The following is a 93,251-nucleotide window of genomic DNA, read 5'->3' as shown; positions in this document are numbered from 1 at the left end:
AGCCCTTTGAAACTGAGCAGCCGAAAGATTCCCGATTTGTTTATAGCGCATCACAAAGGTAAAACCAATTTACCCCAACTTCATATCAAAAACTTTTACACCAATGTGAATTTCGAATTATGAAAGAGGTCTAATGTACCCAAAAGAAGCTTCTTTACAAAATCTTAACCATCAATCTTAATCTAGGTTATTTTCCATCCCTGTTTCCGGTACTAATTTTGTGTTATCAAATCACAAAAAACAAATACAACTATGGCTACATGGACAATGGATCCGATGCATTCGGAAATAGGTTTTAAAGTAAGACACCTGGTAATTTCAAACGTATCCGGGAAATTTACCAGCTTTGAAGGCACTGTTATCGCGGATAACGATGACTTCAGCGATGCGAAAGTATCCTTTAGTGCAGATATTGACAGTATTTCAACCGGCCCTGCACAGCGTGACGAGCATTTGAAATCGGCTGATTTTTTTGATGCGGCCAACCATCCCAAGTTAACATTTGAATCAACATCCATTGCTCCTAAAGGAACGGATGAGTTTGAAATGACCGGAGACCTGACCATCCGCGGAGTGAAAAAAAGCGTTACCCTGAATGTTGAGCTGGGTGGAATCGGACCCAATGCGTATGGCCAAACCGTTGCAGGCTTTGAACTGAATGGCAAGATCAACCGTAAAGATTTTGGACTGACCTGGAGCGCCATGACAGAAACCGGAGGCGTTGTGGTAGGCGATGATGTGAAACTGCACATCAATGCAGAACTGGTAAAACAGGCATAATCCATTCCTGAAATAATTTTCATAAGGCGATCCATCCGGATCGCTTTTTTTATGCCCGTTCTTTTTTGCAGGGAAAGCGGCATATTTGCAGTTCAGATGATCACAAGCTTAAACACCTTTTTAACAGCAATCCGGGTGCAAATCCGGAATCATACCTTGCCGAAGAAAATCACATTGCCCGTTTTATTGTTGCTGGCCGTTTGTTCAGCATTTGGCCAGGACGGTCGTTCATATAAAAACATACAGGGCCGGTATGGCGGTACTTCCGATGGCATTTACCTGTTTGAAGACAGCAGCTTTCTACTATATGGTTATGCCACCATGGTATTTGGGAAATACAACATTGAAAAAGAACTCCTTTCTTTTTATCCGGATAAGCCGGAACAGGTGTTCACTGTATATGCCCGTAATGATAAGACCATCAAGGGCATCCGGCTCGCCTTTGGCGGATTTGAACGCGGCACCACATTGATCCGGTTTGATGAAGCACCGGTAAAACGGGTGTTCAATAAAAATGCCAATTGTTTTTCGGCACCCTTTGTTTACGATACGGCATATCATCCCAAACAGATAGCACTCAGTCATCATCTGGAAGCCCTTTGGCGTTTGCCCGAAACTAAAAAAGAGCCCGGTTCTTTCCGGTTCCCGGTAACCCACAACGATTATATCCTGGTTTATCATCAGCCAGACCGGTATCACGATCCGTTTAAAGGGCGTATCCTTACGAAAGAAGGGATCCTGCTGCTGGAGACCACGCTCACAAGCCGGCAATTCGAAAAACAGGAAGAAGCACCGGATAACCTGGAGGAGGTGACACAATTGAAAACAGCATATGAACAATCCCGAAGGAACGAAACCGTTATTATGTATACCAATGACCGGTACCGCCCGTTTGAGGAACCGGATACCGCAGACTACACATATGATGGCGCTTCAAACCAATATATCAGCAAAGAAGTATTTGACAAAAAGAAAGATTATACGCTGTATAAAAGCGAGGACTATAATGCCGACCTGGTATTGAGAAAATATACCCGGATAAAACTTGAAGCGATCGAAAAGATACATAATGCAGAAAAGACGGACCCGCATTCTTTATTTTACACTACCTGCGAAGAACCGGAAAAGTCCTATAAATACAACAACATAAAGGAAACGGCCATTGATGATAAAGTAGCACCAGTTCCCACTCTTGCAGCCCCGGTACCTGTAGACGGAGCTTTGAAAATACCGCACAAAAAAAATGAGGACAATAAAAGAAGAAATTAACCGGGTATACAGTGATTATTCTGACATGAATGATAATGCTTTTGTAAACGATTTTTATTGGAGCGATAAGAGCATAAAACAGCAGGCAGCACATGGCTATCCGGTAACAGGGCTGCAGAGAGGACTACAGTAACATACGAGGGATATCGCCCCTTGTGCATCTTTGCGCCTTAGAGTCTTTGTGGCTATAGCAACTGTTAATACTTTGCTGCTTTACTGGGAATGGACGCCCTGATAAACGCCCGGATCTGTTCGGTGCTTGTTTTCAGATCTTCCTTGCGCAGGTACATCATATGCCCGCTACGGAATCCTGCCCATTGAATCCGGTCTTTTAACCGGCCGGAAGGATCCATCTGCCAAAGGTTGTACTTGGCGTTAAAATAATCGCAGGCACCATCGTAATAACCGGATTGCACCAGCAGGTGCAGATAAGGGTTGGCAGACATCGCGCTGCGCAGGTTCTCTCCGGTACGGTCATTATTATTATCCCAGGGCCATACAGATCCAAACACGTTATACGGATAATCCGTTTTATAGTTCAGTTCATTCCGCAGGTACATATTAACCGGCGGTGTAAAGGCATGCAGCCAGGCCGTGAGCTCTGCATTAAAATCGGGCCGTTCCCCGCCATCCCGTTTATCAATGCCTTTGTAACGCGAATCCAGCCGGCCGATGGTAAATCCTTCATTGCGTAGCAACTCCTTCCAGAACAGGTTTGCAGAAATGTCGAGGTTATTCTGCAGGATCACCTGCTGCGACAAACCGGAGTAAGCGGCCATCTTTTCCGCAATGGATCTTTTGGCAGCTTCTTCCAGCAGGCTGCCTTTATTTAATGCGGGCAGCAATTGGTTCATGGTAAAATCTTCTACTTCCGGCAAAAAAGCCTCCAGTTCTTTTTGCTGAAAGGTTGCTGCCAGTTTTTTATGATACCAGGCTGTTGCAGCAAAGTACGGCAGGCGCAATGCCGCATCGGTTGCCGTTCCCCGTTCAATGCCCAGGGTGGTGGGCGACACCAGGATCACCCCGTTCAGGTACATCCAGTGTGCCTGCTGTAATTCCAGTGCCAACCCCGAAACCCGTGTGGTACCATAGCTCTCACCGATCAGGTATTTGGGCGATCCCCAGCGATCATAGCGGGTTACGAAGGTGTTGATCCAGTCTGCCAGGTATTTAATATCTGCATTTACACCAAAGAATTTCGTCTTGGGTACATCTTTACCTACAATCCGCGAATAGCCGGTATTTACCGGATCCACATATACAATATCCGCCACATCCAGTATTGAATAGGGGTTTTCTTTATAACCGTAAGGCTGTACCGGGTACCCTTCATCATCGATGTTCAGCAGCACTGGGCCGGTATAGCCGATATGCATCCAAACAGAAGCAGAGCCTGGGCCGCCGTTAAATGAAATGACCAGTGGCCGTCCGCCTTTAGCAGCATCGGTCCGTTCATAGTAGGTATAAAATAAACCGGCAATGGCCTTTCCATCCTCATCCCAAACCGGCAGGGTTCCTGCAATGGCCTTATAGGCAACTTTCTGCCCTTTAATGGTAACCGTATGGTTCGTGGTTACTACAGCGTCCGGGTTAAAGCTCAGATCCGGTGAGGTATTTTTCCGCGCATCTGCCGCGGTTTCCTGCTTAACAGGCGCCGCTGCCGGCTTTGGAGCCTGGGCGGCAGTATGGAAAACGACAAGCGTTGCAGCAAAGCAGCAGAGAATAAGTTTATTCATGATCAATATTTATCGCAAAGAATGGATCAAACCTACTGATTTTTTTTAAAGGCTGGCCCATCTATTGTATCAGTGGTGCGTACAAAACCAGGCACCTTTAAAGCAGCCTGCGGAGGAAAAAAGGCAATCCGTGAAAATGGTCCACATGATCCGGAGCCGAATTTCCCGCAAAACCCAGTACGGTAAAATTCCCCTTGCCGGCCTCGCTGATCTGCTGCATTCCTCCCGGGCCTCCTTTTAAAACGGGGACCGCCTTTAACTGCAGCTGTTGCAGCAGATAGCCGGCCGCTTCCGTAGTACTTACAAAGGTGCCGGGAAAAATTTCCGAATGCGTAAACAGCATCCGTTTACCGGTAGCCGGAGATATGGCTTTCCGGGCAAATGCCAAAAAGGGTACAAACCCGGTAGTATCGATCAGCCCGCCCTCCGCCAGCAATTTCCGTTCGGGAATATAGCTGGCGTGCAAACCATCCAGTAACAACACGGTATTTACAGATGCAAATCCATCGGTCTCAGACAAAATACTTCTGATAGCGCCATACCCCGCACTGAATCCGCTCAAAATAATCTTCCGTTGCCGGATCCGGTTTCCCAGATGCTCCTGAACGGTGTTCCAGATGGCTGTTATCAGCTTTTTAAATACCGTATCATTTTGAAAAGGCCGGGCATAGGCGCCGGAGCCGGATCCCAGGTTTACTGAAACGGCAACAAGATTGGTTTTACTTTTTTCAGCGGTACAGGCCGGCACATAATTCATTCCATGAAAGTGGATCAGCAGATCGGCCCAGGCTGCTTTTTTTAACCGTTTGGGAATATATACAAATACCGGTTTAGCTAAAATACTGTCGATCGTATATGTAATGCCCTGCTGCATATCAAAGGAGATGCGCTCATGCCGGCGTACGGTTTCCTGCATAGGTGAGGGGTACTGGGCTTGTGGCGTAGTTGTTTGGGCAGTAACGCTGATGGCGCCTGCTATTAAAAAGGCAACAGGAAGCAATCGTATCCACATAAAGCCATTTTTTACCATCAAGAAGTTAAGCGTCATTAAGTCCTTTCTCAATAGTCCTAACTTCTCAATGGTTCATCCGTTCGATAATATCAAGCGCCGGTTCTTCTTATTTCAGTACGCCCAGCTCTTTTCCCACTTTGGTAAAGGCAGTAATCGCTTTATCCAGGTGCTCCTGTTCGTGGCCGGCACTTAGCTGTACCCGTATCCGCGCCTGTCCTTTGGGTACCACGGGGAAAAAGAAGCCGATCACATAAATACCTTCTTCCAGCAATTGCGCCGCAAAATCGGCCGCCAGTACAGCATCATACAGCATAATCGGCACAATGGGGTGATCGCCCGGTTTGATATCAAAACCCGCTGCCGTCATTTTTTCACGGAAGTACCGGGTATTATATTCCAGCTTATCTCTTAATTCAGTGGAGGATGAAAGCATATCCAGTACCGCAATAGAGCCTCCAACAATTGAGGGTGCCAGGGTATTGCTAAACAGGTAGGGTCTTGACTTCTGACGCAGCATGTCAATGATCTCTTTACGGCCCGAAGTAAATCCACCCGAAGCGCCGCCCAGTGCCTTACCCAATGTGCCGGTAATAATATCGATCTTTCCCATTACACCACGATACTCATGGGTACCCCGCCCGGTCTTCCCTAAAAACCCGGAAGAGTGACACTCATCAATCATAATCACTGCATCGTATTGTTCGGCCAGCGCTACAATTTTATCCAGCTGCGCAATGGTACCATCCATACTGAATGAGCCATCGGTAACAATGATGCGACTGCGGGCTCCGGAAGCTTCTTTCAGTTTTGCTCCCAGGTCTTCCATACTATTGTGCTCGTAGCGGAGGCGCTGCGCTTTGCAGAGCCGCACGCCATCGATAATGCTGGCATGGTTCAGCGCATCGGAAATGATCGCATCCTGGTCACTGAACAGGGGCTCAAAAACACCACCGTTCGCATCAAAAGCCGCCGCATACAAAATGGTATCTTCTGTACCCAGGAAGGCCGATATTTTTTGTTCCAGTTCTTTATGAATATCCTGTGTACCGCAGATAAAGCGTACACTGCTCATGCCATACCCGCGGGCATCAATGGTAGCATGGGCCGCTTTGATCACCTCCGGATGAGACGAAAGTCCCAGGTAATTGTTTGCACAGAAATTGATCACCGTTTTACCATTCACCCGTATTTCTGCACCCTGTTCGCTTTCGATGATGCGTTCTTTTTTATACAAACCGGAAGCTTTGATTTCTTCAACTTCAGCTCCGATCCGTTTTGTAAAATTCTCGTTCATATAAAAATAATTTAACTGTGCAGCAAGATTGGGCACCCCGCAAAGGTGTTGAAAAAAGGCATAAAAAAGAAGGGTTTCCGGCTATTTGTTCAATCGGTTGAACGGATCCCGGGACGGATAAATGGCGCCGGCCGGGAATATTTATCCAAAAAATTTGCCCCGCAAGCGCATTTGGCCTATTTTTATTATTTACATCAACACTGTATTGTTGACCGTTATGAAAATAAAAACAGTCTTACTAACGCTTTTGTATACCCTTGCTGCCGCTGATCTCCATGCTCAACAGGATGGCTTTTTGTCTTTCAGCGCGCCCCAATACCTGCCCGAAACATTTTACCAGACTTTTCGTAACGATTTACCGGTTTATAACGGGCGCCTGTACCAGGGATACCTGCCCACCATTACCGGAACACCTTTCGTGGACGAAGATCAGTGGATTGGAGGGGTCGTTTTTTTTGACAGCACCTGGTATAAAGACCTGCAACTGAAATATGATGCGGTAGCAGGTGAATTACAGGTCGAAAATCCCGCTAAAATGCCGGTGATCCTGCCCAATAACCGGCTTTATGCCTTTACACTGGGCCAACGGAAATTTGTACAACTGGGCATGGGCAACAACAACCAGCTATCCACGGGCTTTTATGAAATCCTGAGTGAGGGAAGATTAACGGCTCTTGTGCTGCGCAGGAAAACGATAAAAGAAACAACCGGTCAATCCGTGGTAGAGCGGGAATTTATATGGGGCAACCGGTTCTTTATCCATAAGGATGGTGTGTTTTATCCTGTAAACTCAAAGAGAAATTTATACGCAATCATAAAAGAGAAAAAAGCGGCCATCCACAAAGCATTAAAAAGAAACGATATCCGGTTCAGAAAAAATCCAGAAGCTGCGATCAAAATGGCAACTCAACTCTATAACCAGGACTAATGTTAAACAGGCTATTTATATTCATCATTTGTTTTAACCTGTGCACCGTCGCTTCAGCAGTGGCTCAAACAACAGCGCCGGGCCCCGTCAGCACAGACAGCATTCCTGCAACGGCTTATTTTTTGCAGCTGGAGCAACAATCAGGATATTATTTTTATTACGACCATACGCAGGTGGATTCGATAAAGATCAAACGGCCCGAAGAAACCGGACCATTGGCCACCGTATTGCAAAAGGCGCTGAACAGAACGCCACTGACCTATACCATCGATGATCATGAAAAGAAGGTATACATTACCGGTAACCTGAGGGTTCAGGTTGTTTTGCCCGCCGGCATGTACCGGCAAACCGGCAAAGCGGCGCCTTCTCTTAAACCGGCACCGGTAAGCGATTACGGGTTAAGCGATAAAGAAAGAAGAAGCGTTACTTCAGAAGAACGGGTCTATGAAATCGGCAACCGGAATGCGCCCCGGCATCCGCAGGCATTGCTGACCGGCAATGTAAAAAGTGCGCGTACCGGCGAGCCCTATCCTAACGCTTCCGTGGCCATCGATAACGAATATTTTACCAACGCCGATGCCTATGGTAATTACTCCTTAAGCATTCCACCCGGAAAGCACGTTCTTAATATTATGGGGCTGGGCATCCGGGAAACCAACCTGAACCTGCAGGTATATGCAGACGGGCGTATGGATATTGCTGTGCAGGAGCAGGTACCTACGTTAAAGGAAGTGGTTGTTTCCTCTACCCAAACGCGGAATGTCCGCAACGTACAAATGGGTGTATCCCGTCTGAGCATCCAGGAAATAAAACGCATTCCTACCGTTTTTGGCGAGGCCGATATCCTGCGTGCCATTACCACATTGCCTGGCGTAAAAACAGTAGGCGAGGCCAGTACAGGCTTTAATGTAAGAGGCGGCTCCTCCGACCAGAACCTCATTTTGTTCAACGATGCCACTATTTATAACCCGTCGCACTTTTTTGGCATGTTTGCAGCGTTTAACCCGGAGATTGTGAAAGATGTAGAGCTTTACAAAAGTTCTGTACCGGCCAAATATGGCGGCCGGCTTGCCTCAGTACTGGATGTAAACAGCCGGGAAGGAAATAAGAAACAGCTCACCGGTTCTGCCGGCATCGGGTTGATCACCAGCCGTCTTCAGCTGGAAGGTCCGATCGTAAAAGATAAAACCTCCTTTATTTTTGGCGGGCGTACCACCTATGCCAACTGGCTGATCGATCTGCTGCCCAAAGAATATGATAAAAGCAGGGCCTCCTTCCAGGATCTGAACCTGGGCATCAGTCACCGGATTGATTCCAGCAACAATATTTACCTGAATGCCTATTACAGTAATGACCGCTTTAACCTGAATAATGATACTACCTATGGGTATACCAACCGGAACCTGTCGCTGAAGTGGAAGAAAAACTTTACCCGGCGGTTACAGGCAGAACTGATCGGGGGCTACGACTATTACCGGTACCGCATCAACAGCGATTCCAACGTGGTCAACGGATTCAAACTGTTTTTTGATATTCGGCAACTTTACGGCAAGCTGAATTTTGTATACTTCCTCAACCAAAAACATTCCTTCGATTTTGGTCTCAACTCTTTGTCCTACCTGCTCAATCCCGGAACCTTTGATCCGGCCAGTGACCGGTCGCAGGTAAGGCCCGACACAGTGAGTGCACAGCGGGCATGGGAAAATGCAGCTTATATCACTCACCGGTTTAATGCAACCGGCCAGCTTTCCTTCAGTACCGGTATCCGCTACTCCTTTTATTCGTATCTAGGTCCGCAAACCGTTAGCTATTACCGCGAGGGGCAGCCAATAACCGATGCAACCCGAACAGGAACCACTACCTACGGCAAAGGAAAGTTCATCAACAATTACCAGGGGCCGGAGATCCGCTTTTCCATGCGTTATGCCTTTACGCCCAGCTTCTCCGTAAAAGCCAGTTACAACTCCTTACGGCAATACATTCATTTGCTATCGAACACCACGGTGATCTCTCCCACCGATATCTGGAAGCTGAGCGACCCGAATATCAAACCCCAAACAGGCGACCAGTTTTCTTTGGGCTTTTATAAAAATCTTAAATCCAATACCATCGAAACCTCCGTTGAAGTTTATTATAAAAACATCAAAAATTACCTGGATTATAAGCCCGGGGCCACACTGCTCCTGAATCACAATATCGAAACCGATGTGATCAATACAAAGGGGAAGGCATACGGGGTGGAGCTCCTGGTAAAAAAACAAGTGGGCAAACTGAATGGATGGATCGGGTATACGTACTCCCGTATCCTGCTTCGGTCTACCGATCAAAGCCTTGGCTCTTTAGTCAACAATGGCGATTTTTATCCGGCCAACTATGATAAACCGCACGATATAACGATCGTGGGTAATTTCAGGGTTAACCACCGGTTCAGTTTGTCGCTCAATTCAACGTACAGCACCGGCAGACCCATTACCTACCCGATCGGCCGTTTCTATTACCAGGGAGCGGAGCGGATGCTGTATTCGGACCGGAACCAATACCGGATCCCCGATTATTACCGGACTGATTTTTCTATGAATATCGACGGAAATCATAAAGTGCATCAGAAAACCCATAATTCCTGGACCATTGGCGTATACAATCTCCTGGGAAGGAGGAACCCCTATTCGGTATACTTTGTATCGGAGAACGCGGTTGTAAACGGGTACAAGTTATCCATTTTCGGAAGCGCCATACCATTTATCAACTACAATATTCGCTTTTAAAATGAAACAGGGATATTTCTTACTGCTGCTGGTCGTCACCCTTCTTTGCTCCTGTAAAGACCGGTATTACCCGAACATAGACTCAATAAATACCAATTATCTTGTGGTGGAAGGCACCCTGATCTCCGGAAATGCAACAACCAACCTGCAGTTGTCCAGAACCACTCCGCTCAATGGAAGCAAAGGATTGTTACCGGAAGCGAACGCTACGGTTACAGTAGAAGGGAGCGATAATTCGGTAAAAAATTTAACCATGGGCAATGCCGGCAATTACCAGGGCGTATTGGACCTTTCGTCCGGTAACCGTTACCGCGTGCGGATCCGGATCTCCGGCGGCAAAGAGTATCTGTCGGACTTTGTGCCCGTAAAAACAACGCCCGAAATTGACAGTATCGGATTTAAACAAAGCGATAAGGGCGTTCAATTATATGTAAATACACATGACGCCAGTAACAGTACGGTGTATTACCGTTGGGATTATGACGAAACCTGGGAGATCCGCAGCGCTTACTACTCGGGATTAATTTATGATGCTGCTTCAAAGGATTCGGACCCCTTCGGTGTGCGCCGTCGCCGGTTTCCGCAGGAAGAAGTATTTTATTGCTGGAAATATGGAAAGTCTTCCAATATTTATATCGGCAGCTCCGCAAAACTCACCTCCGACGTTATTTACCAGCAGCCATTGAACCTCATCCCTTCCGGTAACGAGCGGCTTTCCGTTAAATACAGCATCCTGTTACGGCAATATGCAATGGACAAGGCCGCCTACGAATTTTATGATCTGATGAAAAAGAATACGGAATCCATCGGGGATATTTTCGGTCCCCTCCCTTCTGAACTAAGAGGAAATATGCATTGCGTCAGCGATCCGAAAGAGATCGTTATCGGGTATATTTCGGCAACCGAGCCCAAACAAAAACGGATATTTATAGACAGTCCGGCGGGATGGGCATTTCAGCAATATTGCGTAACAAATTTTGTGATCATGAATGCAGACAGTACCCGAGAGGCATTTGCTACCGGGGCCGCGATTCCCATTGATTATACATCAAGGGCGGAGGACAAGGCCGACGGATATCTTTCATCCTCTGCTACATGTATTGATTGCAGAACCAGGGGTGGCAATACACAAAGACCGGCCTATTGGCCTCAATAATTCAGAGCGAACATGAATATGATGATACATTCTTTTTTTTGTGGTTCCAGGCTGCTGCTCATTGCCCTTTGCCTGCAGCTGCACCTGATAGCACCGGCGCAGCCTCAAAAGAGCGGGCCGGCTCCGGAGATCATCTTTGTTCACAGCGACAAAGAATCTTACCTGGCGGGAGAGCTCGTATGGTTTAAAACCTACCTGATGCATGCCGGCACGCATACCCTTACCGATTACAACAGCATTGTGTACCTGGAACTGCTGAATGATAACGGTGTGGCCGTGATCCAGTCGAAAGTACCCGTAGCCGGGGGTACCGGAAAGGGAAGCTTCTACCTGCCTGTGAATGCCGCCACCGGCGCATATACACTTGTTGCCTATACCAACCAGATGAAGAATGGAGATACCCGGTTTCTGTTCCGGAAAAAACTGCTGATCACGAATACGATCGCCGCCGGTGAGCAAATGCCCCGCCCGGCACCGCCGGAACTGATCCTCAATTTTTTTCCGGAAGGCGGAGAACTGATCGAAGGCCTTTCTTCAAAAATGGGGGTTCAGGTATTGGACCCGAAAACGATAAAGGGATTGCCCGCAACCGGAAGCATTATCGAAAACGGTACGGACACCGTGGCCCGGTTTCAGCTTCTAAAATTTGGGCTGGGCCAGTTCAGCTATACACCGTTGCCCGGTAGAAAATATACAGCGGCAGTATCGGTACCTGGCAAAGGCACCATTAAAAAAGAACTGCCTACGCCCAAAAACAATGGTACTGTTTTAAGTGTTACGGACAACGGAGGCGACGCCTATCTTGTTAAAATAGCAGCGCACCAGGCGGCAGTGCCGCAAAAAATGGTGTTGGTGGCACACAACGAACAGAAAAACACCTTTGCAACGGAAGTAGATCTGCAGACCAACAATACGGCTGAAATTACCGTAAGCAAAGCAAAACTGGGAAAAGGTATTACCTGTTTTACCCTGTTCAATCAAAACCGGAAACCGGTAAACGAGCGGCTGGTATTTATTCCTTCAGCCATCCCGCCCAGGCAAATTACCATCAGTACCAACGGACAGCAACTCCCGGTAAGGGACAATGCCGGTATACAGCTGATTCCCGCAACAGGCGGAGACGGTCAGGATATTATACAGGGCTCTCTTTCGGTTTATGCCATGGATCAGCATGCAGAAACATCCGGTATCGGGGAATACCTGCAGCTTACAGCCGGCCTGTCAGGAAACATTGAGGAACCCGGCTTTTATTTCACGCCCGAAGCCGCACAGGGAAATGCGATCGAGAACCTGATGCTGGTAAATGGTTGGCGGCATTTTGATGCCGGTACGCCTGTTTTTGATCCGGCCATAACCTACCTCCCCGAATATAACGGACATGTTGTTATGGCCAGGGTGCTCAACCAATGGAATAATCAGCCGGCAGCAGGAGCCCCGTATTTGTTAACCGTACCGTCTATGCCCTTTGGACTTTATAACGGCACCAGTGATAGCAGCGGTATTGTGCGGTTCAATGTAAAACGATACTTTGGCCCGGGCGATGTGTTCCTGAAACCCACTCCGGCAACAAGCCAGGCGGGTAGTTACAAGGCAGCCATTATCTCTCCGTTTATTGACAGCGCCAACAGGTCTTTTACCCAATTTCCTTATTTGCCCAGTCCTGCAGACAGTGCCCATCTGCTCAAACGCAGCATTGCCATGCAAACAACCAATATCTATTATAAAGACAGGATCAATAGTTATGCAGTTCCCCAGTATGCAGATACCCTGCCTTTTTACGGGAAACCAGAGATCAGTTACTTATTGGATGATTACAAACGGTTTTCTACCATCGAGGAAGTGCTGCGAGAATATGTACGGCCTGTAAACGTAGTGCTGCGCGACCGTAAGTTACACATGACGATCTACGATGAAAAATATCAAACCGTTTACAAATATGCGGTGCTGGTGTTGCTGGATGGGGTTCCTTTAACCGATTACAACAGCATCTTTAACTACGACCCTTATAAAGTTAAACGGCTGGATGTGGTTCCGCGAAGATTCATACTGGGCAGTTCACTTTATTCCGGTGTTGTAAGTTTCCAGACCTATCATTCAAAATTTGACGGATTTGAACTGGATCCCGCAGCGGTTGCCATCGACTATGAAGGACTGCAGCTGCAACGGGTCTTTTATACACCCGTTTATGCCAACGGGGATAAAGGTGATGTGCGGATTCCCGATAACCGGACCACACTGCTTTGGGAGCCGGATATCCGGCTGCAAGGCCGCGAACCATTAAAACTAAACTGTTTTACTTCCGACTTCAGGGGCCTTTATAAAGTAGTATTGCAGGGCATTTCCAGTAAAGGAACCCCCGTTTTTTCAGAAACTACATTTACAGTAAAGTAACCGGTCTTAACGGTGTGCGCTTCCACACTGAAACATAGAAGGCCTATATTTCACGGCGGTGTAATAACGGTATCAGGAGCCTTTCATCCCTGGGTTTATAACACGGTCCCTGGAGGCATTACAGTTGAATTTTTCGTGCCACGCTGTTGCTATTGATCAGAAAATACTTTTCTTTCCCCGGCCGCCCAAACCAATGGCGCCCAGCAGCGAACGTACAATGGTATTTCCTGCTGTACGGGCCATACTTTTTACGATCGGATTATCGAAAAAGCCTTTTTCCTCCGCTGCTCTTGCCGGCTTTTTTTCTTCCTGCTGCTGTGCCGTTTTCTCAGCTGCTTCATTCAGCTTCCGCGTGAGGATCTCATAGGCACTTTCATTGTCGATTTCCTCGTTATAATGCGCGGCAATTTTTGATGCAGTCGTAATTGCGTTGATTTCCATATCCGTCAAAACATCCATACGGCTTTGCGGGGCCCGCAACATACAATGCACCAGTGGCGTAGGCACCCCCTTTTCATTCAGCATGGTGATCAACGCTTCCCCGATACCTACCTGTGTCAGCAATTCATCCGTTTGATAAAAGGTACTGATCGGATAATTTTCTGCGGTTTGCTTGATCACCTTCCGGTCTGCGGCCGTAAAAGCCCGCAAGGCGTGCTGTACCTTTAAACCCAGTTGTGCCAGTATGGAAGCGGGTACATCCATTGGATTTTGTGTACAGAAAAACACGCCCACGCCTTTCGAACGGATCAGTTTCACGATCGTTTCCAGCTGGTTCAGCAATGCCGTACTGGCTTCATTAAAGATCAGGTGCGCTTCATCAATAAACAATACCAGCTTGGGCTTATCCAGGTCACCGGCTTCAGGCAGGGTGGCATACAATTCTGCCAACAGTTGCAGCATAAAGGTAGAAAACAGTTTGGGCCGATCCTGCAAATCCGTAACCCGCACAACGGAGATCATACCCCGCCCGTCATTGCTGATCCGCATCAGGTCTTCTACATCAAAGCTGCGTTCGCCAAAAAACAGGTCGGCCCCCTGCTGCTGCAGTTCAATCACTTTCCTAAGGATTGTTCCTGTAGAAGTCGTGGATATTTTTCCATAGGTCTTTTCAAGCTCCGCCTTTCCTTCATCACTTACGAATTGCAATACCTTAATAAAATCTTTAAGATCCAGCAGCGGCAGCTTATTATCATCGCAGTATTTAAAAATAAGGGCTACAAATCCGCCCTGGGTGTCATTTAAATCCAGGATCTTCGAAAACAGCACCGGGCCAAATTCGCTTACGGTGGCCCGCAGCCGGGTACCTTTTTCTTTACTCAACGTAAGGAATTCGATCGGGTATGCTTCGGGTTTAAATTCAATACCAAGCAGCTGGCACCGTTCCGTAATTTTATCATTTACGGTACCGGCAGCCCCTATCCCGCTCAGGTCGCCTTTTATATCCATCAATAACACTGGTATGCTTGCATCACTCAATCCTTCTGCCAGCACCTGCAGGGTTTTTGTTTTACCGGTTCCTGTAGCCCCGGCAATCAATCCATGCCGGTTCAGTGTTTTAAAAGGAATGTTTATATCCGCTTCCGGTACAACAGCTCCATTTAAAATGGCCCGGCCTATTTTATAACTTTCTCCTTTAAAGGTATAGCCATCTTTTACGGTCTGCAAAAATTGAGTGGTATCCGCCATAACTAAATATTTGGTATTGCAATATTCCTTAAGTTTTTTGAAAAAAAGAATAAAATTCCTCATCTGCAGGAAATTTGAATGCATGCTTGTTTGCATGGCTCTAAAGCTAAAAATACGTAGAAATACGGTACGAAAAAGCGCAGATATACGCAGACGAAGGCTGCCCGCTTCTGGTAGTTTTGAATTATAAACGCATTTATTAAAACAGTTATTATGAAAACAAAACTTTACCTTTTAGTGATAGTTGTAGCAATGATCGCCGGTTGTAAAAAAAAGAAAGAAGATATACCGGCTCCTTCTGTGATCGGCTTTTGGGAGGGCAAATACGGTAGCGGCAGTGCCGTGCCTAATAAACCCTATTTTTTCCTCTACCGTTCCAATGGCACCGTACGTGTATATGCAGATGCCAGTGATACCGCCACGGCAGGCAAGGCAGAAGGTACCTATATTGTTACCGGCACCACCATAAAAACAACCTACACCTATCCGCCCAGTACTTCCTACTCAACAACCGCTGCTGTTGATGCTGGTTTTACAACGATGGACGGAACCTGGGGATCGGGCGCAAACACGAACGGCAACGGCACTTTCCGCATTTTTAAGAAGTGATGCAGTCTTCCGTAACAGGGTCACTTTTAACAAAAAATTCGTTTCCATTTGTTAGTGTATTAAAAAGCATTAACTTTATTTGCCATCTAATAACATAAACACAGCAACATGGAAACAAAAAAACCCAGAATATTATTGTGCGAAGATGATCCGAACCTCGGCAATGTGCTGAAAAATTATCTGGAATTGAATGATTATGATGTGACCCTGGAGCGGGACGGCCGGTTGGGACTGGCAGCCTTTCAGCGTGAAAAATTTGATCTCTGCCTGCTGGATGTAATGATGCCGCATATGGATGGTTTTACCCTTGCAGAAGAGGTACGCAATGTAGATCCTGATATTCCTTTGTTCTTCCTGAGTGCCAAAACCATGAAAGAAGATATTATACAGGGATATAAACTGGGTGCGGATGATTATATTACCAAGCCTTTTGACAGCGAGGTGTTGTTGTTAAAGATCAAAGCGATCCTTAAACGAAACGAGGAACTGAATAAAGAAACAGAGAATAAAGAATACCAGCTTTCCAGTTATCATTTTAATCCCAAGCTGCGGCAATTGACGCATAACGACAACACGCAAACACTTTCTCCAAAAGAAAATGAGTTGCTGAAAATGCTGGCGGAGCATTTAAACGACCTGCTTCCCCGTGAGCAGGCATTGAAAAAGATCTGGGGCAGCGATACGTATTTCAACGGCAGAAGTATGGATGTGTATATTGCCAAGCTGCGCAAATATCTGAAAGATGATGAAAAGATTGAAATTGTGAATATTCACGGAAATGGTTTCCGGTTGGTTGTGCAGGATTGATTTTTTTAGATAACCTATTTTAAGCCTCTATATCTGCCTGTCGGATATAAGAGGCTTTTTTTATGGAATAAACATTATAGTTCTCTCCCTGCCGAAGCATTCTCAGGACACCACCGTATATATTCACGAACAAAATGCCAATAATGCCCTCCTGCAATTACAAGCACCCATCCACCATCATTGCTTACCTGTTCTACTCTTAGATTTTGATTAGCCCCTAGGTAAAACTGGGTTTGGCTGCTTTTCCATGTATTATAAACGATAAGCGGGATAATTTTAAATTTTCTTCGGGATACAAAAAAATTATTCTTTATTCTTCCCTTGATGAATTCTCTGGAAATACATGAATCGTCCAAAAAATTTGCAACGAGTATTTTTGTCTTGTTAATCGCAATTATGTTACATGAAATCTTATGAAATCCCGAAGTCTCTTTTTTTTCCTTCAAGATTGTGTTCTTTTCAACATCAAATGATTTATATAATAAATAGGTTCCTTCTAAAGATTTTGTTGAAGAAAGGGGTGATATCTCTTCAAGTTTCTGTTGCTTTATCGAAACACAACTAAACAGGCAGGTCATCATCGCCCCATATAGAAACGAAACGATCAAGCGCCCTGGTATCCTATTACAAATCAAGTGCTAAATTTTGTGAATTCCCCCTATTGGGCTTTTTACCCAAATGCTCATATGCTTTATGCGTTACCTCACGTCCCCGGGGGGTTCGTTGTAAAAAACCTTCCTGTATTAAAAAAGGTTCGTATACTTCCTCAATAGTACCCGGTTCTTCTCCCACCGCAGTAGCAATGGTGGTAATGCCCACTGGTCCGCCTTTAAATTTTTCAATAATGGCCAGTAAAATACGGTTGTCCATTTCATCAAGCCCATATTCATCTACGTTCAGCGCTTTCAGGGCGTGCTGTGTAATGCCCACATCAATGATACCATCGTTCAATACCTGGGCAAAATCGCGTACCCGCCTTAAAAGTCCATTGGCGATCCGTGGGGTAGCCCGGCTCCTGCCGGCTATTTCAGCCGCCGCATCTTTCGATATTTGTACACCCAGTATTTGCGCTGCCCGGAGCACGATCTTTTGCAATGTTTGCGCCGAATAATATTCCAGGCGTGCTTTAATCGCAAAGCGCGACAACAGCGGTGCCGTCAGCAACCCGCTCCGGGTGGTAGCACCTACCAATGTAAACGGGTTCAGGGAAAGCTGAATACTCCGGGCATTGGGCCCGCTATCCAGTAAAATATCCAGCCGGTAATCCTCCATCGCCGCATATAAATATTCCTCAACCACCGTGCTCAGGCGGTGTATCTCATCAATAAACAATACATCATTGGGTTCCAGGGAGGTTAGCAATCCCGCCAGGTCACCGGGTTTTTCAATCACCGGCCCGCTGGTTTCTTTGATGTTTACGCCCAATTCATTGGCCACAATCCTCGACAGGGTGGTTTTTCCCAACCCGGGAGGACCATGAAACAGAATATGATCCAACGCCTCTCCCCGCATTTTTGCCGCCCGTATAAAGATCACCAGGTTCTCCACCAGCTGCGGCTGACCGGCAAAATCTTTGATATGGCCCGGGCGGATCGTATTCTCAAAATCGCTTTCCACAGCGCTCAGCCCCTGCTTTTCTTTATTTAAATTGGGATTATTCATCGTTGCCCAAAGATATCATAAATAAAAATGAAGCAGGAGACCTTCAACAGAAGCGCATGATTTTTTTCATCAGGGCAACCGGATCATCTTGCCGCACTTCCAACACTTTTATAACAAGAAAATCAGCAAACTAATAATCAATCAGTTAGAGCCTAAAATGTAATCGTTTTCAGGAAAATCAACCAGATCTGTTTCGTTTTTTGTATTTTGCCCGTCTTAGTAGAAAAAGCAGTTATGCGATTCTTTTTTTATTTATCTGTTTTACTTTTATCGCTGGTACAGTGTAAAAAGATGGGGGAGACCGGACAGGCCCTTAACTATGACCAAAGTCCTAAGGGTGCCGCGGGCGCTACTGGCGCTACCGGTTCAAGTACGGCCTGCCCCGGACCGAATTGTACTTCCGTGCGTTTTTATGTAGAGCTTACCGATAAAAGTTCCGGCGCCAACTATATCAGCACCAGTAATATCACAGCAGCCGATATTGAGCTCCGGAGTGCCTCCAACCAGCCGATCAGTTCCAATATCTCTGTGGCTTCACCGGGGGATCTGAAGAATGTCATTATTTTCCCGATGCCCGACAGAACACGGTTTTATCTTAAAATAAAAACCAGTCTTTTGCTCGAGGTATCTTATACATCCACATTGAACAGTGCCGGAATATATGAAATCAGCCAGGTAACCGTAAAAGATCACAGTGCTACGTTTGAAAAAATTGCCGGAGGCGGTATTTTAAGAATCAGCATATAACCTGCTTATTTCTTCGAAATATTGATCACATTCATCACTGTGGTTGTTAGCTCTCCATTACGCCGGTAAATAATCTTTACTTTTCCATAGGTTGATTGCAGTGCCTGTTTCAGATCATCCAGCTGCAGGCCAAACCGGTTATTGATGGCCAGGATCTCATCACCTTCCTTTAACCCGGCTTTTTCTGCAGGAGAACCCGCAGGTATCTTTCCTGTAACGGCCGCTCCGTTGATAAGGTATAGCTCAATACCAGAGTATGCATAGTCGAAGGGGGACGTAAAAAAACGATTGGGGGTCAGGTGGATCTGTTGTTTCTCATAGTTCAGGATCACATTAAACCGCCGGAAGATCTCGTTCCCGATCAGTCCGCCCAATGAAGGATAAGAGGTTACATTGTAATCATCACTAAAAATATTTACCGGCACATTCCGGAACCGGTATGGACCAATGCGGAGCGATTTCATCACCGTCAGGTACATATCTACTCTTCCCCCCAATCCTTCTCCCTGCTTCAGATGCCGCTTACGTTTTGTTTTCAGGAATGCGCTGTCATTTACAAAATCGTCGGAAAATAAAACAGTAAGACCGGCTCCCAGATCAAACAAATAATTGAATCCGCTTTTGCGGCTATCACTGATCGTTGATTTTAAATAGGGCAGCATCCGTATATAGGGACGCATCAGGTACCCGCCTTTGGGATATTTGATGGACCCTTTTGTAAAAAAACTGATCTCCTGTTTTTCATAATTGATCTTCAGAATATAACGGCTCAGGACAGAATACCCGATAATGCCATCGATCTTTTGCCCGTAAAGAGAAGCCAGCACTTCGTAATCAATGATGTGAAAATCCAGGCTGTCGATCTCATATCCGCCCAGGTGCAGGCTCCGGTTCTTTAAAAAGCCTACTTTACGCACACCGCCAATGCCCCGTATGATCCGCTCCGGGGGGCCTGGCTTCAATCCCAGGCTTTCCACGGTGGTAGAGTCCAGCGAAATACCGCCACTTCCTGTATCCAGGATAAAATTGAGCGAATCTTTAAAATTGTCCAGGAGCGCCCTGAATACGATCACCCCTCCGGTAAACTGTACAAAGGGAATGGTGACGAGGTGTTTGCTGGGCGGGTCTATAAATTCTTCCTGCGCCTTTATATTCAAAAAGCAGCAGCAAAAGAGGAGCGTACAGAGTAAACGCAATCGTACCATTCATTAAGATTAACCAGCCCGTTGGTTAAAGTTAGTAAAAAATCAGTCACGAAGCTGCCAGGCAGGACTCTGCGCTCTTAATGCATGGATCGTATCTGTTACAAAGCGGATGGTGTGATCGATTTCTTCAGCCGTAGTGTAACGGCCGCAGCTAAACCGGATAGCAGCTTTTGCCAGGGCGTCCGGTACCTGCATGGCTTTTAAGACATAGGAAGGATCCAGTGAGCCGGAGGTGCAGGCAGACCCCGAAGAAACAGCAAGATCTTTATTCAGTGCTGATAAGATTTCATTACTGTTCAGGTAGCCAAAAGAAGCATTACATACCTGGGGTAGCCGTTCAGATGCGGTTCCGTTGATATATACATCAGGGATACGAAGAAGCGCCGTTTCCAGCTGATCCCTGAATGTTTGAAGACGTATGGCTTCTTCCTCCATAGCAGCCTGACAAAGTGCGGCCGCTTTTCCAAAGCCCACAATGCCTGGTACATTCAGCGTACCACTCCTTACCTGTTGCTGCTGCCCGCCACCGGTGATTTGTGCAGCCAGTTTCACACGCGGATTTTTCCGGCTTACATAGAGCGCGCCCACACCTTTGGGACCATATAGCTTATGACTGCTCAAGGCCATTAAACCTAAGCCAGCTGTTTTTACGTTTACAGGTATTTTACCAACAGCCTGCGTGGCATCCGAAAAAAACAATACCTGGTGTTCGCGGGCAATGGCGCCGATTTCATGCACGGGCATTACCACGCCGGTTTCATTATTTGCCCACATTATTGCAATAAGGATCGTGGCCGGTTTAATAGCTGCTTTCAGCGCCGGCAGGTTGATCTGACCATTTTGATCCACCTCCAGATAAGTTATTTCTGTACCTCGCTTTTCCAGTTCCCGGCAGGTATCCAGCACGGCCTTATGTTCTGTTTTTACCGTAATGATATGCCGGCCGGATCCCGCATATAAATCGGAAATGCCCCGCAATGCGAGGTTGCAGCTTTCAGTAGCTCCGGAGGTAAATATAATTTCTTCCGGCCGGGCCCCAATCAATGCCGCTACGCGCTGCTGCGCCTCCTCTATAGCAGCTTCAGCCTTCCATCCAAAAGAATGGCTTCTGCTGGATGCATTTCCATAATACTGTGTAAAATAGGGCAGCATGGCTTCTATCACCCGCTCATCACAGGCCGTAGTGGCGCAGTTATCAAGATATATCGGGAACCGGAGCATATATCAACTAGAAAGCGCTGCCGGTTTGTGTCAACAGCGCTTCTACTAAATTAAGGAAATTATTTGGCGGGAGGCTCGTCCAGCGGGATCTTGTTCCGGGCAGCAAATGCTTCCCGTTCTTTAACAAAGGCATCATCAGCCAGGGTTTCTTCTTCCTGCAGCCTGATAATCAGTTCATTTACCTTATTATCCGCCAGGGACGAATCTTTTACTTCTTTATAAACCCTTGCAATTTCTGCGTAAGAACCGCTGATGGACCGTTTATAAAAATCGGCAAGCCGAATGGCCGCATCGCGGTAGCTGGTATTTCCTTTGTAATCCGGAAGTTCTTTGAGGTTGGCAGTTACAGAGTCGATCTGTTGTGTAAACCGCCCCAGGTCCGTTGTTACCGTATCATCACCGCCGGTTGCTTTCTGAACGGCAAATAAGGTTTGCTGCATCTGTTCAATGCGGGAGATGATATACTGATCATAGTCTCCGGCCTTTGCAAATCCTTTTTTTCCGGCTTCTCCGCAGGCAGTAAGGCCCGCAGCGAACCCGGCAAAAAGTATGGCCATCATAAAAAAAGATTTCATTTGCATAATTGAAGGTTTAAATGACCGTGCCTCTGGCAGTGAACGGTTTCAGGCGAACCGGGAATATACCGGTGTACGTTTTCGCATAAAAAAATACTTTATGCCGGCCGTTTCAGGAGGTACGAATGATTGGGTTTACAGGCCTTCCTCGTTATTATTAATTCCAAGGGAACCTACAGCGAGACTGGCCGCTATCTGGGAGGCATCCTTTTTATTAAATGCTTTTCCCTGTGCTATTATTTCCCCATCAACAACTGCACCAATTGTAAATAACCGCCGTCCATTTTCCAGTTTTTCTTCAATGGTTACAAATTCAAGTGTTTTTCCCTGCTTGTTGGCCCAGCCGTATAGCTTGTTTTTATGATTAATTTCCCGCAATTCCAGTTCATCCATGAACATGTGCGGAGCAATAATATAATTGTACACCCACTTGCTGGTTTTTTTATAGCCAAGATCCAGGTAAATAGCACCTACCAGGGCTTCCAGTGTATTTCCAAAGATATGGCTGCCTCTTAACGTATGATCCTGTTTGTTGAAATGGGCAATTTTTTTCAGGTCCATTTTCAGGGCTACTTCGTTCAGCTGCTGGCGGTTTACCATTTTACTGCGCATTTCGGTTAAAAAACCTTCTCCCTGATAGGGATAGCGTTTAAAAAGATAATCGGCTACCAGTGCACTTAACACGGCATCTCCCAGGTATTCCAGCCGCTCATTGTTTTCGTCTACGTTTTCCCCAAGCGAACGGTGGGTAAGCGCTGTTTTGTATAAAGAAATATTATCGGGTGCAAATCCCAATATATTGCGTAACTGCTTTTTTAAAGCGGCATCATTTTTTCCCTTAAAAATCCCTCTTATAAAATTCACAGATGACTATGAATATTTTTTTACAATGACACAGGCATTATGACCGCCAAACCCAAAGGTATTACTCAGGGCCACATTGATGGTGCGTTCCTGTGCCTTGTTAAACGTAAAGTTTAATTTCGGATCCAGTTCGGGGTCGTCGGTAAAATGGTTAATGGTAGGCGGTACAATGTTATGTATAACGCTTTTGATACAAGCAATGGCTTCAATCACTCCGGCTGCGCCCAGGCAATGGCCGGTCATACTTTTGGTAGAGCTGATGTTGAGCTCATATGCATGTGCACCAAATACTTCAAGAATGGCCTTTGTTTCTGCAATATCACCCAGCGGCGTGGAAGTGCCATGTGTGTTAATATAGTCTACATCTGTGGGCTGAATGCCGGCATCTTTCATGGCCTCGATCATTACATTCTTGGCCCCCAGTCCTTCGGGATGTGGAGCGGTTATATGGTGCGCATCTGCAGTAGCTCCACCACCGATCACTTCGCAATAAATGCGGGCTCCGCGTTTTTTTGCGTGCTCCAGCTCTTCAAAAATCAATACGCCGGCGCCTTCGCCCATTACAAAACCATCCCGGTCTTTGTCATAAGGACGGCTGGCGGTTGTGGGGTCATCGTTGCGCTCGCTCATGGCCTTCATAGCGTTAAATCCGCCAACTCCGGCTTCACTGATCACGGCTTCACTGCCCCCGGTTACAATAATATCGGCCTTGCCCAAACGTATCAGATTGATGGCATCAATCATAGCGTTGGTACTGCTGGCGCAGGCGCTTACCACAGAATAATTTGGTCCGCGGAGATTGTGGCGCATACTGATCTGCCCTGCCGCAATATCCAGGATCATTTTTGGAATAAAAAAGGGATTAAAACGGGGCGTGCCGTCACCTTTTGCAAAATCCATTACCTCATGCTGGAAGGTAATCAACCCTCCGATACCGCTTCCCAATACCACACCAATACGGTCCGGGTTCATATTCTCTTTTGTAAGACCGGCATCTTTAACAGCCTGATCACTGGCTACCAAAGCAAACTGGGTGAACCGGTCTACCTTACGGGCTTCTTTTTTATCAAGAAACTGCGTAGGGTCAAAATTCTTTACCTCGCATGCAAATCGCGTTCTGAATTTACTGGCATCAAATAAGGTGATCGGCGCTGCACCAGAAACTCCATTAATCAGCCCGTTCCAGTATTCATCTACTGTATTTCCCAACGGTGTTAATGCGCCCATCCCGGTTACAACGATCCTTTTAAATTCCATAAACTGGTTGTCCTTATTTTTTATGATAAAACCGCCTTTGTATATGGATGACCACAGTCAAAGGCGGTGTATGAGTTGTTTTACGTTTAAAGCCAAGTTGGCTAGCCAATAAACTACTTGGCGTGCTCTTCCAAATAAGATACAGCCTGACCAACAGTAGTAATTGTTTCGGCTTGCTCATCTGGAATAGAAATATTGAATTCTTTTTCAAATTCCATGATCAGTTCAACGGTATCCAATGAATCGGCACCGAGATCATTTGTAAAAGAAGCTTCATTCGTTACTTCTGCTTCGTCAACGCCCAGTTTGTCAACGATGATTTTTTTAACTCTTGATGCAATGTCTGACATATCTTATTAATTTAGTTATTGGTGCAAAAATAGAGTTTTTGACCAAAATTGCATCGGAAAGAAAAAAAAAACTAAAAATGCTCCGGAACACCTAAAAATCCTTAATTTACGATACAAATTCCAGCTTTTAGCCACCTGTGATCTTCATCAAATCTTAAACCGTTTTATGGCATTAAAAATTATAGATCATGGTTCAAAAGAGTACCAGCAAATGGTTGACCTTCGTAATGAGATATTACGGAAACCATTGGGGTTGCTGCTGACCGAAGAAGATCTTAATGCCGATAAAAATCATATCCTGATCGGTGCTTTTGAAGATGAAAAAATGCTGGGATGCTGTATGCTGGTGAAGCAACCCGGACAAATCGTTTTACTGCGGCAAATGGCCGTAATCTTCGACCTCCAGGGAAAAGGCATCGGCCGGGCGCTGATGCAGTTTGCCGAAAACATTGCCCGGGATATGGGTTACCGTGAAATTTCGATGCATGCCCGCAAAAACGCGGCCGGTTTTTATGAAAAGATGGGGTATCGTGAGTCCAGCAATGAATTCACCAATCTTACCATCCCCCATATTGTCATGAAAAAATACATTTAAAGAGCGACTATTTCCGCTGTAACTTATCCATCAGCAGGTGCCGGAATTTGGATACTTCGTCACTGTCAGCGAAGGCCGACTTGGGCACCAGCAAGAACGATCGTTCGTCAAAATACAAATGAAAGAAATGCGGACTTTCCCGGTATGAATGCAGGGCGGTGTAAGGCCAGCTCCGTTTACCCTTGGTATGTTCCAGGGTAAAATCAACATCGCTGAAATACATGGTAAATTCATGCTGAAAGGTTTCGGCGCGCCGGTACACCACACCGGGCAGAATGAACCATAGGCTAATCATCAATAACAGCCATAAAAAAGAGTTGATGAGGAAGGCAACCGGGGTAATCTTATGCAGTGCATACAGCACCAGCGAAAGAATGGCAAATACATTTACCAGGATGATCATGATCCGGATTTCCTTTTTGGAAATAAAATGATAGCGCAGCGCCTGGATCACCTGTTTTTTATCGTAACCGAAGTGGATGGTCATTGTGTACTTTTTTGGGTATTTGCCGGGGCTAAAGATAAGCGTAAAACAGAAAAACCACCCGCAGGTTTACCCATCCGTTTAAAATAAGAAGCGAACCCATAATACAGGTTCGCCTCCGGAATTTATTTTGAGCCGTTTTAATTAACGGTTCATCATCGATTTTGCTTCCATGCTTAATGTAGCATGTGGCACCGCGCGTAAGCGGGCTTTGTCGATCAGGTGACCGGTTACCCGGCAAATGCCATATGTTTTGTTCTCCACACGCATCAATGCCTTTTCCAGGTGATCGATAAAGGTGATCTGGCGGCTGGCCAGCTGGCTCAGCTGCTCGCGTTCCATGCTCACACTACCGTCTTCCATGGTCATGTAACGGCCCTCATCCATGTCGCCGCCTTCATCCCGGCGGGTGATCAACCCCTGCAAATAGGCCAGTTCTTTTTTTGCCGCATCCAGTTTCCGCAGGATAATTTCCTTAAACTCTGCCAGATCACTGTCTGAATAACGGATCACGGAGGTTGCTTTTTCGAATGCAGGAGTATCCAGCACGCTCTTTGTAAAATCCGGCTGATATTTTACCGAACTTTTTGTAGACAATTTTGGAACTACTACTTTTTTAGGAGCTTTTGCTGTCTTTTTATCTTCTTTTGTTTCTTTTTTTGCCACGCTTTTTTCTATTACAGGTACCAATTCTTTAACAGCCGGTTTTTTTGCCGCTGCTTTTTTTTCATTCACCGGAGCCGGAGTTGCTTTATTGCCCGATTTAGACGCCACCTTTGCCGGTGTTTTTGCGGCTGGTTTCGAAGCTTTTACAGGGGCGGCACTTGCCGGCTTTGCAGGTGTTTTTGTTGTTTTGCTGCCAGTTCCACGCACGGATGCTCCACTGCGCGCAGGAGTTGCCTTCTGTGTTGTTTTGCTGCTGGCGGCGGGTTTAGCTGCTGCCTTTACCGGAGTTTTAGGTTTGCTGGCTTTCCCGTTTGAGGCGCTTGCAGACTTTGCAGGGGCTTTCGCTGCTTTCCCTCCGGCTGCTTTTGCAGCTTTTGCGGGAGCAGCTTTAGTGCTGGTAGCGCGGGCAGGCTTTGCTGCGGTTTTCTTCTTTGTAGCCATGTTGTTACCCTTTTTTTGTTACAATCGTATATAACTGATGTTCGTTCACTTCAATTTCGGTTCCGCCTGCTGAAATTGGACTAAATTCCAGCTCATCTGCCAAAATTTCTGCGCAAATATAGTCTTTATACGTGGTTAACGAATTTTTTAATGTAGGATTTGTGTCAATTTGTACCTTGATCCGGTCCGTTACATCAAAATTACTGTCCTTCCTTATTTTCTGGATCCGGTTTACAAATTCACGGGCATCTCCCTCCTGTTTCAGGTCTTCGGTTATCGTGATATCCAGGGCTACGGTTAACGGGCCTTTGTTGGCTACCGTCCATCCCGGAATGTCTTCGCTGCTGATATCCACTTCATTAAGCTGGATGAGCACTTTTTCACCATTGATATCCAGTTCTATCTGGCCATTCCGCTCCAGGCTGCTGATGTCTTCCTGGGTAAAAGCAGCAAGAGCGCCGGAAACCGCTTTCATTTTAGCGCCCAGCTTCTTACCCAGCGCTATAAAATTCGGTTTGATCTTCTTTTTGATAAATCCTTCTGTATCAACCAGGTATTCTACATCCTTGATATTTACCTCCGATTTGATCAGCTCTGCTACTTTTTCCAGCTGTTCTTTCATTGCCGGATTTAGAACCGGGATCAATACCTTATGTAACGGCTGACGCACTTTAATGTTCACTTTTTTACGCAGGGAGAGGATTAGCGAGGAAACATCCTGGGCCAGCTGCATCCGCTCTTCCAGCTTTTGGTCCATCAGCGTTTCGTCCGCCTTTGGAAACAGGGCATGGTGTACCGATTGTACGTTGTACCGTTGAGCAACCTCATTCAGGTTACGGAATACCGCATCACTGAAGAAGGGTGCCACGGGTGCCATCAGGCGTACCACGGTTTCCAGGCATTCAAATAAGGTCTGATAAGCGGCAATTTTATCTGCTTCATACTCCCCTTTCCAAAAACGGCGGCGACAAAGCCTTACATACCAGTTACTTAAATGTTCGTCTACAAAATCTTCGATCAAACGGCCAGCCTGGGTAGGTTCATAGTCGTCCATGGCGGCCGTCACTTCTTTTACGAGCGTATTCAGTGAAGAGATGATCCAGCGGTCGATCTCCGGACGTTCTGCTACCGGAATTTTGGCTTCATTATAGGTAAAGCCATCTACGTTGGCATACAGGGCAAAGAACTGGTAGGTATTATATAAGGTACCAAAGAATTTACGCTGTACTTCTTTGATACCATCGATATCAAATTTCAAATTATCCCAGGGGGAAGCGTTTGTAATTAAATACCAGCGGGTTGCATCTGCCCCAAAGGTTTCAATGGTGGCAAAAGGATCTACTACGTTGCCCAGGCGTTTGCTCATTTTGTTACCGTTCTTATCCAGCACCAATCCATTGCTTACCACGGTTTTAAAGGCCACGCTGTCAAATAACAGGGATGCAATGGCATGCAGGGTATAGAACCATCCGCGGGTTTGATCTACCCCTTCGCAAATAAAGTCTGCAGGGAAATTGGTATCAAACGGCTGGTTGAACGGATGCGGATCTCCCGCCTTTAATTTTTCATAATTTAATCCCCACTGGGCATAGGGCATGGCACCACTATCGAACCATACATCGATCAGGTCCGGTTCCCGGCGCATGGGCTTGCCGGATTCACTAACCAGCACTACCTCATCTACATAGGGTTTGTGCAGGTCCAGGATACCATCGTGCAGGTAATGTTTGTTCACATCGCCCCCCAGCACTTCACTGGCCTTCCGGATCTCGTCGTTCAACTCTTCTACCGAGCCAATGCATTTCATTTCAGTGCCATCTTCTGTTGACCAGATGGGTAATGGCGTTCCCCAGAAACGGCTGCGGCTCAGGTTCCAGTCTACCATATTCTCCAGCCAGTTTCCAAAACGGCCCTCCCCTGTTGATTTGGGTTTCCAGTGGATGGTTTTATTCAGCTCCACCATCCGGTCGCGCAGCGCCGTGGTTTTAATGAACCAGGCATCCAGCGGGTAATACAGGATGGGTTTATCGGTACGCCAGCAATGGGGGTAATTGTGCTCGTATTTTTCTACCTTAAAAGCGCGGTTTTCTTTTTTTAGTTTTACACTGATGTCTACATTCACATCCACATAATCCTGCTCATCTTTATAATCTTTTACATAGCGTCCGCTGAACTCGCCGGTACCTTCAATAAATTTCCCTTCGCGATCTACCAGGGTCAGGATACCGATATTGTTTTTCTTTCCTACCTTATAGTCATCCGCACCAAAGGCCGGCGCGGTATGTACGATACCCGTTCCATCTTCGGTGGTCACAAAATCGCCTACCATCACTTTAAAAGGAGTGGCACCGGGCGTGATTTCCTGTATTTTTTCCGGGGAGTTCGATTCAAATGGCAATAATTGCTCGTATTTCAGACCATCCAGCTGGCTACCCTTGAATTCTGCAAGGATCTTCCAGGGCAACAGCTTGGTTTCCGCGGTATAGTTTTCAAAATCACCGTTCTCGCCTTCAGGCTTAAAATATTTTGATATTAACGCTTTGGCAATCACCACATTTACAGGGAGATGCGTATAAGGATTGAACGTCTGTATCAGCGCATAGTCGATATTGCCGCCTACGGTCAACCCCAGGTTGGAAGGCAGGGTCCAGGGCGTGGTGGTCCAGGCCATAAAAAACAGGTCTGAAGGCTGATGGCTGTCAGCTGTCAGCTTAAACAGGAATGCACTTTTTTCATTGTGTACCGCCTTAAATAGTACCGTAGCACTGGTATCTTTTACATCCTTATAAGTTCCCGGCTGGTTCAGCTCGTGTGAGCTTAACCCGGTACCCGCCGCAGGTGAATACGGCTGAATGCTGACGCTTTTATACAGCAATCCCTTGTTAAACAATTGCTTCAGCAGGTACCAAAGCGTTTCAATATATTCGTTCTTAAAGGTAATATAGGGGGCGTTCAGGTCTACCCAATACCCCATTTTGCGGGTAAGGTCATCCCATTTGTCCTTAAACCGCAGTACGGCCTCGCGGCATTTCTGGTTGTATTCCTCTACGGAGATTTTCTTTCCAATGTCTTCTTTGGTAATGCCCAGCTCTTTTTCAACGCCCAGTTCCACAGGCAACCCGTGGGTATCCCAGCCGCCTTTGCGTTTTACCTGGAATCCCTGCATGGTCTTATACCGGCAAACCAGGTCTTTGAGCGTGCGCGAAATAACGTGGTGAATACCCGGCATACCGTTGGCACTGGGAGGGCCTTCATAAAAAACGAATGACTCAGCACCGTCCCGGAGGGATACACTTTTCTCAAATGCCTGCTGTTCATTCCATTTCGTCAATATCTCCTGCTCTATGGAAGGCAGGTTCAAACCCGAATATTCTCTGTATTTCACACTCATAGTAGGTAAAAAATGAGTGCAAAGGTACGAATTTTCGTTGTGCAATAGGCTGTGCGAGACTTCAAGTCTCGCACAGCCTATTTTTTCTTCCTCAACTTCCAAAGCACCTCTATAAACCGGTCCACATCTTCACAGGTGTTATAAAAGGCCAGGGAGGGGCGTACCGTGGTTTCCACGCCCATGCGACGCAGGATGGGCTGTGCACAGTGGTGGCCCGTTCTTACCGCAATGCCTTCGTCATTTAACGCTTTTCCTACTTCATCATTGCTGTACCCATCCATGGTAAAAGAAAGTACGCTTGCTTTGTGTGCCGCCGTTCCGATACGCCGTACCCCGGGGATCTGTTTGATCAGCCCCGTGGCATATTCCAGCAGAAAATGTTCGTACTGCCCGATGTTCTCCATCCCGATCCGGGTTATATAATCCAACGCCGCTCCTAGTCCAACGGCATCTGCAATATTTCCGGTTCCGGCTTCAAAACGGCCGGGAGCATTGTGATACCGGATCTCCTCAAAGGTTACATCCTGTATCATATTGCCCCCTCCCTGCCAGGGCTGGGTGGCGTTCAGCAGGCCTTCTTTTCCATATACTACTCCAATGCCGGTTGGCCCAAATACTTTGTGTCCGGAGAATACAAACCAGTCAGCATTTAATGTTTGCATATTTACGGTCATATGCGATACGGATTGCGCGCCATCTACCAGCACTTTGGCACCAACCGCATGCGCCATGGCTACCATTTGCTGCGCCGGCGTTACCGTTCCCAAAGCATTGGATACCTGAGTAAAAGCCACCAGTTTTGTGTTCGCGTTGAGCAGTTTGGCGTATTCGTCTAACAGGATCTGTCCGTCATCGTCTACCGGAATCACCCGCAGCTTCAGCCCCTTTTTATCCGCCAGCCGTTTCCAGGGTACAATATTGGCGTGGTGCTCCAGGTAGCTCACCACTATTTCATCGCCGCTTTGCAGGTATTGCTCACCCCAGCTTTGTGCCACCAGGTTGATCGCTTCGGTAGCACCGCGTACAAAAATGATCTCGTTTGCTGAACGGGCGCCTAAAAATGCCCGTACTTTTTCCCTTGCGGCTTCGTAGGCATCCGTGGCACGGGCAGCCAGCTCGTGTGCAGCCCGGTGAATATTGGAATTTTCGTGCTCATAAAACCAGGAGATGCGGTCCATGACCGCTTTTGGTTTTTGCGTGGTAGCGGCATTGTCGAACCACACCAGCTGTTTTCCGTTCACCCGCTCATTCAAAATAGGAAAATCCTTTTTAAACAGATGGGCATTAAAAGCAGGTATACCCGCCTGTTGTTTGAGCGCGGTACTGTTCACCTGCGGCTGGCTCCCAAAATAATACGAAGGGACCGCTGTATCAAATCCTGGTAATTGTGGTACAAATGATGGTGTAGTGATCTGTTTTAGCAGCGCGTTTATATCCGCCCAGTAGGGCTGCTCTGCTTCCAACGGCAATGTGGCGGCAGCCGGTGCCGGTTTCGAAGCTCCGGAAATATTGGAATCGGGGAAACCGGTTTCAGGATCTTTAATATCAAAATGCTGCCCCTGCTCCAGGTGGGAGGGCGATGCGCCGCTGCCTGCTACGGAAGCCGGAATCCTTCCGCCATTGGTACTGGTATGTTGAGTGGCAGCCTTATCTTCCTGTGTCATGGGCAAATCAATAAGCGGGGCATAGCTTACCACCGAAGAGGATGCGCCCAGACCCATTGCCGACGGCGGTGTCTGCAACCCGCTGAAAGGATGCTGTGGTACCGGAGGTGTTTGCTGAAGGGCAGTTCCCGACTGTCCGGCAACCAGATCATGATTAGTGGTGCTCAGATCCGGCAGGCCTCCGTTGCCCGCCATTTTTCCGGCCATGGCCATGGCATCCGGATGATCTTTTGGATGAAGCGATGCCGATTGTTGCGCCTGGTCAGGCAAGGCCCTGAAAAACGTATTTGCCAGTTCCTGCAATTGCGTCAGATCCGGCAGCCCTGTTTGTTCATCAATATTTATACTCATGGTATTTATCAATTTCCACATCGTCCAGTACGGCAATGGCATCATCTACCAGCACCGCCAATGAACAATACAATGAAACCAAATAAGATGCAATGGCCCGGTCGTTAATGCCCATGAACCGTACAGACAGTCCGGGTGTTTGCTCTCCCTGCAAACCCGGCTGAAACAGGCCTACCACTCCCTGACGGCTTTCACCGGTACGCAGCAGGATGATCCTGGTTTTTCCATTGACGATCGGCAGCTTATCCGAAGGGATCAATGGAATACCTCTCCAGGTTAAAAACTGGGAGCCAAAAAGCGATATGGTCGGTGGAGGCACGCCCCTTCGGGTACATTCCCGGCCAAAGGCAGCAATCGCCCGCGGATGCAGTAAAAAGAAACCGGGCTCCTTCCATACCTTAGCGATCAGCTCGTCCAGGTCATCTGGAGTGGGAGCGCCTGTGCGGGTCTTTATCCGCTGTCCCTCTGCTACACTGTGTAAGAGCCCGTAACCGGCATTGTTGATTAGTTCGCTTTCCTGCCGTTCCTTGATGGTTTCTATGGCCAGCCGTAACTGTTCCGATATCTGGTTATACGGCTTGCTGTACAGATCCGATACGCGGGTATGAACATCCACGATGGTTTGCACGGCCGCCAGGTTGTATTCACGCGGATTTTCAATATAATCGACAAAGGTTTGCGGCAATATCCGTTCATCCCGGGCCGAACAATCCACTTCGATCTGTGTTGCATTCTTTACTTTATTCAATCGGTATACGCCCGACTCTACCGGCACCCAGCTCATCAACTGCGTTAACCAGCGGGGCGAAATAGTGACCATCTGCGGAACGGTACGGGTGGCAATGGCGAGCTGCCGTGCAGCTACATCGCCCAATGCGGTTTGTTGATGTTTTGCTTCTGCCATATTCTTATGTTTTAGTCGTTTTGTAAAAATGTATTGTTGTTTCGAGACTCGAAGTCTCGAACAGTGGTCTCGAACAGCGACCAGCGGCAATTATTCTATCATAAATATAAGCCAGTATAAGCAGAAAAACATAAAAAGCCGCCGGTGCAATTACGAAGCGGGCACACCCATCAATGTGTACGTTCAGTATTTCAGTCGCGATTAAACTTTATTGTTACAGACGGTATTCTGAAACAGATGGCACATACCCAAACCAGGAATAATAAAAACGTAATTTTTTGAACCAGGGGAAGCAGGTAAATCAGGGAGGGCGTGTAATAGAAGACGTTATTGACCGCTACTAAAAAAACATTTATAATCCCCAGCCAAAACAATTGTTTCCACTTTAACCGGTACAATCCGGCAAAGGTTGTCACCATTGCAATAAAGCCAAGCAAGCTGGATAGGGTTACCAACAGATCGTGCCGGGTAGTAAACAGGAACAAGGTAAGGATCATGGCAGCTACGCCGCAACCGGTAATGATAAAACGAACCCGTTTTGAAAAACCAGCATATCGAAAAAATATCCACCAAAAAGCACAAAGCGATGCCCCCAGGATCGTCATCCCCATCCGGCCCCACCATTTGCCGGCATTGGGCTGACCATTAATACCCCGGTCGTTTAACAGGTTACACCAGTAATTATGCAGCCAGCTAAACCCTTGCGCATTTTTATCGGCCTGGGACCCACCCGGATATAAAACAGCAGCAATGATATAACAGCATACAAAAAGCAATATCCCTGCTACCGGCAACAGGCGGGCACGCTCACCCTCAGAAAGATCTTTTTGTTGTTGCATCCTTGTTTATTTAAACGCAAACCGAGCTACAGCGTGCAGCGCCCACAATAAACCAAACCAATAGCTATTACATTTAAACGCTGCTGGCTTTAAGCATCCAGTTTTTTTTCAAAGGCCTTCCGGGCGGCACCCCGGAAATACACTTCCCCGCAATAAGTATATCCCAGTTTCTCAAATACCCGCAACATGCCCGTATTGTCAAAATTAGTATCGGCCTTAATACTGAAAATACCCTGCTTCCGGCAAACGGTTTCCACGGCCATCATAATCCGGGTTCCTAACCCTTTGATCGCCTTTGGGCCGGTAACCGTAGCCAGCCGGTGTATAACTGCATAAGGACGGTTGGTCAGCCATTGTCCTTCCAGCGCTTCATAGGCCGGTTCCCCGTCAAAGATGAGCGCCGTATAACCTATAACGTCGCCGGCCTCGTTGGTACAAACATATCCATATCCTTTTTCGATATCTTTTGCTACTACGTCCGGGTTTGGATAACCATCCTGCCATTGGGCACTGCCTTCCTGTTTCCTTTTTTCAATCGCCTGTTGCAATAGCTGCCAAATGGCACCCGCATCCGCAGCAGTGGCGGTACGCAGTTCAATGTTGTTTTGCTGAGGTATCATATGCATTCCTGAACTGCAATACTCGTTAAAAAAACAATGACATGCAACATCCGTTTTAACAAACAGCATTTATTTGCCCATGCTGAATACCATGAACCAGCACAGGTGCGAAAGAGATAAGGCCCGCGCGCCATGAAATTTCATGGTGCGCTTTATACTTCTAGTCCCACCAGAAGTATAAGCGCCGGTTTTGCTTCAACTCCCTGGCGAGCGCCTCTACGGAACCTACGCCTTGCTCTACAGTATCCGGACAAATTGCATATATTTCCTTTGCCAGTTGATTCCAGTCTGCCGGCGGACGGTGAATGATGAACTCGCAGTAATCGCCGGAGGCACCGATCAGTTCCAGCTGGTATTTTTTATCCAGGTCCTTTATAATGGTTAACAGACGATCGTTGGTTATATCATAGTTAATGCCCTCCGTTTCCATCTTTTTCAGGATGCTGTACGGATTCGTTTCCTTAACAATGCCTACACGGTGTTTCCAGTTATCCGCTTCTCCCATTAGTTCTACCTTGAAGATGGTGTATCCCCGGTTTCGCAAACTATCTTTCAATTTATAAATCAGCTCATAAGCATTGTCTTCCGTTTCACTAAAAACAATTCCCGGAAAACGGATAGGGTCCACCTCGGTCATTTTATTATCCGCATATATTTTACCACGGGAGTAATGAAAAGGTGTTACCGGTACCTGGCTATACGCACGCAATTCCTGTATAACAAACGGGTCCAGATGCAAGCTATCACAAATAGCCTGTTCAGATTTGGTAAGCGAATACCCATTGTCACCTGCCGGTTCGGAGCAACTCATTAACATAACGATCACTATAGCCCAAATCATCCGGTTTTTCAATTTCATGATGTTTTGAGCAGAAAGATACACAGATCGGGAAAATTATCAACACTGCTTTATGCCACGGCAGACTGGCCACATTCTACTGCGCATTCGTTACAAATCTCCGCACAGGCCCGGCAGTGATCATGATCATGCTTGCTGCATTCGTCTGCACAGATCTTACAGACTTCTGCACAAAGCAATAAAGCATTCTGCTCTCCAATACCCAATTCCAGCAATTGCGCCGTGGTACGGCAAACCGTTGCACAGGCTATATCTGTCCGGATACAATCGGCGAGGTGTTCCACGGCTTCTTCCTGCAGGCAGGCGGCTGCGCAATGATCGCACACCGCGGCGCAACGATTCAGTAATTCCGCCAGATGATTTTCAGCTATTTTCATAATATATGTATTTTATAAAAAAATGCCATTACGCCTGTAAATGGCACAAACTGTATGCCTGTTTGCACACGCGCCCTGATGCGTAAGCGATCCGCCGCAAATCAATTCAGCAATGAAAAACGTTTTTGGCCCTTCGCTCTATCGCATGAGCGTCAGGTTAAATAGTTCATCTTCATCATAAATCTTGACACAAACAAACGGCTAAAAAGAACCGTTCAGCGACGAATATGAATGAATTGCAAAAAATAAAGATCTGAATCCAGCTTCCTGTTGATGACATCCAGCGCCGTTCCTATTTAAATCTACAACGTTGAACAAAGGATATGTGCATAATAACATCATCAGGTATTGCTTTTGCTCACGGCAGATCAATGATCCGGATCACCAGCGTATTGGTGAGCATCCCTTTGCCGAATTTATCCCAAAACCGCACCTGCACTTTATACTCCCGCTCCCAATCCATAGGCTTGCCGGTGTTAACAGTGCAGCGCAGGTAGTCCAGCTTACGGGCATCAAAAATATCCGCACCGGTAAAAAGATCTTTCTCAGCCATCAATATATTTCCCTTGAGATCGGCAATCGCCAATGCACAACCTACGGAAACCTTGCCCCCTTTTGTCACCAATCCTTTTACCCCGGTGTTGATGAGCTCAAAAGATGCACCCAGGGGAATATCATGATGTCTCAATATTTCGTTATTCATCATCACGCGGCTTTGGGCGGCAGTAAGCCCTTTCCACCGGGTTATGAGCCCCGTGCCAGACTGTCGTTGCATGCCGGTGGACTGCGCCTGACAACTGTATAAAAAACCGGTCAGCAGCACTGCAACAAGAACCGTTTGTATCCAGGCCCTGCGACTTGCTTGTACGCGGCTTTTCATACACAGGCGCATCCACCGGAGCACCGGTACGCCTGCCAGGGCCGGCAAGGTCGTCAATAACCAGCCCGTACCAATATAGTTACATAAAATACGGGCATCTTCCAGCGGGCTAAAATCCATCCCATAAAACACCAGTCGAAGTGCCACATAAATGGGCAGGGAAAAGAGCAGGCTTTGCAAAAACGTTGCCTTTAAAAATCGTTGCAGGGGTCTCTTCAGCAGCGGGTTCATATCTTTTGTTTTCCGTTTGTTTTTGTTTGAGGGCACAAAACTCACTCCCTGCGCGGCTTTTGGCAAATCTATTGCGACGAAGTGCTGAAACGGTGTATTGAAGCGTATGAAAACGCGGACTGAAGGCTATAACTTTTTTTAAAGAGCAGTTGAAATAAATGAGACCGTTTTATTTGCGATGCGCTGCGGATTACGGTTGAAGAAAGCGATTATCCGTTCTTATAGCTTGCAGTCAGCCAAACGCATTATAACAAATAAAATGCAACCTGGTGCATACACCGCCGGCTCCTGCACGGACTAATGAACCTTTTGAATCAGAAGGTTCACATCACGCATCTGTTCGTCCGTTAATATAATATCCGGCTGCAGGTTATTATCCGATACTTTACCGGCAGGCCGGATATGTTCCTTTACTCCAAAGCGCACAAAGAGCTGCGTATGTGGCAGGTTGGTATAATACATTTCGCCAATGCTGGTAGGATGCCCATTAATGGGTGTTTGCCCTATCAACCTGGCCATGCGGTTGTCTTTAATCAAAGTAGCAAAATTCATGGCACTGGAAAAAGTAGCAGGGCCTATTACCACCGTTACTTTTCCCTTATAGGGATAGGGAACCAACTCAGGTATTACCTGCTCCGATGCAAAATGCAATATCCGGCCCACCGGCTCAGCAGCATATTGCGCATTGTCAAATCCCCAGGACCGCAATAGCTTTAAATATTCGTCGCTCCGCTTCCAATTGGTCTGGTAGCCCTGGTAGGGCTGGTGATAAATAGCACTGATGAGGTAATCGCCAACGGCCGTGCTTCCGCCTTCATTGCGACTTACATCGATAATCAGCTGGGTTATATTATCTGCCTGTATCTGTTTAAAAATTCCGTCGATCCTGGCCCGGATGGAATCGCGGGAATAGGTTCCTTTGGCTGTACATCAAAAGAGCAGGCATTCAAATAACCGGTGCTGCCATAGCGGGTATACGACAACCGCTCCGTGCAACCGGGTACCGCCTGCGCCGCTCGAAAGGCCTCCCATTCCTTCAGACTGACACCTGGCATATGGATCGTTTTGCCGGCAGTTCCTATGATAAAAAAGGTAGTTAATGCGTTTACCGCCCAGGGATACAGGTACCCAAACTGCCGTAGGGCTGTTTCCATCCGCTGGGCAGGGTAACCGGTGATAGTCAGCGCACATCGATGCAGCAGATCCGCTACGGGCACCCCGTTAACGCTACGTATTTCCTGTCCGCTATACCTGTCAGCCACAAGGCCCAGGCATTGATCAATGTAGTAACGGTCACCTCGCTTTTTTAATGTAAAAGGCAGGTACACGGGCTCATGTCGATATGCAATATCCAGCAGCTCAGGTTTTAGGTTTAGCTGCGCATGTTCGTCCGAAAGCCGGGCCATTACCGGTCGTATCTTCTTTAAAAACTCAGTAGCAGTGGCCGCATGCTGCAGCGAAGCGGCAATAGTACTAAACAGCCCATCATATTGAGCAGGCGTTAACTCGCTATTGGGATTTACATGCACAGTGGTGATCAGGTGCCGGAGGCTGGCAAGGTCTTCCTTCAGCTCCTCAGGCGAAAAAAGCACGGGGTGGGCTTGTGCACGTCCCGTAAGGCCCATAAAAACGATGAAAATGGCACCGAACAAACAAGCGATGGATCTCATATCCCTTATACGCAAAAATGCTAAAATGTTACACCGGCTTCGAAGCAGGCGGAGCCTTCTATTTTGAACCGTTATATTGATCGTAAAAAGAAGGGGTATTATTCTCCCCGGGAATGGTAAAAAGAACAAAATGCGGCCCGGTAACTGAAACAGCTACTTAACGGCTGCCAGATCGTCCGCATCAAATATATACTCCCTCCGGATGATATTACCCCGGAGATCCTTTGTTTCTTTATATTGACTGTACGTATATATATTGGGGGTGCCGGTTACCGATTCGTCACATTTAAAAAACTGGTCTTTTGAAATGTAGGCTTTTGTAAAGCAGGAACTGTCCATACGCTCCTTATCCTGAATAACGACTTTTGCAATCTCAAACACAGTCAGATAACTGGTGTAGTCCAATATTGGAGCATTACAGTTCTCGGTGCAAATAAACTGTCCTTTTTCATACGATCCATGCGCAGCAATTTTGAGCGTATCCTGGTATACCAGGGTATCCGGTTGAGCGGGCCCTCTTTGCCATAACCGCCCTCTTCTGATCTCCACCGGTACCGGCAAGTCATTTTTAAAGGCAGTGGTAAACATATAGCCTTTGGGCTGATTATTGTCTTTTTTACAGGCTGCTGTAAAAATGGCCAGCAAGCAAACAATGATAACCGTTGCTCTCATGAGATGTATTATGTTTTTTTGATAAAACGGTTCTTTCTTTAAAAACGCAACAGCTACTCCTGGTAAATAATCTCCTGCAAATACGATCGTATGACTGCTTACAGCTCTTACAGGCCGGAAGTGTGGAACCGGCCGTATGGCGGAACAGTCGCTTCATTATACACCGCGCGGCTTCATATCCCACCCTGCCCCTGCTTACCAAACTTAAGCAATGCAACGATAAAAGAAACCCTTCACCACCTCCGCATCTTAAAAAGGAAGGCAGCAAGCGGCTTATCGTTACCAAAACTTCCACCATCTTTTGGTTAAACCCGGCGTGGATGCCGGTTCGTCCGGCACATATGGCAGTCCCTCATCTCCCACCACCTTTGCATGAAGCAGGACCGCTATCGCCTGCATTTTGCGAATGATCTCCTTATCGGGGTTCTTTACGCAGATATTTCCATCCTGGTATAAGAACCAGGGATGATTACCATGGATACCATCGCAGGAATAGGCCGTCCATACAGCCAATCCTTCGCTATGAACGGTTATGGTTTCGCCACTTATTGTAGTAGCCGTTGCCTCATGATTCAGCCGCATTTCAGCACCCTGGTTCACGAGCTCCGTCCACTCCTGCATAGAAATATTTAATGCCGGATCCTTATCCCACCAGTTTTCTTTGCGGGTAATATGCAGTTCATCACCCATGGCTATTGGTTTAATTGTTCGTTTTTACCACGTTCAATCTATCATTTATCAGCCTGCTTTATCCTTTTATGGCTGATTAGCTGCACCCGGTTGTATAACCCACGTCTAATTGATAACCCAGAAAAAAACGTTGCCGTTGTATTTTTTTCAACCCCGCCTTTGAGCGGACACAACCCCGATTGCTGTGCGATAACAAGCAACGACAGTAAGCGTTTAGCAGCTTGTTTGTTTTCATACAAGGATTGTTAAACTCCTTACTCCTATAAAAATAACTTAATTAATGAAAATATAGCGCATTAGTATTGAGTAATTGAACGGCCTGTTTCAATAAAAAGCACGCTCCCCCGGCTGCGCCGATGGTGCATGGTCATACAAAGGCAGGTGCATGGGCTGCAGCGATAACAAATCTACATGCGGACCCGGCTACAGAGAGCCGCCATAGGCACCAAACCAGGGATTGGACATCATCGGGTTTCCTGTACAGCGCATTATAGAACCATCCTCAAGGTTGCAAATCTATTCCCGGTTTAATACAAAAATGCTTATATCCGTTCCGGTATGATTAAGGGTAACGGTGCAGTTCCATTGAAGGGTGGCATAGGGCAGCAATGGGGTGATGAACGGCTTTGCCATCAGCCGCTGCGGCGTGCTGATAATGACTGTAACCTTATTTTGCAGGAAGTGGTCAATCACTTTTTTTAATTCGGTAAACACTGCCGGTTCATAGTTTACATCGCTCAGCAAAACAACATCTGGCAACGGCAGTGTAACGGCATCCTTCCAATCCAGCGGTTTTGCGGTTACGTTATATAGCTGTAATTGTTCCGCCGACCGCTTTACATAATCGGATGCCAGCGCTTCCCGATCGCTGATGGTTACCTGTTTGGCGAGGAAGCCAGCGTATAGCCCCGGCAGACCCAGTCCCGCAGCCAGTTCCAGTACCTGCTGATCCGCAACATATTCTTTATGCTGCTGTAAGAACATACAAAGGCCGATCGCCGCGGGCCATACCTGCGCCCAGTAAGCGGCGTTTTTATTGTGCTGGTATCCCTGTTGGATATTATCCGGCTGAGGCATACAGATTTCCAGATTCTGATCTCCTATGGAAAATGCCTTTGATAAATACATATGCGGCAAAGAAAAGAATTTATTCAGGATATACGTTTTGAGACGAGTTCCCGGAGTACGGAAACGCCCTCCACTCGTCCGCTTTCGGCAAACCTAGCCGGGATGATGAAAAGGTGCTGAAGTGAGTGACACAACGAAGCGGCCATATGTGCTGCAGCGGGGCCATAAAAAAGCTTACCCGTTTTTGAGACCGCTGAGCTTTACCAACAGGGGAATTAAGCCAACGGAAACAGCCATAAAAATACCGACCCGGATATAGTTCAATGCCCTCCACTGTTTTGTACGGCTTAATAAGTCGATGTTAAAGGATTTGCCATTTGCAATGGCCTGAAACTCGATGATGTTGGGAGCAAAATAAATAAGGGTCCAAACCCGCAATATAAAATGCACGGCAAACAGGAACAGCAGCCCGTTCCTGACCGGATCAATTTTCCAACAGAAAACGATGGCCAGTATAAATGTGAGCTCATGGATCGAATGAGCAATGATCCAGAACGTTTTGAGATCGGCTCCATAAGGTGCTTTAAAATACTGGAAGGAGCGGGGTGGAGCAGCCGTCCATTTGGGAACCAGTACTGCCGTTTCAAAAAGCTGTGCTCCGTTCAGCAAAAAATATGCAAGAAGGGTTATCAATAACCAGCTCTCGGCCCTTGTTATATACTCCATATTAACATTGCTCATAATGCTTTGTTTTAATAATTGCTGCTACTTCCTGTAAAAGAAGCAAGCCGTTTATTTTGATTTTGCATTCAGTTCACTGGTGAATGCCTTCATAATCCTGATCGATGAGCGGAAATAGCCGGCAATCAGCTGCACCTCCTTCCTGCTATAAGTTGAAACCAGTTTTTCTACATCCGCTTTCAGCCGGTGATTGGATGGCTCAAATAGCTTTTTTGCCTTAGCCTTATTCGCAACGATCAATACTTTCCGCCGGTCGGTTTTGTCCAATTCGCGACTTACCAGCTTCCGGTTCTCCAGCCGGTCAATCAGGGCCGTTACAGCCCCTGTAGTGAGGCCGGTAAGGCCGGATAACGCACCTGCGGTTAATGGCCCCTGTCGCAGGATAAGGCTGAGGTACTTATGATCCACCCCTGTAAGTCCTGCAGCCCTGGCGATAGCCTCATGCATCAATATGGTAACATCGGAGACCTCTCTTCCCAGATCGCCCAGGTTTTCTGTTTCTTTTACCGGCATATATCTTGATGATTAATTATCTTGATCATAAAGATAAATAGTTTACCCCAGATTTTCTGATCCGATCCGGTAAACCTGGAAAAAAAGCCGGTAAGTGGTAGCGAACGTCGTTTTTTTGGTGTCCTTCAATCGTCCATTCATCAGCCCTGCGGAAAACGCCGCAAACCGCCCTGATACCGGCGCAAATCCCCCCGGAACAACCGGGTTATTCATTTTAACTTTACTATCCGTAACAACAATAAATATGAAACATACACATCCATCCACCGCAGGACTTGAACTGGCACAGATCGGCTGGGTAGTTCCGGACATCCACGCCGCTGTAACACTACTTGCCGGCACCCTGGAACTTGCCGGCTTTCCGCCACCTCAGCAGGTTCGGGCGCAGGACCTGAACATGACGTATTATGGCCGGATCGTAGCCGGTGAGTGGCTGACTACACAGGTTTATAACGGTAGTATCTTTATTGAACTGGTGCAGCCGCTTTCAGGGCAAAGCATGTTTCACGACTATCTTGCAAAACATCCGGAGGGCGGTACACAGCACCTTGCCTACCGGTTGCCGGTAGATGGGTTTGAACAGGCCTCCGGCGCACTGCAGGAACAGGGTTATGCCATCATCAGCGAAGTAGATCATCCTATTGCACGTATGGCCTTCTTCGACACTTATCAAACATTAGGTGTGGTTACAGAGATCATGGGAATTACACCGGAGGGATGGGCAGCCGTTGAGCAAATGAAAAACGCGTAGGACCTACCAGCGGCCCTCCACATTCCAGAAAATGCTTCAGGCCAGGCGGAATGAAGACCAGCGATTGCATTTTTTACATATACACGTGCAACGCTGAGCAGAACGATTTCCGCAGGTTTGCTGAGCGGAGCTGCCCGAAGCCGATCGTTACCAGCCACATCGCAGGATAACGTGCATATCAGACAATACCGTTCTTTACACAATGCGCAACCAATTGTTCGTTGGTAGCAAAACCCAATGCCTCCTTCATCACGGCAAGGCGCTTCTCAATACTGCTTAAACTGGAAGGCCGGATATTGTTCTTTTTAAAATACTCCGCAATTTCCGGTTGGCGTTTTACCTGGAGCATTTGTGCGATAAGCATTTTATCGAAAGCGGTAAACAGGTGCCTTTCCTGTTCCTTTATTTGTTGTACCAGGTTTGGCGGATAATATTGCTGATTCGCATTTATATGGTCCAACGCTTTCTTTAGCTCTTTTTTATCCCCCCTGGACTTTGGTACATATCCGTCAATTCCAAACGCATCAAATAAGTTTTTGACAACGGCAGGCCGGTCCTCAACAGAAAATACCAGCACTTTCAGATCCGGCTGCACCTTCCGGGCAGCGGCAATAAGAGCCGCCCCATCGCTTAATTGTTGATCCAGGTGATCCTTTTTGAAAGAGAGATCGGTAATAAGAATATCATAGGAATCATTGTTCTGAAGGGCCTTCTTAATTTTCATCAGCGCAACATCACAATAAGATACATGATCGATCTGCTGCAACCGGAGTTCTTCCAGCGCTTTCTGAACCGAAATACTAACACATTCATGGTCTTCTGCGACTAATGCTTTTTTGATCATCCGGATGCTGAAATTAAAATCTGTTGAACATTACATTCTTCGGATTCAAAAATAATCCGCTATGCAATAGCAGCAATACGGGTTTCCGTAAACATACTGGTTGTTACTTTACAATCTTTGTACAATGTATAAGGACTACATCGACCAAATATTGCTGGATTATGCGCAAAAGAAGCTCGCCGGAACATTGTCGCTAAATCTCAAGGAGCCTACTCCGGCTCAGCTAAGAGATGAGTGCCTGATCGTATGTGCTGAAAGATGGGACCGGAAAGATGAGCCAACCTTGCGAACATTTTTTGGAACATCAATTGATCAAAAAACGTATCGGCATACTATTGACAACTTCGACATCAATAAATTTAAGCAGCCGATCAAATTTTTAAATAATTCACCGATTGACACCAACCAAAAAAATATCGAACTGCTGGCCTGGCTGATCAACTTTGAGCCCAGGCCCTTTGAGCTATGGAAAAAAAAGAATCCGGAAAAGCAGGATAAAGAAGATGCTATAGGGCTGTCTCCGGAAAAGCAGGAAGCGGAAGAACGCATCGACCCGGCAGTAGCGGATACCGCATACGCTGTGCCTGCTGAAGATACCGGCGAAGCCGATGCGCCGGGGCCCGAAGCAACAGGAACAGAAGATCCGGTAATTAAGGATCCCAAACCTGGAGCATTTTCAACCATTTTAAAGTCTCCGGCAACATTCAAACTTCATTTTAAAGCCATAACCATACCGGTAGCTGCTGTAGTGCTGGCATCTGCCGTTGTGCCCGTTTACCAATATATAAAGGCCGGTTTCCAACATGTTCCCGAATGCATGTACTGGACCGGCGATCATTACCAGTCCATTCCCTGTAATCAAAAAATATACGGATCGCTTGTTATTCCGCTGGACACAGAAAAACAGGTCCATTTTAAAAAGATAACCCGGCCGGATACCATTACCGAAGCTGATATCAACCGGATATCTTATATACGGCTTAATGGCAACATTGAGTACTATACCCGGAAGGGCGACCACCCGGTTTATACAGAGCGAACCCTGAATCCGCTGACGGAACATATATACCAAAAACATATTCTTCCGCTAAAACATTAGTGGGCATCAACGGAAAAATTTCCAAAAAATATTTCTTTGCGCAGCATCGCAATACGCCTGTATTTGCCTAAGGCTGCATCTTTAATAACTTCACCATGTATCCGTATTTAGCCCTTCTGTTACTGTTTTTAGCCGGCTGCAGTCGTTCACCACAGCAACACCGGTCCGGACCACCGGATCCCTCAACAACTTACAAGGTCGTTCGTGTAAAAGACGGCGACACCTTTGTGTTGCTGATGAACGACCGGGAACAGGTTGTACGATTTGCGCATATAGACTGCCCGGAAAAGAAACAGCCCTTTGGAAACCGTGCCAAACAATTTGTTTCCGACCGGTGTTTCGGAAAGTATGTAGCCCTCCTGCAGCACCACCAATACGACCGCAACAAACGCCTCATTGCGGAAGTGATCCTGGATGACGGGCAAAATCTCAATAAAGAGCTGGTGAGAAACGGACTTGCCTGGCATTTTAAAAAATATTCCGATGATGCAGCATATGCAGCGCTGGAAACGGCAGCCCGGCAGCAGCGAAAAGGGCTGTGGGCAGATGAAGCTCCTATGCCTCCCTGGGAATGGCGGCGGCGGTAGAGGGTTACTACAACTTCATGGTAAGATGGCTGAATCCGCATCTTCCAAAAAATAAAAATCCAGTCTTTTACGGTTTTCCGTAATTGAAGCCCCTTCTCACATATTACTTTAGCAGCTGAAGCGATCCGTACAGTACGGGACGCCCCTATTGCTTACATCTCATAAACGATCTTAACATGGAGAATGACTTAAAACTAAAGCTGGAGCAGCTGCATCAAAGAGTAGATGCATTAAAAGACCAGATCAATACAGAAGAAGCTACAAAAAACGCCTTTGTGATGCCTTTTATCCAGACCATCGGTTATGATATTTTCAATCCCACAGAAGTAATACCGGAATATATTTGCGATATTGGAACCAAGAAAGGTGAAAAGATCGACTATGTTATTAAAAAAGATGGTGAGCCCGTACTCATCATCGAGTGCAAACATTGGAAGGAGAAGGCGGATGCACATAATTCCCAGCTACACCGGTACTACCATGTTTCCAAATCGCGGTTTGGTGTGCTTACCAACGGGTTGGTCTATAATTTTTATGCGGACCTTGAACGACCCAATATTATGGACGATAAACCGTTTTTTACCTTGGAGCTGGCCAACCTTAAAGACGCTAGCATTAAGCTTCTCGAAAAGTTCACCAAGCAGGGCTACGATTTCACAGGCATCCTGGATTCTGCCGAAGATCTGAAATATATTAAAGCCATCCGGAACGAATTTGAAAAAGAACTCCAGGATCCCTCTGATGAACTGGTGAAACTTTTAGTCAGCCGTTTTTTTGAAAAGCCGCTAACAGCCTCCCGGATGGCCAGTTTTAAAGAATATACCCGGAGAGCCCTATCTAATTCAATCAATGAGTCCATCAATTCAAGACTGAAGAGCGCTTTAAACATCAATGAAAAAAATCCATCAAAATCAGACCACCCGGAAGTTACCCCGGTTGATGGCACACCGGAAGCGTCTAAATTTATTACCACCGAAGAAGAAATAGAAGGCTCACAAATCATTAAAGCCATTTTAAGAGAAGTCGTGCCGGCCGGCAGGATCGCCTTCAGAGATACACAATCCTACTTTGGTATTTTGCTGGATGATAATAACCGGAAGCCTGTGGCAAGGTTGCATTTCAACTTTTCTAAAAAATACCTGGAGCTTTTTCATAACGGGAAAGATAACGGTGAAAAGAAGTTACTGGAATCACTGGATGACATCTACCGGTACCGGAAAGAACTATTGGCTACTGTTAACAATTATCAGCAGAAAGGCGAAACAGAAGCATCATCCAATGAAAGATAAAGTTCATTATGGCGAAAAACTTTTTGATCCCCGATGGATCGAAAAGCGGAAACGGATTTTAGACCGGGATAATAACCGATGTGTTATCTGTGGTAAGGCAGAGGGAAAACTGCATGTACATCATAAGCAATATCACTTTGTTAAACGCCTGCAGAAACATGTAGATCCCTGGGACTACAGCGATGGCTTGTTAACCACTTTATGCGAAAGCTGTCATAGCCGTGGTCACTATCGATATGAGGTTCCGATAAAATACATTTAAAAGCAGCATACTCAACTAAAAACAAACTGAACAATGGGACTTTTTAACTTATTCAAAAGGCGCGCGCCGGCTCAGGCAGAAATATCGGAAACATCAAACAGTACTACCCTTCCGGAAATCAGAGAGGAAGATTTTATCGACCATTCCAATCCAACGTCAGAAAACACAACAACCTATTCTGTAGAGTTTGGATCAAAATTGCCCATAGACATTGTTTATGGTTTTTTGAAAGAAGATTATGAAAACAAGGCCTATAACGACGCCTTAACCAACCCCGATCAATCCTATAAAAGGGCAAACCTGGATATCGTTCGTAGTAACCTGGAAATAAAATTCAAACAGGTTTTTCTGAAGTATGAAGATATGTTAAGGGAAATTTCCTTTCATATTCACTCCCGGGGGCAGGCCGGCTTAACAGACATTGTGGAACTACTCAAATCGAAACAAAACACTTATGAAAAACATGTAGAAGAGCTGAAAAAAATGAAAGAAGATCTCGACAAAGAAGCACTGTATATGACAGGGATCTTTAAATCCTACGAAGTAGGGTTTACCCGGGGACTGGCATCACTTTCCTTGCACAATTTAAAAATCGACAACACATTATGAAAGATTGGTGGACAAAGACCGGCTGCTTGTTAACAGGATGGAACTATCAGATACTGGGCACCTGCACCGAAGCCAGCAGGAAACAGTTGAAAAAATATGCATCTGCTATTTTAATTCTGATCATTCTTTGGTCGTTGATCGGATATTCTTTCGCAGAGCGTTATATAAACGCACCTTCATGGGGTCGTATTCTTACGGCTTTAATTTTTGTACTGATCATTGTTCAGATAGAGCGTCAGATCATCCTTACGGTAGGTAAGAGTAAATGGCTTAGCTGGTTTCGTGTAGCCATCGCTTTTATTATGGCCATTCTTGGCTCCTCGATACTCGACCAGATTATTTTCAAAGATGATATTGAAAAGAAAATGATTCAGATCGTAGACCGGCAGGTAAACGAACAACTGCCTGGCCGTTTAACAATTATTGACAAAAAGCTACAGGAGTTTCAAGCAGAAATCGATTCCCTGGATAAGAAAAACCTGGCGCTGTACGAAGAAATCTCAAGTCGACCAACAATTCCAATAGTTTCAAGAACGGTTACGAATATACCGACCAAAAACAGTGATGGAAGTACTTCCACCAGATCTCAAATTTCAGTATCAACTACGCCCATACCAAATCCTAAAATAAAAGAAACTGAAGTTAACGAGCAAAATCTTGCTGTGCTCAGAAAACAAAAAGAGGATTACACCCAAAGAAAAATGAAGGCAGAAGGCTCTTTAAGGCGGGAATTAAAATCCAAGCAAGGTTTCCTGGAAGAGCTCAGTGCAATCATTGAGATATTAAAAGAACGGCCGGTAGCTCGAATTTTCTATTTAATTCTCTTTTGCTTTTTGATGTTCCTGGAGTTGTTTGTGGTAGTCAGCAAAACCAACGACACAAAATCTGACTACGATCTTGTGGTAGAACACCAGTTAAATCAAAAAATAAAAACCTTAACCCAGCTGACGAAATAATTCCGCACATTGGGCTCAGGTTTATCTCTGTTATTGAATTGACATTGCCATCACCAGACGAAAATGTCCGTATCTCCGGTTTAGAAGTATTTTAACCAGAAGAAACTGCATATTCAAACGGTCAAACGGAACATATCGTAGCTGTAATGCCGGAATTAGTTCCTATGCTGCCGTTACATTTACAGCAACCATGCCCTTGGGGCCTTTCTGCACCTCGAAGGCAACTTTCAATTGTTCTTTCAGTTGTACAGATGCGGAGTTGACGTGTACGAAAATACTTTCCCCGGTAGTACTGTCTTTGATAAATCCATACCCTTTATTGCTGTCGTAAAAAGTGATCACCCCTTTCCGGGTATCATCAATGGCGTTCAGCTCCCGGCTATTGGCTACAACCGGAGGTATGTAGTCGCTTTTTATAGCGTTTCGCTCTGGTGGCGTTGCAGAAAGGTTTCCATATTCATCCACATAGGCCAGCATATCATCCAGCCCTTTGGCTTTGCCGGAGTTTTCTTTACGCTCCTGCTTCCTTTCTTCTTTTTGCTTTTTAGCATTGCGCTTTTTTTGTTCTCTTTCTCTTTTGTTCCAGGTTTCTCCCATTCGATTGTTTTAAATGAATAAATTATTTTGATATTGTTATACGGGCTTACTTTGTTGCAGCGCTAAGACGGGTAAACCCGGATCCGCTAAACAGACGGGACAAATTTACATCCCGTGTGCGCTCCCATTGCTGCAGGTTTTTTGAACTTACAACCCGCCAGAAATTTTTTGCTTTTAGCTCTTCATAATCGCGCGAGCTGATAAAAATGCCGGTTACGGTAGAACGGTCTTTAAAGTGAATGTTTACTGCCCCGGTATTTTTAGTAGCCGAAGTCAAAAATTTTTCTATTGCGTTTACATCCATAAATTTTTCTTTTTAGCGTTTTTAACTATAGAGCCGGCACTCCGGTTTTACCAACGGTTAGAATAGCTGCTCTTTTCCTCTTTAGGGCGTGCTTCCATTACCTTAATAGAACGTCCGTCCTGCATAGTGCCATTTAAATCTTTAATGGCTTTTGTAGCGGCTGCTTCGTCAGACATTTCAACAAAACCAAAGCCCCTGCTTTGTTTGGTGAATTTATCGGTGATCACACGTGCGGAGTCAACAGCTCCATAGGTAGCAAATAATTCAGTAAGGTCTTCAGTGCTGAAACTGTACCCAAGATTGGACACAAAAATGTTCATTTTTTTTAATTTTAATAAGGTGATGAATGATTCGAGAAAAGGTGCAAAATATATAAAGCGGAAAAGCCGAAAAGCAAGTGCTTATAATAGAGCAGTGACTCAAACTAACCGTGCAAAGATACGGATAATAGCGCATATGGCCTTTTTTGACACCCCATCTTATCGTAACACATTCACTAACAACCCACTACCATATCATCAGGGGCGGTAATTTTATACAATCAGCATACCTGCACCAGGTGTACATCACATTTAAAAGCTGCTGCAAATAATTCCTGAAATTATGAAATAAAAAGAGTATCTTCATAGAACATAGAAGATTATGCTGGTTTAACTGGAAACCCTCTTATACTGTTTTTCTTTTTCTCCATTTAAGCCAGGCCAACATAAATGAACAGTCAGGTTTTAGCCGGCACTACCGGCTGGTGATCGTTGTTAAACTACCTGAAAGCGCTCAGCATTTGTGCAGATATACCCGGTATCAGCAATATTTCTTATAAAAAAGGGAAGCGCATTGTATTTATCTACGATGGCTACAAACCCTTCAATGCAACCGGTGCCGGGCGTGCAGACAGGTATTCATTCAATAACCCTTAAAAGAGGCGCTATGCATTTCCAAAAACAAGACCTTGTACATAAACATTATAACTGGGCCAGCGGTGAACACATATTTAAGGGGCAGCCCAGCAGGAGAAGTTTTGATAAAAACAACGGCGACCAGGTGCTGTTTCTTATAAATTTTTACGCCTCGCTTGCAGAGCAGTTTACCCTGCGCGAAGGCAAGCTCATAGAACAACGGATTCATTTCGATGTACCAACTGAGGCCAAAAGCGAACGATCCGTTTTCAACTGGCTCAGATGGCATATTTTTATTTCAGAATAAATGCACTCCAATGCCCCTGTAAATCTGCAGGCAACTACCCGATGCCGTGTGTGACCGTTTCTATTTTATTAAAATGGCGGTTCTCCCGTGAAGACGCAAACCATGACATGTGCCACGGACAGTGTCCTCATGACCAGGCATGAATTTATAAAGATATTTTTGATACCGGGGTTCCTTATTAAACCCCAGCTTCAACAAAAAGCCGGTTTACGAAAACACAATCCATTATCTGCGGAAAACAAAGCAGGCGCATGCTACAGGTTATTTATCGCCCCACATCAGGCCCGGTAGCAAACCGCATTAATATTCATTCCGGCGCCCACGGAAGCAAAAAGAATAATATCGCCTGCTGAAATAGTATGTCCGGCTACTTTATCATTCCGTATCAGGTGGTACAGTGTAGGGATGGTGGCCACCGAACTGTTACCCAACCATTGAATGCTCATTGGCATTACATCTGGTGGAGGGGATTCTTCATAAAGATTGTAAAGCCTTTTTACAATTTCTTCATCCATTTTTTCATTTGCCTGATGAATAAGGATTTTATGTACCTGGCTGATGTGGATACCGCTTTTATCGAGACAGGCTTTCATGGCAAGCGGCACATGCTTTAACGCGTACTCGTATACCTTTCGCCCCTTCATTTTTATAAACAGGGTATCATCGTCCTTCTGTTTATAGCTTTTCCCCATGTTGATATAATCTGCTTCTTCCACACTGTGCGTTTGAGCACAACAACCTAATATGCCGGCGCTTCCGGCGGTTTCGGGTTTGTATTCCATTACAATAGCGCCCGCGCCATCCGAAAAGATCATACTGTCCCGGTCGGATACATCTATAACACGCGACAATGTTTCTGCACCAATCAGCAGTACTTTTTTTGCCATACCTGCCGTAAACCAGGCATGCGATTGAATAACGGCATGCAACCAGCCGGGACAGCCTACCAGCACATCATAGGCAATGCATTCCGGCCGGTTAATACCCAGTATATGTTTTACATTACTGGCAAGGGTTGGCACATTTTGCGATTGGACGGAACCATAGGTGACGTCGCCAAAATTATGGGCAACCACGATCTGATCCAGTGTTTCCGGGTCAATACCACTATCTGTTAATGCCTGCCAGCCGGCCGCAGCAGCCATATCGGAGGTGTTGATATGCGCCGGCGCATAGCGCCGTTCGCTGATGCCGGTTATCGATTTAAATTTATCAACGATCACACCGGTATCAATACCGATCGGCTCACCGGATGCTTCATAGAACAGGTTCCCTTTAAAATCGCTATTCCTGCGTATTTCACCGGGGATATACGCCCCCGATCCGGTAATGACTGAAGAAAATTTCATTTGTTGTTGTTTTGAGTAAGCCGATGTACGCGTCAGGGTTACTATACGGTTGCCTTACAAAAACAGTAGAACAATCAGTGGAGTAATTAACAGACGCTGAATGTACCATTTTTTTTTAACAGCTTCTGTTAAATATTGCTGTAACAGCAGGTGTCCGGACTGTTCCGGTCAGGTATTAAACAGCTTTAGACCAGCGATATTATAAAGATGATGAGCCTCATCATTCCTTGTAACAACGGCCATCCCAATAAGTATAACCTTTAGCAGATCAAAGAATCTTTTAAACGATGGTATATGCCTGCCAAAACCGATACAATTGACGGTATGCAATACCCCTGGTTATTATTGCAATTCAAAACTGAGGACCGGCTAACAAACCGCTTCCATAGTACCACCGGGCATATGCCTGATGTTTTGATATCTGCAAAATGGATGACCTGCAACTACAGCAACAATCTTTTCGCCTTATCCGGCTATATTGCTGCCCCGCATCGCCGGGCTTTTCTGATCTGCTTTTTTGTGCTGGTTGTGGAAATGATGACCTTTCCGCGACTTCCAGTTCTGCTGCCGCTTTTCGGCCGGAGCCTGTGGCGCTGGTGCAGGCATAACCGGTTGAGGCGCTGCGGCCTCAAAAGAATGGCCCTTTACCACGGGGATGGTCTTATTGATCAGTTTCTGAATATCTTTCAAATACGGTTGTTCTTCTGCATCACAAAACGATATGGCAATGCCACTGGCGCCTGCCCTGCCGGTACGGCCGATCCGGTGCACATAAGTTTCCGGCACATTGGGTAATTCATAATTAATCACACAGCCCATACCATCTACGTCAATGCCCCTTGCTGCAATATCCGTTGCAACCAGTACACGGATCTTGCCGGTTTTAAAATTTCCAAGCGCCGCCTGCCGGGCGTTTTGAGACTTATTACCATGTATCGCCGCTGCAGTGATGCCCGCCTTGTTCAGGCCTTTGGCGATCTTATCTGCCCCATACTTTGTTCTTGCAAAAACCAGCGTGGATTCTGCCGCAAAGTCTTTGAGTACGTGCAGGAGCAGGGCCGGTTTATTCGATTTATCTGTATGATATACCGATTGCTCTATTTTTTCCACCGTGGTGGCGGGTGGTGTAATCTCTATTTTTATGGGTTGCTTCAGCAACGAATCGGAGAGCTTTTGTACCTCCGGTGGCATGGTAGCCGAAAAAAAGATAGTCTGACGTTGCAACGGCAACCGGGACAGGATCCTTTTTACATCATGAATAAAACCCATGTCCAGCATGCGGTCAGCCTCATCCAATACCAGGTATTCAATTTCTTTTACGAGCGGATACCCCTGGTTGATCAGGTCGAGCAAGCGTCCGGGCGTTGCAATTAACACATCTACCGGCTGTTGCAATGCCCTTACCTGGTTATGTTGGGATACCCCTCCAAAGATCACCACCTGTTTCAGCGGCAGGTACCTGCCGTAGGCCGCAAAGCTCTCTGCCACCTGCAATGCCAGTTCTCTTGTAGGCACCAGCACCAACACCTTTGGACTACGGGAAGGCGCTTGTTTTTGACTATAAAGCAATTGTAATATCGGCAGGGCAAAGGAAGCGGTTTTACCTGTTCCCGTTTGCGCGCAGGCCAACAAGTCTCTTTTTTGTAAGATTACCGGGATGGATTTTTCCTGTACCGGCGTAGGATTGGTGTACCCCTCATTGCTTAATGCCTTGAGTATCGGGTCAATCAGTTGTAAAGTATGAAACGACAATTAAATAAAATTAAGATGAATAAATCGGGTAGCGTCAGCAACAAAAAATGAGGATACGATACCAATACCACGCTAAACAACACCTATAGTTGCACGGGGGAAGATGAACAAATACAGGGCAGGATTAACGTAAAGGCTGCAAAGGTAGGCAGTTTCTGCTGTTTTACCGCTTTTTATTCTTAAAACGCAGGGCCAGCGGTTTGTATAATAAACCGTAGAGCCGGGCATTATAAGGGCAATGATTTAAAGCTCGTTTATTGTGTATAGCCACATAAAGTAAACTATGGGGGCGGTAAAATCCATGTAGTAACAACATACATGCCTTTGGATCCTTATCCGTCGCGGCGGATCAGGATCCAAAGCGAGTAATAAACAGATGCCGGAACAATTCCGTCGCTATCGGAAAGACTTTTGATACAACCTCATAACAAAGAAAGACTGATTTTCAAAACAGTAGACATCTGTCACTAGCAACCTGTTTTCAGGTTCTATTGACAAACAGTTATACTTGGCATCCGGAATACCCCAATTTGATTCCTGCATTAAATACACTTACGGGTAAACGTTCCGGCTGGTGGCAGGGCCATCCTACCTGCTGTCATTTGATAAATAACCCTACATTTGCCGGCAAAAATCAGCGCATGGCAAATGAACTAACGGAAAGAAGCAGAAATAGCTGCGAACTTTGTAAGAGCACCTCCGGAATAAACGCCTATCAGGTAGCACCCGAAACCCAAAACAATGCAGACCAAACAATCTTTATCTGCAGTAAATGTGTGGCACAGATCGATAAGAAAGAACCACTGGATACGGCACACTGGCATTGTCTTTCTGAATCCATGTGGAGCGAAGTGCCCGCCGTACAGGTAACTGCCTGGCGCATGCTGAACCGCCTCCGCAACGAAAGCTGGGCTGCAGACAACCTGGATATGCTTTACCTTGATGATGAAACGCTGGCCTGGGCAAAAGCTACCGGGGATCATGAAGACGACGGTACTGTTGACCTGCACAAAGACAGCAACGGGAATATATTGCAGAACGGGGATACCGTAGTGCTTACTAAAAGCCTGGACGTAAAAGGATCTACCCTGAATGCCAAAATGGGTACCGTTGTAAAAAACATCCGCCTTGTAGAAGATAATACCGAACAGATTGAAGGAAAGATTGAAGGACAAACTATCGTGATCCTGACCAAATACCTGCGTAAACAGGGGAATTAGAAATATAAATATCCAATGTAAAAGACTGAATGTTGAGGGAAAGATTCCGTTAATACTCCGGAATCTTTCCTTTAACAAAATCCTGCCCGATGCAATGAAAATTAAGAGCCGGAAGTCGGGCACCGGCATCAGAAAAACCACCATCCAACCTTAAATTCTGAAATATGGCGTTGTCCTTAACTTTTCGAAATCAGCAATAACAGAAGACGGGTTTCTCCTCTAACGCTTAGTAGTTTGTCCCTAACAGCGCCGCTCCTTTTTCATTTAATATTTCACATTCTCCTGGGGGCCACTACCGGATACTTCCTGTTATTTTTACATCATCCAGACTAAACGTACCGCCCGCTGCTTCGCTGTTGAACCCGTAAAAGCGAATGGTGAGGGGCTCCTCCAGGCTCATAAATTCCGTGCCCATCGTTACCATACAGCCTTCGTTATCGGTTGTTGAAGCATCACTCACCTGCAGTACGCGGGCAGGTGTAACCTGCATATTCTTATTGTCAGAAGGAACAGCTACCGGTAAATTTTCCTTAAATTGATCCAATCCGGAACGCACTACAATCTGCCGTACACCGGTTCCGGAGCGCCGTATGGTAAAGGTTATCTTGAAAAGATGCAGGGCAAACCCTGCCGCGGGGGCAATAGTCACCTCATAATACCGGCCCTCATTAACAGCCCCGCTAAACACATCCGACCCATTTACGGCACCGGTAGGCCAGCCTGTAAAAGAAAAACGTCCGCTGGCATTGGAATGCTCACTGACACCAACGGCCCTGAACGGCGAAATCACCAGGTTGCTGATTACCGGCAATGGTGTTGGATCCGTTGTGCCGGTTTTATCGGAAACACCTGCAAAACCAAACAGCAGCGTAAACGGTACAGAAGGCACAAACCCCGAAACATCATCCGTATTCCGGATACAGAACTGTTTACTATCCTTATAATTTCCCGCATAGCCCGTCCAGGTTTGAGGGCCGGAAGGAATCATTGCCGCGGCAAACAGCGCCTGTTCCCTCGTATACAATTCCAGGGAGCCACTATTATCCGTAAACGCGTGGCTGCCTGAAAAAAATCCCGGGGCCGCCGTGGTTTCCACAACCGTAATCAATGTAGCTTCAAAATTCCCGGCATCGCCCGGCGGCAGGCCCAGGGCCGTATGTACTTCCTGTAAAGTTTTTACAAGCGGTATCACCACCCTGTCCGTTGCAACCGGAGCAGGCTTTACAAAACCTGGGCTTGTTTTCAACTGTAATGATCCGTGCTCATTGACCAGCGAATCCGTTTCAGAAAGCAATAATAAAATGGAATCTCCGGTACGATAGGTAACCGTGCCGCCCAGGTTGGCCACCAACCCGCTGCGATCACTCTGGATGACGACAGAACCCGCCGCAATATTACCGGATCCCGCATCGGAAATAACCGTGCCACCTACTGTATACCGGCCAAGCGCCCTGTTTGTACCCTGGTATAACTGCCGTAACCCCGCGATGGTAATGGGCGCCCGTTCTTCCTGTCCGCAGCGGGCCTGCAAAAACTGTACATCTCCCGTATCCCGTATAAAAAGTTGCTGTGTGGCATTGAACATACTGTAAATCCCGGTAATCGTTCCACTTCCGGCAGGCACTTTTAAGGCAGCAAAACTGGCATAACTGCTGTTGCGTAAAACAATGGACTGCCGCTCACAACTACGGATTGTAAAGTTTACAGCGCTTACACCTTTTTCAGGATCCGCATACGTTTTGGAAGTATCCCGTTCTGCAAACTGGTAACCCACCAGCTGTACCAACATGCTCTGCAAAGGATCTTTTATATTGGTTGAAAGTTCTGCCGGTGTAATAATCCGGGGCATTACCGTATTGCCAAATGAACCTTTTACAATAAACTGATCGAACTGCGCAACGGGAATCCTTCCAAGATTCAGGTATCCGCCATCGCGTACAGAATCCAGTCCAAGCTGAATAGTACCGCCATAATCGCCCAGCATCATGCCCTTTAACTTCACAAAAACCCGCCGGCCAACAGGATACGAAGTATATACGTTATTCCCATCCAGTAAAACCGGTATGCCACCGGTTTCATCCTGTATCACGATCTGTTTATAAAAATTTCCAGACCGGTCATTGGCGGTCACCACACCAGCAATCGTAATATCATCATAGATCTTCTGGAAAATACCATATCCCTGGTAGCGTTCTTTTAATAGCGCAACGGTCATGTTTACCGGTATATCCGGATCGGTGTTTACGGAAGGTACATCAAATGTCCGGTTACAGGAAATCATTAAGGTCCATACCCAAACCAGGAGCATGTGCCTCTTCAGGGTGGATGTATATGTTTGCATAAAGTTGAGTTTTCAGGTTAACAATACAGGTATTGTCCGGCTATTTAAACCGGAGCATTACACTGGCATAATAATTCAATCCGTAAGCATAATAGTATTTTGGAGGGAAGGTATCCGGATCCTTGTCTTCCATATTGAACCGCAGCTGTTCAAATCCTCCCGAACGGATATTTTTATTATCCAGCAGGTTGTTTACTCCCAGGCCAAATACCAGGTAGGCCGGCTTTTTGTGGATGGCATACCGAAGGCGCTTCGACCATCCTCCAAAAAGATCAAGCGTAAACTGTGCCGGAAACTTTTCCTGGACCGTCATCCGTTCAATGAGCTCCCGTATGCCGGATGAGGAGGGATCCACATCACCGATGGCCGCAACTGTTCTCCGGATAGGATTTACACTGAGCCAGGAATGATCAAAATAGTTGCCGCTCAAACTAAAGAACCAGTATCGTGGTGACCGGTAAAAAAAACCGGCGCTATAAGCATTCTGGGGAGTAGAAGGTACCCGGAAGTTCTTCAGATATACAACCTGCTCCGTCAATATCGCCGCATCATTGTCAACGGTCACTACTGCACGCGGGCGGCCATTATAATAGTACCGCCCTACAGAAGCAGCACCATTGAAACTCCACGCTGTACTTAGTTTGATCTCCATACCAATCTCTCCGCCAAAATGAACCGTATGAATGCCGCTTAACGCGTAATTGACAAAATTGCGGTATTGATCATGATAGAAGGTCATTACATCATAGGCGTCTTTTATTTCAGTATAATAGCCGGTAAGTCCGATCCGTACAGCTGGGCTATGGTGCTTGTATCCACCTTCAGCCGACCATACCGTTTCACTTTTCAGCGGGTGTTGCTGCAAGGCATTCCGGGTACGTGGCGAAATGAATACATGATCAAATAACGGCGGTGTGCGAAAATATCCTCCGTTGATAAAAAAATAATTCCGGCCGTTCCGTTTATACGTAATCCCCGTTTTTAAACCCGGATCCACAAATTGTTGACGGGCGGAAGGGCCATAGGAATCATCCGGGAAAAGACCGTTCCGGTTGAGCCCCTGCCGGTAAAACTGCGTTTGAAGGGCACTGGCAGTAACAAAACCATCCAACCGCCGCCCGGTAAAGGTTAGCTGTGCCCATGCGGATATACGGCTCATGATCATGCGGTAATGATAACCATACGGATCTCCGGCCTTTTTGATCTGATCCGGATGATCCAGGTCATATTGCAGGGAGTGGGGATCATTGGGAAAATCCCGCTCTGCAAACTGGTTTACATTCAGCCAGAAATCACCGCCTAACAGGTCTTTCACTTCCAGGTAGTGTTCATTTTCCTGGCGCTGATACCCCGCACCTGCTGCAAATCCGATCTGGCCCGAAAACCGGGTCCGGTAAACCATATTGCCCATATAACGCTGCAACGCATTCACCCGGTTGGACAAAATATATAAGGAGCGCGTACCTGTAACATTTTCGCCAGCCACCCCACCTGCGTTGCGAATGGTTACATTATTGGCCCGGTTTACCTCATACAGCCGGTTCCAGTTCACCTGCAGCAGGTCCGGATCACCCGAGAGTAATGCATGCAGTTCAGCAGCAGCAGCGGGCCGGGTTTTGGCATAATAGCCGGGCAGGTACCGGTAATAATCCGGACGCGGGTCCGGCGCATTATACCAGTCGAACCCCGACAATTTCCGCTTACCAAAGGTATAGGCCAGGGTAGTGATCCAACTGGTTTTGATATGAGGTTTGTATTCATACACACCCATAAAAACAGGCTGAAACGTGGCAGTTACCGCCGCATTCCGTTTTTCGCCATTTTGATAGCCCCAGGAGGGATTGTAAAAATGCGTGCCTGCCAGGTCCATGACCTCCTGCACACTGGCTGTTTGACGGCCGCTTTCCGTTGGTGCTCCAAAGGCAATAAAGGAAAAGAGGTTCCGGGAGTTTGTTTTTTTATCAATAGCGGCATAATAGCTCAGGCTGCGGTAATACGTACCCGGCACGTATCCCTCTTTCGCGTAGCGGGTGCTAAACATAAAACTATAAGCCCATCCCTGCTTATTAAATCCGGACCCATGCGTTAGTAAAAAACGGTGGCGATAGTTCCGGTTAGATACCGCATATCCTGCCTGCGTTTGTGCCCACTGTGCGCCTGCCCGCATATCGATATTGGTATGCAGACCCAGCCGGTTCGGCGCAAAATCAGCCGCTTCCAATCCATAAGCGTTTTGCCGGGAACGCATGATATTGGTAAGCCCGGACCATAAACCAAAAGGAACAAACCCATTATCCAACCCGGTAAAATCAATGCCATTCAGATACACAGCGTCTCCGTTATTATAGCCCCGGAGCCGGAAGCGTACCGGCGAAAAATTAAAAGCAGCTGCGGCTAAAAAAGGATTTCGTCCTGCAGAAAGAACCGATGAAACAGTGGTGCCGCTGCCTTCATCCGGATCGGCTTCGTCCAGACTGATTACCGGCAGTTGTTCTGCCACTTCGGCCTTCAGATCTCCGATCAGCGTATCGGTTATGGGGATGGTATCGCGGGCAGTCAAAAACGGGAGGGATTGCGCATTCCCAGACAGGTACACGAACGCAAGCGTTAGCACGATGGTGGTTTTCATTTGCGATTGTTTTTTGATAGGTTACCATAAATATACTAAAAACATTGAATATTGAAAATTTTTTATTTGAAAAATCTTTCCCACCTTTGTAATGAAAGCAAAATGGGACATACGCACAGGCGCTATACATTTTCATAAAAAATCCTGTGGCGACCATATCGTTTGATAAAACTTATAAAAAACGCCTATGGACATCAATGAACTTACATACCAGGTACGGGGTGCTATATTTAAAGTACACAGGGTTTTAGGACCGGGATTATTGGAGTCTGTTTATGAAGCAGCACTGGCATACGAACTGATTCAAAATAACATAAGCATTAAAACACAGGTAGGCTTACCCGTTGTATATGAAAAGATCCAGCTGGAATTGGGATTGGACCCGATCTACTGGTAGAAAATAGATTGATTATTGAAGTTAAGTCCGTGGAACGATTACATGATGTTCATAAAAAGCAATTGTTAACCTGTTTAAACTTGTCGGGAAAGAAGATTGGCTTACTCGTTAATTTTAATTGCAGCTCGATAATAGCAAAAGAAAGTTTGATAAGAATTGTTAATTAATGATCCGGAGCAAATAGAGAACGACTACTAAATTCAGCGTTGCTCACAGATTACACAGATTCTCACAGAACCACTCAAAAAATCTGTGCACATCTGAGAAATCTGTGAGAAAAACAAAACCGGAGAACGATTTTTGAGGCCAGCTTTGCTCACAGATTACACAGATTCTCACAGAACCACTCAGAAAATCTGTGCACATCTGAGAAATCAGTGAGAAAAACAAAACCCGGAGATCTATATGTGTCCTACTTTAACCTGAACCAAATGAAAAAAAATCCATTGCTGCTGATATTGGTTGTTATCAGCTCAGTCAGCACTTCCGCACAACCCCGGCAATACAAAAGTGCCATCATCGCGTTCTATAATCTCGAAAACTATTACGATACCATTTTCCACGGCCGCTATGATGACGAAACCTTTACGCCTCATGGCTCCAAAGCCTATACCAGCGCCGTTTTCAATGAAAAAACAACCCGCCTGGCAACCGTAATTTCCAGGATCGGAACCGATGTCAATCCTGATGGCCCGGCCCTGCTGGGGGTATCTGAGGTCGAAAACGGTGCAGTATTGCAGATACTGGCGCAGCACCCCTTACTTACCGGCCGCAATTACCGGTATGTGCATTATGATTCAAAAGACGCCCGCGGGTCCGATGTGGCGCTGCTGTATAACCCCCGGTATTTTCGCGTACTCAAAAGCAAAGCATTGTATGTGCCGCTTCCCGAAGGCGCCAAAACCTCCGCTTATACGCGCGATATCTTATGGGTAACCGGCCTGCTGAATGGAGAACGGATACAGGTTTTTGTAAACCACTGGCCCAGCCGCTATGGAGGCGAAAAGAAATCGGAACCGGGCCGTATGGCCGCCGCATACACCATCCGGAAGTTTATAGACACACTGATCCAACACGATCCCATGACCAAAATTATTGTGCTGGGCGATTTTAACGACGAGCCCGTGAATAACAGCATTGTAAAAGGACTACAAACAACAGACAAAGCTGCAGCCATAAAAATGGGCCAGCTATACAATCCCTGGGTGGCACTTTACAAAAACGGAACGGGCACCCTGGCCTACCAGGATGCCTGGAGCCTTTTTGACCAGATCCTGATCTCAGAAGGCTTTTTAGATAAAACCCAATCCGGTTTTTTCTTTTATAAAAATGCGGTATTTAAGAACAGCGATCTCATTGAAAACACAGGACCTTATAAGGGATATCCCCTGCGCAGCTATACCGGTGATGGATACCGGGGTGGATACAGCGACCATTTTCCGGTATATATGGTGCTGCTAAAAACGGTTGCCGGAGGGAAATGAACCAGATCCTTCTTAAAAAAGTACTATAAAAGCCCCCGGTTAATTGTAAATTTTATAATTATAGCCCATATCCGTGGCCAGGAATTGGATTTAATGGCCCTGGGGGTTAAATTTGAGCCCTTATAGTATTTAATCATTTTAGTTTATACATTAATCTCGCGTAATTATGAATGAAGTATCCGACATAGGCGTAATTGGCCTGGCAGTGATGGGTGAAAACCTGATCCTGAATATGGAAAGCAAGGGCTTTCATGTAACCGCATTCAACCGCTCTGTTGATAAGGTGGAACATTTTGTAAACGGCCGGGCAAAAGGCAAAAATATTTACGGAGCAAAATCAATCGAAGACCTGGTAAGTTCATTAAAGTCTCCCAGGAAAGTGATGCTGATGGTAAAGGCCGGTAAGCCCGTGGACGACTTCATCGATCTGTTGATTCCGCATTTAGATAAAGGTGATATCATTATTGATGGCGGTAACTCCCATTTCCCGGATACGGAGCGCCGGGTGAAATATGTAGAAAGCAAAGGACTGTATTTTATTGGTACCGGTGTTTCCGGAGGAGAGGAAGGCGCGTTGCTGGGGCCCTCCATTATGCCGGGCGGTTCTAAAGAAGCATGGCCTGCGGTAAAACCCATCTTCCAGGGTATTGCTGCAAAAGTAGCCGATGGTACACCCTGCTGCGACTGGGTAGGTACCGGTGGCGCCGGCCATTTTGTAAAGATGGTACATAACGGGATCGAGTATGGCGATATGCAGCTGATCAACGAGATCTACCACATCATGAAGAACGTGCTGGGCATGTCCGCCGATGAAATGCATGAAGTTTTTAAAGAATGGAACGAAGGTGAACTGGATAGCTACCTGGTGGAAATCACCCGGGATATCCTGGCCTATAAAGAAGCGGATGGCACGCCGATCATTGACCGGATCCTGGATACCGCCGGGCAAAAAGGTACCGGTAAATGGACCGGAACCGTAGCTTTGGAACTGGGTGTGCCGCTGACGCTGATCACGGAGTCGGTGTTCGCCCGTTGTCTTTCTGCATTAAAAGATGAGCGCGTAGCAGCATCTAAAGTACTGACTGCCGGCCCTGCACCTGCCTTTAACGGCGATAAAAAGGCATTCATTGATTACTTAAGAGATGCATTGTATGCCGCAAAAGTAATTTCGTATGCACAGGGCTACCAGATGATGAAAGCGGCCGCGAAAGAATATAACTGGGAACTGAGCTATGGCAATATCGCCCTGATGTGGAGAGGCGGATGCATTATCCGTTCACGCTTCCTGGGCAACATTAAAGAAGCATTTGACAAAAATCCGGACCTGGCCAACCTGTTGCTGGATCCGTATTTTGCTGAAAAAATCCAGGCCTGCCAGAATGGTTTAAGACAGGTAACCGCCACAGCGATACAAAACGGCATACCCGTGCCCTGCCTGAACGCAGCCATCAGCTTCTATGATGGCTATCGCACGGAGCGCCTGCCGGCAAACCTGCTGCAGGCACAGCGCGATTATTTCGGTGCCCATACTTACGAAAGAACAGACAAACCCCGCGGACAGTTCTTCCATACCAACTGGACCGGAAGAGGCGGGGATACAGCGTCTACTACGTACGACGTGTAAAACCAACAGAGACCTATGAGGCTTTTTTGTAAACCTCATAGGTCTTTCTTATTTCTTTTCAAACACCATCTCCCCTCCCGAACAGGTCTTCAACACCATTATTTTTAATAATTCCGCTTCCGGAGTTTGCATCAAATCGCGATCCAGTACCACAAAGTCAGCCAGTTTTCCTGGTTCCAGGCTTCCTTTTTCCTGCTCCTCAAATGCCGCACGGGCCGCCCATATCGTCATTCCCCGTAGAGCCTGTTCCCTGGTTAATGCATTTTCCACCTGGAATCCGGATGCCGGGAACCCGGTTGCATCCTTTCTGACTACGGCCGCATAAAAGGTTTTTAACGGCGAAATATCCTCAACCGGAAAGTCGGTGCCCAGCGGAATCCATCCGTTTTGCTTCAGCAATTGCAAATAGGCATAGGCGCCCTTTAAACGTTCTGTTCCCAGCCGGTCGCCGGCCCAGTACATATCCGATGTAGCATGCGTGGGCTGCACAGAAGGAATGACCTGGTAATCGCCAAAGAAATGAAAATCGTTACCGTTGATCACCTGGGCGTGCTCGATCCGCCAGCGCAGATCATTCTTACCCTTCAGGTATTTCGCGTAGGTTTCCAGTATGGTGCGGTTGGCGCTGTCTCCAATGGCATGAGTGCACATCTGCCAGCCCTGCGCAGCAATAAAACGGGCTACGGAATCGAAATGCTCCGGGTTGCTTAGTAAAAAACCCTTCCATCCTGCCTTGTCGGCATAATCGTGCAAAAGACATGCCCCCCTGGAACCCAGCGCTCCGTCTGAAAAGATCTTAAATCCCCGCACATGCATCCGGCCGGTTTTAATGATCCCGCGCTTCAGCAGGTAATCATAGTTCTGTTTGGCATCGCTCAACATTACATATAACCGCATTTTCAGGTCGCCGCTCTTCTGTAAGGCCTCCATCTTTTCCACCATATCATAATTGAGTCCGCAATCATGGATCGAGGTTAGTCCCTGCCCAAAACAATTGGCTTCCGCCCGTTGAAGGGTCGCTTTCAGCGCTTCAAGCGAAGGCTCCGGGATCCGCGACGCTACTTTATCCATTGCATTGTCGATCAGGATACCGGTAAGCACGCCATTCTTTACCTGGTATTCACCTCCTGTAATGGTATCCCCCGCTTTTACGCCGGCCAGCTCCAGCGCCTTATTATTGGCAATGGCCGCATGTCCATCAATGCGTACCAGGTATACCGGGCGGTTGGGGTATCTTTTATTAAGCTCTTCATTGGTAGGAAATTCTTTAACGGGCCAGTCGTTCTGATCCCAGCCCCGCCCAATGATCCAGCTATTGGAATCCTTCCCGGTTTTATAATCGCTAAAGCGGTGCAACACCTGTTCCCAGCTCTGCGTATTGACCAGGTCCATTTCGGAAAGTCCCTTTGCATAAAGGGCCAAATGTGCGTGCGCATCAATAAAACCCGGGTAAATGAATTTTCCTGCAGCGTCGAGCTGCTCCTTAAAGGTATACTGTTTTTCCAGGTCGCCTTTCGTACCCAGCGCAATGATCTTACCATCTTTAACAACCATGGCTTCCGCCTTGCTGAAAGAGGCATCCACGGTATAGATCGTTCCGTTAAATACCAGCAGGTCGGCTTCTTTTTGAGGGCTACAGGCAATCATACATACATTTATAAATACAAGAATGGCCAGCTTATACATACACTATTTTACAACGAATATAAAAAAATAGCCCCTTTTTATGGGGGCCATTAATTGCTTGTTGTCAGAAAAAAATATATAGAAAACTTAGTTCAGGTATTTTAAAAGCTCCTCACTCATGGGTTCTACCTTCGAAGGGAACACAGCAACCAACGCTCCCTTTTCATCCATCAAAAACTTTGTAAAATTCCACTTGATCGGATCTTTTATTCCTTTTTTTTCCGCTTCAGCAATCAAATACTTATAAATGGGTGCCATGTCTGCTCCCTGAACCGAAACTTTGCCGGCCATGGGAAAGCTGACACCATAATTTTTTTTACAGAACTCCGCAATCTCTTCGTTACTACCGGGCTCCTGTGACTTGAAATTGTTTGCCGGAAAGCCAACAATCACCAGCTTGTCCTTATACTTTTTATACAATTCCTCCAGCCCCTCATACTGATGGGTGTAGCCACACTTACTGGCGGTGTTCACGATCAGGATCTTTTTCCCTTTAAAATCTTTAAAATTGATGGATCCGCCGGTCAATCCGTTCACCTTAAAATCATAGATGGAACCTGCTGCCATTACCGCAGCCAGCAGGAGCGTTGTAAGAAGTACTTTCATATATTCAATTTATTTCTAAAGATAACCGGTTTTTTCAATTCTCTTTTGTTAAACAACGGACTCCGGGCAATCAATCACTGGCAAAACACAGGACAGCAACGCTCAGCTTCACACCGGGAATTTTTAGTAAGACGCTGCCACAGGCCTCTAACGTTGCACCGGTTGTTACCACATCATCCACCAGCAGCAGGTGCCGGTTTTGGATCACGGAATCGACCGGAACCCTGAATTTGCCCTGCATATTGATCCAACGCTCCACCCGGTTTTTTCTTGTTTGTGTTTCCGTCGATTCTGACCTGTAAACCAATGTATTGCAAACAGGCATGCCCATTATCGCCGCAATACCGCCGCATAAAAGTTCCGCCTGGTTGTAACCCCGCCGGCGTTCCCTGGCAGCAAACAGCGGCATGGGCACTATGAGATCGACGTCGTTAAAGCGCATTGACCGGGCTAACGCGGTACCCATGATAGTCCCCAGCTGGTGCCCCAACGCCCTGTTTCCCCCGTATTTCAGCTGGTGCAACAAGTGCTGTATGGATGACTTTTTGGAAAAATAACAGTGTGCGCCGGCGGCTGCTACCCGAAGCCGGCCGGCAAAGATCTTTTCAACCGGGTTGTCTGCATGTACTTCAAAATCTGTTACCGGTAATTCATATATACAGGAAAGACAAAGCTCGCTGCCCGCAGGCAATGCATCACTGCCACAGCCGGCACAGATATGCGGATAAAAAAGATGCGTAAGGGCGCTCCAGGTGTAGTGCAGGGTGTTCATCTTTATTAGCTTCTTAGTCAAATATAAAAAATAAACATGTACAAAAGCGGATTTTTATTTTTAGATTTGAACCGCGTTCAACCAGGACTAAGTTTAATCGGAACGCCCCCCTATGGAGCTGACATAAATGAAAATTATGGTTATGCCCTCTACCGCTATTATCGATACGATGATCGTATCGGATGATGTTTATTTTACTGAACACCTAACGACCTTTCTGAGGCAAAGTGCCGCCTTTAACTTCAGGGTACAGGTTGCTACGGACTCCGGAGATCATTCTTTACATGCCTACCGGCTTCTTTTTTCGCGTCCGCCATTGATCTTACTTGCAGCAGATCTTACCCGGCCGGAAAGCCTGGCACTTTTGTCGGGTCTGTCTCAATCGTTTCCCGGGGCCGTGATCGTAACGGTGGGCGAAGTGGGAGACCTGGGCCTGCTGCTGAAATACATACGGACGGGTGTGCGGGGATTTATCCCCGGTTCATTTTCCGTTGCGGAATTTAATCATGCGTTGATAAAAATCATCGAAGGCGAAGCCTTTATCAGCACGGCAGTAACCGGTAAGATCTTTGACTACCTCCACCACAATGTTGAGCTATCCGGGAAGCTAACACACCGGCAGCAGCAAATTGTAGAAGGGATTGTGGAAGGACTTAGTTACAAACTTATTGCATACAAGCATAATATTTCTATCGATACGGTACGGGAACACATCAAGAACATTTATAAAATGTTCCGGATCAACAGTAAGGCCGAACTGATCGCCCTGCTTAAATTCCACTACCTGTAATCACATCTTTATGTGGTTATGCCTTCTGCAAAATAGAAGGGCTACCGCGTACATTTGTGCAATCATCATACCTCTATTACTGCTTCATTTCCGTGCGCATTGTTTTTCTTATCCTGGGTATTCTGGGCTGCCTGCTTACTACAGCGCAGCAACCGTTGGTGCGCTATGGTTTTAAATACGATACAGTAGCCATCCGCCCCGGCGAAACATTTTCCAATAGCCTCTGGATCGAGAACAACGGCGCCACCGAAGTGCTCCTTTTTCAAACAAATGCCGCAGCATCTGTAAAAGGGTTACTGAATCTGCCGGACAGTATGCATTTACAACCGCGGGAAAAAAAGTGGTTCCCGCTTAAATATTTTGCCGACCGGCGTACGGTTCACCGCAATTTCCAGGAGTTTCTTTTTCTGCTCGCTGCCGTACAAAAGGAAATACCCGTACAAAACGCGGCGTCTTTTGTTACCCACCTCCGGCAAACACAGGGGCTGATGGTTGACACGGATGAGCCGGAGATCTATCTCAGCCAGATCAGCCGGCAAACCAGCGTTGCTATTCGTTGCTATAATAACGGACTGATCCCGGTCAGTTTTCACCTGGAATTAAGCAATATTCCGGCAGGGCTGGAATTTACGGGTGATGTAGATGAACGAACGCTGGCACCGGGGCAACAGCAAACCATTGTATTCACGGCCGTAAATAAGCTGCGGAGCCGCACCGCCTCCGACTTCCTGGTCCTTATCCGCGCCCTTGATAAAACCGGGAGCCTGCTTGCTGTAAAAAACCTGCGGATGATGAGCATAAGCAGCGACAAGCGGCTGTTCCTGAACCAGGCTCCGTTTTCACAAAGCCCGCCCAATACGATCGGGTTGCGTTTCCTGTCGGTAAATCAAGGGCTTTCCGCCTATCAGCTGCAGGGAAACGGTTTATTTTTTCTGGCCGATAGTCAGCAACTCCGGTACCGGCTGAACGCAGACTATTTAAACAGCCCTGTACAAAAAGGGCTCAATCTCTATGATACCTATGTCGATTACCAATCCCGTAAATGGGGATTGAAAGCAGGAACGATTTATGAGCTGCTTGATTTTAACCTGAATGGAAGAGGAGTTAAAGCCAGTTTAAAAACCGGCGCCCATCAATCATTACAGGTATACGGCGTTGAAAACAATTACCTGTTATACAACAACCTTTACCACATCCCCCAAAACCAGGGATCAACCTTTGCCATTGCCTACCAGGATCAGTCCTCTCCCGTAAAAAATAAATCCCTGATCCTGTTACAGCATGCGAACACCTGGAGCCATATCCATACCTCGCTGCTGTCTGGAAGTATTACCATACCTGTTAATAAAAAAACTTATTTTGGAGTTGAAGCCGGTTCCAGCCTGCTCTATATAAAAAATGCAGACACCCGGTCTGGATTTGCCGCAGGGTTAAAATTCGTACACGACCATGAACACTTCAGAACCTATAGTTATAACTATTATTCAACACCCTACTACGGCGGGCTAAGAAGAGGGCTGCTTCAGCTAGACAATGCTATTTCTTTTGATCTTGGCGGAAGTAATACCCTTACAGCAGCCATACGCCTGCTGAATAATAACCCCAGGCTGCTTTACTATTTCGGGAACGAATATCTTGCTGCTGCCAGCCGGTATGGGAACAGCACCTATGAAATAGGTTACGGAGCCCGGCTTGGAAACTGGAACCTTGCCTTCAGACCTTATTATTTTGCGCAACATATCCGGCTGCAAACAGAAAACGAAAACTGGAGGTCGGCATCCCTTCGCGGGAAAATAAACCTGGGCTATACATATGCTGCAAGTACTTTTTTTCTTGAAGCCGACAACGGCTATACCTTCCAGAACACCTCCGGAAGACCCCAGGCGCCCTTCCTGTCCTCACGCATCAATACCTCCTACAAAAGCCAGGTGCTGGGCTTTTCTGCATTTGCACAGTTTAACAGCTATTATCTGACCGATGCCCTGGCATTGAACCTGCAGCAACCGAAATATACGTTCCTATCCCTTGGACCAACCACGGGCTTTATGCTTTTTCAGCGGCGGGTGTCTGTAAATACCGGTGCTACCTATAATTATTCCGGCTACAATCATAGTTCCAATTACGCTGTAAACGGCAACCTTCGCTGGCACCTGAAAAACAACTGGGCTGTTACAACCGATGTACTTTATGGGATCAATGTGCAGCCAATGGCCTATAGTGTAAACCAGGGCGCCGGCAACAGCTATGACCCCGGCGATCCCTCTCTGCAATACCGTTACAGCAACAGGCAGCTCCGGTTTGGAATAGAAAAAAGTTTTCACAGTAAGGATGAACTGCAGGAACGGAAGCTGGAACTTTTCTTTTATGCAGACCTGAATGCCAATGGCCGTTATGACGAGGGGGAACCCGCCGCACCGGGCGTTCAGGTACGCATCGACGGAACGATGGCCATCACCAACAAGAAGGGACTTGTAAAATTTACCGGGCAAAAAAACAAAAGCTATTCCGTTTCCATTCTCAATCATAAGAACTGGAGCCTGTTGTATAGTCCCGAAATTGTGTTGAGAAAAAACAGCCGGTTTGAAGTAGCACTTGTAAAAACAGCGTTGTTAACGGGGAAGCTGGTCTATGTGGCCGATAAATATGCTGATGCTCCACCACCGCCCGCCGGCATCCGGGTAAAGGCGGTTTCAAAGAACGGGACCTCATTTACGACCCTTATAAATGAGCAAGGCCTGTTTCATCTTTACCTACCCGAAGATCATTACATGCTTTCTGTGGAAGCCGGTGCCCTGGGCTTTACCATGCTTGAGGAAAACAAAACGGTGCAGATATTGCAACAGCGCCAGGAAGCCATTGAATTGAAGTATACTTACCGGGTCCGGAAGGTTGAGGTTACCCGGTTTAACTAAGCGTTTAGTGCGCGGTTAAGGTATAATTAATCACCGCTGTATAAGTACCGGCGGGCTTGTTGATCAAATATTGTGTTCGGGAAGGAGGTATCCGGTAGCGTATATTCAGATACCGGTCCACAACCGGAAGCGCTCCGCTCACCAGCAATTGATCGGTTGTAGAAAGAGCACTTACGGTGTTCACACCTGTTTGACCGGCGACGGGGCTTAGCTCCAGTATGCTTGCCGGCAAGGTGGCTCCGGAAGCTGTCCCGGAACCCGTAAAATCAGCAGCAGATGCTCTTACACTGATATCATAGGGCGTTGTTTTGCTTACCTGCAAATGATTGGCAATATCCAATGCCACCCCGTTTTTGTAATCTGCCGCAGTTTGAAACGGCAGGGTTACACCCGTGGTTGACAGGTTGAATTCTGAAAGGTCGTTTACGATAACATTCAGGTTTAGTACTTTGCTATAAATAGCCGCCGGGCTGGCATTGGTTCCCTGCAGGGCAAGGGTAGTGCTGTAATTTCCCTTATTGATAAACGCCGTTTTTAAATCCGCCGGGCTAATAAAAAACCGGGCTGTAAAACTGGTTTTATTCCCCACAGGCACCGGGGCATTGGCAACCAATTGCTGGCTGGTGGTCGTCAGCGGCATTATCGCACCTGTGGGTGTAGTCATTTGCACCTGTATTTTGCCCACAGCAGTTTGCGGGTCCGCTACACCGGCATATCCGTTTGTAAAACCCAGCTGCGTTGTATTTGCGGCAAGGCTCAGCTGTACCGGTACCGTATGCCGCAGCTGAAATGCGTTATTGAATTCCAGTGTGATATTCCGGAAGTATTTGAGGTTATCTACCAGCAGCGATATATCTGCCGGGGCCATGCTCTCTTTTATAAGCGGATCCACAACCACAGTGAGGATCACCTCCGCAGGCGTAACGGTTCCAACACTGATCCCGCTAAGCGAGTAAGCCAATGTATTGGAGTAGGTACCCGCCTGCCAGGCCGTTGCCCCAAGACTGGCAGCCTCATATTTTACTTCAAAATCTCCTTTGTTAAGCAATCCTAATGCTAAAAGCGCGCTGGTTATCGGCTGGTTAGACATATTAAGGATAACGGCATTATCCTGGTTTGTTCCTTTGATAAATCTGGCAGAAATCTTTGACAGGGGCACAACAATGCCCGTAACAGGAGATGGGTTCAGATCGCCGTTGCCCTTTACCAGAATATTGGGCAGCAGTGCCAGTAACGGGTTATAGTTGTATCCGCTTGCCGTTACACTTTTTGATCCGCTTATTAAGGCGTCTTCATTAATGATCAGCTGGGCATTTTGGGCGCGCAGCACAAGCGGATACCAAAGCAACAGTACCAGCCAAAAAGGCCGGATGACCCTATTCTTCCACATGAATATTTTTTTCTGCAACTTTTAATTCATTGTCGGCCCCGGCGTCCAGTATGGCTACCGCAAGATAGTTTCCGGCGGCCAGCTTAGGGAGCGGGTAATTAATCACCTGGTCATCTCCGGGCGTAATGGCAATGGGCACCGGCTCCGGCTTTATTTCTTCCCCCGTTTGCTTATTCGTTAGTTCAAACCGGATAAAACCATCTTTATGCACCTGCCCGGTATTTTGATATTTTACCACCAACCGGTGCACCGCGCTATCTTTTACATGCGGGGGTTCATAATGAAAGGCCAGGAACCGGAGTGTGCCTTTTTGCGCAGCCGGTGGTGTATAAAAAAGCTGGATACCAAATTCCATGCTGATCCGGATGCCGATACCGGATTTGTCCTTTGCCGCTGTGCGGGGCGCATTTACCTGTGTAAAAAACAACATGCTATTGCTGGCCGTTTTTTGGGTATCCGCCAGGGGGATCCGCATATTGACCGTAAAGGTCTTTTTTTCACCAGGTGCCACAACAAAATTTGTCTGGGGCAGGATGATACTGGCTGCATTGGAATGCGGAAGGCTGTTTACAGGAAAATACTGTTTAACGCCCAGCGAATCCCGGTTCCAGTCTTTCAGGCTTAATAAGAATTCATAAGACTGAGTTGTGGTATTGAATACTGTAATGGTTTCACTCACGGTTTCTCCCGGAACACCTTTGAAAAAAAGGCGCATAGGAGAAAAGGAGAGTTGCTGCGCCGGTAAACCGCAACAAAAAAAGAGGCTTAAGAAGAGGAGGCTGAGGGACCGCTGGCTCATTGAGACGTGTACTATTTAAAATAATAAAGCAGAAACTTTTGAATGTCAAAAATTTCTGCTTTTAAGTACCACAACCGCTTATTGTGCAGTAGCGGTATAAACGATATTTGTTGTATAGGTGGTTTTTGTGGCCGTTAACAATGCTGCATTCTGCGGGATCTTGTATTGTACATCAAATCCCTGATCCAGCGTAGCCGTACCTGAAATCAGGGTCTGATCTGTTTGTGTAGGCGTGATATCGGCTGGGAAACTGGTTCCGCCGGTGATACGCGCAGCCAGCTTTAAGATACTTAAAGGCAGGGAGCTCCCTCCGCCGGCAGTAAAATCAGCCGTACCGTGCACCTTTATATCGTAGGGCTTGGTACTGGTAACCCGGAACTGGTTCGCAATCTCTACTGTTTTTTCACTGTTGTAGTCGGCCGTTGTCTCGTAAACAAAATTTACTTCGTTTGATCCTGTTGGGGCTACCGGCGACACTCCGGTTACATCTTTTAGCTCTACGTTAACCGCAACGGTGCGTAATTGAGCCTGGGCAGTACTGATCATGCAAACGGCAAAAGCGGCCAGCACGATCTTGTTTTTGGTTGTTTTGTGCATTCTTAAAAATTTAAGAGGAAAAGTCAATTAAAAAGCAGCATAGTTTCCTATATCCATTGCAAAATTGAAAGAAATGCATTCCAATAAAAAATTTAGCGTATCACATGATGATGTGAACGGCTTAAAAGAGGTATTGATACACCTCTTCTACCCGGCCCATCCGGATCACTTCAATATTAAAGCGGCTTGTATTTTTCAGGGATTGGTTGTATTTTGATACGATGATCTTTTCAAAGCCCAGCTTTTCGGCTTCCGCAATACGCTGATCGATTTTGTTTACAGCCCTGATCTCGCCGCTTAAGCCCACCTCCCCTGCAAAGCAAATGGTTTGGGCCAGGGGCACATCTTCATAAGAAGACAATAAGGAACAAAGTACGGCGAGGTCAATGGAAGGATCTTCTACTTTGATGCCACCGGCAATGTTGAGGAATACATCCTTAACACCGAAATGAAAGCCGCCCCGCTTTTCCAACACGGCCAGTAACAGCTGCAGGCGCCGGAGATCGAAGCCGGTAGCCGTACGTTGTGGTGTTCCATAAACGGATTGTGTAACAAGCGACTGAATTTCGATCAGCAGCGGGCGTACCCCTTCAATGGTAGCCGCAATGGCAATACCGCTCAGCTGGTCTTCTTTTTGCGTAATTAATATCTCCGATGGATTCAGCACTCCCCGCATACCCATATCCGTCATTTCATAGATGCCCAATTCAGAAGTGCTTCCAAAACGGTTCTTTAATGTGCGCAGGATCCGGTAGGCGTAATGCCGGTCTCCTTCAAACTGCAGTACCACATCCACCATATGCTCCAGCACTTTTGGTCCTGCAATGCTTCCTTCCTTGGTGATATGGCCAATCAGGAATACAGGCGTATGGGTTTCCTTTGCGTACCGCTGAAATTCGGATGTACACTCCCGGATCTGAGAGATGCTTCCGGGTGAAGCATCAATGACCGGAGACTGTAATGTTTGTACAGAGTCTACAATAACGATCTGCGGTTTTAGCTTTTTAATTTCCTGGAAAATGGTTTGGGTAGAGGTTTCGGTAAGCAGGTAAAACTGATCATTGATCTTTTCACTACCGCCGGCAGTTAAACGGTCGGCACGCATCTTTATCTGTTGCTCACTTTCCTCTCCGCTTATATATAAAACCTTTGTATTTGTAAATTGCAGTCCGCATTGTAAAAACAACGTGCTTTTCCCGATGCCGGGCTCTCCCGCAACCAGGATGATGCTTCCCGTTACAATACCGCCGCCCAAAACCCGGTTTAATTCCACATCACGGGTTATGATCCGCTTTTCTTCCTGGCTGATGACATCATGTATGGAGATCGTTTTATTACTGCGCTTTACTTCCCCGGTATATTGATTCCAATCTGTTTTATCGGATCCTTTATCAATGATCTCCTCAACAAATGAATTCCATTGACCGCAGGACGGACATTGCCCCAGCCATTTAACACTTTCATATCCGCATTGCTGACAAAAGAATGATTTCTTAACCTTAGCCATGTGGTAAAGATAACAGAATTGAAAGTGGAGCGTTAAGATTTAAGTTCTGTGAATGAGCGGGCGATTTGGAATGAGAATTGCATATGAAAAGGAACCGTATCCCTGCAGGAAGTTTTGCTGTTTTTAGAAGCACTAAAGAAAACCAGTTCCTGCTTCCGGATCCGGTCTTCTAAAAAAGTAAAAAGGCCAATCTTTCGACTGACCTTAATACTTACTAACCCATTAAATTCTGATACTAAGGTACAATTCTGGCTTAGAAATAAAAAATCAAATTCAGTAAGCAGGGGGTTAAGAAATTAAGAACTGTTGAAATTTCAGTCGCCAAAAAGTAAGCAATATTTTGATTATTAATTATTTATTAACAAAACCAGGCTTCAAATATCTTCAAAAAAACTTATCTACATGACAAAAAGTCAGCCAAATCTCCAATATTATCATTGGATGGAGATTTGCTGGGTATAAAGAAAACTCAAGAAATATGACACCAGGAATTATGATGGTATCGCTGCTATTTATGGGTATCAGCATGATCGTATCAATGATTTTGAAGAGCAAATTCAGCCGGTACAGTAAAGTTCCGCTGGCTGCCGGCCTGAGCGGAAAAGAAGTTGCAGAAAAAATGCTCCGGGAAAACGGCATCTACGATGTTCAGGTAACTTCTGTGCAGGGGTTCCTGAGCGACCACTATGATCCGGCTAAAAAAACCGTAAACCTGAGTCCGGAAGTTTATGAAGGACAAACGGTGGCTGCAGCAGCTGTGGCAGCGCACGAGTGCGGCCATGCCGTACAGCATGCCCACCAGTATGCACCACTTCAGATGCGCAGCAAGCTGGTACCGGCTGTTCAGTTCAGCTCCATGATCGTAAACTGGGTGCTCCTGGCTGGTATCATTATGGCCGCTTCGGGAAGTTATACCCTGCTGCTGGCGGGTATTGTGTTAATGGGAATTACAGTGGTATTCTCTTTAATTACCCTGCCGGTTGAATTTGATGCCAGCAGGCGGGCCCTGGCCTGGTTAAATCATACCAATGTAACCAATAGCACCGAATACCCCATGGCGAAGGATGCTTTAAAATGGGCGGCCACCACCTATGTTGTTGCAGCCCTGGCAGCCGTGGTAACCCTGTTGCAATACATTTCCATCCTGATGAACAGAAGGGACTAAACAATCGTTTCGTATAATGGGAGCGGGGCTGCTACCGCCGGTAAAAAAAGCTTGTTAAAATGCATTACCGCAACTGGTACGCCACCACCTTTTTTGCGTTAAAAGTGGGCATATAAATAATCCGCTTAACGGGATCATATCCCATATCGGCCGTGTTCATTTTTTCCAGGTGTGTATCCAGCAACAACTCCACTTGTCCCGATGCTGTTACATAAAACAGGTATCCGCTCCATGCGCTTACAAGGAAATCGCCATTCCCAACCGGCTCAATACCATCGATCCCCTGTGGAAGCTCTGCGATGGTGGATACCTGCTTGCGGGCGTCTGCCTTCTTTAATTTTTTTCCTTCTGCAAAATACAGCGCATCTCCTACTACTTTTAACCCGTTGGCACCTTTAACACTATCCAGGTATACGGACGGGCGTCCATTTTCCAGTTTCCAGATCCTGGCCTTCCGGGAATCCGAAACAAACACGGCCCCCTTGCTATCTGTGGTAATATCATTTAAACCGGTGGCGCCTTCCAGGGGTATTTTTTTCTCAACACGTCCTTTGACTATATCCACCACCACTACTTCATCAATATCCGCTACAAAAAGTTTGTTTCCTACCCGTCCCAGGCCCTTGGGTGCATTGAGTCCCTCAATCCAATGGCCGTTGAATTGCCGGCCGTTCAGGTCCAGCTTTCCGATGCCCCCGATGCCGTCTTTATCCCATCCGCCACCATTGATGAGCGACACGTAAAGCGTATTGGCCGCAATATCGGGCAACACCGATTCCGGTACCGGGATGATGGTATCGGTTTCCCATAGCTTTTCAACTTTATGCACCTGTGCGGTTGCCATACCGGAAATCAACAGACAAATAAAAAGCATCTTTTTTTTCATAACAGCAAAGTTTATAAATATTACAGCCCTGTAAAGAAACAGAAACATAGCGGCCGGCTATTGCATTTTATTGGCAATAAATGCAACTATTTTAACCTTCACAATCCCGGGCGATTTCTTGAATAAATTTATAAAAAAACGCAAATATTTGGTAAAATGCTAAAAACCGGCAGCTCTATGCTCCTTTCGGTGAAAAACTTCGACAACGATTGCGTAGATTTTTCGCGCAAAAGTCTATAAACTTCTAATTTTATTCCTGCTTGTAATAACAATTGTTTGACGAATCCATTTGGCTATGAGACCTCAGTTGCTTAAAGTTGCTAATGAACCGCAGCGTTCATTTAATGTCCGCAGGGACCTCGTTCCGCATGTAAATAACCGATGGCATATGCATGCAGAGCTGGAGCTCATCCATATTAAAAGCGGGGAAGGCACACAATTTATCGGGGACAGCATTACATCCTTCCAAAGCGGAGATGTGATACTGGTGGGGCCCAACTTACCGCACTACTGGAAATTTGATGACCTGTTTTTCGAAGAGGCATCCCGCCGCACTACCGATGTGCGTGTGGCACATTTCAACGAAAATTTTCTTGGTGGCCAGTTCCTTCAACTGCCGGAAAACAATGGTATCCGGAGCCTGCTTGAAAAATCACGCAGGGGATTACAGGTGCAGGGACATGCCAGGGCTGAGGTTGCCGCTATTTTAGAAAAACTGCTGACCGTTGAAGGCAGTCAGCGGATCATATTGATGCTGGAAGCACTGGCCATCATTGCCGAAGAAAAAGACTGTTTCCAATTGTCCTCCATCGGGTTTAAACCGGATGGAGTTACTACCGATAACGAACGGATACAGGCCATTTTTGATTATACCATTAAAAACTTCAAACGCAAGATCAAACTGGAAGAGATTGCCGATGTGGCCAATATCAGTCCCAACTCTTTTTGCCGCTTTTTTAAATCCCGTACCCGCAAAACCTATTCCCAGTTTCTTATTGAACTGCGGGTAGGCCATGCCTGTAAATTGCTGATCGAAACCAATCAATGTCTGAAGCGGCTCTGTTTCGAAAGCGGGTTTAACAACTTTACCAGTTTTCATAAATACTTTAAAATTATCACGGGAAAAAGTCCCATGATGTACCAGAAAGAATTTACTGCTTAAACAGCGCCGTATTTTATGGATGTTTTACAACGGGATCAGCTGGTCCAGCCTGTAAGCTGTGGTATCTTCCCAGCCCGGATCTTCTGTAACACGCCCCTTGGCACCACCGCAGCTTTGCATGCAACACAGCAATCCAGGATGCGTGTGGTCTGCTGTAAGCCAAAATAATTTACTGATTGGCTAATGAACCGTGGTATTTTTAAACAAGTATTTTGTCACTTGCATCGGTTTCAACAGGTATTACCTCCAATAAGTCTGGACTCTTAATCATTTTACACCATGATACATCGGAATCATTATACATTGTTTCTTTCGCTCCTGCTGGTTGGTTGCAGCATGGCCTTTAGCGCATTTGCACCGCTTCACAAAGAAAAGCCGAAGCAAACAGCCCCTACCCCACCTCCGCCGCTGAGGCTTCCGCAAGGGTTTACCGCTCATACCCTTATCGACAGCACCGCAAAAGCGCGGGATATTGTGGTAACACCGCAAGGCATTATTTATGTAAAGCTATCGCGCCCAAAAAACGGCAAGGGCATCCTGGTATTGCAGGAAGGCGCCAACGGAAAGGCACAGGTTACCGGTGGATTTGGAAACTACAACGGAACGGGACTCTATTTAAAAAATGGTTTTTTATACGCCTCTTCCAATGAAGCTGTTTTCCGGTATAAGCTCAATGAAAAAAACGAGGTGGTAAATCCCGATCAGCCGGAAACCATCATTACCGGTTTAAAAATGGGCCGGCAGCACGAAACAAAATCCGTTGTACTGGATAACGACGGGAACATCTATGTAAATATCGGCTTCCCCATGAACTCCTGCCAGGAAAAAGACCGGCAGCCCGGATCCATGGGTATTCCCGGTTGTCCGCTGCTGGATTCTGCAGGTGGCATCTGGCAGTTCAGGGCCGATAAACAAAACCAGTCTTATCCCCAGGGCACACGGTATGCCACCGGGCTTAGAAATGTTGTCGGTCTTGACTGGAACACCCAAAACAATACCCTTTTTGTGATGCAGCATGGAAGGGATCAGCTGCATGATCTTTTCCCGGACCTGTACACAGCAAAACAATCGGCTGAACTTCCTGCGGAATGTATGTATATGGTTAAAAAAGGCGATAATGCCGGTTTCCCTTTTATCTATTACGATCCTTTTCAAAAGAAAAAGATCCTTGCCCCTGAGTATGGCGGCGATGGCAAAAAAGAAGGCAGTGCCGGCTATATCGACCCTGTAGTAGCGTTTCCCGGGCACCTGGCCCCCAACGGGCTGCTGTTTTACACCGGCAACCAGTTTCCGGAAAAATACCGGAACGGGGCCTTTGTTGCTTTTCATGGTTCCTGGAACCGGACACCGGAAAAACAGGAAGGATTTATGGTAGCTTTTGTTCCTTTTAAAGACGGTAAACCCGCCGGCGACTGGGAAGTATTTGCAGACGGCTTTGCCGGCGTTCCGGAAGTGCTTACACCCCGGCAGGCGCAGCACCGCCCCTGCGGACTGGCCCAGGGACCCGATGGCTCCCTGTATGTAACAGACGATGTTAAGGGCACGATTTATAAGATCGAGTATAAAAATAATTGAAAAAGCAAGCGGATCATCCGAACCGTTTGCACACATCATATCTACTATTTGGCCACAGATGAAAAAAATGATCCTTGCAGCGCTTTTGTTTGGCTGCATTTCTCCCGTGTTCTCCCAAACAGTAAAGAAAGCTGCCCCTGTAAAAAAGGCCGCGCCGGCAGCCGGTTTGCCAGCAGTTTTGAAGAGCGGGAAACTGGTATATCAAAAGTTTTGCCTCTCCTGCCACCAGGTTGATGGTGGTGGAGTGCCTAATCTGAATCCACCCATCATTGGCACCAGCCAGGTAATGGGGAAAAAAACGTCCCTCATAAACATTGTGCTGCATGGCATGCAGGAGCGGGTTGAAATTGACGGGGAACTGTATTCAAACAATATGCCTCCGTTTAAAGCACTGACCGATCAGCAGGTGGCAGACGTGCTTACCTATATCCGGAAGAGTTTCGGAAACAATGCCAGTGCCGTTACAAAAACAGAAGTAGCGCTGGTGCGTTCAGGGAAAATAAAATAATGCCGGTTCGGCAATAAAGCAGCAACACACATGCTTATGTCAACTTCTTTCAGGACGGTTACAATTGTGAACCTGTTTTTGTGAACTTTTTTTTTGTTCACAAAAATGCGTTCACAGTTTTTGCATAGAACGCCCGCCCACCATGTGCCGGGGGTCTGCAGGCGGTATGCTCTGGGCGGTATGGACGTTCATCGGTATCACCGGAAAGGCGTTACAATAGCGTTTATCGCTTCCCATAATACAGGAATATCCGGGTTGCCCTGAAGCTTTTATTCAATTATGTGATACTGCTTTGAGGTGGATTCATGGAAATATAGTTGAAGCGGGTAATAAAGCCAGTACTGCCGCATATTTATTGTAGTGATCACCGGCTATAGAGCAAAGACCGGTGCAGGAGGACCATGTATCTTTTGGAATTGTTTCACAGCGTTCGTTTTGTCTGGCACTATAAATATAATAAAAAAACAGCACCCGTTTCCGGATGCCGCTAACAAGTTATTATCTGTATGGCCGGTACCCGCCTAGAGTTTTTTCAACACGGCTCTTGTTTTTTCCAGCATCCGCATGCGGTCTGCATCCATTCCTCCTGCCGAATAAATATTCATTTCAATTTCCGTAAGCGTATGGAATACCTCATCCTGAAGTGCCTGGGGAACATTCCGGAGTGTCATTTGCTCTTTTAAACCGGTTTTATTGAACAAGGCGGCTGATATCTGGTAACGCTGCTCCAGGTATTGCACCATGCCTTGTTTTAGCAAGCTGTAAAAAGAGCTGCCGGCCTTGGCAACCGCGTTTTCCGCGGGCTGCAGCAATGCATCGATCCCCGCCGGTGCCTGCGGAACCGGTTCGTATGTTACGGGCTTTGTGGCCGTTGGTTGCTGGCGGGCAGGCAACTTTACAGCCCGTTTTCTTTTTGACCGCCGCACCAGGAACAGCACCAGCAGTAACAGCGCTACCCCACACAGGCCAACAAGCAGTGCGCCAAAATTATCATTGCGTTCTGCATTATTCGTTACCGGGGCCTGATCGCGCCGGATCGATCCGGGTTCCCTGGAATAAAATGTGATGGCGGGGTTACTGATCGTATTATAGCGATTTTGCCGGGCGTCAAAATAGGCAAACCGGATCGGCATAAGGGTGTAAGTACCTACCTTTCCAATTGTAAAAGGGATAGTAAAGGTTTTTACTCCCGCGGCGGTACGGCTGTTGCGGTTGTATTGCTCCTCTATACCGGGCGGATATACCACGATTTCCCTGGGCCATTCTACCGCAGGCTGTGTTACCTGGCTAAAATCGCCTGTTCCGGAAATGATAATCTGCAGGGTTCCCCGCTCGCCTGGTGTAAAGTTGATCTTTGAAAGCTTTATGTTCATTTTAAAATCGCCCACCGCCCCGTTATAAACGGCTGCAGGGGCATTGGCCGGAGCCTGCTCCACATTAATGGAAATAGGCACGGAAGCAATCGTCATGCGGTATTCCCCGTTCTTCAAGGGAATATTGTCATCAGCACCTTCCAGGATCGAACTTCGGTTACCGGATGCATCTACCAGCCGGATGCGGTTGCTGATCACCATCGGGTCCAGCTCCAGCTTTCCTGCCTCCATGGGCGTCAGCTGCACTTTCCGGATGGTATGTACATCGAAGGTTTCTCCGTTCACCGTTTCGCGGCTCACCATTCCATCGCCGGCGCTGATCAGATCCCGGAACTCAAACCCTTTAAAGGCAGGGTCCTTTACTACTTCAGAAACCGATTCCAGTGAAGAGTAGAGTTTATAGGTAACAATGATCGGCTCGCCAACATAACAATTGGTTTTATTGGCATATACATTCAAATAAATATTGCTTCTTAACCTCGCCTCCAATACGTTCCGCTGGGCCCTTACAGAAAAAGAAGCCATCAGCAGGAATATCAATAAACCAAACCGTTTCATGCGTGCTTTTTAAAGATGCTACCTGCCGGGGCAGGCCGTTTAATGAAAACTACAGGAAATCTATAGGCGGTCACAGCAAATCGCGTCCTGTTTATAAATCACCCAATTGCGGTCTTAAGATAATACTTTCCACGCAAGCTGCATCAGAAAGCCGGGTGCTTGTTTCAATCAGCATGGCAATATCAGCCGCTTCCATAATCCGCTTTTCGCTATTGTCAAATCCCTTCCAGGAAGCCGTCATTACTGCTCCCGGAAATAAGGCTGCCACTTTTATCCCATGTGGCTTTAATTCCTCCCGGAGATTCTGACTAAAACCGTTCAACGCAAACTTACTGATGCTATAAGCGCCCCCACCGGGATAGGCCTGTAATCCGGCCACCGAACAAATATTAAATATAAAACCGTTGCGTTTTTCCTTCATCGCAGGCAACAAGGCCCGGGTAAGATGGTAGGCACTGTACAAATTGGTGGCCAGCTGGCTTTCCAATACGCCATCGGCTTCATCGCTTACATTACCCGGCTCAAAAAAACCGGCGTTATTGATCAATACATCCGGCACGCCCTGCTCCAGGGCCCAGCCAGCCAGTGCCTGTGCCTGTTCTTTTATAGAAAGATCGAACGCTTTAGCCCGGAAATCCGCATCCGGGTATTTTGTTTGTAATGACTCCAGCGCATGGTAAAGCCGCACTTCATTTCTTGAAGTGATGAGCACCCGGTTCCCTTTTTTTGAAAAAATTTCAGCTATGGCAAACCCGATCCCTTGCGAAGCGCCGGTAATTAAAATATTCATACACGATTCATTTAACCCTGCGAAGTACGTATAATTTTTTTTATGGTTTCGTTAAAGAAGGAATCAGCTTTTAGCTATCAGTTAGGAGTTTTCAGTTAGCAGTCGTTAGTTATCAGTTTTAAGTTATTAGTTTTAGCAGCGCAGTAGACCGCTGACGACTGAAAACTGACGCCTGAAAACTAATTTACCTATCTTAGCCCCAAAATTATATCTGTGTACATTCGACAGCAGCTTTGTATTTCGCCACAGCAAACCGTTGATCCGGTAAACCTGGATGCAGTGATTCCTGCTGCAAACGGAAAACTGGTGGCCCTTGAACCGGTGCTGGAGGGGGTGCCTCCGGGTATGCTGCGTAGAATGAGCAAGGCGGTTCGTATGGGTATTGGGGCCGGGTTACCCCTGTTAAAGGACGCAGTACCGGATGGAATCATTATCGGCACAGCAAACGGCGGTATGGAAGATTGTATCAAATTCCTGAACCAGATCATTGATTATGAAGAAGGGATGCTCACACCCGGTAATTTTGTTCAAAGTACACCTAATGCCATCGCCGGTCAACTGAGCCTGATCACTAAGAACCGGAATTACAATGCCACGCATGTGCACCTGGGACTGGCATTTGAAAATGCACTACTGGATGCCCAAATGTTTCTTTCCGATAACCCGCAGCAGCTATACCTCACGGGTGCCGTGGATGAAATATCGACCTATAATTATAATATTGACCGGCTGGCCGGCTGGTATGATCCGGAACTGACCAGTACAGCGCTCTTTCAAACAGAGCATACGGCTACTATTGCCGGCGAAGGTGCCGCCCTGTTTTTGTTAAGCGGAACCCCGGACGGCGCCCTGGCCCGGATTGAAGCCGTGGAGATCTTGCATACAGAAGATCCGCAGTATGTAGCAAAACGGCTGGAACAATTGCTGGCAACCTACCCGGCTACCCCAAACACCCTTTGGCTGTCGGGTGATAACGGTGATAACCGCTATCGTTTTTTTTACAGCAATCTCGAAACACTGATTCCTTTCACCACCCTGCTCCGGTTTAAGCATTTATGCGGCGAGTATCCCACCGCCAGCGCTTTTGCTGCCTGGCTGGCTGCCTACATCCTGCAACAACAGGCGGTGCCTGCCACCCTTTTAAAGAAAGGGGCCGTGCCTTCCGGTATTGAACGCGTGATCATTTACAACCAGTATCATGGTAAACAACATAGTTTCCTGGTATTGGCAAAACCATAAACATCCCCGGTTACCATTGCTCCCGCTTTTTTCCGTCTTTTTTTGAAAGTACGTAGGCAAACTTTATATCGATAGCAGGATAAAAAGAACTGGGCGATGGATGTCTGATGACCGTGTTGGACCCGTTGCTATTATAATAAATGGTGCTCGTTTGAACCTGGGACACGGCATACCCCAGCCCTGCGTGTGTATTTATAAGCCATTTTCCTCCAATATTGCGCTGTATGCCCCAATGTACATTGATAAGCGATGTACCGGTATAATAGTCCGTGTCGAAAGGAGCCACCAGTTTTACTTTTACGCCAAAATAATTGGCACCGTTCAACGAGGTGTTTCGATCCCTGCTTGCCCGCTTTGCAATATTGTAATAAAAACGGGGATTGATATTCAGGTAAAGCGCAGGGGTTTCATACTTGCTGCTTGCAAAAACATAAGAAAATGAATGGTCTTTAATTTCATAATTCCCGCCTACGCCAATATTTGCATCGAGGGTAAATGTAGCGGCTAATTTGGCTTCATATCCGAAACCGATACCGCCGGGGCCCGCCTCAATTTTTGCCAGGCTCCGTACGGAAGCCTGCTGCGCATTAGCCATTAACAATAAAAAGCTACACCCAATCGTAAATAAAATGTTTCTCATTTGTTGATCACTGTTTTGGTACAATCGGGTGTAAAGATACCGGATAATGCCAAAATACAGGATTCAAAATCCTCTGCCTTACTGAGGTTGCCCACCAGCCCTGGAACAGAGCCTGGCCGAATATGGTTAACATCCGGCTTAAGCGATCATTAAATGGCCGGTGCTTCACAGGAATTGATTTTGATACCAGCGCGCGATTTCAGAAAGGTATGCCAAGGCCGGCAAATCGCTGCCGAAATATACCTGGCCATTGCCGGTTTTTCAATAAGGTTGTATCAAAGGCGCTGCTTTGCTATGTCGCTCCGATTCATTCTATTGCCGCATCTGCCGCGGCTTCACCCGTATTCACCGCCCCTTCCATAAAGCCCTGCCAATCCGCCATGTGCTCGCCTGCAAAAAAAGTATGCAAAAAGTTCTTCCGGAGTTCGGGCACTGCCTTAAACCATTGCCCGATGCCATAAAGTGCATATGCGCCATACGAATACGCATCATTGCCCCAATAATAATTTGCCTGGCTTTTGAGCAGGGGCCGCAAATTGCCAAAATGTGGTTCCAGGCAACGGAATACATCATTTGCTAAAAATTCATTGGACTGATTGGCATTGGATGCCGCTTTATCCCCAATGCTATAGGCGATCAATACCCCTCCGGCGGAGGGCTGATTTTTAGTAGCATGATAAAAATAATGCGGCGACTGGTCCGATACCAGGTCAAAGGCTTCTTCTTTCCAGAAACGTTCCGAAAAATGCAGGGCATGTTTATTGATCCGGGCATACTGCAGCGCATTTAAGGTAGCAGCAAGCGACTCCGGCAGTACCGGGTCCCATCCAATCTTCTGTACAGAAAAAGCAGGAATAGCGCAGATCAGTTTATCGCCGGTAAATTTCTTTCCGTTGGAGCAAATCACTTCTACCCGGTCTTTTTGAATAATACGGGCAACATGATGATTGCAATGGATATGTTCCCCACCGATCTGTTCCCGCATTTTTTGCGCCAGCATGGCATTGCCCCCTTTAATCTTCAGATCCATCTCATTCTTCTCGCTGCTTTCCGCATACTCTGCCAGCGCTGCAAGGGCAGAAACATGGCGGATGCTTTCCCCAAAATCGGTACTATCCAACAGTTCCCGTATGTCAAGATCGCGGCCATTACAACCGTTGTTAACCAGGAACCGCCACCAATCGTATTGATCCAGCTGCTGCTTATCGGTTTCTTTTAAATGCGGATAGGCCTCCAGTATTTCTTTAAATTTGGTGTTCCATGCATCACTATAATCCCATGAACCGGGAGCATTATATTGCCCTTTGTAAATAAGATGAGTGTTCATCTGGTTATTTTCCAATGCCAGACCGAATTCTGAGCAGAGTTCCTGCATGCGTGTATGCGAATTTCCCACCCATTCTCCTCCCAGCTCTACAACCAGTTGCTCACTTACAGGATGCGAAAAAACACGTCCGCCGATCCTCTTCCGGCTTTCAATTACTGTTACCGCAATTCCTTTCTGTTTCAGCCGCAACGCAGCAGACAGCCCTGCAAAGCCGGCACCAATCACAATAACTTCGGGCTTCTTTGAAAAATAGCGGTTGAACGGCGTATGTGCGGAAAGGATCAGTGCTCCTGCAGACAGTGTGCTTTGGCGAATAAAACGGCGACGGTCCATGATGATTTATTTGGGGACCTGAAGATAAGCTGGCAACAGAAGCCGGAGTATACCTGAAACCAGTGAGTACTTACCGGTTTATCTGCGCCATTACAGCAGCCAGCGGCATTTCCTCCAGCACGGTGCGGCCCGGTACCTGGCCCTTGGTTTGCCATTTTACCAGGCGGATCGACCCGTTCTCTATTTCGATGCCGGTAATATCGCCATCTGAAAAGCAGCAGCAGCCCGTATTAAAATAGGTAGGCAGCATTTTCTTATAATCAAATACCAGGTTATTAAAACGGTCCTGGTACAGGTTGGTTTCTTCCTGTATCTTTTTGATCGTTTCCTCATCGTTCTTTGTTTTGGCGATATCCATCTGGCGATACAACCGCTCAATATGTGTCAGCGATTCAAAAACGGGCTGATGCGTATGACCGGTGATCAGCAGGATGCGGTCCTGCTCTGCCGACCATTCGTACATGATTTCATTGTGCACCGTTTTTTTATACGCATTGTTGGAAGGTTCATTGGTATTGATCTGCAGATACGACTGCAGTGGTCCCCAGATCCGGGAGATAAAAAATTTGGTAAACCAGTTCCCATCGCTGTTCATATCGCCCTGGTGCCCATGTGTACAAAAGATACGCAGCTCTTCCCCATTGATCTCTGTACGGAGGAGCACGCCTTCCCAGGCTTTAACTTTTTCCCCATACAGCAGCTCCAGCTCCAGCCCCGCCAGCGGGTCATTGCCCCAGTACAGATCATGGTTGCCGATCACCTTCACAAAAGCATCGCGTTGTACAAACGCCTGCTCCGCTATAAATTCGTCCTTGTTGTATTTCTTAACTTTTGAAAGCGTATTTTCCCAAAGCTCTTCGCAATCGCCCAGGTTTATAAACCGGAAGAGCCGTTCATTGTAATACTTTAATGCCGCCCGGTAAGCCGGGGCAGCCATTGCAAAATCATCGGCACCATTGCGTGCACCCTTGTGCTGATCGGAGAAAATAATCAACCGGTCTGCCTGATTATCAAAACTGATCACCGGCCCCAGTTTACCGGGATTGTTTAAAATATGATTGAAAAGCCTGGTAAGCGCATCATAGATCCGGGCCTTATCCGGGCTGGAATCAAACTTTCTGGCAGCCCATAAAACGGGTTTTAACAAAAGGGACCGAAGAAACCGGCGCATGGTTTCAAAATTACATATTTGGGATTTATCAGGTCAATAAGGTTGCTCCAACCGAATTGATCCTTGTGTTACATGCCCGGGTAAACAGGGCCGTAACGGAGTTTTTTTGCACGACGTTGCCCTTTTCCGGGATAGATAATATCATGGGCAGTTTCATAGCCTTCGTTTGCGGTATCCAGCAATCGTTTCATCGCATTTCTTCTGCGTGCTTCACATACCGCACCTGTAACTGCAGATGCAGCGATTCCCAAAATCACAAATCCTATTAAACGATACGTATTCTTCATCACTCAAAACTATTTATTCATAACTGTAAGATATGAAATAAATGGCAAAAGTTGCTTGCTTTTTATCATTTTTAAACGAATGAGCGTTAGCAACAAATTTCCATTTACCGATATGCAAAAATATCTGTGAATGGCACAAGCGGCTATTAACCGATTGCTAATTCATAATAAATTAACAGCAGTAGGAACTAATTGTTGGATGGTTTTCCAAAATTATCTTTTCGTTTATGCGCAAAAAGCCAGGGCAATAATCCGGGCTCTGCAAAGGCCGAATCCCAGCTGTTATGCCCCGCCTCCGGATAATAAGTGGCCCGCACATCCACTCCTTTGGCTTTCATAGCCTCCTCCATTTTACGGGAATATTCCGGTGCTACCACTACATCTTTATCGCCGTGAAATACCCACCATGCTGTGTTTTTTAAATGCGCGGCAATGGCCGGATTGGCACCACCGCAAATGGGAACAGCGGCAGCAAATGCATGCGGCATGCGGTTTACAATTTCAAAAGTGCCCATGCCACCCATACTTAACCCCATCACATATACCTGGTCTTCTTTGATCCGGTATTGCCGGCCCAGGTTATCCATCAATCCCATTACCAATTGCATACTGGGCGAAGGCGGCCCATCCTCTGTAAAATAAAAACTCCGCTTTCCGTCTGCATCTGCAATCGTCTGCACATTGCTCCAATAGTACTTTACTGCATTTTGCGGAAAGACCACAATCGCCGGAAAATTTTTCCGGTTTTCTGCTTTTAAAAACAGGGCGGCGCCATGCAATAACTGGGCTTCATTATCGTTACCGCTTTCACCGCGGCCATGCAGGAACAATACCAGCGGATATTTCTTTTTCGGGTTATAGTTTTCAGGTAATAATAACCGGTAGGGTAATGTATCACCGCTTTGTATGAACCGGAATTTCTGAAATAACGAATAGTCCTGTGCATGGGTTATGAACGAAATCAAAACAGCAGCAAGTACCAGCAATCCCTTTTTCATCATATCATTTTATAATTAGTATTTCGTTTATGCGGATCTTTCATCTGTATATCCGGATCATTTTTGAAACACCCGTACATAGTCTACTTCCATCACCGCTTTGTTGAGTTGCTCATCCACTCCTTTAACACCGCCCCAGTTTCCGCCGATGGCCATATTCAGCAGCAGGTGAAACTTTTGATCAAAGGGCCATTCACTAAATCCCTTCCCGGTGTTCTTAAATGAAAAGAACAACTGGTCGTCTACAAAGAAATCGATCCGGTCTTTATTCCATTCCGTAGCATACAGGTGAAAATTTGTTCCGGCATCCTTTAAAAAGAAGCCTTTTGTTTTTTGTGTACCGATTACATGATTAAAGGATTTGGTATGCACGCTGCTGAAGACGGTATCCGGGTTATAGCCTACATTTTCCATGATGTCAATTTCACCGCTTGCCGGCCAGCCACCATATTTCCAATCGGTAGGCAGCATCCATATGGCAGGCCATACACCCCGGCCAACCGGCAGACGGGCACTTACTTCTACCCGGCCATATAACCAATCGCCTTTTCCCTTTGTAACCAACCGGGCAGAGGTATAGGTATTCTGCTCCCGTTTTTCTTTGTGGGCAATGATCAGGAGCTTCCCGTTTTTAACGATGGCGTTATTACTATCGGCCTTTGTATAATATTGCAGTTCTCGGTTACCCCAGCCATGGCCTCCCACATCATAGCCCCATTTACTTTCATCCGGCAACCCGTTCTGATTGAACTCATCGCTCCATACCAGTTTCCATCCCTTGGATGCAGGCATCGCTTTGATCCGCTCCGCCAGCAGTTCCGGTTCGTTGGTAGTAATGAACTCAAACCCGTTTGCCAGGAGCCAATCCATTTCGGCCGCTGTATTTACCGTCCAGGCATTCAGCACCACCTGGTGTTGCCGGGCCTGCGCAATCCAATCCGGGTGTTTTTGAAATACCGAATAATGATAATCCACTCCGTCCAATCCTCCGGCCCTGATCGCTTCCGGCGATTTATCACCATTCAGGTATTGCACATGGGCCCGGGGATCCAGTTCTTTTACCTTTTTGCAGATATCATAGTCAAAGCTGATATAAACCGTCATGGGAGCGGCTCCCAGTTTGTGCACCAGGTTTACCACCCGTTGTGCCACCAATTGTCCCCGTTCCTTACTGATCACCGATGGTTTTATTTCCAGCACCAGGCGGGTTGACCGGTTATTTTTTAAGCCAGCCTGGAGATAGGCTCTTAATGTGGGCAATGATTCTCCGTTTGACAATGGCGTTTTGATCAGATCTGCATAAGAGGTGTTTTCGATGGATAGTTTATTATAATGCGGATCATGGTTGATGATGAGTGAATCATCAGCGGTCATCTGTACATCAAATTCGGACCCGGTACACTTTAATTCGATTGCGTGTTTCAGGGACGCAATGGAATTTTCCGGGAGCTGGTTCTTCTTAAATGCCCCTCTATGCGCCACAATGGGATTGGCGGCAAAACTTACCTTACCTTTTGAAGATTGTGCGTTTGCCGGTATGCTGCCGCTTAACAATAGGGCCAGTACCGCCGCCGGAAATAATCCTTGTTTCATCTGTTTACTTTAATTGTTTTTCGTCCGATGGAATTTCGCATAGGAAAATATTCAATTCAACCGGATATACAAATGAATACGTTCTTGTGTTCCATCTCATGTTTTTATTTAAAAGAATTGCTTTTGTTTTATTTCAATGCCTGGTACACCAGGGCTGCAAATTTATCCTCTAACTCTCCGTGTGAGAACGGCCATTGCTGTACAAAAAGCAGTGCCACGATCTCCTCCCGGGGATCGCCCCAGTAAGAGGTACCAAAGAATCCGCCCCAGGCGAAGCTTCCAGCAGATTGTCCCAGTTTTAAAAATCCTTTATCGGTTGTAATTTCAAAGCCCAGTCCAAATTTATTGTTGCCCAGGGAAAGATCACCGATCTGGTTCTGGGTCATCATTTCTACAGAATGCCGGGACAACAGGCGCTTTCCGTTATATACGCCTTTGTTTAAGATCAGCTGCAAAAAAGCAGCATAATCCGCGGTAGTGGAAACCAGGCCCGCGCCACCGGAATAGTACCCATTGTTATTTACCGGGTAATTCACCGTAATTCCGCGAAAGGTTGTATCGGCCCAGGGAATGGGAGCCCGGGTGGTTTTATCTTCTGTATAAACACTTACCAGGCGCGATTGTTTTGCATCCGGTAACTGAAAATATGTATCCTTCATGTTCAGCGGTTCGAAGATCCGTTTATGGAAAAATTCATCCAGGCTCATGCCGGAAGTAACCTCAACGAGCCGGCCCAATACATCGGTATTCAATCCATAGGTAAACCGCTCGCCCGGTTGATGCACCAATGGCAGGGTTCCCAGCTTATCGATCGCATCTGCCAAACGCTGGGGATGTATCACAAATCCTGCGGGAATACCAGCCTTGGCGTAAATGGCCTTCATGCTGGGTGATCCTATTTGTGCATAATCCAGCCCTGAAGTATGTGTGAGCAGATCACGGATGGTAACACTTCTTTTTGCTGGCACCACAGTATAGGTAGAATCTGCCGCATTAAACTGGTCTAATACTTTAGCGTTTGCAAACGCAGGAATGTACTTTGAAATAGGATCGTCCAGCAAAAATTTCCCTTCCTCAAAAAGCATCATTACTGCCAGGCTGGTTATGGCCTTGGTTTGCGAAGCGATCCGGAAGATCGCATCCGTCTTCATTGGTGTTTGGGCATTGCTTATACCAAATGCTTTGTTGTACACAATAGTACCTTTATGTACAATGAGCGCCGACGCTCCGTTGATCCAGTTCTTTTGTACATAATCCTGTATCACATTGCTGATGCGTTGCAGGCGCTCCTCATCAAAACCATTGGCGGCGGTTTTGCCCGGAGCGGGGGGCTTTATCTGCGCTACAGCAGTAAACTGCAGGAGCAGGCCCATAAGTAACAAGCGAATCCGTTTCATTGGTAAAATTTGGCACCTAAACTACAAAAAAATACAGGGAAAACCCGTCCGGAGCGGTAATAAAAAGCAGGTTGCAGCAAAATCATGAAGCAGAAAATAGCGGATCGCCTGGAGTGGTCCGTTTGTTCTTAAGGTTTTATCTGTCGAAAACCACCTGTTTTTCAAACCTCCGGTGTTGCCGGATGTACTACCGGCGATCGTCTTTTTGAAACCCGTTCCCGGTAGTTAAGGGATCAACAGCTGTTCTGTTCTTTTGCTTTTTACCAGGCGAAGGATTTTACTGCATAACTCTTCCCGGTCAAATGGCTTTGAAATAAAATCATTGATGCCCATTGCCATGCAGCGTTCATATTCGCCCTGGAAGGTATGGGCCGATAAGGCAATGATGGGGACCTGTTTTTTGCTGCTATCCAGCACCCGGATCCTTTGCGCCGCTTCATACCCGTCCATTACCGGCATCTGAAGGTCCATCAGGATAATATCAAAATCAGCCTGCTGGTATTTTTCCAGGGCCAGCAGTCCGTTTTCCGCAAGTTCTGTTTCAAATCCCTGCATTTTCAGCACTTTTATGACCAGCATCTGGTTGATCTTATTGTCTTCCACAACCAACACCCGTATGCCCCGGCAATCTGTATCGATAGCGCCGGTATTTTCTGTTACTGCCGGTTCTGTTTCCCCGCATTTTGTAAAGGACAACCTGAAATGAAACCGCGATCCTGCACCCGGTTTGCTGTCTACGAACAACTCGCCCCGCTGCAGTTCAATGAGCTGTTTAACGATGCTCAGTCCCAGCCCGATACCACCAAACCGGTGCGCATTCATATGCGCCACCTGCTCAAAGCTCTCAAAGATCCGTTCCTGTTGCTCCGCAGGGATGCCAATGCCGGTATCTTCCACTTCAAATGCTACCATGTAATAATCTTCATGCGTTGCTGTTAAGCGGGCCGATAACCGGATACTGCCCATGCTGGTGAATTTTATGGCGTTTGACAACAGGTTCAGCAAAACCTGGTTCAGCCGCACGGAATCTCCCATAACTTTTTCCGGCAACTGCGGATCAATATAACATTCAATGACCAGGCCTTTTTGCCGGGCCCTGGGTTCCATCATCAGTTTTGCGGTATGAACAACATCTCCCGGGTTGAAGGGTGCATTTTCAAAAACGATCTTACCAGCCTCCATCCTGGAAAAATCCAGGATATCATTTAAGATAATCAGCAGGCTGTCGCCCGATTTTATAATAATGCGAATATATTCCTGCTGTTCGCGGGTAGTGAGCGAATCTTCGAGCAGGCGGGCAAAGCCCAGGATCGCGTTCATGGGCGTGCGTATTTCATGGCTCATTTTTGCAAGGAAGAGCTGTTTTGCTTTTTCCGATGCTTCTGCTCTTTCTTTTTCCCGCTTCAGGTTCACACCGGTGTCCTCCAGCTGTTGTATCTGGTGCAGATTGAGCTCCAGCGTATCGATCATCTGGTTAAATGATTTGGCCAGACGCCCGATTTCATTATCGGAATACACGTTTATTTTTGTATCCAGTACACCTTTGCTTACCAGGCCCGTTCCCCGTATGATTTCCCGGACCCCGTTCACAATACTTCTGCTTACCGACATAGCAATCAGCAGGCTGATGGTGCCAATGGTCAGCGACAAGGCCAGCATCAGCCACAGCACCGCCCGCTCCAGCCAGCGGGCACCTGCTCCCAGGGATCGTGAAAAATCATCTTCCAGTTGTGTAACCGTAATGTTCAATTGCTTTATGCGGGCCAGCGATGCGTCGATATCCTGCTTTGAAGCCGTGCCTGTGCGGATCTGGCCATGCAACGTATTGCCCACCCGGATCAGTTCATCCAGGCTGGTATCTGCCCCCGACCAAATGGCAATGGCATCTTTAAGAAAGGATACATTCTTAAAACGAAGAAA

Annotated in this window: 86 protein-coding genes (1 of these 86 only partly in view); 31 read left to right on the top strand and 55 right to left on the bottom strand. The window is 46.7% G+C overall.

Annotated features, from left to right (window positions below):
• Nucleotides 1-252: 252 nt before the first annotated feature.
• From Q1V85_RS04495 to Q1V85_RS04485, 3 genes are all read left to right on the top strand, one after another.
• On the top strand, nucleotides 253-780 hold the full coding sequence (locus Q1V85_RS04495; protein ID WP_300597879.1) for a YceI family protein: 528 nt from the start codon (nucleotides 253-255) through the stop codon (nucleotides 778-780).
• A gap of 96 nt (nucleotides 781-876) precedes the next feature.
• The gene (locus Q1V85_RS04490) at nucleotides 877-2,049 is read left to right on the top strand and encodes a hypothetical protein (RefSeq protein ID WP_300597877.1); all 1,173 of its coding nucleotides are present in this window, start codon (nucleotides 877-879) and stop codon (nucleotides 2,047-2,049) included.
• Nucleotides 2,024-2,182, top strand: a complete 159-nt coding sequence (locus tag Q1V85_RS04485) for a hypothetical protein (RefSeq protein ID WP_300597875.1) — start codon at nucleotides 2,024-2,026, stop codon at nucleotides 2,180-2,182. Before Q1V85_RS04490 ends, Q1V85_RS04485 begins: the two co-directional genes overlap by 26 nt.
• 64 nt (nucleotides 2,183-2,246) lie before the next feature.
• Here Q1V85_RS04485 and Q1V85_RS04480 read toward each other — a convergent pair whose 3' ends face one another.
• The 3 genes from Q1V85_RS04480 to kbl all read right to left on the bottom strand — a co-directional run bounded on the left by Q1V85_RS04480 (nucleotide 2,247) and on the right by kbl (nucleotide 6,091).
• Nucleotides 2,247-3,785 carry a carboxypeptidase gene (locus tag Q1V85_RS04480; protein ID WP_300597873.1) on the bottom strand — a complete coding sequence of 513 codons (1,539 nt, stop codon included), beginning with the start codon at nucleotides 3,783-3,785 and terminating at the stop codon, nucleotides 2,247-2,249.
• Nucleotides 3,786-3,882: 97 nt separating this feature from the next.
• Complete coding sequence (locus tag Q1V85_RS04475) at nucleotides 3,883-4,797, bottom strand: hypothetical protein (protein WP_300597872.1); 915 nt, start codon at nucleotides 4,795-4,797, stop codon at nucleotides 3,883-3,885.
• Between the two features lie 106 nt (nucleotides 4,798-4,903).
• Entirely contained in the window at nucleotides 4,904-6,091 is a 1,188-nt protein-coding gene (gene kbl, locus Q1V85_RS04470; protein ID WP_300597870.1) for a glycine C-acetyltransferase, read from the bottom strand.
• Nucleotides 6,092-6,308: 217 nt separating this feature from the next.
• Between kbl and Q1V85_RS04465 the strand changes: the two genes are divergently transcribed.
• From Q1V85_RS04465 to Q1V85_RS04450, 4 genes are read left to right on the top strand one after another with little or no spacing between them, the layout of a single operon-like run.
• Nucleotides 6,309-7,019, top strand: coding sequence for a hypothetical protein (locus Q1V85_RS04465; protein WP_300597868.1), 711 nt, complete (start codon nucleotides 6,309-6,311; stop codon nucleotides 7,017-7,019).
• Nucleotides 7,019-9,784, top strand: a complete 2,766-nt coding sequence (locus Q1V85_RS04460; protein WP_300597866.1) for a TonB-dependent receptor — start codon at nucleotides 7,019-7,021, stop codon at nucleotides 9,782-9,784. The genes Q1V85_RS04465 and Q1V85_RS04460 overlap by 1 nt, the downstream gene beginning before the upstream one ends.
• 1 nt (nucleotide 9,785) lies before the next feature.
• Nucleotides 9,786-10,940: a DUF4249 domain-containing protein gene (locus Q1V85_RS04455; protein ID WP_300597864.1), complete on the top strand. Its 1,155-nt coding sequence runs from the start codon at nucleotides 9,786-9,788 to the stop codon at nucleotides 10,938-10,940.
• A 12-nt stretch (nucleotides 10,941-10,952) separates the two neighbouring features.
• Nucleotides 10,953-13,331, top strand: coding sequence for a hypothetical protein (locus tag Q1V85_RS04450; RefSeq protein ID WP_300597862.1), 2,379 nt, complete (start codon nucleotides 10,953-10,955; stop codon nucleotides 13,329-13,331).
• Between the two features lie 156 nt (nucleotides 13,332-13,487).
• On the opposite strand, the gene Q1V85_RS04445 is transcribed toward Q1V85_RS04450, so the two are convergent.
• Complete coding sequence (locus Q1V85_RS04445) at nucleotides 13,488-15,020, bottom strand: helicase HerA-like domain-containing protein (RefSeq protein ID WP_300597860.1); 1,533 nt, start codon at nucleotides 15,018-15,020, stop codon at nucleotides 13,488-13,490.
• Nucleotides 15,021-15,233: 213 nt separating this feature from the next.
• Between Q1V85_RS04445 and Q1V85_RS04440 the strand changes: the two genes are divergently transcribed.
• Nucleotides 15,234-15,629 (top strand): hypothetical protein, encoded by a 396-nt coding sequence (locus tag Q1V85_RS04440; RefSeq protein WP_300597858.1) that lies wholly within the window; start codon nucleotides 15,234-15,236, stop codon nucleotides 15,627-15,629.
• 108 nt (nucleotides 15,630-15,737) lie between these two features.
• A complete protein-coding gene (locus tag Q1V85_RS04435) occupies nucleotides 15,738-16,436 on the top strand; it encodes a response regulator transcription factor (protein ID WP_300597856.1) in 699 nt (232 codons plus the stop codon).
• Nucleotides 16,437-16,510: 74 nt separating this feature from the next.
• Here Q1V85_RS04435 and Q1V85_RS04430 read toward each other — a convergent pair whose 3' ends face one another.
• Nucleotides 16,511-17,017, bottom strand: coding sequence for a hypothetical protein (locus Q1V85_RS04430; RefSeq protein ID WP_300597854.1), 507 nt, complete (start codon nucleotides 17,015-17,017; stop codon nucleotides 16,511-16,513).
• Between the two features lie 43 nt (nucleotides 17,018-17,060).
• Entirely contained in the window at nucleotides 17,061-18,098 is a 1,038-nt protein-coding gene (gene ruvB / locus Q1V85_RS04425) for a Holliday junction branch migration DNA helicase RuvB (protein WP_300597852.1), read from the bottom strand.
• Nucleotides 18,099-18,332: 234 nt separating this feature from the next.
• Here ruvB and Q1V85_RS04420 point away from each other — a divergent pair, with 234 nt between their 5' ends.
• Nucleotides 18,333-18,845, top strand: a complete 513-nt coding sequence (locus Q1V85_RS04420) for a hypothetical protein (RefSeq protein WP_300597850.1) — start codon at nucleotides 18,333-18,335, stop codon at nucleotides 18,843-18,845.
• A gap of 5 nt (nucleotides 18,846-18,850) precedes the next feature.
• Here the strand turns inward: Q1V85_RS04420 and Q1V85_RS04415 are convergent, their stop codons facing one another.
• From Q1V85_RS04415 to Q1V85_RS04390, 6 genes are all read right to left on the bottom strand, one after another.
• Nucleotides 18,851-20,050 (bottom strand): aspartyl protease family protein, encoded by a 1,200-nt coding sequence (locus Q1V85_RS04415; RefSeq protein ID WP_300597848.1) that lies wholly within the window; start codon nucleotides 20,048-20,050, stop codon nucleotides 18,851-18,853.
• A 42-nt stretch (nucleotides 20,051-20,092) separates the two neighbouring features.
• On the bottom strand, nucleotides 20,093-21,271 hold the full coding sequence (locus tag Q1V85_RS04410; protein WP_300597846.1) for an aminotransferase class V-fold PLP-dependent enzyme: 1,179 nt from the start codon (nucleotides 21,269-21,271) through the stop codon (nucleotides 20,093-20,095).
• 59 nt (nucleotides 21,272-21,330) lie between these two features.
• Entirely contained in the window at nucleotides 21,331-21,852 is a 522-nt protein-coding gene (locus tag Q1V85_RS04405; RefSeq protein ID WP_300597844.1) for a hypothetical protein, read from the bottom strand.
• A 129-nt stretch (nucleotides 21,853-21,981) separates the two neighbouring features.
• Nucleotides 21,982-22,710, bottom strand: a complete 729-nt coding sequence (gene rnc, locus Q1V85_RS04400; protein ID WP_300597842.1) for a ribonuclease III — start codon at nucleotides 22,708-22,710, stop codon at nucleotides 21,982-21,984.
• 6 nt (nucleotides 22,711-22,716) lie between these two features.
• The gene (gene fabF, locus Q1V85_RS04395) at nucleotides 22,717-23,967 is read right to left on the bottom strand and encodes a beta-ketoacyl-ACP synthase II (RefSeq protein WP_300597840.1); all 1,251 of its coding nucleotides are present in this window, start codon (nucleotides 23,965-23,967) and stop codon (nucleotides 22,717-22,719) included.
• Nucleotides 23,968-24,080: 113 nt separating this feature from the next.
• Entirely contained in the window at nucleotides 24,081-24,317 is a 237-nt protein-coding gene (locus Q1V85_RS04390) for an acyl carrier protein (protein ID WP_008587437.1), read from the bottom strand.
• Between the two features lie 166 nt (nucleotides 24,318-24,483).
• Between Q1V85_RS04390 and Q1V85_RS04385 the strand changes: the two genes are divergently transcribed.
• Nucleotides 24,484-24,912: a GNAT family N-acetyltransferase gene (locus Q1V85_RS04385; RefSeq protein ID WP_300597831.1), complete on the top strand. Its 429-nt coding sequence runs from the start codon at nucleotides 24,484-24,486 to the stop codon at nucleotides 24,910-24,912.
• 7 nt (nucleotides 24,913-24,919) lie between these two features.
• Here the strand turns inward: Q1V85_RS04385 and Q1V85_RS04380 are convergent, their stop codons facing one another.
• The 17 genes from Q1V85_RS04380 to Q1V85_RS04300 form a co-directional block, all read right to left on the bottom strand.
• Nucleotides 24,920-25,399, bottom strand: a complete 480-nt coding sequence (locus Q1V85_RS04380; RefSeq protein WP_300597830.1) for a YcxB family protein — start codon at nucleotides 25,397-25,399, stop codon at nucleotides 24,920-24,922.
• A 141-nt stretch (nucleotides 25,400-25,540) separates the two neighbouring features.
• Nucleotides 25,541-26,503 (bottom strand): TraR/DksA C4-type zinc finger protein, encoded by a 963-nt coding sequence (locus Q1V85_RS04375; protein ID WP_300597828.1) that lies wholly within the window; start codon nucleotides 26,501-26,503, stop codon nucleotides 25,541-25,543.
• Nucleotides 26,504-26,507: 4 nt separating this feature from the next.
• Nucleotides 26,508-29,894, bottom strand: a complete 3,387-nt coding sequence (gene ileS / locus Q1V85_RS04370; protein WP_300597826.1) for an isoleucine--tRNA ligase — start codon at nucleotides 29,892-29,894, stop codon at nucleotides 26,508-26,510.
• Between the two features lie 77 nt (nucleotides 29,895-29,971).
• Entirely contained in the window at nucleotides 29,972-31,909 is a 1,938-nt protein-coding gene (locus tag Q1V85_RS04365) for a family 2A encapsulin nanocompartment cargo protein cysteine desulfurase (protein WP_300597824.1), read from the bottom strand.
• On the bottom strand, nucleotides 31,893-32,813 hold the full coding sequence (locus tag Q1V85_RS04360) for a family 2A encapsulin nanocompartment shell protein (protein WP_300597822.1): 921 nt from the start codon (nucleotides 32,811-32,813) through the stop codon (nucleotides 31,893-31,895). Before Q1V85_RS04360 ends, Q1V85_RS04365 begins: the two co-directional genes overlap by 17 nt.
• 191 nt (nucleotides 32,814-33,004) lie before the next feature.
• A complete protein-coding gene (locus Q1V85_RS04355) occupies nucleotides 33,005-33,652 on the bottom strand; it encodes a hypothetical protein (protein WP_300597820.1) in 648 nt (215 codons plus the stop codon).
• 89 nt (nucleotides 33,653-33,741) lie between these two features.
• The gene (locus Q1V85_RS04350) at nucleotides 33,742-34,278 is read right to left on the bottom strand and encodes a GNAT family N-acetyltransferase (protein WP_300597818.1); all 537 of its coding nucleotides are present in this window, start codon (nucleotides 34,276-34,278) and stop codon (nucleotides 33,742-33,744) included.
• 154 nt (nucleotides 34,279-34,432) lie between these two features.
• A complete protein-coding gene (locus tag Q1V85_RS04345) occupies nucleotides 34,433-35,131 on the bottom strand; it encodes a DUF4253 domain-containing protein (protein ID WP_300597816.1) in 699 nt (232 codons plus the stop codon).
• A 50-nt stretch (nucleotides 35,132-35,181) separates the two neighbouring features.
• The gene (locus Q1V85_RS04340; RefSeq protein ID WP_300597814.1) at nucleotides 35,182-35,508 is read right to left on the bottom strand and encodes a four-helix bundle copper-binding protein; all 327 of its coding nucleotides are present in this window, start codon (nucleotides 35,506-35,508) and stop codon (nucleotides 35,182-35,184) included.
• A 358-nt stretch (nucleotides 35,509-35,866) separates the two neighbouring features.
• Nucleotides 35,867-36,619 (bottom strand): hypothetical protein, encoded by a 753-nt coding sequence (locus Q1V85_RS04335; RefSeq protein ID WP_300597812.1) that lies wholly within the window; start codon nucleotides 36,617-36,619, stop codon nucleotides 35,867-35,869.
• 297 nt (nucleotides 36,620-36,916) lie between these two features.
• Nucleotides 36,917-37,453, bottom strand: coding sequence for a S41 family peptidase (locus tag Q1V85_RS04330; protein WP_300597881.1), 537 nt, complete (start codon nucleotides 37,451-37,453; stop codon nucleotides 36,917-36,919).
• An 11-nt stretch (nucleotides 37,454-37,464) separates the two neighbouring features.
• On the bottom strand, nucleotides 37,465-38,289 hold the full coding sequence (locus Q1V85_RS04325; protein WP_300597810.1) for a hypothetical protein: 825 nt from the start codon (nucleotides 38,287-38,289) through the stop codon (nucleotides 37,465-37,467).
• 153 nt (nucleotides 38,290-38,442) lie between these two features.
• Entirely contained in the window at nucleotides 38,443-38,961 is a 519-nt protein-coding gene (locus Q1V85_RS04320) for a hypothetical protein (RefSeq protein WP_300597808.1), read from the bottom strand.
• A gap of 279 nt (nucleotides 38,962-39,240) precedes the next feature.
• Nucleotides 39,241-39,651, bottom strand: a complete 411-nt coding sequence (locus Q1V85_RS04315) for a hypothetical protein (RefSeq protein ID WP_300597806.1) — start codon at nucleotides 39,649-39,651, stop codon at nucleotides 39,241-39,243.
• Between the two features lie 516 nt (nucleotides 39,652-40,167).
• Complete coding sequence (locus tag Q1V85_RS04310) at nucleotides 40,168-40,728, bottom strand: methyltransferase (protein WP_300597805.1); 561 nt, start codon at nucleotides 40,726-40,728, stop codon at nucleotides 40,168-40,170.
• A gap of 225 nt (nucleotides 40,729-40,953) precedes the next feature.
• Nucleotides 40,954-41,460, bottom strand: a complete 507-nt coding sequence (locus Q1V85_RS04305; protein ID WP_300597803.1) for a transposase — start codon at nucleotides 41,458-41,460, stop codon at nucleotides 40,954-40,956.
• 51 nt (nucleotides 41,461-41,511) lie between these two features.
• A complete protein-coding gene (locus Q1V85_RS04300) occupies nucleotides 41,512-41,973 on the bottom strand; it encodes a MarR family transcriptional regulator (protein WP_300597801.1) in 462 nt (153 codons plus the stop codon).
• Between the two features lie 244 nt (nucleotides 41,974-42,217).
• Between Q1V85_RS04300 and Q1V85_RS04295 the strand changes: the two genes are divergently transcribed.
• Entirely contained in the window at nucleotides 42,218-42,724 is a 507-nt protein-coding gene (locus Q1V85_RS04295) for a VOC family protein (RefSeq protein ID WP_300597799.1), read from the top strand.
• Nucleotides 42,725-42,902: 178 nt separating this feature from the next.
• On the opposite strand, the gene Q1V85_RS04290 is transcribed toward Q1V85_RS04295, so the two are convergent.
• Complete coding sequence (locus tag Q1V85_RS04290) at nucleotides 42,903-43,568, bottom strand: response regulator (RefSeq protein ID WP_300597797.1); 666 nt, start codon at nucleotides 43,566-43,568, stop codon at nucleotides 42,903-42,905.
• Between the two features lie 124 nt (nucleotides 43,569-43,692).
• Here Q1V85_RS04290 and Q1V85_RS04285 point away from each other — a divergent pair, with 124 nt between their 5' ends.
• The 6 genes from Q1V85_RS04285 to Q1V85_RS04260 all read left to right on the top strand — a co-directional run bounded on the left by Q1V85_RS04285 (nucleotide 43,693) and on the right by Q1V85_RS04260 (nucleotide 48,370).
• Nucleotides 43,693-44,667: a hypothetical protein gene (locus Q1V85_RS04285; RefSeq protein WP_300597795.1), complete on the top strand. Its 975-nt coding sequence runs from the start codon at nucleotides 43,693-43,695 to the stop codon at nucleotides 44,665-44,667.
• 95 nt (nucleotides 44,668-44,762) lie between these two features.
• On the top strand, nucleotides 44,763-45,254 hold the full coding sequence (locus tag Q1V85_RS04280; RefSeq protein WP_300597793.1) for a thermonuclease family protein: 492 nt from the start codon (nucleotides 44,763-44,765) through the stop codon (nucleotides 45,252-45,254).
• A gap of 176 nt (nucleotides 45,255-45,430) precedes the next feature.
• Nucleotides 45,431-46,543, top strand: coding sequence for a type I restriction endonuclease (locus Q1V85_RS04275; RefSeq protein WP_300597791.1), 1,113 nt, complete (start codon nucleotides 45,431-45,433; stop codon nucleotides 46,541-46,543).
• Nucleotides 46,533-46,805 (top strand): HNH endonuclease, encoded by a 273-nt coding sequence (locus Q1V85_RS04270; protein WP_300597789.1) that lies wholly within the window; start codon nucleotides 46,533-46,535, stop codon nucleotides 46,803-46,805. The genes Q1V85_RS04275 and Q1V85_RS04270 overlap by 11 nt, the downstream gene beginning before the upstream one ends.
• A 33-nt stretch (nucleotides 46,806-46,838) precedes the next feature.
• Nucleotides 46,839-47,414 carry a hypothetical protein gene (locus Q1V85_RS04265; protein ID WP_300597787.1) on the top strand — a complete coding sequence of 192 codons (576 nt, stop codon included), beginning with the start codon at nucleotides 46,839-46,841 and terminating at the stop codon, nucleotides 47,412-47,414.
• Nucleotides 47,411-48,370, top strand: coding sequence for a DUF4407 domain-containing protein (locus tag Q1V85_RS04260; RefSeq protein ID WP_300597785.1), 960 nt, complete (start codon nucleotides 47,411-47,413; stop codon nucleotides 48,368-48,370). The genes Q1V85_RS04265 and Q1V85_RS04260 overlap by 4 nt, the downstream gene beginning before the upstream one ends.
• Nucleotides 48,371-48,532: 162 nt before the next feature.
• Here Q1V85_RS04260 and Q1V85_RS04255 read toward each other — a convergent pair whose 3' ends face one another.
• The 3 genes from Q1V85_RS04255 to Q1V85_RS04245 are packed head-to-tail and all read right to left on the bottom strand — an operon-like array spanning nucleotide 48,533 to nucleotide 49,591.
• Entirely contained in the window at nucleotides 48,533-48,967 is a 435-nt protein-coding gene (locus tag Q1V85_RS04255) for a cold shock domain-containing protein (RefSeq protein ID WP_300597783.1), read from the bottom strand.
• 46 nt (nucleotides 48,968-49,013) lie between these two features.
• Complete coding sequence (locus tag Q1V85_RS04250) at nucleotides 49,014-49,271, bottom strand: short-chain dehydrogenase (protein WP_300597781.1); 258 nt, start codon at nucleotides 49,269-49,271, stop codon at nucleotides 49,014-49,016.
• Between the two features lie 47 nt (nucleotides 49,272-49,318).
• Entirely contained in the window at nucleotides 49,319-49,591 is a 273-nt protein-coding gene (locus tag Q1V85_RS04245; protein ID WP_300597779.1) for an RNA-binding protein, read from the bottom strand.
• A 607-nt stretch (nucleotides 49,592-50,198) separates the two neighbouring features.
• Here Q1V85_RS04245 and Q1V85_RS04240 point away from each other — a divergent pair.
• Nucleotides 50,199-50,474 carry a hypothetical protein gene (locus Q1V85_RS04240; protein WP_300597777.1) on the top strand — a complete coding sequence of 92 codons (276 nt, stop codon included), beginning with the start codon at nucleotides 50,199-50,201 and terminating at the stop codon, nucleotides 50,472-50,474.
• Between the two features lie 278 nt (nucleotides 50,475-50,752).
• Here Q1V85_RS04240 and Q1V85_RS04235 read toward each other — a convergent pair whose 3' ends face one another.
• Together Q1V85_RS04235 and Q1V85_RS04230 are read right to left on the bottom strand one after the other, a co-directional pair.
• Entirely contained in the window at nucleotides 50,753-51,823 is a 1,071-nt protein-coding gene (locus Q1V85_RS04235) for a 3-oxoacyl-ACP synthase III family protein (protein WP_300597775.1), read from the bottom strand.
• Nucleotides 51,824-52,288: 465 nt separating this feature from the next.
• Nucleotides 52,289-53,575, bottom strand: a complete 1,287-nt coding sequence (locus Q1V85_RS04230; RefSeq protein ID WP_300597773.1) for a DEAD/DEAH box helicase — start codon at nucleotides 53,573-53,575, stop codon at nucleotides 52,289-52,291.
• A gap of 641 nt (nucleotides 53,576-54,216) precedes the next feature.
• On the opposite strand from Q1V85_RS04230, the gene Q1V85_RS04225 reads away from it, so the two are divergent.
• Entirely contained in the window at nucleotides 54,217-54,795 is a 579-nt protein-coding gene (locus Q1V85_RS04225) for an alkylphosphonate utilization protein (RefSeq protein WP_300597771.1), read from the top strand.
• Nucleotides 54,796-55,087: 292 nt separating this feature from the next.
• Here Q1V85_RS04225 and Q1V85_RS04220 read toward each other — a convergent pair whose 3' ends face one another.
• On the bottom strand, nucleotides 55,088-57,136 hold the full coding sequence (locus Q1V85_RS04220) for a DUF5689 domain-containing protein (protein ID WP_300597769.1): 2,049 nt from the start codon (nucleotides 57,134-57,136) through the stop codon (nucleotides 55,088-55,090).
• Nucleotides 57,137-57,176: 40 nt separating this feature from the next.
• Nucleotides 57,177-59,765, bottom strand: coding sequence for a TonB-dependent receptor (locus Q1V85_RS04215; protein WP_300597767.1), 2,589 nt, complete (start codon nucleotides 59,763-59,765; stop codon nucleotides 57,177-57,179).
• A gap of 187 nt (nucleotides 59,766-59,952) precedes the next feature.
• Here Q1V85_RS04215 and Q1V85_RS04210 point away from each other — a divergent pair, with 187 nt between their 5' ends.
• The 4 genes from Q1V85_RS04210 to gnd all read left to right on the top strand — a co-directional run bounded on the left by Q1V85_RS04210 (nucleotide 59,953) and on the right by gnd (nucleotide 63,270).
• Nucleotides 59,953-60,162, top strand: coding sequence for a GxxExxY protein (locus Q1V85_RS04210; RefSeq protein WP_300597765.1), 210 nt, complete (start codon nucleotides 59,953-59,955; stop codon nucleotides 60,160-60,162).
• A gap of 29 nt (nucleotides 60,163-60,191) precedes the next feature.
• Entirely contained in the window at nucleotides 60,192-60,329 is a 138-nt protein-coding gene (locus Q1V85_RS25160; protein ID WP_366913999.1) for a GxxExxY protein, read from the top strand.
• 264 nt (nucleotides 60,330-60,593) lie between these two features.
• On the top strand, nucleotides 60,594-61,646 hold the full coding sequence (locus Q1V85_RS04205) for an endonuclease/exonuclease/phosphatase (protein WP_300597763.1): 1,053 nt from the start codon (nucleotides 60,594-60,596) through the stop codon (nucleotides 61,644-61,646).
• 166 nt (nucleotides 61,647-61,812) lie between these two features.
• On the top strand, nucleotides 61,813-63,270 hold the full coding sequence (gene gnd / locus Q1V85_RS04200; protein WP_300597762.1) for a decarboxylating NADP(+)-dependent phosphogluconate dehydrogenase: 1,458 nt from the start codon (nucleotides 61,813-61,815) through the stop codon (nucleotides 63,268-63,270).
• Between the two features lie 48 nt (nucleotides 63,271-63,318).
• Here the strand turns inward: gnd and Q1V85_RS04195 are convergent, their stop codons facing one another.
• From Q1V85_RS04195 to Q1V85_RS04185, 3 genes are all read right to left on the bottom strand, one after another.
• A complete protein-coding gene (locus Q1V85_RS04195; protein WP_300597759.1) occupies nucleotides 63,319-64,917 on the bottom strand; it encodes an amidohydrolase in 1,599 nt (532 codons plus the stop codon).
• 126 nt (nucleotides 64,918-65,043) lie between these two features.
• Entirely contained in the window at nucleotides 65,044-65,562 is a 519-nt protein-coding gene (locus tag Q1V85_RS04190; protein ID WP_300597757.1) for a glutathione peroxidase, read from the bottom strand.
• Nucleotides 65,563-65,632: 70 nt separating this feature from the next.
• Nucleotides 65,633-66,355, bottom strand: coding sequence for a ComF family protein (locus Q1V85_RS04185; RefSeq protein WP_300597755.1), 723 nt, complete (start codon nucleotides 66,353-66,355; stop codon nucleotides 65,633-65,635).
• A 121-nt stretch (nucleotides 66,356-66,476) separates the two neighbouring features.
• Here Q1V85_RS04185 and Q1V85_RS04180 point away from each other — a divergent pair, with 121 nt between their 5' ends.
• Nucleotides 66,477-67,124: a response regulator transcription factor gene (locus Q1V85_RS04180; RefSeq protein WP_300597753.1), complete on the top strand. Its 648-nt coding sequence runs from the start codon at nucleotides 66,477-66,479 to the stop codon at nucleotides 67,122-67,124.
• Between the two features lie 92 nt (nucleotides 67,125-67,216).
• A complete protein-coding gene (locus tag Q1V85_RS04175; RefSeq protein ID WP_300597751.1) occupies nucleotides 67,217-70,036 on the top strand; it encodes a hypothetical protein in 2,820 nt (939 codons plus the stop codon).
• A 4-nt stretch (nucleotides 70,037-70,040) separates the two neighbouring features.
• Here Q1V85_RS04175 and Q1V85_RS04170 read toward each other — a convergent pair whose 3' ends face one another.
• The 4 genes from Q1V85_RS04170 to radA form a co-directional block, all read right to left on the bottom strand.
• Nucleotides 70,041-71,426 carry a hypothetical protein gene (locus Q1V85_RS04170; protein WP_300597749.1) on the bottom strand — a complete coding sequence of 462 codons (1,386 nt, stop codon included), beginning with the start codon at nucleotides 71,424-71,426 and terminating at the stop codon, nucleotides 70,041-70,043.
• Nucleotides 71,413-72,225 (bottom strand): hypothetical protein, encoded by an 813-nt coding sequence (locus tag Q1V85_RS04165; protein ID WP_300597747.1) that lies wholly within the window; start codon nucleotides 72,223-72,225, stop codon nucleotides 71,413-71,415. Before Q1V85_RS04165 ends, Q1V85_RS04170 begins: the two co-directional genes overlap by 14 nt.
• A 78-nt stretch (nucleotides 72,226-72,303) precedes the next feature.
• The gene (locus Q1V85_RS04160; RefSeq protein WP_300597745.1) at nucleotides 72,304-72,822 is read right to left on the bottom strand and encodes a hypothetical protein; all 519 of its coding nucleotides are present in this window, start codon (nucleotides 72,820-72,822) and stop codon (nucleotides 72,304-72,306) included.
• A 121-nt stretch (nucleotides 72,823-72,943) separates the two neighbouring features.
• Nucleotides 72,944-74,329, bottom strand: coding sequence for a DNA repair protein RadA (gene radA / locus Q1V85_RS04155; protein ID WP_300597743.1), 1,386 nt, complete (start codon nucleotides 74,327-74,329; stop codon nucleotides 72,944-72,946).
• 478 nt (nucleotides 74,330-74,807) lie between these two features.
• Here radA and Q1V85_RS04150 point away from each other — a divergent pair, with 478 nt between their 5' ends.
• Nucleotides 74,808-75,494, top strand: coding sequence for a zinc metallopeptidase (locus Q1V85_RS04150; protein WP_300597741.1), 687 nt, complete (start codon nucleotides 74,808-74,810; stop codon nucleotides 75,492-75,494).
• A 64-nt stretch (nucleotides 75,495-75,558) separates the two neighbouring features.
• Here the strand turns inward: Q1V85_RS04150 and Q1V85_RS04145 are convergent, their stop codons facing one another.
• Nucleotides 75,559-76,380 carry an ATP-binding protein gene (locus tag Q1V85_RS04145; protein WP_300597739.1) on the bottom strand — a complete coding sequence of 274 codons (822 nt, stop codon included), beginning with the start codon at nucleotides 76,378-76,380 and terminating at the stop codon, nucleotides 75,559-75,561.
• 295 nt (nucleotides 76,381-76,675) lie between these two features.
• On the opposite strand from Q1V85_RS04145, the gene Q1V85_RS04140 reads away from it, so the two are divergent.
• The 3 genes from Q1V85_RS04140 (at nucleotide 76,676) to Q1V85_RS04130 (ending at nucleotide 79,625) form a co-directional block, all read left to right on the top strand.
• Nucleotides 76,676-77,542: an AraC family transcriptional regulator gene (locus Q1V85_RS04140; RefSeq protein WP_300597737.1), complete on the top strand. Its 867-nt coding sequence runs from the start codon at nucleotides 76,676-76,678 to the stop codon at nucleotides 77,540-77,542.
• A 279-nt stretch (nucleotides 77,543-77,821) separates the two neighbouring features.
• Nucleotides 77,822-79,117 carry a PQQ-dependent sugar dehydrogenase gene (locus Q1V85_RS04135; RefSeq protein ID WP_300597735.1) on the top strand — a complete coding sequence of 432 codons (1,296 nt, stop codon included), beginning with the start codon at nucleotides 77,822-77,824 and terminating at the stop codon, nucleotides 79,115-79,117.
• A 58-nt stretch (nucleotides 79,118-79,175) separates the two neighbouring features.
• Nucleotides 79,176-79,625, top strand: a complete 450-nt coding sequence (locus Q1V85_RS04130) for a cytochrome c (protein WP_300597733.1) — start codon at nucleotides 79,176-79,178, stop codon at nucleotides 79,623-79,625.
• A 521-nt stretch (nucleotides 79,626-80,146) separates the two neighbouring features.
• Here Q1V85_RS04130 and Q1V85_RS04125 read toward each other — a convergent pair.
• Together Q1V85_RS04125 and Q1V85_RS04120 are read right to left on the bottom strand one after the other, a co-directional pair.
• Complete coding sequence (locus Q1V85_RS04125; RefSeq protein WP_300597731.1) at nucleotides 80,147-81,556, bottom strand: hypothetical protein; 1,410 nt, start codon at nucleotides 81,554-81,556, stop codon at nucleotides 80,147-80,149.
• Nucleotides 81,557-81,647: 91 nt separating this feature from the next.
• Nucleotides 81,648-82,346 carry an SDR family oxidoreductase gene (locus Q1V85_RS04120; RefSeq protein ID WP_300597729.1) on the bottom strand — a complete coding sequence of 233 codons (699 nt, stop codon included), beginning with the start codon at nucleotides 82,344-82,346 and terminating at the stop codon, nucleotides 81,648-81,650.
• A 213-nt stretch (nucleotides 82,347-82,559) separates the two neighbouring features.
• Here Q1V85_RS04120 and Q1V85_RS04115 point away from each other — a divergent pair, with 213 nt between their 5' ends.
• Nucleotides 82,560-83,585 (top strand): beta-ketoacyl synthase chain length factor, encoded by a 1,026-nt coding sequence (locus Q1V85_RS04115; protein WP_300597727.1) that lies wholly within the window; start codon nucleotides 82,560-82,562, stop codon nucleotides 83,583-83,585.
• 10 nt (nucleotides 83,586-83,595) lie between these two features.
• Here the strand turns inward: Q1V85_RS04115 and Q1V85_RS04110 are convergent, their stop codons facing one another.
• The 8 genes from Q1V85_RS04110 to Q1V85_RS04075 all read right to left on the bottom strand — a co-directional run.
• Entirely contained in the window at nucleotides 83,596-84,225 is a 630-nt protein-coding gene (locus Q1V85_RS04110; RefSeq protein ID WP_300597725.1) for a hypothetical protein, read from the bottom strand.
• Between the two features lie 307 nt (nucleotides 84,226-84,532).
• The gene (locus Q1V85_RS04105; RefSeq protein ID WP_300597723.1) at nucleotides 84,533-85,885 is read right to left on the bottom strand and encodes an NAD(P)/FAD-dependent oxidoreductase; all 1,353 of its coding nucleotides are present in this window, start codon (nucleotides 85,883-85,885) and stop codon (nucleotides 84,533-84,535) included.
• A gap of 70 nt (nucleotides 85,886-85,955) precedes the next feature.
• Nucleotides 85,956-87,056 (bottom strand): metallophosphoesterase, encoded by a 1,101-nt coding sequence (locus Q1V85_RS04100; protein WP_300597721.1) that lies wholly within the window; start codon nucleotides 87,054-87,056, stop codon nucleotides 85,956-85,958.
• 68 nt (nucleotides 87,057-87,124) lie between these two features.
• Nucleotides 87,125-87,343 carry a hypothetical protein gene (locus Q1V85_RS04095; protein ID WP_300597719.1) on the bottom strand — a complete coding sequence of 73 codons (219 nt, stop codon included), beginning with the start codon at nucleotides 87,341-87,343 and terminating at the stop codon, nucleotides 87,125-87,127.
• Between the two features lie 188 nt (nucleotides 87,344-87,531).
• Nucleotides 87,532-88,344, bottom strand: a complete 813-nt coding sequence (locus tag Q1V85_RS04090; protein WP_300597717.1) for a dienelactone hydrolase family protein — start codon at nucleotides 88,342-88,344, stop codon at nucleotides 87,532-87,534.
• Nucleotides 88,345-88,398: 54 nt separating this feature from the next.
• Nucleotides 88,399-89,934: a family 16 glycosylhydrolase gene (locus Q1V85_RS04085; protein WP_300597715.1), complete on the bottom strand. Its 1,536-nt coding sequence runs from the start codon at nucleotides 89,932-89,934 to the stop codon at nucleotides 88,399-88,401.
• 128 nt (nucleotides 89,935-90,062) lie between these two features.
• On the bottom strand, nucleotides 90,063-91,331 hold the full coding sequence (locus tag Q1V85_RS04080) for a serine hydrolase domain-containing protein (RefSeq protein ID WP_300597713.1): 1,269 nt from the start codon (nucleotides 91,329-91,331) through the stop codon (nucleotides 90,063-90,065).
• Nucleotides 91,332-91,556: 225 nt separating this feature from the next.
• A protein-coding gene (locus tag Q1V85_RS04075) for a response regulator (RefSeq protein ID WP_300597711.1) crosses the window boundary here: on the bottom strand, nucleotides 91,557-93,251 show its 3' portion. Its footprint extends 327 nt past the window's final position; 1,695 of the gene's 2,022 nt are visible here — the last part of the coding sequence; its start codon lies beyond the right edge, outside the window; its stop codon occupies nucleotides 91,557-91,559.

The sequence above is a fragment of the Niabella sp. genome, assembly GCF_030150205.1.
In the GTDB taxonomy this organism is placed as follows: Bacteria; Bacteroidota; Bacteroidia; order Chitinophagales; family Chitinophagaceae; genus Niabella.
The sequence above is the reverse complement of the archived record's forward strand: the minus strand, read 5'-3'. Positions and strand labels throughout refer to the sequence as shown.

Coding starts and splice junctions, on each gene's coding strand:
- fabF (WP_300597840.1), bottom strand. CDS start 23,967: ATGGAATTTAAAAGGATCGTTGTAACCGGGATGGGCGCATTAACACCG.
- Q1V85_RS04305 (WP_300597803.1), bottom strand. CDS start 41,460: ATGAGCAATGTTAATATGGAGTATATAACAAGGGCCGAGAGCTGGTTA.
- Q1V85_RS04430 (WP_300597854.1), bottom strand. CDS start 17,017: ATGATGACCTGCCTGTTTAGTTGTGTTTCGATAAAGCAACAGAAACTT.
- Q1V85_RS04295 (WP_300597799.1), top strand. CDS start 42,218: ATGAAACATACACATCCATCCACCGCAGGACTTGAACTGGCACAGATC.
- ruvB (WP_300597852.1), bottom strand. CDS start 18,098: ATGAATAATCCCAATTTAAATAAAGAAAAGCAGGGGCTGAGCGCTGTG.
- Q1V85_RS04140 (WP_300597737.1), top strand. CDS start 76,676: ATGAGACCTCAGTTGCTTAAAGTTGCTAATGAACCGCAGCGTTCATTT.
- Q1V85_RS04260 (WP_300597785.1), top strand. CDS start 47,411: ATGAAAGATTGGTGGACAAAGACCGGCTGCTTGTTAACAGGATGGAAC.
- Q1V85_RS04105 (WP_300597723.1), bottom strand. CDS start 85,885: ATGGACCGTCGCCGTTTTATTCGCCAAAGCACACTGTCTGCAGGAGCA.
- Q1V85_RS04235 (WP_300597775.1), bottom strand. CDS start 51,823: ATGAAATTTTCTTCAGTCATTACCGGATCGGGGGCGTATATCCCCGGT.
- Q1V85_RS04385 (WP_300597831.1), top strand. CDS start 24,484: ATGGCATTAAAAATTATAGATCATGGTTCAAAAGAGTACCAGCAAATG.
- Q1V85_RS04480 (WP_300597873.1), bottom strand. CDS start 3,785: ATGAATAAACTTATTCTCTGCTGCTTTGCTGCAACGCTTGTCGTTTTC.
- Q1V85_RS04245 (WP_300597779.1), bottom strand. CDS start 49,591: ATGAACATTTTTGTGTCCAATCTTGGGTACAGTTTCAGCACTGAAGAC.
- Q1V85_RS04145 (WP_300597739.1), bottom strand. CDS start 76,380: ATGAAAAAAAAGATGCTTTTTATTTGTCTGTTGATTTCCGGTATGGCA.
- Q1V85_RS04280 (WP_300597793.1), top strand. CDS start 44,763: ATGTATCCGTATTTAGCCCTTCTGTTACTGTTTTTAGCCGGCTGCAGT.
- Q1V85_RS04380 (WP_300597830.1), bottom strand. CDS start 25,399: ATGACCATCCACTTCGGTTACGATAAAAAACAGGTGATCCAGGCGCTG.
- Q1V85_RS04265 (WP_300597787.1), top strand. CDS start 46,839: ATGGGACTTTTTAACTTATTCAAAAGGCGCGCGCCGGCTCAGGCAGAA.
- Q1V85_RS04345 (WP_300597816.1), bottom strand. CDS start 35,131: ATGAAATTGAAAAACCGGATGATTTGGGCTATAGTGATCGTTATGTTA.
- Q1V85_RS04125 (WP_300597731.1), bottom strand. CDS start 81,556: ATGAAACGGTTTGGTTTATTGATATTCCTGCTGATGGCTTCTTTTTCT.
- Q1V85_RS04165 (WP_300597747.1), bottom strand. CDS start 72,225: ATGAGCCAGCGGTCCCTCAGCCTCCTCTTCTTAAGCCTCTTTTTTTGT.
- Q1V85_RS04405 (WP_300597844.1), bottom strand. CDS start 21,852: ATGCAAATGAAATCTTTTTTTATGATGGCCATACTTTTTGCCGGGTTC.
- Q1V85_RS04420 (WP_300597850.1), top strand. CDS start 18,333: ATGCGATTCTTTTTTTATTTATCTGTTTTACTTTTATCGCTGGTACAG.
- Q1V85_RS04250 (WP_300597781.1), bottom strand. CDS start 49,271: ATGGATGTAAACGCAATAGAAAAATTTTTGACTTCGGCTACTAAAAAT.
- Q1V85_RS04160 (WP_300597745.1), bottom strand. CDS start 72,822: ATGCACAAAACAACCAAAAACAAGATCGTGCTGGCCGCTTTTGCCGTT.
- Q1V85_RS04325 (WP_300597810.1), bottom strand. CDS start 38,289: ATGAGATCCATCGCTTGTTTGTTCGGTGCCATTTTCATCGTTTTTATG.
- Q1V85_RS04135 (WP_300597735.1), top strand. CDS start 77,822: ATGATACATCGGAATCATTATACATTGTTTCTTTCGCTCCTGCTGGTT.
- Q1V85_RS04290 (WP_300597797.1), bottom strand. CDS start 43,568: ATGATCAAAAAAGCATTAGTCGCAGAAGACCATGAATGTGTTAGTATT.
- Q1V85_RS04120 (WP_300597729.1), bottom strand. CDS start 82,346: ATGAATATTTTAATTACCGGCGCTTCGCAAGGGATCGGGTTTGCCATA.
- Q1V85_RS04100 (WP_300597721.1), bottom strand. CDS start 87,056: ATGCGCCGGTTTCTTCGGTCCCTTTTGTTAAAACCCGTTTTATGGGCT.
- Q1V85_RS04130 (WP_300597733.1), top strand. CDS start 79,176: ATGAAAAAAATGATCCTTGCAGCGCTTTTGTTTGGCTGCATTTCTCCC.
- ileS (WP_300597826.1), bottom strand. CDS start 29,894: ATGAGTGTGAAATACAGAGAATATTCGGGTTTGAACCTGCCTTCCATA.
- Q1V85_RS04450 (WP_300597862.1), top strand. CDS start 10,953: ATGAATATGATGATACATTCTTTTTTTTGTGGTTCCAGGCTGCTGCTC.
- Q1V85_RS04190 (WP_300597757.1), bottom strand. CDS start 65,562: ATGAAAGTACTTCTTACAACGCTCCTGCTGGCTGCGGTAATGGCAGCA.
- Q1V85_RS04335 (WP_300597812.1), bottom strand. CDS start 36,619: ATGAACCCGCTGCTGAAGAGACCCCTGCAACGATTTTTAAAGGCAACG.
- Q1V85_RS04270 (WP_300597789.1), top strand. CDS start 46,533: ATGAAAGATAAAGTTCATTATGGCGAAAAACTTTTTGATCCCCGATGG.
- Q1V85_RS04440 (WP_300597858.1), top strand. CDS start 15,234: ATGAAAACAAAACTTTACCTTTTAGTGATAGTTGTAGCAATGATCGCC.
- Q1V85_RS04360 (WP_300597822.1), bottom strand. CDS start 32,813: ATGGCAGAAGCAAAACATCAACAAACCGCATTGGGCGATGTAGCTGCA.
- Q1V85_RS04495 (WP_300597879.1), top strand. CDS start 253: ATGGCTACATGGACAATGGATCCGATGCATTCGGAAATAGGTTTTAAA.
- gnd (WP_300597762.1), top strand. CDS start 61,813: ATGAATGAAGTATCCGACATAGGCGTAATTGGCCTGGCAGTGATGGGT.
- Q1V85_RS04300 (WP_300597801.1), bottom strand. CDS start 41,973: ATGCCGGTAAAAGAAACAGAAAACCTGGGCGATCTGGGAAGAGAGGTC.
- Q1V85_RS04240 (WP_300597777.1), top strand. CDS start 50,199: ATGCATTTCCAAAAACAAGACCTTGTACATAAACATTATAACTGGGCC.
- Q1V85_RS04460 (WP_300597866.1), top strand. CDS start 7,019: ATGTTAAACAGGCTATTTATATTCATCATTTGTTTTAACCTGTGCACC.
- Q1V85_RS04435 (WP_300597856.1), top strand. CDS start 15,738: ATGGAAACAAAAAAACCCAGAATATTATTGTGCGAAGATGATCCGAAC.
- Q1V85_RS04465 (WP_300597868.1), top strand. CDS start 6,309: ATGAAAATAAAAACAGTCTTACTAACGCTTTTGTATACCCTTGCTGCC.
- Q1V85_RS04490 (WP_300597877.1), top strand. CDS start 877: ATGATCACAAGCTTAAACACCTTTTTAACAGCAATCCGGGTGCAAATC.
- Q1V85_RS04390 (WP_008587437.1), bottom strand. CDS start 24,317: ATGTCAGACATTGCATCAAGAGTTAAAAAAATCATCGTTGACAAACTG.
- Q1V85_RS04205 (WP_300597763.1), top strand. CDS start 60,594: ATGAAAAAAAATCCATTGCTGCTGATATTGGTTGTTATCAGCTCAGTC.
- Q1V85_RS04310 (WP_300597805.1), bottom strand. CDS start 40,728: ATGCCTCAGCCGGATAATATCCAACAGGGATACCAGCACAATAAAAAC.
- Q1V85_RS04355 (WP_300597820.1), bottom strand. CDS start 33,652: ATGCAACAACAAAAAGATCTTTCTGAGGGTGAGCGTGCCCGCCTGTTG.
- Q1V85_RS04350 (WP_300597818.1), bottom strand. CDS start 34,278: ATGCATATGATACCTCAGCAAAACAACATTGAACTGCGTACCGCCACT.
- radA (WP_300597743.1), bottom strand. CDS start 74,329: ATGGCTAAGGTTAAGAAATCATTCTTTTGTCAGCAATGCGGATATGAA.
- Q1V85_RS04080 (WP_300597713.1), bottom strand. CDS start 91,331: ATGAAACGGATTCGCTTGTTACTTATGGGCCTGCTCCTGCAGTTTACT.
- Q1V85_RS04150 (WP_300597741.1), top strand. CDS start 74,808: ATGACACCAGGAATTATGATGGTATCGCTGCTATTTATGGGTATCAGC.
- Q1V85_RS04220 (WP_300597769.1), bottom strand. CDS start 57,136: ATGCAAACATATACATCCACCCTGAAGAGGCACATGCTCCTGGTTTGG.
- Q1V85_RS04455 (WP_300597864.1), top strand. CDS start 9,786: ATGAAACAGGGATATTTCTTACTGCTGCTGGTCGTCACCCTTCTTTGC.
- Q1V85_RS04315 (WP_300597806.1), bottom strand. CDS start 39,651: ATGGGTGATGAACTGCATATTACCCGCAAAGAAAACTGGTGGGATAAG.
- Q1V85_RS04180 (WP_300597753.1), top strand. CDS start 66,477: ATGCCCTCTACCGCTATTATCGATACGATGATCGTATCGGATGATGTT.
- Q1V85_RS04195 (WP_300597759.1), bottom strand. CDS start 64,917: ATGATTGCCTGTAGCCCTCAAAAAGAAGCCGACCTGCTGGTATTTAAC.
- Q1V85_RS04210 (WP_300597765.1), top strand. CDS start 59,953: ATGGACATCAATGAACTTACATACCAGGTACGGGGTGCTATATTTAAA.
- Q1V85_RS04255 (WP_300597783.1), bottom strand. CDS start 48,967: ATGGGAGAAACCTGGAACAAAAGAGAAAGAGAACAAAAAAAGCGCAAT.
- Q1V85_RS04340 (WP_300597814.1), bottom strand. CDS start 35,508: ATGAAAATAGCTGAAAATCATCTGGCGGAATTACTGAATCGTTGCGCC.
- Q1V85_RS04275 (WP_300597791.1), top strand. CDS start 45,431: ATGGAGAATGACTTAAAACTAAAGCTGGAGCAGCTGCATCAAAGAGTA.
- Q1V85_RS04320 (WP_300597808.1), bottom strand. CDS start 38,961: ATGAGAGCAACGGTTATCATTGTTTGCTTGCTGGCCATTTTTACAGCA.
- kbl (WP_300597870.1), bottom strand. CDS start 6,091: ATGAACGAGAATTTTACAAAACGGATCGGAGCTGAAGTTGAAGAAATC.
- Q1V85_RS04365 (WP_300597824.1), bottom strand. CDS start 31,909: ATGAGTATAAATATTGATGAACAAACAGGGCTGCCGGATCTGACGCAA.
- Q1V85_RS04485 (WP_300597875.1), top strand. CDS start 2,024: ATGAGGACAATAAAAGAAGAAATTAACCGGGTATACAGTGATTATTCT.
- Q1V85_RS04475 (WP_300597872.1), bottom strand. CDS start 4,797: ATGTGGATACGATTGCTTCCTGTTGCCTTTTTAATAGCAGGCGCCATC.
- Q1V85_RS04085 (WP_300597715.1), bottom strand. CDS start 89,934: ATGAAACAAGGATTATTTCCGGCGGCGGTACTGGCCCTATTGTTAAGC.
- Q1V85_RS04170 (WP_300597749.1), bottom strand. CDS start 71,426: ATGTGGAAGAATAGGGTCATCCGGCCTTTTTGGCTGGTACTGTTGCTT.
- Q1V85_RS04415 (WP_300597848.1), bottom strand. CDS start 20,050: ATGGTACGATTGCGTTTACTCTGTACGCTCCTCTTTTGCTGCTGCTTT.
- Q1V85_RS04445 (WP_300597860.1), bottom strand. CDS start 15,020: ATGGCGGATACCACTCAATTTTTGCAGACCGTAAAAGATGGCTATACC.
- Q1V85_RS04410 (WP_300597846.1), bottom strand. CDS start 21,271: ATGCTCCGGTTCCCGATATATCTTGATAACTGCGCCACTACGGCCTGT.
- Q1V85_RS04225 (WP_300597771.1), top strand. CDS start 54,217: ATGGCAAATGAACTAACGGAAAGAAGCAGAAATAGCTGCGAACTTTGT.
- Q1V85_RS04110 (WP_300597725.1), bottom strand. CDS start 84,225: ATGAGAAACATTTTATTTACGATTGGGTGTAGCTTTTTATTGTTAATG.
- Q1V85_RS04285 (WP_300597795.1), top strand. CDS start 43,693: ATGTATAAGGACTACATCGACCAAATATTGCTGGATTATGCGCAAAAG.
- Q1V85_RS04090 (WP_300597717.1), bottom strand. CDS start 88,344: ATGATGAAAAAGGGATTGCTGGTACTTGCTGCTGTTTTGATTTCGTTC.
- Q1V85_RS04095 (WP_300597719.1), bottom strand. CDS start 87,343: ATGAAGAATACGTATCGTTTAATAGGATTTGTGATTTTGGGAATCGCT.
- Q1V85_RS04215 (WP_300597767.1), bottom strand. CDS start 59,765: ATGAAAACCACCATCGTGCTAACGCTTGCGTTCGTGTACCTGTCTGGG.
- Q1V85_RS04375 (WP_300597828.1), bottom strand. CDS start 26,503: ATGGCTACAAAGAAGAAAACCGCAGCAAAGCCTGCCCGCGCTACCAGC.